Source organism: Mesorhizobium calcicola, assembly GCF_042682105.1.
GTDB classification, from domain to species: Bacteria; Pseudomonadota; Alphaproteobacteria; order Rhizobiales; family Rhizobiaceae; genus Mesorhizobium; species Mesorhizobium calcicola.
The window spans coordinates 282053-388978 of sequence record NZ_JBHUGY010000031.1 but is presented as its reverse complement, the minus strand read 5'-3'; the positions used below and the strand labels follow the sequence as shown (position 1 = coordinate 388978).

Annotated in this window: 88 protein-coding genes and 6 pseudogenes (1 of these 94 running past the window's edge); 44 read left to right on the top strand and 50 right to left on the bottom strand. The window is 61.6% G+C overall.

Going from position 1 to position 106926, the window contains the following annotated elements:
- Positions 1-1527: 1527 nt before the first annotated feature.
- The 4 genes and pseudogenes from ACFSQT_RS21665 to ACFSQT_RS21650 form a co-directional block, all read left to right on the top strand.
- Positions 1528-2178: pseudogene (locus ACFSQT_RS21665) on the top strand (RHO alpha subunit C-terminal catalytic domain-containing protein); the annotation flags it as partial.
- Positions 2179-2327: 149 nt separating this feature from the next.
- Positions 2328-2594, top strand: a pseudogene (locus ACFSQT_RS21660) (FAD-binding oxidoreductase); the annotation flags it as partial.
- A 2-nt stretch (positions 2595-2596) separates the two neighbouring features.
- The gene (locus ACFSQT_RS21655; protein ID WP_379021917.1) at positions 2597-10867 is read left to right on the top strand and encodes an SH3 domain-containing protein; all 8271 of its coding nucleotides are present in this window, start codon (positions 2597-2599) and stop codon (positions 10865-10867) included.
- Positions 10868-11028: 161 nt separating this feature from the next.
- Positions 11029-11976 (top strand): annotated as a pseudogene (locus ACFSQT_RS21650) (IS630 family transposase).
- Positions 11977-11988: 12 nt separating this feature from the next.
- On the opposite strand, the gene ACFSQT_RS21645 reads toward ACFSQT_RS21650, so the two are convergent.
- On the bottom strand, positions 11989-12903 hold the full coding sequence (locus tag ACFSQT_RS21645; RefSeq protein ID WP_379021915.1) for a LysR family transcriptional regulator: 915 nt from the start codon (positions 12901-12903) through the stop codon (positions 11989-11991).
- 3 nt (positions 12904-12906) lie between these two features.
- Positions 12907-13356, bottom strand: a complete 450-nt coding sequence (locus tag ACFSQT_RS21640; protein ID WP_379021913.1) for a L,D-transpeptidase — start codon at positions 13354-13356, stop codon at positions 12907-12909.
- A 137-nt stretch (positions 13357-13493) separates the two neighbouring features.
- Here ACFSQT_RS21640 and ACFSQT_RS21635 point away from each other — a divergent pair, with 137 nt between their 5' ends.
- The 13 genes from ACFSQT_RS21635 (at position 13494) to ACFSQT_RS21575 (ending at position 22967) form a co-directional block, all read left to right on the top strand.
- Positions 13494-13682, top strand: a complete 189-nt coding sequence (locus ACFSQT_RS21635) for a hypothetical protein (RefSeq protein WP_379021911.1) — start codon at positions 13494-13496, stop codon at positions 13680-13682.
- Positions 13683-13864: 182 nt separating this feature from the next.
- Positions 13865-14512, top strand: a complete 648-nt coding sequence (locus tag ACFSQT_RS21630; protein ID WP_379021909.1) for a type III secretion protein — start codon at positions 13865-13867, stop codon at positions 14510-14512.
- 18 nt (positions 14513-14530) lie between these two features.
- Complete coding sequence (locus tag ACFSQT_RS21625; protein WP_379021907.1) at positions 14531-15163, top strand: hypothetical protein; 633 nt, start codon at positions 14531-14533, stop codon at positions 15161-15163.
- Between the two features lie 17 nt (positions 15164-15180).
- The gene (sctJ, locus tag ACFSQT_RS21620; protein ID WP_379021905.1) at positions 15181-16014 is read left to right on the top strand and encodes a type III secretion system inner membrane ring lipoprotein SctJ; all 834 of its coding nucleotides are present in this window, start codon (positions 15181-15183) and stop codon (positions 16012-16014) included.
- Entirely contained in the window at positions 16011-16631 is a 621-nt protein-coding gene (locus ACFSQT_RS21615; RefSeq protein WP_379021903.1) for a SctK family type III secretion system sorting platform protein, read from the top strand. The genes sctJ and ACFSQT_RS21615 overlap by 4 nt, the downstream gene beginning before the upstream one ends.
- Before the next feature lie 5 nt (positions 16632-16636).
- The gene (gene sctL / locus ACFSQT_RS21610; RefSeq protein WP_379021901.1) at positions 16637-17254 is read left to right on the top strand and encodes a type III secretion system stator protein SctL; all 618 of its coding nucleotides are present in this window, start codon (positions 16637-16639) and stop codon (positions 17252-17254) included.
- The gene (locus ACFSQT_RS21605) at positions 17251-18609 is read left to right on the top strand and encodes a FliI/YscN family ATPase (protein WP_379021899.1); all 1359 of its coding nucleotides are present in this window, start codon (positions 17251-17253) and stop codon (positions 18607-18609) included. Before sctL ends, ACFSQT_RS21605 begins: the two co-directional genes overlap by 4 nt.
- Positions 18596-19084 carry a hypothetical protein gene (locus ACFSQT_RS21600; RefSeq protein WP_379021897.1) on the top strand — a complete coding sequence of 163 codons (489 nt, stop codon included), beginning with the start codon at positions 18596-18598 and terminating at the stop codon, positions 19082-19084. The genes ACFSQT_RS21605 and ACFSQT_RS21600 overlap by 14 nt, the downstream gene beginning before the upstream one ends.
- 31 nt (positions 19085-19115) lie before the next feature.
- A complete protein-coding gene (sctQ, locus tag ACFSQT_RS21595) occupies positions 19116-20210 on the top strand; it encodes a type III secretion system cytoplasmic ring protein SctQ (RefSeq protein WP_379021895.1) in 1095 nt (364 codons plus the stop codon).
- On the top strand, positions 20203-20856 hold the full coding sequence (gene sctR, locus ACFSQT_RS21590) for a type III secretion system export apparatus subunit SctR (RefSeq protein WP_379021893.1): 654 nt from the start codon (positions 20203-20205) through the stop codon (positions 20854-20856). Before sctQ ends, sctR begins: the two co-directional genes overlap by 8 nt.
- 18 nt (positions 20857-20874) lie before the next feature.
- Entirely contained in the window at positions 20875-21144 is a 270-nt protein-coding gene (locus tag ACFSQT_RS21585) for an EscS/YscS/HrcS family type III secretion system export apparatus protein (RefSeq protein WP_023758730.1), read from the top strand.
- Positions 21145-21153: 9 nt separating this feature from the next.
- Entirely contained in the window at positions 21154-21969 is an 816-nt protein-coding gene (sctT, locus tag ACFSQT_RS21580) for a type III secretion system export apparatus subunit SctT (RefSeq protein ID WP_379021891.1), read from the top strand.
- Between the two features lie 170 nt (positions 21970-22139).
- Positions 22140-22967, top strand: coding sequence for a D-glutamate cyclase family protein (locus ACFSQT_RS21575; protein WP_379021889.1), 828 nt, complete (start codon positions 22140-22142; stop codon positions 22965-22967).
- A 419-nt stretch (positions 22968-23386) separates the two neighbouring features.
- Here the strand turns inward: ACFSQT_RS21575 and ACFSQT_RS21570 are convergent, their stop codons facing one another.
- The 4 genes from ACFSQT_RS21570 to ACFSQT_RS21555 all read right to left on the bottom strand — a co-directional run bounded on the left by ACFSQT_RS21570 (position 23387) and on the right by ACFSQT_RS21555 (position 28037).
- Positions 23387-24499, bottom strand: a complete 1113-nt coding sequence (locus ACFSQT_RS21570; RefSeq protein WP_379021887.1) for an alcohol dehydrogenase family protein — start codon at positions 24497-24499, stop codon at positions 23387-23389.
- 9 nt (positions 24500-24508) lie between these two features.
- Positions 24509-25888 carry an aspartate aminotransferase family protein gene (locus tag ACFSQT_RS21565; RefSeq protein ID WP_379021885.1) on the bottom strand — a complete coding sequence of 460 codons (1380 nt, stop codon included), beginning with the start codon at positions 25886-25888 and terminating at the stop codon, positions 24509-24511.
- Between the two features lie 33 nt (positions 25889-25921).
- Positions 25922-27415 carry an NAD-dependent succinate-semialdehyde dehydrogenase gene (locus ACFSQT_RS21560; protein ID WP_379021883.1) on the bottom strand — a complete coding sequence of 498 codons (1494 nt, stop codon included), beginning with the start codon at positions 27413-27415 and terminating at the stop codon, positions 25922-25924.
- A 130-nt stretch (positions 27416-27545) separates the two neighbouring features.
- Positions 27546-28037: an Lrp/AsnC family transcriptional regulator gene (locus tag ACFSQT_RS21555; protein WP_379021881.1), complete on the bottom strand. Its 492-nt coding sequence runs from the start codon at positions 28035-28037 to the stop codon at positions 27546-27548.
- Positions 28038-28120: 83 nt separating this feature from the next.
- Here ACFSQT_RS21555 and ehuR point away from each other — a divergent pair, with 83 nt between their 5' ends.
- From ehuR to ACFSQT_RS21470, 17 genes are all read left to right on the top strand, one after another.
- A complete protein-coding gene (gene ehuR / locus ACFSQT_RS21550; protein ID WP_379021879.1) occupies positions 28121-29506 on the top strand; it encodes a MocR-like ectoine utilization transcription factor EhuR in 1386 nt (461 codons plus the stop codon).
- Positions 29507-29771: 265 nt separating this feature from the next.
- Positions 29772-30563, top strand: a complete 792-nt coding sequence (gene ehuA / locus ACFSQT_RS21545; RefSeq protein WP_379021877.1) for an ectoine/hydroxyectoine ABC transporter ATP-binding protein EhuA — start codon at positions 29772-29774, stop codon at positions 30561-30563.
- 95 nt (positions 30564-30658) lie between these two features.
- Positions 30659-31510: an ectoine/hydroxyectoine ABC transporter substrate-binding protein EhuB gene (gene ehuB / locus ACFSQT_RS21540; RefSeq protein ID WP_379021875.1), complete on the top strand. Its 852-nt coding sequence runs from the start codon at positions 30659-30661 to the stop codon at positions 31508-31510.
- A gap of 113 nt (positions 31511-31623) precedes the next feature.
- Positions 31624-32283, top strand: a complete 660-nt coding sequence (gene ehuC / locus ACFSQT_RS21535; protein ID WP_379021873.1) for an ectoine/hydroxyectoine ABC transporter permease subunit EhuC — start codon at positions 31624-31626, stop codon at positions 32281-32283.
- Positions 32284-32299: 16 nt separating this feature from the next.
- On the top strand, positions 32300-32959 hold the full coding sequence (gene ehuD, locus ACFSQT_RS21530) for an ectoine/hydroxyectoine ABC transporter permease subunit EhuD (protein WP_379021871.1): 660 nt from the start codon (positions 32300-32302) through the stop codon (positions 32957-32959).
- Positions 32960-32962: 3 nt separating this feature from the next.
- Entirely contained in the window at positions 32963-33742 is a 780-nt protein-coding gene (gene eutA / locus ACFSQT_RS21525) for an ectoine utilization protein EutA (RefSeq protein ID WP_379021869.1), read from the top strand.
- 5 nt (positions 33743-33747) lie between these two features.
- Positions 33748-34740 carry a hydroxyectoine utilization dehydratase EutB gene (gene eutB, locus ACFSQT_RS21520; protein WP_379021867.1) on the top strand — a complete coding sequence of 331 codons (993 nt, stop codon included), beginning with the start codon at positions 33748-33750 and terminating at the stop codon, positions 34738-34740.
- Positions 34737-35729, top strand: a complete 993-nt coding sequence (locus ACFSQT_RS21515; protein WP_379021865.1) for a cyclodeaminase — start codon at positions 34737-34739, stop codon at positions 35727-35729. Before eutB ends, ACFSQT_RS21515 begins: the two co-directional genes overlap by 4 nt.
- Before the next feature lie 124 nt (positions 35730-35853).
- Positions 35854-37032: an ectoine hydrolase DoeA gene (doeA, locus tag ACFSQT_RS21510; RefSeq protein ID WP_379021863.1), complete on the top strand. Its 1179-nt coding sequence runs from the start codon at positions 35854-35856 to the stop codon at positions 37030-37032.
- A 5-nt stretch (positions 37033-37037) separates the two neighbouring features.
- Entirely contained in the window at positions 37038-38039 is a 1002-nt protein-coding gene (gene doeB, locus ACFSQT_RS21505; RefSeq protein ID WP_379021861.1) for a N(2)-acetyl-L-2,4-diaminobutanoate deacetylase DoeB, read from the top strand.
- Positions 38039-38326 (top strand): hypothetical protein, encoded by a 288-nt coding sequence (locus ACFSQT_RS21500; RefSeq protein ID WP_379021859.1) that lies wholly within the window; start codon positions 38039-38041, stop codon positions 38324-38326. The genes doeB and ACFSQT_RS21500 overlap by 1 nt, the downstream gene beginning before the upstream one ends.
- 113 nt (positions 38327-38439) lie before the next feature.
- Positions 38440-38730 carry a hypothetical protein gene (locus tag ACFSQT_RS21495; protein ID WP_379021857.1) on the top strand — a complete coding sequence of 97 codons (291 nt, stop codon included), beginning with the start codon at positions 38440-38442 and terminating at the stop codon, positions 38728-38730.
- 194 nt (positions 38731-38924) lie between these two features.
- Positions 38925-39868 (top strand): IS630 family transposase gene (locus ACFSQT_RS21490; protein ID WP_379018015.1). Its coding sequence is split into 2 segments (ribosomal slippage): positions 38925-39261 and positions 39261-39868, totalling 945 coding nucleotides; the frame shifts between segments, so codons are not numbered across the junction.
- A gap of 209 nt (positions 39869-40077) precedes the next feature.
- A complete protein-coding gene (locus ACFSQT_RS21485) occupies positions 40078-40266 on the top strand; it encodes a DUF2934 domain-containing protein (RefSeq protein ID WP_379021855.1) in 189 nt (62 codons plus the stop codon).
- An 85-nt stretch (positions 40267-40351) separates the two neighbouring features.
- Positions 40352-41647 (top strand): mechanosensitive ion channel family protein, encoded by a 1296-nt coding sequence (locus ACFSQT_RS21480; protein WP_379021853.1) that lies wholly within the window; start codon positions 40352-40354, stop codon positions 41645-41647.
- 535 nt (positions 41648-42182) lie between these two features.
- A complete protein-coding gene (locus ACFSQT_RS21475) occupies positions 42183-42446 on the top strand; it encodes a hypothetical protein (RefSeq protein ID WP_379021851.1) in 264 nt (87 codons plus the stop codon).
- A 203-nt stretch (positions 42447-42649) separates the two neighbouring features.
- Positions 42650-42991 (top strand): EthD family reductase, encoded by a 342-nt coding sequence (locus ACFSQT_RS21470; RefSeq protein WP_379021849.1) that lies wholly within the window; start codon positions 42650-42652, stop codon positions 42989-42991.
- Here the strand turns inward: ACFSQT_RS21470 and ACFSQT_RS21465 are convergent.
- The 5 genes and pseudogenes from ACFSQT_RS21465 to ACFSQT_RS21445 form a co-directional block, all read right to left on the bottom strand.
- A complete protein-coding gene (locus ACFSQT_RS21465) occupies positions 42895-43230 on the bottom strand; it encodes a 4a-hydroxytetrahydrobiopterin dehydratase (protein WP_136619151.1) in 336 nt (111 codons plus the stop codon). The two genes, ACFSQT_RS21470 and ACFSQT_RS21465, sit on opposite strands and share 97 nt — an antisense overlap.
- Positions 43231-43275: 45 nt before the next feature.
- Positions 43276-43431, bottom strand: coding sequence for a hypothetical protein (locus ACFSQT_RS21460; RefSeq protein ID WP_379021847.1), 156 nt, complete (start codon positions 43429-43431; stop codon positions 43276-43278).
- Between the two features lie 38 nt (positions 43432-43469).
- Entirely contained in the window at positions 43470-44198 is a 729-nt protein-coding gene (locus ACFSQT_RS21455) for an SAM hydrolase/SAM-dependent halogenase family protein (protein ID WP_379021845.1), read from the bottom strand.
- Positions 44195-45130, bottom strand: a complete 936-nt coding sequence (locus ACFSQT_RS21450) for an oxygenase MpaB family protein (protein WP_379021843.1) — start codon at positions 45128-45130, stop codon at positions 44195-44197. The genes ACFSQT_RS21455 and ACFSQT_RS21450 overlap by 4 nt, the downstream gene beginning before the upstream one ends.
- A 222-nt stretch (positions 45131-45352) precedes the next feature.
- Positions 45353-45810: pseudogene (locus ACFSQT_RS21445) on the bottom strand (YbhB/YbcL family Raf kinase inhibitor-like protein).
- Positions 45811-46178: 368 nt separating this feature from the next.
- Between ACFSQT_RS21445 and nuoH the strand changes: the two are divergent.
- From nuoH to ACFSQT_RS21430, 3 genes are read left to right on the top strand one after another with little or no spacing between them, the layout of a single operon-like run.
- Complete coding sequence (gene nuoH / locus ACFSQT_RS21440; protein ID WP_379021841.1) at positions 46179-47165, top strand: NADH-quinone oxidoreductase subunit NuoH; 987 nt, start codon at positions 46179-46181, stop codon at positions 47163-47165.
- A 19-nt stretch (positions 47166-47184) separates the two neighbouring features.
- Positions 47185-47751, top strand: a complete 567-nt coding sequence (locus ACFSQT_RS21435) for an NADH-quinone oxidoreductase subunit I (protein WP_192183181.1) — start codon at positions 47185-47187, stop codon at positions 47749-47751.
- Positions 47752-47796: 45 nt separating this feature from the next.
- Positions 47797-48237, top strand: coding sequence for a CBS domain-containing protein (locus tag ACFSQT_RS21430; RefSeq protein WP_379021838.1), 441 nt, complete (start codon positions 47797-47799; stop codon positions 48235-48237).
- A gap of 53 nt (positions 48238-48290) precedes the next feature.
- On the opposite strand, the gene nuoG is transcribed toward ACFSQT_RS21430, so the two are convergent.
- The 15 genes from nuoG to ACFSQT_RS21355 all read right to left on the bottom strand — a co-directional run bounded on the left by nuoG (position 48291) and on the right by ACFSQT_RS21355 (position 64118).
- Positions 48291-50879 (bottom strand): NADH-quinone oxidoreductase subunit NuoG, encoded by a 2589-nt coding sequence (nuoG, locus tag ACFSQT_RS21425; protein WP_379021836.1) that lies wholly within the window; start codon positions 50877-50879, stop codon positions 48291-48293.
- Positions 50880-50912: 33 nt separating this feature from the next.
- Positions 50913-52178 carry an NADH-quinone oxidoreductase subunit NuoF gene (gene nuoF, locus ACFSQT_RS21420; RefSeq protein WP_379021835.1) on the bottom strand — a complete coding sequence of 422 codons (1266 nt, stop codon included), beginning with the start codon at positions 52176-52178 and terminating at the stop codon, positions 50913-50915.
- Between the two features lie 4 nt (positions 52179-52182).
- Positions 52183-52695 carry an NADH-quinone oxidoreductase subunit NuoE gene (gene nuoE / locus ACFSQT_RS21415; protein WP_379021833.1) on the bottom strand — a complete coding sequence of 171 codons (513 nt, stop codon included), beginning with the start codon at positions 52693-52695 and terminating at the stop codon, positions 52183-52185.
- Between the two features lie 16 nt (positions 52696-52711).
- Positions 52712-53926, bottom strand: coding sequence for an NADH dehydrogenase (quinone) subunit D (gene nuoD / locus ACFSQT_RS21410; protein WP_379021831.1), 1215 nt, complete (start codon positions 53924-53926; stop codon positions 52712-52714).
- Between the two features lie 28 nt (positions 53927-53954).
- The gene (locus ACFSQT_RS21405; protein WP_379021829.1) at positions 53955-54491 is read right to left on the bottom strand and encodes an NADH-quinone oxidoreductase subunit C; all 537 of its coding nucleotides are present in this window, start codon (positions 54489-54491) and stop codon (positions 53955-53957) included.
- Positions 54488-54991, bottom strand: coding sequence for a NuoB/complex I 20 kDa subunit family protein (locus ACFSQT_RS21400; protein ID WP_111547966.1), 504 nt, complete (start codon positions 54989-54991; stop codon positions 54488-54490). Before ACFSQT_RS21400 ends, ACFSQT_RS21405 begins: the two co-directional genes overlap by 4 nt.
- Positions 54979-55344 carry an NADH-quinone oxidoreductase subunit A gene (locus tag ACFSQT_RS21395; protein ID WP_379021827.1) on the bottom strand — a complete coding sequence of 122 codons (366 nt, stop codon included), beginning with the start codon at positions 55342-55344 and terminating at the stop codon, positions 54979-54981. The genes ACFSQT_RS21400 and ACFSQT_RS21395 overlap by 13 nt, the downstream gene beginning before the upstream one ends.
- A 154-nt stretch (positions 55345-55498) precedes the next feature.
- Positions 55499-56938, bottom strand: a complete 1440-nt coding sequence (locus ACFSQT_RS21390) for an NADH-quinone oxidoreductase subunit N (RefSeq protein WP_379021825.1) — start codon at positions 56936-56938, stop codon at positions 55499-55501.
- On the bottom strand, positions 56935-58410 hold the full coding sequence (locus tag ACFSQT_RS21385; RefSeq protein WP_379021823.1) for an NADH-quinone oxidoreductase subunit M: 1476 nt from the start codon (positions 58408-58410) through the stop codon (positions 56935-56937). The genes ACFSQT_RS21390 and ACFSQT_RS21385 overlap by 4 nt, the downstream gene beginning before the upstream one ends.
- A gap of 8 nt (positions 58411-58418) precedes the next feature.
- A complete protein-coding gene (locus ACFSQT_RS21380) occupies positions 58419-60179 on the bottom strand; it encodes a Na(+)/H(+) antiporter subunit D (RefSeq protein ID WP_379021821.1) in 1761 nt (586 codons plus the stop codon).
- The gene (locus ACFSQT_RS21375; protein ID WP_379021819.1) at positions 60172-60426 is read right to left on the bottom strand and encodes a hypothetical protein; all 255 of its coding nucleotides are present in this window, start codon (positions 60424-60426) and stop codon (positions 60172-60174) included. Before ACFSQT_RS21375 ends, ACFSQT_RS21380 begins: the two co-directional genes overlap by 8 nt.
- Positions 60423-61877 carry a monovalent cation/H+ antiporter subunit D family protein gene (locus ACFSQT_RS21370; RefSeq protein WP_379021817.1) on the bottom strand — a complete coding sequence of 485 codons (1455 nt, stop codon included), beginning with the start codon at positions 61875-61877 and terminating at the stop codon, positions 60423-60425. The genes ACFSQT_RS21375 and ACFSQT_RS21370 overlap by 4 nt, the downstream gene beginning before the upstream one ends.
- A 3-nt stretch (positions 61878-61880) precedes the next feature.
- Positions 61881-62183: an NADH-quinone oxidoreductase subunit NuoK gene (nuoK, locus tag ACFSQT_RS21365; RefSeq protein WP_379021815.1), complete on the bottom strand. Its 303-nt coding sequence runs from the start codon at positions 62181-62183 to the stop codon at positions 61881-61883.
- Positions 62183-62683, bottom strand: a complete 501-nt coding sequence (locus ACFSQT_RS21360) for an NADH-quinone oxidoreductase subunit J family protein (RefSeq protein WP_379021813.1) — start codon at positions 62681-62683, stop codon at positions 62183-62185. The genes nuoK and ACFSQT_RS21360 overlap by 1 nt, the downstream gene beginning before the upstream one ends.
- A gap of 491 nt (positions 62684-63174) precedes the next feature.
- A protein-coding gene (locus ACFSQT_RS21355) for an IS630 family transposase (RefSeq protein ID WP_379018015.1) occupies positions 63175-64118 on the bottom strand; the annotation gives its coding sequence in 2 pieces (ribosomal slippage) (positions 63175-63782 and positions 63782-64118; 945 coding nt in all).
- Positions 64119-64220: 102 nt separating this feature from the next.
- Between ACFSQT_RS21355 and ACFSQT_RS21350 the strand changes: the two genes are divergently transcribed.
- Positions 64221-64676, top strand: coding sequence for a BBE domain-containing protein (locus ACFSQT_RS21350; protein WP_379021811.1), 456 nt, complete (start codon positions 64221-64223; stop codon positions 64674-64676).
- 167 nt (positions 64677-64843) lie between these two features.
- On the opposite strand, the gene ACFSQT_RS21345 is transcribed toward ACFSQT_RS21350, so the two are convergent.
- Positions 64844-67072, bottom strand: coding sequence for a mechanosensitive ion channel family protein (locus ACFSQT_RS21345; protein WP_379021809.1), 2229 nt, complete (start codon positions 67070-67072; stop codon positions 64844-64846).
- 650 nt (positions 67073-67722) lie between these two features.
- Here ACFSQT_RS21345 and ACFSQT_RS21340 point away from each other — a divergent pair.
- Positions 67723-70644 carry a glycosyltransferase gene (locus ACFSQT_RS21340; protein WP_379021807.1) on the top strand — a complete coding sequence of 974 codons (2922 nt, stop codon included), beginning with the start codon at positions 67723-67725 and terminating at the stop codon, positions 70642-70644.
- Positions 70645-70872: 228 nt separating this feature from the next.
- Here ACFSQT_RS21340 and ACFSQT_RS21335 read toward each other — a convergent pair whose 3' ends face one another.
- Both ACFSQT_RS21335 and ACFSQT_RS21330 read right to left on the bottom strand, forming a co-directional pair.
- Positions 70873-71553, bottom strand: coding sequence for a peroxiredoxin-like family protein (locus tag ACFSQT_RS21335; RefSeq protein WP_379021805.1), 681 nt, complete (start codon positions 71551-71553; stop codon positions 70873-70875).
- Between the two features lie 17 nt (positions 71554-71570).
- Positions 71571-74870: an adenylate/guanylate cyclase domain-containing protein gene (locus ACFSQT_RS21330; RefSeq protein ID WP_379021803.1), complete on the bottom strand. Its 3300-nt coding sequence runs from the start codon at positions 74868-74870 to the stop codon at positions 71571-71573.
- Positions 74871-75103: 233 nt separating this feature from the next.
- On the opposite strand from ACFSQT_RS21330, the gene ACFSQT_RS21325 reads away from it, so the two are divergent.
- Positions 75104-76876 (top strand): adenylate/guanylate cyclase domain-containing protein, encoded by a 1773-nt coding sequence (locus ACFSQT_RS21325; RefSeq protein WP_379021801.1) that lies wholly within the window; start codon positions 75104-75106, stop codon positions 76874-76876.
- A gap of 14 nt (positions 76877-76890) precedes the next feature.
- Here ACFSQT_RS21325 and ACFSQT_RS21320 read toward each other — a convergent pair whose 3' ends face one another.
- The 3 genes from ACFSQT_RS21320 to ACFSQT_RS21310 all read right to left on the bottom strand — a co-directional run bounded on the left by ACFSQT_RS21320 (position 76891) and on the right by ACFSQT_RS21310 (position 79774).
- Complete coding sequence (locus ACFSQT_RS21320; protein ID WP_379021799.1) at positions 76891-78276, bottom strand: hypothetical protein; 1386 nt, start codon at positions 78274-78276, stop codon at positions 76891-76893.
- A 74-nt stretch (positions 78277-78350) separates the two neighbouring features.
- The gene (locus ACFSQT_RS21315) at positions 78351-78875 is read right to left on the bottom strand and encodes a GNAT family N-acetyltransferase (protein WP_379021797.1); all 525 of its coding nucleotides are present in this window, start codon (positions 78873-78875) and stop codon (positions 78351-78353) included.
- 74 nt (positions 78876-78949) lie between these two features.
- On the bottom strand, positions 78950-79774 hold the full coding sequence (locus tag ACFSQT_RS21310; RefSeq protein ID WP_379021795.1) for a hypothetical protein: 825 nt from the start codon (positions 79772-79774) through the stop codon (positions 78950-78952).
- 205 nt (positions 79775-79979) lie between these two features.
- On the opposite strand from ACFSQT_RS21310, the gene ACFSQT_RS21305 reads away from it, so the two are divergent.
- Positions 79980-81395: an adenylate/guanylate cyclase domain-containing protein gene (locus tag ACFSQT_RS21305; RefSeq protein ID WP_379021793.1), complete on the top strand. Its 1416-nt coding sequence runs from the start codon at positions 79980-79982 to the stop codon at positions 81393-81395.
- Between the two features lie 37 nt (positions 81396-81432).
- Here ACFSQT_RS21305 and ACFSQT_RS21300 read toward each other — a convergent pair whose 3' ends face one another.
- The 8 genes from ACFSQT_RS21300 to ACFSQT_RS21265 all read right to left on the bottom strand — a co-directional run bounded on the left by ACFSQT_RS21300 (position 81433) and on the right by ACFSQT_RS21265 (position 92458).
- Positions 81433-81912, bottom strand: coding sequence for a class I SAM-dependent methyltransferase (locus tag ACFSQT_RS21300; protein ID WP_379021791.1), 480 nt, complete (start codon positions 81910-81912; stop codon positions 81433-81435).
- 211 nt (positions 81913-82123) lie between these two features.
- Entirely contained in the window at positions 82124-83305 is a 1182-nt protein-coding gene (locus ACFSQT_RS21295) for an ABC transporter permease (RefSeq protein ID WP_379021789.1), read from the bottom strand.
- Positions 83302-84300 carry an ABC transporter permease gene (locus ACFSQT_RS21290; RefSeq protein ID WP_010911544.1) on the bottom strand — a complete coding sequence of 333 codons (999 nt, stop codon included), beginning with the start codon at positions 84298-84300 and terminating at the stop codon, positions 83302-83304. Before ACFSQT_RS21290 ends, ACFSQT_RS21295 begins: the two co-directional genes overlap by 4 nt.
- A 2-nt stretch (positions 84301-84302) precedes the next feature.
- On the bottom strand, positions 84303-86201 hold the full coding sequence (locus tag ACFSQT_RS21285; protein WP_379021787.1) for an ABC transporter substrate-binding protein: 1899 nt from the start codon (positions 86199-86201) through the stop codon (positions 84303-84305).
- Positions 86198-88093: an ABC transporter ATP-binding protein gene (locus ACFSQT_RS21280; protein WP_379021785.1), complete on the bottom strand. Its 1896-nt coding sequence runs from the start codon at positions 88091-88093 to the stop codon at positions 86198-86200. Before ACFSQT_RS21280 ends, ACFSQT_RS21285 begins: the two co-directional genes overlap by 4 nt.
- Positions 88094-88256: 163 nt before the next feature.
- Positions 88257-89597 (bottom strand): adenylate/guanylate cyclase domain-containing protein, encoded by a 1341-nt coding sequence (locus ACFSQT_RS21275; RefSeq protein ID WP_379021783.1) that lies wholly within the window; start codon positions 89595-89597, stop codon positions 88257-88259.
- A gap of 248 nt (positions 89598-89845) precedes the next feature.
- Positions 89846-91189 (bottom strand): nucleotide sugar dehydrogenase, encoded by a 1344-nt coding sequence (locus ACFSQT_RS21270; RefSeq protein ID WP_379021781.1) that lies wholly within the window; start codon positions 91187-91189, stop codon positions 89846-89848.
- Between the two features lie 90 nt (positions 91190-91279).
- Positions 91280-92458: a DUF3095 domain-containing protein gene (locus ACFSQT_RS21265; protein WP_379021779.1), complete on the bottom strand. Its 1179-nt coding sequence runs from the start codon at positions 92456-92458 to the stop codon at positions 91280-91282.
- 74 nt (positions 92459-92532) lie between these two features.
- On the opposite strand from ACFSQT_RS21265, the gene ACFSQT_RS21260 reads away from it, so the two are divergent.
- Both ACFSQT_RS21260 and ACFSQT_RS21255 read left to right on the top strand, forming a co-directional pair.
- Complete coding sequence (locus tag ACFSQT_RS21260; RefSeq protein WP_379021777.1) at positions 92533-93621, top strand: glycosyltransferase family 4 protein; 1089 nt, start codon at positions 92533-92535, stop codon at positions 93619-93621.
- Positions 93618-94370 (top strand): polysaccharide deacetylase family protein, encoded by a 753-nt coding sequence (locus ACFSQT_RS21255; protein WP_379021775.1) that lies wholly within the window; start codon positions 93618-93620, stop codon positions 94368-94370. Before ACFSQT_RS21260 ends, ACFSQT_RS21255 begins: the two co-directional genes overlap by 4 nt.
- A 1-nt stretch (position 94371) precedes the next feature.
- Here the strand turns inward: ACFSQT_RS21255 and ACFSQT_RS21250 are convergent, their stop codons facing one another.
- The 4 genes from ACFSQT_RS21250 to ACFSQT_RS21235 all read right to left on the bottom strand — a co-directional run bounded on the left by ACFSQT_RS21250 (position 94372) and on the right by ACFSQT_RS21235 (position 99096).
- Entirely contained in the window at positions 94372-95226 is an 855-nt protein-coding gene (locus ACFSQT_RS21250) for an MBL fold metallo-hydrolase (protein ID WP_379021773.1), read from the bottom strand.
- Positions 95227-95358: 132 nt separating this feature from the next.
- Positions 95359-95808: a cyclic nucleotide-binding domain-containing protein gene (locus ACFSQT_RS21245; RefSeq protein ID WP_379021771.1), complete on the bottom strand. Its 450-nt coding sequence runs from the start codon at positions 95806-95808 to the stop codon at positions 95359-95361.
- 190 nt (positions 95809-95998) lie between these two features.
- Positions 95999-98713 carry an ABC transporter transmembrane domain-containing protein gene (locus ACFSQT_RS21240; RefSeq protein ID WP_379021769.1) on the bottom strand — a complete coding sequence of 905 codons (2715 nt, stop codon included), beginning with the start codon at positions 98711-98713 and terminating at the stop codon, positions 95999-96001.
- A 17-nt stretch (positions 98714-98730) separates the two neighbouring features.
- Entirely contained in the window at positions 98731-99096 is a 366-nt protein-coding gene (locus tag ACFSQT_RS21235) for a hypothetical protein (protein WP_379021767.1), read from the bottom strand.
- 80 nt (positions 99097-99176) lie between these two features.
- Here ACFSQT_RS21235 and ACFSQT_RS21230 point away from each other — a divergent pair, with 80 nt between their 5' ends.
- Entirely contained in the window at positions 99177-99851 is a 675-nt protein-coding gene (locus tag ACFSQT_RS21230; RefSeq protein ID WP_379021765.1) for a class I SAM-dependent methyltransferase, read from the top strand.
- Positions 99852-99941: 90 nt separating this feature from the next.
- Here ACFSQT_RS21230 and ACFSQT_RS21225 read toward each other — a convergent pair whose 3' ends face one another.
- The 6 genes and pseudogenes from ACFSQT_RS21225 to groL all read right to left on the bottom strand — a co-directional run.
- Complete coding sequence (locus ACFSQT_RS21225) at positions 99942-101138, bottom strand: glycosyltransferase family protein (protein ID WP_379021763.1); 1197 nt, start codon at positions 101136-101138, stop codon at positions 99942-99944.
- Positions 101135-102379, bottom strand: a complete 1245-nt coding sequence (locus ACFSQT_RS21220; RefSeq protein ID WP_379021761.1) for a glycosyltransferase — start codon at positions 102377-102379, stop codon at positions 101135-101137. Before ACFSQT_RS21220 ends, ACFSQT_RS21225 begins: the two co-directional genes overlap by 4 nt.
- A gap of 1 nt (position 102380) precedes the next feature.
- Entirely contained in the window at positions 102381-103595 is a 1215-nt protein-coding gene (locus tag ACFSQT_RS21215) for a glycosyltransferase family protein (RefSeq protein ID WP_379021759.1), read from the bottom strand.
- Positions 103596-104992: 1397 nt separating this feature from the next.
- Positions 104993-105139 (bottom strand): annotated as a pseudogene (locus tag ACFSQT_RS21210) (DUF3775 domain-containing protein); the annotation flags it as partial.
- A 181-nt stretch (positions 105140-105320) separates the two neighbouring features.
- Positions 105321-105536: a hypothetical protein gene (locus ACFSQT_RS21205; RefSeq protein ID WP_379021757.1), complete on the bottom strand. Its 216-nt coding sequence runs from the start codon at positions 105534-105536 to the stop codon at positions 105321-105323.
- Between the two features lie 182 nt (positions 105537-105718).
- Positions 105719-106926, bottom strand: a pseudogene (gene groL, locus ACFSQT_RS21200) (chaperonin GroEL); it runs 412 nt beyond the window's last position.

The following is a 106926-nucleotide window of genomic DNA, read 5'->3' as shown; positions in this document are numbered from 1 at the left end:
AAATCGGCAGCCGCTGTCCTTGGTCGTCAAATAGTAAGAATAGCATGCTCGGCTGACGGGATGTGCGCTTCCACATGGATACATCCGCGCAGCCTCACAGGATCGTATAAACTCCACAGACTTCTAGCTTTTGAAAAGTGTGCCATCGTCGGCACGTGTACCATATCATGATCGTGAACAGCACATATCCCGAATCATTGGCTCACTCGCGTCGTTATAAGTCTCCTCGCGTTCGTATAACGGGACACGACCTATTGGTCTTACCCTTCTTGCCTACCTCTCTTTTCCCATTCCGTAACCATCAAACGTCGCGAGCTTCGATCTGAGGCTGGTGCCTTACGATCATCATAAATATTCTCCACCAACTGAACAATAGCTTTCAGGACGGATGATTACCAGTGCGCCATCGTTGAGTACAGATAAGCGGTGTCCCGTCAGCATCATCGAGCCACCTATACGGCACTTCATAGACGACCAGTTTCCCCACGTTGACGTGTTCGTCGTTGTAGAGACAGACGCGATCGTCCTTCAGGTCAGCAAGAGTTATGTCGCCCAGATTATCGTAACGATGTCTGTACCAAGATCGAGACTAACGTCGGGAAATCGCCCTTCAAACCCGGAGCCATAATATTTTTACGTATCACCGTTCTATCCTCAACATTCAATTGGGGGAGACATATTCAAAGGTACTCTGCTGACTCTGAACGCTCTGTAATGAGCAAGAGCCATCGAGCCGCTCGCTATACCTCGCCAAAGCCAACATCCGCTTAAATTCGTCAACCACGGAAAGGCAGTTCTTTTTGGTAAGCGTCGGACGCATAGAAAGTAGAGCTTGCTAGTGCGATCCGCCATTGATGTCAGCGAAATTCAATTTCGTGGTGTAGAGAAAGGCCCGCAGCGCCCAGCCCACCACAGAATTCAGGTCGTGCGTCCTGCAGCCTCCACCGCGCGGATACGCGTTTCAGAATCTCAAACATTTGTTCTGCCCGCCAAATGAACCGAAGCGGGCTTTGAAGGCAGACTGCGCGAATTGCTAGAATAGCGCTGCGACATTTGATTTTTGGACGGCTGCCAATGCCGTATCGGCAACAGGCGTCGTTGTATGAAGCTACCTTAATACCAAGTCGCCTTCGACGTGATTACTCGTCACCAATAGCTTGTGAACCCGTACCAAAAGGTCACCGCGAATATACGTCCTGCGCTCCACGGAAAATATTACAACTGAGGCCGACTACCCTTCTTGAACTGTGGCATATTAAACACACCAGATAAATCTGCATCCAGCGTGGCGTCTGAGCCGTAGACACCATGAAGTAAGCATCGTAGTCGCGTCACGGCGTTGTGTGCGCACTAGCTTCCTCTGCCTGGCCTTCTTCATCTGGCAAGGAATGAAGCAGAAAGAATGTCTGTCGCGTCGCCGTTGCAGCGCGCCCGCATAATAAAGAGCGAATTCCGTTTGTTTCTTCTGTCTTCCGTCACTAGTCGCCCAGCCAATTCCGAATACACTAGGGGAAAACACACCTGCTGGAGTGCTACCATTGCGCCGGCAATCATCCGGAGCTCTGCAAGACCTTCCCGGAAGCACCCACGGTGACCGGCGTGCAAGGCGCCGACAGCGACCCGGAAATGCTGGCGCACTGGGCGAAATGCGAAGCAACCGGCCTGCCGAGCAAATTCCGCATCGATCCGGCCGGACAGTACCGCGCCACCCGCGCGCCGCTCCTGCGCGATGCCGTCAGCTACACGATGACGGGAAAGCGCGCGGTCAAGAAGAACCTCTCCGACAGCGTCTCCGCCGACCGGATCGGCACCCTGATGCACTATCACTATCCGACGACATGGAACCACATCCTCATCGACCACGCGGTGACGTTCCGCGTGCTGCCGATCAGCGCAACCGAGACCGCGGTGACGACCAAATGGCTGGTCCGCAAGGATGCGGTCGAGGGCGTCGACTACGATCTCGCCGAGCTCACCCATGTCTGGACCGAGACCAACGACCAGGACCGCCGTATCGTCGAGGAAAACGCCTTCGGCATCCTGTCGCCGGCCTACGAGCCGGGCCCCTATTCGGAGCTGCATGAGGGCGGCGTCATCCAGTTCGTCGAGTGGTACGCATCCTTCATCGGCCCACGCCTTGCCGAAGGCGGCCGGCCGGCGCTGCGCAGCGTTGCCTAGAGCAATTCCAGGAAAAGTGTGCAGCGGTTTTCCGTCCGCAATTGCGTCAAAGCAAAGAGTGCATGTCGCTCAGAAGTGGCCTCGGTTTTTGAGAACACCGACATGCACAGAACAAAAGGCACAGGGGTGAGGACAAGAGGATGAATGCGATGACGGATCTCGGCCTCTATCGCCATCTCGACCAGATGACGCCCTGGAACGACAGGCTGCAGGTGCTGGAAGTGATCGGCGTCAGCGACGAAGCGCCTGATGTGAAGACCTTCACCTTCCGCTCCGACAACCAGACCTGGTTCCGCTACAAGCCGGGCCAGTTCGTGACGCTGGAACTGCCGACCGCCGACGGGCCGCTGATGCGCACCTATACGCTATCGTCTTCGCCATCGCGGAAAATCACCATCGAAACGGTACGCGCACGACCGTGGAGGTCGCCTTCAACGGCTACACGCTGACCACCAAGCCCGATGGCAGCATGACGCTGCACAACAATACCACCGGCACCGACCTGAAGATCGAGGCAGGAAGCACGCAGGCCGCTTTGGCCAGGACGCTGCTGGCGGTGAACCCCAACAGCAGCAATTCCGAGGAGGCCCGGGAAGGCCAGGTCGTGAAGACCTTCGTCGAAGGGCTGTTGGCCGGTGAGACCCTGCCCAGCCTCATCAACGCCGCCGAGAAAGCCGGACAGGACAAACAGGCCCTGATCGATAAATACGGTCTGGGCACGGCTGCCAAGCCCAAGCTGGATGGGCAAAACAGGGTTGTCGATCCGTTCGGCGATCCGCCGCGGGGTAACGCGCCTTCCGGCGGCAAGTGGACGCCGATGAAGATCGACGGCGTCTGGACCTGGGTCGATCCCCAGGTCGCCCAGGCTATCATTACCGAGAACATCGCCCTGTCGCGCATCACCGAGACGCGAGCTCTGGCTGTCCAGCAGCAGGAGCAGCTCAACGTCGATATGCTCGACCCCGCCTGCAAGGATGCCGTCGATGGCGCGCAGACGATCATAAACAAGGCGCTGGCACCTCTCGGTCTGCAATGGGCCGCGCAGAAACCGAAGGGCACGCTTGCCGATGCGGGGGAGCGGCTGACCAAGGCCAACACCTTGCTGCAGAACGCACGGGATGCCCGTGGGGAGTACGAAAACGCCGGCAGGGTTCTTGGCGATGCGATCGCCCAGCAGCGCGAACTCAAGCCACTAATTGATCCCAACGCGCAGGCCTTTACGTCGACGGACAAGCCTGCCCCCGATCGGCAGACAGAATATGCGCAGGGGCTTGCCGACCATGCAGCCGTCGATAAGCTGTTTTCCGAGGTCGGCTTGCATCTGGGCAAGGGCGATAAGTTGACGATCGATTTCCTGGTAGGACAGGCCGAACTCGACGGTGTTCCGACCGACTCGAAGGAATACAAGGACCTCAAGGCACTGCAGACGACGGCAGGCAATCAGCTCGAATTGGCGCAAGCCTATCAGAACTACTTCGGCGCCCATGCCGATGCCACGCAAGTGGGCGCGCAGCAGGCGGATCTCGAGCACCGGCTGCTCGTCGAGTACCTCGGTCAGAAGAAATTCGATCCAAACGAGAAATACAACAGATATAGCGGCGACTACCTGGGGCACTACAAGACGTCGACGATCGAAATACGCGATGGCCAGGTCTGGGTCGTCAGCCATTTTGACAAAGGAACGACAGAGCAGCAGCTCACCTACAATCCGAGCGACAAGAATATCAAGGGCGAATATCGCGACCGCCAACTCAACAAGGAATGGCAGCAGTTCCTGGGCGGCACCAGTTCCGCCATGAAGGTGTGCACGGCAAATGCCCCGGTGGCGGCAAGGGCCAGCGAGGCCCAGGCGGCGAAGGATTTGAATGATGTCCTGGATCGGCAGCTCGGCAACAGCATTACCGACCTGAAGACGACGCTGACGACGCTGCAGACCAACTTCAACAATGCGCTGACGCAACACGGGCCGGGAACGGTCGATGCGCCCAAAGGGACGCTGCCAGATGGCGTGCAGCCGGTCGAAATCAATGTCGGCGGTCAGACGATCAAGGTGGCGCCCGAGGTTGCCCAGAAATACAACCAGATAGGGATCGACGCGCTGACCCAGGGCGGCAAGGCAATCTGGATCGACCTGGATACACAGGACGATGATCACAGTGGCCGCTGGGTCGATCCCGAGCTGGCGGTCTCGAAGCTCAAGCTGGAGGCGACAAGGGCTCAGATAACGCAGGCCGAGGATTTGCGCAGGGTGGTGCAAGGTTTCAGCGACTACCATGAGCTTCGGCTCAGCGATCCCTCGCTCCTGGCCGACCGCAACAGCACGGTGGACAAGACCTATCTGGACGAACATCAGCAGCAGACGCTCGACGGCATCTATGAGCCGAAGTTCCAGCAACTGCTCGACAGTGGCTACGACAACGAGTTCCGGGAACAGCGTGGGACGGCCCTCGATGACACGGTCGCCAGGACGCTCGGCCTGGATCGTTCGACCGATGAGGGCCGCGGGGCGATCGACAATGTGACGGAGGAGATCCGCGATATCGGCGGCGACAACCCGTATGTGCGCAGCGTGCCGATCTTCTATGTCGACGACGAGGTCGGGACGCAGCAGGTCACGCTCTTTGCCGTGCGCGACGGTGACGGCAACACTCGCTATGTCGACGTGACCGGCAAGAAGTTCGACAACCTCGGTGATTTCCAGGACAACAACAGCCAGTTTGGCGAGAACGGCAAGCTCGTCGTTCCCAAAGGCCTGGAGATGAAGGCGGGAGACGACGGCAAGATCGCGCTTGAGGTCGTCAAGTCGCGCAACGTCTCCGTCTGGGACAAGGTTGTCGATCCGCTGGTGGGCATCGGGACCGGCATCGCCACCATCCTGTCGTTCACGCCGGCTGCGCCGATCGCGGCGCCGCTCGCCTATACCGGTGCCGCCTATCTCGGAACCAGAGCGGTCATAAACCAGGTCAACCATCTGGAACATGGCGGCGAGTGGGACGATAGAGAGTCACTGATGAACATCGCCAGCGCGGCGACCACGGTTCTGCCCATGGCGTCCAGCGGCCTTCGCACCATTGGCCTGGCGGGAAAGGAAATGACCGCCCTTCAGGCCTTCCGCGGCAGCATAGGCGCAACACGATCCGGGTCTTCGCTGGCGCTCGAGACCCGCAGCTACATGCAGTCGACGGCTGGCCTGAACAAGGCGGCGTGGGGAATGGATGTCGGCTCGGTGATTGTCGGCGCACCTTTGCTGGCGACCTCTGCCTACGATCTCGCCGTCAACGGAGACCAGATGAATGGTCTCCAGCTTGCCAACGCGCTTACGGGGCTTGGCACCGGCATCACTGGCACCGGCCTCGGCATCCACGGTCTGCGCACGTTGCGGCCGGGCACGGGCACGCAGGCGAGTTCCAACGGTCCCGGCGCCAACCCGCCGGGCAGCGGCGGACCGCACCAGCAGCCGCCAGGCGGCAATGGACCGCGGCAATTGCCGCCGGCGCTGGAGCCCGGTTCCTCGGGGCGTCCAATGAATGTCTATGAGATCGGTGCCGACGGCGTTTACAGGCCGACCGGGGAGAAGATATTCCACGACCCCAGCCATCCGGTGATACCGGGAGAAGTGATCAAGGCCGATGACGCTGGCAGCGATGGTTCGACGATGCAGCCGGGCCACGATCCGCATGGGACGACCCCGCCAGGGACACCGCATCCCGCCGATGGCGATCCCATTGTCGTGCCGAGTGAGCCGACAGGACAAGACGGAACGGTGCGCCTCGTCTGGGACCCGGAGACACGCGGCTTTACCGGCATGCCCGAACGCGACACGAGTGGTTACGTCTACACCAGCGGCAAGGATCCGAAGACGCCCTCGGCCTATCTCGACGGCTTGACCACCGAGCGGCTTGTGACCCGCTACGAGCAGGAGAAGGGCTATTATTCCAGCCGCGAAATAGCCGAGCGCTATGGCCCGGACGGCGTCCAGATCCCGCGCACGCCGCTTGGCGACCTGCTGCCGGACTTCCGCGTCGGCGTCACCTTCCGGACCCGGTTGAACACCGGCGATGCGTTCGGGATCGGCTCGCCAACGATTGCGGCCGTCGGCTTCGGTGTCGGAACCAAGACCGATTTCGGCATGATCGGATGGTCGATCGTCGACAGTGTCAGCCAACGCAGCCTGTCGCCGTTCAAGGACGCGCTCGGCACCCAGGGCGTCGTATCCTACCGGGCACGCGAATACAGAAACATCACAAGCCTCCAGGCCGGCGTCTGGCCGGTGTCCAATCAGACGGCCTTCCCGGTCCGCAGCAGCGATCTGTCGGCGGAGGCGAGCAAGGCGATATTCAGCGATGCGTCCGGCTATGACGCCAAGCCGCTGGATGCAGCCATCGTCGGGATGACGCCGGATGGCGAAGGCACCGTGATCGAGATGACCTACACGCCTTTGCTCAAAGGTGAGGGGGTCACGCTCGCACCTGGCCAGCATGACTTCTTTGGCGTGCCGGCGGAAAACAGTTCCGGCCACGTCGAGCTGCAAGGCGCGCTTCCGTTCGACCGTGTCATGACCGAGACCAAGGCCGGTATACGCCTGCCGATCGTGGCCAATCATGTCGCGGCGGTGGGCGAGATGCCGCGCGTCGGCTTCGAGAGGCGCCCGGAACTGTCCGTCAAGGACACGCTCCAGCCGGGCGACATCGTGTCGACGCAGACATTCGACCAGATCCAGTCCGCTCTCGGCTCGACAAGTCTGAAGATCCAGTTCGCGGTCAAGGATCCGGCGAAGGCATCCGAACTCATCGCGGCCATCGGCCAGGGCGATGGCGTCCGCTCGATCCGTGACCTCGTCAAGTCCGGTCAGGTCGATCCGTCGAACATGGTTTCTTTTGTCGATGAGTCGACGCTGAGCGGATTGCGACTTTCGGCCGTAGCGGGCAAGGCGCCCACGGCAGACATCGTTCTGCTGACCGGCGAGAAGGCTCGCGTTGTAAACCCCGAGGCGATGTTGGTCGATGTCATCTTCAACGATCGCACCACGCTGCCCGGCATGCTGGGATCCAATCCCGACCGGATGGTAACGTCCGCGGCCTACAAGGTGAAATCGACGGTGCAGTCATGGCTTCCGGCGCGTTTCCAACCCGACGGATCACCGCAGTCCCGCTACATGCCGAGCGCCGGTAACATCTATCAGAACCTCTACGGTTCGCATGGCGCGCCGGCCACCCGCTATACGCTTTCACTCTCGACGCCTCCTCTGCCTGCAGGTGCGGTGGCTTTCAGCGCTGAGGTGAGAATCCAGTATAAGTCCAAGGCGGCCAGCATCGCTCCTTCGATCGCCAAGAACGAAACCGCGACACTGACTTTCGATCGCGCCGACGGGCAAACCGAGGCATTGACGATCCCGGCCTGGCTCGCCCACGCCATGGAAATCTCGCGCGACGGCGCGGCGACAGGCATTCCGAAGGGCGGCAAGGCCTCCCTGGAGCAGTTCCTCGGCGAACTGGAGAAGAACGCAAGACCCGACCAGCGCGCGGCGATCGAGCAGTTCCGGAATGAGTTCGGCCCATCGATCGTCGATGGCGGCTTCATGCGCCAGAACATTGCCGATGGCGTGATGACCTTGCTTTCCTCGCAGGTGGGCAGCCGCCGAAGCGGCCCGATCCAGGTCAGGGACGAGAACGGGCAATCCGTGACGGCCACCCGTTACGGACCGCTGCCGAAGAGCGCGGAGAATGTCTATGTGCCGCCTGCCGACGGACCGCCAGCGCGCGGCGACGAACCGGAGTTGATGCACAAGTCGCATATTCTGTTCCGCGACCCCGAGACGGGAGAAGCATACGTCCTGCCGTGGGTGCGCGGCGCCTCCGAGGACCATGTGCCTGCCAGCCAGGGACGGTCGGAGGGCGAGCCCGTGCCGCCAGAGGCAATGCCAGCCAGGAAGGCGATCGAGGCGGCGCCGCCAACGACCTACTCGCTGCAGCAGGTCCGCAACATGCGGCAGCCCGAGAAATGGAAGGCCGGCGAGATTTATACGCGCGAACTCAATGGCTCGCTTGGAGAGGCGCATTTCCCGGTCGACGCCAACCCCGGTGGCTCCAACCCTGTCTCAGGAGTAGGGGGGCGATATGTGGATTCGCCCGTCTTCAAGAGCGACGATGTGATCGAGGCGATCGAGGTCAAGACCTACCATCGCTGGACGACGATCAACGGTGTCGCGCAGATGCGCGAAGTGCCGCTCACGCCGAAATTGCAGGAGCAGATCAACAAGGACGTGGCACTGCGGAACGAAAACCCTCGCTATCAACCGCGCTGGGTTTTCCTCGATGCTCCGCCTTCGGCGGACTTGCAGCGGGCGCTCGACGATGCGGGAATCGTCGGCAATATCTTCGGACACAACAAACCTGCCGCGGCAAAACCGCAACTCCAATCCGCGACGGCCGGAACCGGTCCGGGCAGAACCCTGCGGCTCGAGGACGAGAGCGGCAAGGCGATCATCGCGGCGATACTGGGCACCGAGCCGAGGGGGCCGGAACAGGTTTATGTGCCGCCTTCCGACGGGCCTCGCGCGCCGGCCGATGCTCCTGAACTGGCGGACAAGACGCACATACTGGTGTACGACCCCGACACCGGCGAGGCCGTCGTGCTGCCGTGGATACGCGGTGCTTCCGAGCGGGTGCCGACCGGGCCGGAAGTCAGGGCGCTTTCCACCGATCAGATTTCGGGGCTGAGCGGCGCGCAGTTGCACGCCATCAAGCCGGAGCATATCGCCACGCTGACGCCCGAGCAGGTTTCTGCACTGAGCTCCGAGCAGATCGGGCAGCTGACGCTTGATCAACTTAAGGCGCTGCGACCGAAGCAGTTGCGGGCGCTGAGCGCCGAACAGCTCCAGGCAATCGGGCCAGGCGAATTGCAGGCCGTTGCCCCTGGCCGCATCAGCGGCTTGCGACCGGATCAGGTTGCCGCCTTGTCACCCGAGCAGATCGCTGCCTTGACCATCGAGCAGGTGCACAAGCTGACGCCTGACCAGGTCGCCAAGCTCAGCGATGAGCAACGCAATGCCTTCACGCCGGAACAGTTCGCCGCCATGAGACCTGCCCAATTCGGCCATCTCGATGCGACGCAGTTCGCGGCGTTGAAACCCGACCTTGTCGCGGCACATGATCCCGCGACAACGGCAAAGCTGTCGCCGGACCACATCTCGGCGCTGACCCCCGGGCAGCTCGGTGCCCTGACCATTCACCAGGTCGAGGCACTGACCAAGCAGCAGATAGCGGCGCTGACGCCGAAGCAGCTTGGCGCGTTGAGCCCTGGCCAGTTGCGCAAGTTCACACCCACGCAGTTTGCCTGGATGTCGACGGAGCAGACGAACGACCTTTCGGTGCTGCAACTGACGACCTATCGGGCGACCCATAAAAAGGCGATGACGCCGGATCAGGCCACCAGCGTCGATTTGGCCCTCAGCCATGCCAGGATGCGGGAAAACGCTCAGGCACTCGCAACCTTTGGCGGCATGTCGACCACCTCCTACATGTTGTGGAGTTCGTTGCCGCCAACCTGGACCGCCACCGCTGGAGGGGTGGCATTTGGCGTGCGAGGCCTCGTTTTCGGCGCGCAGGCGGTCTTCCCCAATGCAACCGCAGGTAACAAGCCGTTCGGGCGATTCCTCAACGCGCTCGGCGGAGCCACATTCATTGCCGCAGCGCCAGGTGCCGCGACCGGGATGATCCAGGGTAAGGATCTTGTCGTCAACAGCACTTTCACGCTCGGCAACATCGTCTATGGCACGAAGTCGATGCTGCAGTCGTTCACCGGCAGACCGGTGATCCGAAACGTGGCCGAATATCTGGCTGGACCCGGCTATGTGCTTGGCTGCGCGGTCTATACGGTGCACTCCTGGCCGGCGCCGATCGCCACTGTCGCCGGCACCATGTTCACGTTCGGCTGCGCGGAATTCTGGGCGTCGGCAATAAGGACGGACCGGATGAATCGCCGTTCGGTGCCGCGAACCGATGCCGATATCGCGGCGGCGGCAAAGTCCGACAAAAGATGGACTGCATTGGATCGGTGGACTCTGGGCATCACCTTCGGCGTTGGAATGCTTCTCTTCTCGCTGGACACCCTGCTGGGGCAGCCTTGGGAGGGCGCGAAGACGACCCCTCCACCCGATCCGAAAAAAGCGGATGGCGATACCTCGTCCCAGCAACCCGATGATCCTTCGGATGTTCCAGGTAGGCCGCGGAACCCGGGGGAGGATTTCCCACAACTCGTCGTGCTGGCGGATGACGGCCTGAATTTGCGGACCCAGCCTGACGGGGACTCGGCCGTGGCGACGGTTCTGCAGCCGGGCACGTTCGTCGAACAGACCGCGAGGCCTTCGACCGATCCGTCGGGAGAAGCCTGGATACCCGTCGAAGGTTTCGGACCGGACGGCAAAATCCATAGCGGCTGGGTTTCCGGCGACTATGTCGAGGTTCATCCCGAGGGCAGCAGCAATCCCGAGGGCCGCACGAATCCAATGCTGGAGAAGGACGGCTATCAGTGGGTCGAGGTCAAGGACGGCGACTCTATTCGCCTGATCGCCAGGACCCATTCAGCGGATGTGGCGCAGACGGTGGTGCTCAACATGGATCACATCCTGAGTCCGGATATGATCTTCTCGGGCGACCGCATCTATCTGCCTGCCATATCGGTCGGCTGAGGAACGGCCGGCCAACCACAGAGTCCGCCAGCGCGTCGTGTCGAAACGGATTCATGCGACGCGCTTGACATGCGCTAGAGCGGTTTGCGTTTTGTCTGAATCAGGATTCCCAAGATTGAGCAAATCAGATTCGATGTTCTGACCGTTGGAGGTCGGGACAGATGGCCAAGCCTTATTCGATGGATTTGCGGGAACGGGCACTGGCTCGCCTTGAAGAAGGCGAGACGAGCCGAGAGGTGGCTGCGGCGCTGAAGGTGGCAGTTTCGAGCGTGATCAAGTGGGCGGCGCGCAAGCGTCGGCTGGGCAGTGCGGCACCCGGCAAGATGGGCGGTCATCGACCCTATCTGATTGACGGGGAGCATCGTGCTTTCGTCCTGAGCGAGGTCGAGCGGGATGCCAACATAACGCTTCATGAATTGACGGCCGCACTGGCTGACCGGGGTCTCATCATCCACCCCGCCAGCGTCGGTCGCTTCTTGCATCGCGAGGGCAAGAGCTTCAAAAAAAACCGTTCTGCCGGCTGAGCAGCTCAAGCCGAAGCTGATGCGTCGGCGGGCGCAATGGATGCGCTATCAGACCCGCATTGACCCAACGCGCCTGGTCTTCCTGGATGAAACGTGGGTCAAGACCAACATGGCGCCGTTGCGTGGCTGGGGTGTGCGCGGCAAGCGGCTGATGGCTCACGCGCCATATGGTCATTGGAAGACGATGACCTTCATCGCCGCGCTGCGGCATGATCGGGTAGAGGCGCCTTGGGTCATTGACGGACCCATCAATGCGCAGGCCTTCCGTGTCTATGTCGAAACCGAACTCATCAAGACACTGAAGCCGGGCGACATTGTCATTCTCGACAATCTCGGGTCTCACAAGGGCCAAGCCGTCCGCGACATCGTCAGGGCCGCCGCAGCGCGGCTCTTCTTCCTGCCGCCCTACAGTCCAGATCTCAATCCAATCGAGAAGCTCTTCGCCAAGCTCAAGCACTGCATGCGACGTGCCGCCAAACGAAGCATCCAGGCCGTACAGACAACGCTATCGCCCGCACCCTCGACGACGTCACCCCAAATGAATGCAACAACTACATCGAAAGCGCAGGCTATAAGTCAACCTAAATGCGAACCGCTCTAGGCTTTGCCTGTTCTCGCGGCATAGGCGTGTGCGACACAGGCGGCCAGCTTGGCAGCCCGCTCCGCAATCGGATTGGAGGGTTCGGAAGCGTAGGAGGCGGTAAACTGCAGGTCGGCCGGGTGCCATTCGCAGTCGACAATGCGCAGTTTGCCGCTTGCGGTATATTCCTGGACGACTTCCTCGGGCAGAGAGGCGATGCCGATACCGTTAAGTGTCATCTTGATGGAAGCGGCAAGGGAATTGGCCGGAAAGATACGCGGCGTCTCTTCCAACTCGCCAGTGAGCTTGCGGTAAAGCTCGCTGTAGGGTCTCGTGCTGCGCGCATAGCTGATGATTGGAAACTGCATCAGGTCTTTCAGCGTCAGCTTGCGTCGATTGGGCAATTTCAATTGCGGTGAGCAGACCCAGACCAGTGGAAAGCTTGGCAGCTCGATGTTCTCGATGCTGTATTCCAGAATGGGGCCCATGAGGACTGCAAGATCGAGTCGGTGGGACATGAGTTCATTGCGAAGGGTCGTCGTCGCATCGACGACAATATCCGTATCGATAAGCGGATAGCTCGCCTGCAATTCCCTGAGAAAATCCGGAAGCCATGTGTGCACGATGGATTCGGCAATCCCGAGCCGAAGCACCCCTGCCGTCTCTGAAAGAGAGCTGGCCGCCAGTTGCAGCCGTTCCGCTACGCGCAGGACCCTTTGAGCGGGTGGCAGCAGCCGTTGTCCCTCGGCGGTCAGCCTGACGGTGCTGCTCTGCCGCTCGAACAGCTTGGCACCCAGCGCTTCTTCCAGGCCGGCAATTCGCGTGGAGACCGCGGGTTGCGTCGTGTTGAGGCGCTCCGCCGCCTTTCGAAAGCTTCCGAAAGTCGCCACAAGGAGAAAGGTTTCGAGCTGCTTGATGTTGAAAGGGATCACGTTTCAATGCCGGACAATAATCTGGGCGCCGATCTTTACTCGGTCATATAGGTCGATAACGTCTTCATTGGTCATGCGGATGCAGCCGGAGGAGTTAGCCTTTCCGACGGTCCACGGCTGATTGGTACCATGGACGCGATAGAGCGTGTTTCCAATATACAACGCGCGGGCGCCCAACGGGTTGTTCGGCCCTCCGGCGACATGCGCGGGCAGGAGGCGGCCTTTGGATGCTTCCCTGGATCGCATTTCGGCCGGCGGCCGCCAGTCCGGCCAGTCTCTCTTGCTCGAAATCGTGTCTCGACCTGACCACTCCAGCCCTTCCTTGCCAACGCCCACCGCATATCGCAGCGCCTTGCCGTCCCCCAGTATGTAGTACAGGCGCCGCTCTGTGGTGTTGATCACGATCGATCCCTTCGGTTGAGCCTCGCTGAAAGGCACGATCTCTCTTGGCATTGCCGACCACCCGAGGCGAATTTTCTTCGCCCGAAGTCCGGTCGGGACCTGAAGGGGAGACCAACACATTTCTTGCCGGATCGTAAGCCCAACTTCTGGGGTCATAACCGCTGTTCGATCGGGCCTGCGATGGCGCCATGGCAGCAATCAACGTGGCGGCGAGTGATAGCGATGCACCCAATCTCCGGATGAGTGGCGGGCTGATCGGAATCCTGATTCCGAAAACGCGTGCGAGAGCATCCCAGTTCGCGGGCGAGATCTTGTTTGCCGCCACCGAGACCGATCCCTTTCCGCCGAGCATTGAACCGGCGATCACGAACCGGTGATTGATTCCAGCGCGCACCATATCGCTTTGCGGGTCCTTCGCAACATTTGGCACAGGAAGTTAATGCGTAGTCCAATTGGACTTCCAATTTTCCAGTATGCACGATAGAGTGAAATCGGCGGGCAAACCATGAAGCGAGCGACGCGGGTCATCACTCGTGGGTTGCTTGCAATAGGACCAATGTTGACGGTACGCAGTATCCGCCATGCTGATCGGTTGTCGGGAGCCAGGGCTGTCTTTGTCGCCTGGGGGCTTGCCGTGGTCCTGACGCTCGGCCTTGTCTCGCAGCACGCACAAGCCGCCGAACCGCGATGGCCCCCAGGTCCCTACAAATACATCACGGTCGACCAGTCGGTGACAGACGCGCTGGTCGAGCTTGGCCGCAACATGCGGGTGCCCATGCGTGTCAGCAAGCTTGTAAAGGGGCGCCTCAGCGCCGGCATGCCGGTGGGAACGGCCCGCGAGTTTCTGGAAGAGATTTGCAATCGATACGGGTTGGTTTGGTATTTCGACGGCATTGTCATGAACGTGGCAACCGAAGCCGAAATCCAGACGGAAATGATCCCGCTTGATGCAAACACGGCTGCCGGCGCCGAAGATCGGCTTTCGCGGCTGGGCGTCATCGATCCGAGGTTTCCGGTAAAGGTTTCCAAGCAAGACGATGTCGTCTCGGTATCGGGGCCGCCCTCCTACATCGAACTGGTCAGGAAAACGCTCGGGGTTCCCGCGGCAACGGGCACGAAGCCGGAGCCGGGCAATGTTGTTTCGGTCCGCGTTTTCCGCGGAAGGCAGGTGGAGGCGTATGATGTCCCCTCCGCCAAGAAGAACTAGGGAACGGGAGGCAGGTTCATGCAGATCGCACCGATTGGAGCCCTGGAGGCTACGCTTGCAAACTTGACCACCAGCATAAGCTCGCAACAGCAGATCACCGCTGGCGCCGCGGCGCAGCCTGGCAACCGGGTGGTCGGTGCCAAGCAGGAAAAGCACGACGCCGTGAAGGTCAACACGCCTGAGCGCGGTGATGTCGCCACACGGGCAGGCCAGCAGGTGGCACAAGCGTCGTCCGGTGCCAATCCGGCAATGGCTGGGCAATCCTCCAAGCCGGAAAGGACGGAGCCGATCACCGAACGCCAACTCTTCGACTATCTGGCCGAGACCGAGAAGGCAGGCGGGGGAGCGTCCACGGATCCGTCGGCACTGTTCGGTTCTGCCGTTCGGTCGTTGGATGGAACCATGCAACAGGTCCAGAAAGCGCTTGGCCAGGCGAACGCCCCCGTGAACGCTGATGCAGCCACGGTGCCGGAGGCCACCGGCAAGACGGCCCTGCCAGGCAAGGAAGGCGAAAATTCCCCGACAAGGAATGCCGAGCAACTCCTCGAACGATCCATTACGGTGATGTGGGCAGCCGCCAATCTCGAGGTGGTGACGAGCAGCGTGACGGCCGTCACGTCATCGACCAGCACGCTGATCAAACAACAGTAAATGCCACGGAGTGTTTCGTGCCAACGCTAACCCTGCCGTGGCGGTCAACGCTACTGAATCGATGCGGCGCCCGGTGGCGCATTGGGCTCGTTGTCATGGGTATGCTGGTGCTGCAGGCGTGCTCGGTGGAGCTGTATTCCAACCTCAGCCAGCGGCAGGCCAACGAGATCGTGGCTACGCTGGTGCGCCACGGGATTCCGGCGCAACGCGAGGCCGGCAAGGACGGCAAGATGACAGTTTCCGTGGAGAAGGGCCGCTTCGCCGAAGCCATGGCCATTCTCGACGAAAGCGGCTTGCCCAAACAGGAATTCCAGACGCTCGGCGAGGTGTTCAAGAGAGATGGGCTTGTATCCTCGCCCGTGGAGGAGCGGGCGACGATGATCTTCGGCCTGAGCCAGGAGCTTTCGCAGACCATCTCGGAGATCGATGGCGTGCTTTCCGCGCGTGTTCATCTCGTCTTGCCCGAAAACGATCCGCTGAGACAGCAGCTGGTGCCGTCGTCCGCCTCCGTCTTCATCCGGCATCGCGCATCCGTGCCGATGAATGAGCTCATTCCACAGGTCAAGATGCTGGTGGCCAAGGGTGTCGCCGGACTGACTTATGACAATGTTTCCGTCACCCTCATTCCGGTGACCGCGACGGCCCCCGAGCAGGGAACCGGCGAGGCGGGCTTCACCACATTCCTTGGCCTCTGGATGCATCCGGACAGCGTCGCCGCCGCGATGGGGCTGTTTTACGGCATGGCGGCGGCCATACTCGCACTGGCTGCCCGGCTGGCCTACGTGCAGTGGTACCGGCAGCCCGGTGTCTATGCGCTCGATGCCTCGGCAATGCCGGTGAAGAAGACATGACCCAGACCGGCTCGAAGCAAACCGCCAGCCCGCAATGGCAGGCATTTGTGTCCAACCCTGCATCCTACGTCGATGCGGCCCGGCTCGCGGAATGCCTTGACGGCACGATCGGCGAGGCTGCTTGCCAGTGCATGCTGCAATCGCAACGCCTCCATGAGCGATTGTCGGAGCTTCTGGTCGAGCGTCATGGGCTCTCCTCGGCGGTCGGAGAGCCGGCCGACGAGGTCGATCGAGCGATCGCCTTGTCCTCCGGCGAGCAGTTGGAGGAACTTGCGCTTCGCGCCGGCGCGATCTACTGGGCCGATAGTCTGGCCGCTGTCATTGTTGGACGCGAAGCGGCCGCGTGGCAGGCGGCGCTTGGTGCGGATCTCTGCGCTTTCGCGGTCGCCAACCGCGATCTGGCCCGTCCGCTGCAGCGGTTGGAGTCCCCGGAAGACATTTACGGTCGTGTCTATGCCGACGGCCTGAGTTGCCTTGGCGCCTGGTGCCAGGCGATGCCTGGCGATACGAGCATGCGGGTGCGCCTCAAGCTGGTGCCGCACGAGCTTGTCGACCAGACGGTGGCCGAACAATTCGCCGAGCGCGGCCCCGCCATTGTCCGGCGAGCGATGAGCTAGACGCGATGGTCGAACCGGGCAAAGCGACCGATGCCGTGCCGAGGCGCCCCTACGCCCGGATCCTGCGCGCCGCCGAGGTGCGCGCGCTGCAAGACGGGCATGCCTTTCTCGACGAAGCAAGGCGCGATGCGCAGCAGTTGCGTGACGCCGCTCGGCGAGCCTATGCGGCTGAATATGCCCAGGGCTATGAAGACGGCAAAGCGCAAGGTGATGCGGATGCCACGCGGTTGATAGGCGAGACCGCGGTCAAGGTGGATCGCTATTTTGGCGGGCTGGAAGCCGAAGTCATCAGTCTGGCCCTCGATGTCGTCAGGCGAATGCTTGGAGAATTCGACGTCGGCACGCTTGTCGCCAAGGTCGCAAGGCAGGCCGTGACTGAAATTCGCCGCGCCAAATATCTGAAAGTCCGAGTTCATCCCGCTTCCGTTGACAGGGTTCGCGATGAACTGGACGCGGTCTTGCGCGACAGTGATCTGGGTATGACGGTCGAGATCGACGCGGATGACGCGCTGGCGGCAGGCGCCTGCATCGTTTCGACTGACTTTGCCGTTGTCGATGCGAGCATCGATGCGCAACTCCAAGCCATAGCCGCCGCGCTTGCGTCAAAGGCGGAGGTTCCATGACGGAGCCCGCCGCCGATATCGAAAGCCGTCTGGCGTCCATCGTTCCGAATCTGCGTTCCGCCCTCCGCGATGACGCCAGCCGGCCGAGGAAGGGGCGTGTACGGCGGGTCACCGGCACGGTCATCCATGCGACCGTCGAGGAGGCCCGGATCGGTGAGATATGCGAACTGGTCGACCCCAGGACCGGCAAGACGACCAAGGCGGAAGTCGTCGGCCTCGTGGACGAAATGGCGATCCTTGTTCCGCTTGGCGATCTGATCGGTCTTTCAAGCCTGACGGAGGTCGTTGCGACCGGAAAGGACCAGCGGGTGCCCGTCGGTCCCGGGCTTCTTGGTCGGGTGATCAGCGCGTTCGGCGAGCCATTGGATGGCAAGCCGCTTTCGCCGGGTGGCATTACCGGCAGCTATCCGGTCAATGCCTATCCGCCATCTCCGCTGGAACGCAGCTTGATTTCCGACCCGATCCAGCTCGGAATCCGCGCCCTCGACGGGCTTCTCACCTGCGCGCGCGGGCAGCGCGTCGGCATCTTCGGCGAACCCGGCGTCGGCAAATCGATCCTGCTTTCCGATATCGTCAGCGGCACCGATGCCGATGTGGCCGTGGTCGCCCTTGTCGGAGAGCGCGGACGTGAAGTGCGCGAATTCCTCGAGCAACAGCTCGGGCCGGAAGGGCGGCAGCGCGCAATCGTCGTCGTCGCGACCTCCGACCGGCCTGCCATCGAGCGCGTCAAGGCCGCCTATGTGGCGACCAGCATTGCCGAATATTTTCGCGACCAGGGCAAGCACGTGCTGCTTGCAATGGACAACATAACGCGGTTTGCCCGTGCGCAGCGCGAAATTGGCCTGGCCTCGGGCGAGCCACCGACGCGTCGCGGCTTTCCGTCTTCGCTGTTCGCGGTCTTGCCGCGTCTGCTCGAGCGCTCGGGTCCCGGTCGCGTCGGGTCCATCACGAGCCTCTACAGCGTTCTTCTGGAAGGCGACGGCACGCTGGATCCGGTTGCCGAGGAAATTCAGGCGCTCCTCGATGGCCACGTCTTCCTGTCGAACGAACTTGCGCAGCGGAACCATTTCCCGGCCATTGACGTCTTGCGCAGCCGAAGCCGCCTCATGGACGCGGTTGTGCAGCCGGCCCATCGGTCCGACGCCAGCCACCTGCGTGCGCTGCTTGCCCGCTACGCCGACATCGAACTTCTCCTGCGGGTCGGTGAATACGAAAAGGGCAGCGATGCCTTGGCGGACGAGGCCGTGGCGAAGATCGATGCCATCAACGCCTTTTTGCGTCAGGGGTCCGCCACACACGAGAGCATCGAGAAGACGCGCCAACGCATGCGGGAAATCGTCAATGAAAGATCGTGACATGATCGCCCGATTGCGCGACCTGAGACGCCGCCGCGAAGAACGCGCGAAGGAAGGCGTGATCAGAAGGCACGCCGCTGCGCACCGGGCGACGAGGGAGGTTCAGGAGGCGGCCGCCGCTGTCACCGAACACCTCCAGCGTACGGTGGACGCCGAAGATGCGGCGTTCGGTTCGCTTGTTGGACAGCCGGTAAAGGCTGCCAGCCTCCATCGCCTTCAAGGACGGTTCGAAATCGCCGCCAGAAAAACCGGGCAGTTGCGGGAAAACGAGAAGATGGCCGGCGTCGCCGAGGAACGGCGGAAAGTAGAGTTGTCGGCAGCCCGCGATGATCATCGTGCGAGCACGAAAGCGGTGACGAAGCTGGACGGACTGCTGGAGCATCTGACCAAACGCAGCGCGCGCCGTCGCCTCGCTCTTTCCGAGCTTTTCGAGGAAGAGGAACGCGGCCCGCCGCGCTTGCCCGCAGAAGGATAGCCCCATCCGTGATCGTGGATATGGAAGTGTAATGCCTCAAGCCCTGGCATCGGCAAAAACGAAAGCGCGCGGAAAACCGGCCAGACTGCCGGGCGTCGGCGAACGGTTGACACTGGAATCTGTCGCGGCCGTGGACGTCGGCGCATTGAATTTCTTCTACCGCCGCCGCACTCCCGCGCAGATCACCATCGCGGGGAAGGCAATGACGATCGCTGCCGTCTGGCCGGCGCCGAACCCCGCGGACCAGCGGCTGTGCACGATTGCGTTCACGCTCGCAGACAAGGTCGCCAAATTGCGCCTGCCGCTTTCTGTCGTCGAAAGGGCCCTCGCCAAGGCGGACGAACTGGTCGACATGAAACGATTGGCGCCCACTCACGCCGCACTGCTGTTGGAATCCGCATTCGAAGAAGATCTCGAAAGGATCGAGGACAAGCTGGGTGAGAGGATCGCACTGACCTCGATTGAACGAACAGATACCGTCTCCGAGCAAACCCCGTTGGCCTTTGTGCTGACTGGCAACGACGAAACGATAGACTGCGTGTTGAACACGAATGACACCGGCCTGGCGGTTCGGATCGGCCGCCTTCTCGACGAGATCGGCAAGGCGAGGCCGCCGATCCCGGCCGAATTCCCGCTGCCGGTCTGCCTTCGGCGTGGAGCGCTGACGATCAGTCTTGGCGAGCTTCAAAGCCTGCAGCCTGGCGATGTGGTGCTTTTCAGGGATGCGGAGGAAGAACGCACCGCGGCACTCATCATTGCCGAGCACCTGTACGCGCCGGTGGCCTTGACTGCCGGAGGGCCGCAATTGCTTGCCGCGCCGACTGCAATCGCCGGATCGAATTGGGAGTGGACCATGAATCAGAACACGCCGCCGCCAGCCGGCCAGACATTGGAAGAGTCGACTCTGGACGAGCTGCCGGTCTCGCTTGCCTTCGAGATCGGCCGCACGGCGATGCCTCTCGGGGAGGTAAGGCAGCTTGCGCCCGGCGCCATCGTTACGCTTACCGACGTGACGAACGAGACTGTCGACATCATCGCCAACGGCAAGCGTGTCGGTCGTGGCGAGATCGTGCGGATTGGGGAAAACCTGGGCGTGCGGATCGTCCGTATGTTCGACAATGCTTGAGAATTCGCCCAACCTGCTTGGGATTCTGATCGCTGTCGGCTTCGTCGGGTTGCTGCCGCTGGCCGTCGTCACGATGACGGGCTTCTTGAAAATTTCGGTCGTGCTGTTTCTCGTCCGCAACGCGCTTGGCGTCCAGCAGATGCCGCCCAATCTGGTGCTCTACGGCATAGCGCTCGTGCTTACCGTCTATGCCACCACGCCGTTGCTGAGCGAGATGTCGGGCCGGCTTCAGGAAGGGCAAGTTCAGTTCCAGACCACGGACGACCTTGCCAGGGCGGCACAACTGGTCAGGGAACCATTGCAGCGACATCTCATGAAATTCACCCAGCCGGAAGAGCGGCAGTTCTTTCTCGATGGCACCAGTCGCCTGTGGCCGGAACAGGCGCGGCAGAATCTCAAGGACGACGATCTCTCGATCCTTGTTCCGGCCTTTGTCGCATCCGAGCTTACCCGTGCCTTCGAGATCGGCTTCCTGCTTTATCTTCCTTTCCTCATCATCGATATCGTTGTTGCGAATGTCCTGATGACGCTCGGCATGATCATGGTCTCGCCGGTTCTCATTTCGATCCCGCTGAAACTGTTCCTTTTCGTCGCCATCAATGGCTGGTCGCGGCTGATGCATGGCCTCATCCTGAGTTACGTCTGACGCCACTGGAGGGTTTGCATGAGCAATGACTTCATCCTGGCGAAGGTCCAGAGCGCGCTTCTGACAGTGCTGCTCGCGTCCAGTCCCGCGATCATCGCGGCGCTCGCTGTCGGCATCCTTGTCGGCCTTGCCCAGGCGCTGACGCAGATTCAGGACCAGTCGCTGCCGCAGACGATCAAGCTCGTCGTGATCCTGCTCGTCATCATCGTCTTCGGTCCGCTGCTCGGTCAGCAGATCGCGGAGCAGGCCTCGACGGCGCTGGACGAATTCCCCGTCGTCACGCGCTGAGGCACGCGGATGTCGGTCGAGCCCCTCTTCGCGTCTGTCAAGGAGCTTCAGTTCTATCTTCTGGCAGGCGCTTTCGCGCTCGCACGCCTGACCGGTTTCATGCTCCTGATGCCGCTCTTTTCGCGTGTGCCGCTATCCGGGCTTCTGCGCAACGGCGTGGCCCTGGCATTGGCGGTTCCGGTCTTTCCGATGATCGTGACCAAACTGACGAACACCGAAATCACGACGACGATGATCGTCCTGTACATGCTCAAGGAGGTCGTTGTCGGGGTGACGCTCGGGCTGGCAATGGGCATACCGTTCTGGGCGGCGGAGGCTGCGGGCGATATCCTGGATCTGCAGCGCGGTTCCTCGATGGGAACCCTGATCGACCCGATGATGACCCATGAGACGAGTGCCACCGGCACCTTGCTCGCCGTCATCATGGTCACGATCTATCTGGCGGCCGGTGGCCTGCAGCTTTCCCTGACCAGCCTCTACGACAGCTACGGGCTTTGGCCGATCGACCAACTTCTGCCTGTGTTCAGCAAGGATGCTGCCGGGATATTTCTCGATCTGCTGAATCGCATCCTGGTGATGGCACTGACCCTCGTTTTTCCGGTCGTCGTCAGCATGCTGCTGTCCGACATTGTGCTGGCTTTCCTGGCGCGCGCCTCGCCGCACCTGAATGTTTTTGCGCTCTCGCTGGTCGTCAAGACGCTGGTGTTCAGCCTCGTCCTTGTCCTCTACGTGGCTTTCCTGCTCTTCTACATGAACCGAGACCTGGGTTTTCTGCACGAAGCAGGCCGACAGATAGAAGCGATCGGCTGCCGCGGTTGTCAATGACAATAACAGCTTTATGAGCAAAGGCTAATAATAGTGGAAGTCTCTGTTGGCTGACCAATAAATACAATTTATCGACGAGGAAAGATTCTGATAATTTGACAAGCGACCGACCCGTCGATGATCTTACGCGCTCTCGACGTGTCTCTGAACATGCATATGCCTCGGAAGCCATGGCTCGCCAGACCACTTCATTGATCTATGAGGATTTGCGACTGGTCGATTCAGACAGGCTGCGCAGACTGGTTAGAATGGGTGCCTATGAAGGGCATACGGGAGGGCTTGCGCGCGGCAAGCTCCAGGCCAATGTCGTGATTGTGCCGCGCAGCTTCGCCAGCGATTTCCATCAGTTTTGCGTCCGCAACCCGAAACCCTGTCCTTTGGTAGGCGTGAGCCGCGCCGGCAGTCCATTGCTCCCGACTCTGGGTGACATCGATATCCGCACCGATGCGCCCCAGTACAACATCTATTGCTTCGGCGAGATGATCCATCGGAAAACCGACATCATCGACCTGTGGCGAGATGACTTTGCCGTTTTCGCGCTGGGCAGCTCGCTTACCGTCGAAGCCGCCCTTGCCGAGAAGGGCATCAAACTCCGCAGCATCGGATGCGGCAAAGCCTTGCCCAAATTCCGGACCAGGATCGAGACGCACGGCGTCGGACCCTTTGGTGGTGAAATGGTCGTCTCCATGCGCCCGATAAGGCGTTGCGACGTCGACAAGGTTCGCGTCCTCACCGCACGCTTCCCGCATGCCCACGGCTCTCCTATCCACGTCGGAGAGCCCACCATCATCGGGATAAAAGACTTGATGGCTCCCGACTGGGGTGACGCGGTCGAGATCATGGAAGGGGAGGTTCCTGTATTTTGGGCCAGTAGCCTGACCGCCCAAGATGCTCTCGCTCGTGCCGAACTCGCAATCTCGATCACCGTCTCGCCGGGGCACATGCTGATCACGGACTTGGATGCACGAGCAGATGCAGGCGCTTTCAAGGTCTATTAGCAAGCGCAAGGCGGTCATCTTCGACCCTTCAAGAGTTCGAGACTGTGCGGACCCACTGTCGGCCTCCGCCAGGAGCAAAAAATCGTCCGATTGGTCCCGATAGTTGGCGAAACCTCGGAAGATTTTTCGTGCCAGTTCTCCCTTTAGAGCGGTCTGAATCAGGATTCCCAAGATTGAGCAAATCAGATTCGATGTTCTGACCGTTGGAGGTCGGGACAGATGGCCAAGCCTTATTCGATGGATTTGCGGGAACGGGCACTGGCTCGCCTTGAAGAAGGCGAGACGAGCCGAGAGGTGTAAGGTGGCAGTTTCGAGCGGGATTTCGGGCTGTGTGGAAATTTTTTTTAGGGATTTCAATTGGTTATATGCTATTCGAACAATCGAGTGGGAGTTGAGGGAAATCGGCGGCAATGGCGTTGCTAGGACGGGGATTTTCGCCGTCGTTCAATCGCGTCTGGCACCACCACCAGCTTGCCGACGAAATCCTTGGCGACGAAATCGGCCTGGGCGCGATGGAAGTCCGACAGTCTGTAGACGCCGCCGACCAGCGGCCGGATCTTTTTCTCCTCGATGTAGCGCACGATGCGACAGAAATCGGCGCGCGTGCCCTGGCTCGAGCCATGAAGCTGCAGCTGCTTCAGATACATTGTGCGTAGATCGAGTTGCACCACCGGGCCGGCGATCGCGCCGGCCGTCGTGTAGCGGCCTTCGGGCCGCAAGATACGCAGCAGGTCGTTGAAGATCGCACCACCGACGAGGTCCGCAACCACGTCAATCGGCTGTCCGCCAGTCGCGTCGTTGACGGCGGCCGGCAGGTCGGTCACGCCGCGCGTGATGACTTTCTCGGCACCGATGTCGAGAACCGCCTGCTCCTTGCCCTTGCCAACGACGGCGTAAGGAACGGCGCCGCGCGCCCTTGCCAGTTGCACGATGCCCGAGCCGACGCCGCCGGACGCGCCGGTAACCAGCACCCGTTCGCCGGCCTTCAAACCCGCGCGTTCCAGCATCTGCTCGCCGGTGAGATAGGCACAGCAGAAAGTGGCGAGCTCGATGTCGGTCATTTCGGTGTCGACGACATGCGCGTTCTCGGCCGGCACCGCCTGGTACTCGGCATAGCCGCCATCGCGGCCATGGCCCATATAGTCGATGTCGGCGAGTGAATCGTCGTCGCGGTTGTAGATGGAGAAATCGACCATCACCCGCTCGCCGAGCCGATCGGGCGAAACCCCGTTGCCGACGGCGGCGATGGTACCCACCGTATCCGTGCCCTGGATGCGCGGGAAGGTCAGCGTGTTGCCTTGCCGCCGCCAGGTCGACACCGCCGCCGCGTCCTCCTCCGTGCCATAGGCGCCCTGGCGCACCCAGACATCGGTGTTGTTCATGCCGCAGGCGCTGACCTTGACCAGCACCTCGCCCGCAGCCGGCGAGGGCACTTTAACGTCGGTGCGGTAGACAAGTTTTTCCGGTCCGCCGTGCCCGGTGAGCAGCACGGCGGCCATGGTGGCGGGGAGGGTTTTGGTCATCGCGTTCATGGGTCGATTTCAGAGACTGGCAAACACGCTCTTCACCGCATCGGCGGTCTTCGCCACCACGATGTCGGCTTCCTCGCGGGTCAGGCAGAGCGGCGGCGCGAAGCCAAGGATATCGCCCTGCGGCATGGCGCGGCCGATGACGCCGTTTGCCGCGAGTGCCGTCGCCACTTGCGGCCCGATCTTCTGCGAGGCGTCGAAGAACACCCGGTCGTCCTTGTCGGCGACGAATTCGACCGCCGCCAGCAGGCCGTCGCCGCGCACATCGCCGACATTCCTGTGGCCGCCGACCGCCTTGGCCAGTTCGGCGCGGAAATGGGCGCCGGTCTCGCGGGCATTTGTCACCAAGTCCATCTCATCGATCAGTTCGAGATTGGCGACGCCCGCGGCAACGCAGATCGGATGCGCCGAATAGGTCCAGCCATGGCCGAGCGAGCCGAGCTTGTCGGAGCCCTGCACCAGCACCTGCCACATCTTGTCGGCGACGATGACGCCCGACAGCGGCGCATAGGCCGAGGTCAAGCCCTTGGCGATGGTGATCAGATCCGGCTTGATGCCGTAATGGTCGGAGCCGAACATGGTGCCCAGCCGGCCAAAACCCGTCACCACTTCGTCGGCGACCAAGAGCACGTCGTACTTTTTCAGCACCGCCTGGATCTTCTCCCAGTAGCCGGCCGGCGGCGGCACGATGCCGCCGGTACCCAGGATCGGCTCGCCGATGAAGGCGGCGACCGTTTCGGGACCTTCGGCAAGGATCATCTCCTCGAGCTTGTCGGCGCAATGCTGCGAGAACTGCTCCTCACTCTGTGAGCGGTCGGCGCGGCGGAAATAATAGGGCGCCTCGGTGTGCAGGATCGGCGCGCGCGGCAGGTCGAAAGCGTTGTGGAACAGGTCGAGCCCGGTCAGCGATCCCGTCATCACGCCCGAGCCGTGATAGCCACGCCAGCGCGAGATGATCTTCTTCTTCTGCGGCCGTCCGAGCACATTGTTGTAGTACCAGATCAGCTTGATGTTGGTTTCGTTGGCGTCCGAGCCGGAGAGGCCGAAATAGACTCTGCTCATGCCCTTCGGAGCGCGGTCGATGATCATCTTGGCAAGCGTGATCGAGGCCTCGGTGCCGTGGCCGACATAGGCGTGGTAATAGGCGAGGTTCTTCGCCTGGGCGGCGATGGCGTCAGCGATCTTCTGGCGGCCATAGCCGACATTGACGCAATAGAGGCCGGCAAAGGCATCGATGCTCTTCTTGCCGGTGTTGTCCCAAACGGTGACGCCCTCGCCGCCGGCCATGATGCGTGTCGGGCTCTCGCCGCGCGCGTGCGTGCCCATATGGGTCGAGGGATGGAAGAAATGGTCGCGATCCCAGGCGGCGAGTTCGTTGGACTGGTCGAGCATTTTATTGACTCCTTGAGAGATGGCCGGACGAACCTATGCGACGTCCAGGCAGAGATATTTTAGATCGGTGAAGGCTTCGAGCCCGTGGTGCGAGCCTTCGCGGCCGATGCCGGACTGCTTGACGCCGCCGAACGGGATCGGCGCGCCGGTGATCTTGACGCGGTTGATGGCGACCATGCCGTAGTCGAGCGCACGGCCCATGCGTTGCTGGCGGGCGCCGTTCTCGGTCACGACATAGGCGACGAGGCCATATTCGGTGGCGTTGGCGCGGGCGATCACCTCGTCCTCGCTGTCGAACAGCGTCACTGCGGCGACTGGACCAAAGGTCTCCTCGCGCATGATCAGCGCCTCGTCAGCAACGTCGGCCAGCAGCGTCGGCTGGTAGAACAGCGGCCCGGCCGAATGTCGCTTGCCGCCGGTAAGACAATGCGCGCCGTGAGCCACGGCATCGGCGACCTGCTCCTCGACCTTCTTGACGGCGCGCTCATGCATCAGCGGCCCAATGTCGATTTCCTGAGCAAGGCCATTGCCGGTCCGCAGCGCCTCGATGCGCCTGGCAAAAGCGGCGCAGAAGCGATCGTAGATCGGACGCTGGACATAGATGCGGTTGGCGGCAAGGCAGTCCTGGCCTGACGTGGCGAATTTGGCATCGATGGCGATGCTCACCGCTTTGTCCAGATCGGCGTCGGCGAAGACGATCAGCGGCGCATGGCCGCCGAGCTCCATCACCAGCCGCTTCATCGTTGCCGCACTTTGCGCGGCGATCAGCCTGCCGATTTCGGTCGATCCGGTGAAGCTCAAGGCGCGGACGCGCGGGTCTTCGCACATTCGGCCGACGATGGTCGCGGCCTTGCCGGTGACGATGTTGAAGACGCCGGCAGGCAGGCCGGCACGCTCGCCGAGTTCGGCTAGCGCCAGAGCCGACAGCGGCGTTTCCGAGGAGGGATGCGCGACGATGGTGCAGCCGGCGGCAAGCGCAGCCGCCGCCTTGCGGGTCAGCATCGCCGACGGAAAATTCCACGGCGTGACCACACCGACCACACCGAGCGGCTCGCGCCGCACCATCATTTCGGCACCCGGCAGATGGCTGGCGACGCTCTCGGCGTTCAGACGCTTGGCTTCTTCGGCATACCATTCGACGAAGGAGGCGGCGTAGTCGATCTCGCCCAGCGATTCCTGCAGCGGCTTGCCCTGCTCCAGCGTCATCAGCAGCGCGAGGTCGTCCTTTGCGGCGATGATCAGCTCGAACCATTTTCGCAGAGTTTTGGACCGCTCCTGCGGCAACAGCGTCCGCCAGGCCGGAAAGGCGAGGGCGGCGGCGTCGATCGCCTTTGTCGTCTGGCGTGCATCAAGCGCAGCGACGAAGGCGACGGTGGTGCCGGTGGCCGGATCGGTGACCTCGAAACTCTCGGCGGCCTCGCTCGCCGTCCAGTGGCCGTCGACATAGGCAAGCTCGCGCAGCAGCCGGCGGTCGGCGAGGCGATCGAGCGCGTCATGGCGATGTGAGCGGGCGAAATGCGCGGACATGATCGAGACCTCCCGGTTCGGACTGATACGGGAAGATTATCCGCCCCATGCGGACAGAGAGGCTGTTTGGACGCCTGCCCGTAGAGAGAGTCTCTCTATTCTGTCGCGTCGGCAGACGATCTCTCTGGCCCTACGGCGACGCCGGCAACAGGTCGGCTATGGGCAGCGCAATCTCGTCCTTCACCGTCTTGATGACGATGTAGGTGAAGTAGCGGTCGATGCCGATTTCGCGATCGAGCAAGCCGTCGACCAGCCGCTGATAAGCGTCGATGTCACGTGCCATCACCTTCAGGACATAGTCGACACCACCGCCCACCGACCAGCAGGCGACAATCTCGGGAATGTCGCGGATGACACGCTCGAAACGGTCGAAATCGGCCTGGCGATGACTGGCCAGCGTCACCTCCATCAGCACGGTGGCGACGGGTGCGACGACACGCATCGCGATCCGGGCGTGATAGCCCGAAACGATGCCGGCCTTTTCCAGCCTGCGCAGCCGCATCCAGCACGGCGTCGGCGACAGCCCGACCTGTTCGGCCAGCGCGAGCTTTGTGATGCGTCCGTCACGCTGGATGGCATCGAGGATTTTCAGGTCGATCGGGTCGAGTTTCGGTGCAGTCATCAGCGTCCACTTTTTCGTCCACGACACCATGACGGAGCATTATTTCGATTGTCAATTGCACTGATTTCGATCTCTAATAAGTCATGACATTGTGGCAACCCGATCCCGCGCTTATCCGGCGGCCGGCCTATCAGTCGCTGGCCGACCAGTTCGCGCGCGCCATCCATGACGGACGCCTGGCCAATGGTGCGCGGCTGCCGACCCATCGCCGGCTGGCCGACGACCTCAAACTATCGGTGCAGACGGTCAGCCGCGCCTATGAGGAGCTGATCCGCCGCGGCCTGATTTCAGGCGAGATCGGTCGCGGCAGCTTCGTCCAGACGCAGCGCCGCGAGCCCGAGCCGCCATACCTGCCGGAGCGTCTTGGCGAGATCATCGACCTCTCCATCCTGAAACCGGTCTGCGAGCCGATGCATCTCGAGCGGCTGAAGCAGGCGCTGGGCTGGTTGGCCGAAAATCTGCCGTCGAGTTCGGCGCTGTCGTTCCGGCCCAACATGGTGTTCCCGCGCCATCGCGCCGTGGCGGTCGATTGGCTGAAACTGTGCGGGCTCGACGCCTCCGCGCAGAACATCAGCCTGACCAACGGCGCTACCGCCGGCATGACGGTGGCGCTGATGAGCGTGGCGCCGCCCGGCTCGACGGTCGCCACCGAAGCCATCGGCCACCACACGCTGGTGCCGCTCGCCCGCTATCTCGGCTTCAATCTCGAGGGCCTGCCGATCGACGGCAACGGCCTGATACCCGAGGCGCTTGACGAGGCCTGCCGGCTGTCCGACATCCGCGCCGTCTTCGTGCAGCCCTCGGTCATCAATCCGACGGCGACGCTGATGGATGCGGCGCGGCGCGCCGAGATCGCCGCGGTGGCGCGCAAGCACGACATCGCCATCATCGAAAACGATGTGCTCGGTCCCCTGGTCGAGGATCGGCCGCCGCCGGTTGCTGCCTATGCGCCGGAGCGCACCCTTTACGTCACCTCCTTCACCAAGATCACCGTGCCCGGCCTGCGCATCGGTTATCTCGCCGCGCCCGACCGCTATGTCGCCGCCGTCGCCAACCGGCATCTGGTTTCGAACTGGATGGCGACGCCGCTGGTGGCCGAGATCGCCACCAAATGGGTCACCGACGGCACCGCGATGGAACTTGTCCGCTGGCAACGCGCGGCATTGCGGCGGCGGCAGGACATCGCGGCGCAAGTGCTGGCCGGGGTCGACTATCGCGCCCGGCGCGACGGGCTGCATGTCTGGCTGCAACTGCCCGCCGACCGCACCGAGGAAAGTTTTGTCGCCCAGGCCCGCCTGCAAGGCGTGGCGATCGCGCCCGGTACCTCCTTCCGCATCTCGGACGCACCATGGCATCCGGCGGTGCGCATCTCGCTGGGTTCGACCACCGAGGGGGAACTGCGCGCCGGCCTCGGCGTTGTCACCAAGCTGCTGCTTGGCGATCCAGAGCATCTGCTGCTCGCCATCTAGCGGATGCGTCGTCATTCGGGTGATGCCAGCCCGCGAAAGGCGGCCTCCTGCGCTTTCGGTACTCACGTACGAAAAGTACGCTCCGTTCCGGTTCCCGGAGGCTGCCATTCTCGGCTCGGCCTGACCCGAAATCCCGACACGCCCGAGGTATTCATTGCCCAATAATTGTGCGGAGTGGGAAATATTGTCATGATATTATTTTCCCAATTGACATGATTTGGCGCGTTCCGCATCGTTAAGGCCTCTCCAGCACGGGGGATTTCATTTGTCCGCATCCGCGCCTATCATCAAGATCGACGGCATCTCGAAGAGCTTCGGCAGCTTCAAGGTGCTGGACGGCCTGTCGATGCAGGTCATGCCGCGCGAGAAGCTGGCGCTGATCGGCCCGTCCGGCTCGGGCAAGACGACGATCCTGCGCATCCTGATGACGCTCGAGCGCATCGACGGCGGCCACATCCAGGTCGACGGCGAACAACTCTACCACATGGAGCGCAATGGCCAGCTGGTGCCCGCCGACGAGCGGCACCTGGCCAGGATGCGGCAGAAGATCGGCATGGTCTTCCAGCTGTTCAACCTGTTTCCGCACAGATGCGTCATCGACAACGTCACGCTGGCGCCGATGCTGACCAAGGGCGCGCCGCGCGCCGCCGCCGAAAAGCGGGCGATGGAACTGCTCGACATGGTCGGCATGGCCGACAAGGCCAAGGCAATGCCGGCACAGCTGTCCGGCGGCCAGAAGCAGCGCGTGGCGATCGCTCGCGCCCTCGCTTTGCAGCCGAAAATCATGCTGTTCGACGAGGTAACGTCGGCGCTCGACCCGGAACTGGTCGAGGAGGTGCTCAACGTCTTGTGGCGGCTCTGCGCCGAGACCGACATGACCATGCTGCTGGTCACCCACGAGATGGGTTTTGCCCATGATTTCGCTGACCGGGTGCTGTTCTTCGATCGCGGCAGGATCGTTGAGGAAGGCAAACCCGACGAGATTTTCCGCAATCCCAAACAGGAGCGCACGCAAGGCTTCCTGAAGAAGATCATCGCGGCCGGACATCGCGTCTGACCGTCATTCAAAAGGCGGCGAAGCCGTCCTCAAAGGGCGACGAAGTCGTCCCGTACCGCGCAAACCAAGAAAACGAAAACAAGGAGTTGGGAACAATGAAGAAACTTGGCATTCTGGCTGGCGTCGCCGGCCTAGCACTGACGGCGGTGCTGGCCGCCTCGAGCGTCGGTTCGGCCGACGACAGCAAGCTCGAGCAGCTCAAGGCGCAAGGCTTCGCCCGCGTCGCCATTGCCAACGAGCCGCCCTATACGGCGGTCGCCGCCGACGGCAAGGTTTCGGGTGCGGCGCCCGACGTGGCGCGCGAGATATTCAAGCGCCTCGGCGTCGGCGACATCGTCGCCTCGATCTCAGAATATGGCGCCATGATCCCCGGCCTGCAGGCCGGCCGCTTCGACGTCGTCACCGCTGGCCTGTTCATGAAGCCGGAGCGTTGCGCCGCCGTCGCCTATTCGGAACCGGTCTTGTGCGATGCCGAGGCGATGCTGGTGAAGAAGGGCAATCCGAAAGGCTTCAAGAGCTACGAGGATGTCGCCAAGGATGCGACCGCCACGATCGGCGCACCAGGCGGTGGCACCGAGGAGAAACTGGCGCTCAATGCCGGCGTGCCGCGCGAACGCGTCATCGTCGTGCCGGATGGCCAGAGCGGCGTGAAGATGCTGCAGGATGGCCGCATCGACGCCTATTCGCTGCCGGTTCTGTCGATCAACGACCTGGTCAAGAAGGCCGCCGATCCGAACCTTGAAGTCATCGCTCCCGTGCAGGGCGCGCCGGTCTATTGCGACGGCGCCGCCTTCAAGAAAGGTGACGAGGCGATGCGCGACGCCTTCGATGTCGAGCTGGCCAAGCTGAAGAAGTCCGGCGAGTTCGCCAAGATCATCGAGCCCTATGGCTTCTCGGCGGCGGCGGCGATGTCGACGACGCGCGACAAGCTCTGCGCGGCGAAGTAGGCGCTGCCCCTCACCCTTACCTTCTCCCCGTCCCTTGCGGGGAGAAGGTGCCGGCAGGCGGATGAGGGGCGGGTCCGACGTCCGCTATTGATTGACAAGGAAACTTCACCTCAATGACCCAGTGGTCCGGCTATTTCGGCCTGATATTGCAGGGAGCGCTTGTCACCATCGAGCTGACGCTGATGGGGTCGGTGCTTGCCCTGTTCATGGCCTTTCTCGCCGGCATGGGTCGGCTGTCGCGCTTCTTCGTGCTGCGGGCGCTGGCCACCGCCTATATCGAATTCTTCCGCGGCACCTCGATCTTCGTGCAGCTGTTCTTTGCCTATTTCGTGCTGCCCTTGGCGGGCATATCGCTGACGCCGTTGCAGGCCGGCGTTCTGGCACTTGGCCTCAATGTCGGCGCCTACGCCGCCGAGGTGGTGCGCGGCGCCATCCAGTCGATCGGCCGCGAGCAATACGAGGCCTGCATCGCGCTCAATCTCGGCCGCTGGCAAGGCATGCGCCACGTGATCCTGCCGCAGGCATTTCTGGTGATGCTGCCGACCTTCGGCAACAACGCCATAGAATTGCTCAAGGCCACCGCCGTCGTCTCGCTGATCTCGCTGGCGGACCTGACCTTCCAGGCACAAGTGGTGCGCTCGCAGACCGGCAACACCATGGTGCCGTTCACCACCATCCTGATCATCTATTTCATCCTGGCGCTGCTCATCTCATGGGGCGTGCGCTCGCTGGAACGCCGCTTGGCGCGCGGCCTCGACGGAGTGCGCGTCTGATGGCTGGAGCCTGCTGATGGAATGGGACTGGGATTTTGTCTGGCAGATCATGCCGACGCTGATCCAGGGGGTGAAGATCACCATCCTGGCAACGCTGCTCGGTTCGGTGCTGGCGGCGATCGTCGGGTTGGGCATCGCGCTGGCGCGCCGCTCGCCCAACCGGGCCTTGTCGCGGACGGTTGGTTTTCTCGCCGAGTTCATCCGTGGCACGCCGCTGCTGGTGCAGCTCTATTTCATCTTCTACGTGCTGCCCGACATCGGTATCCTGTTGCCGCCGCTGGTCGCGGGTGTCATTGGACTTGGGCTGCACTACGGCACCTACACGGCGGAAGTCTATCGCGCCGGCATCGACAATGTGCCGCGTGGCCAGTGGGAGGCCGCCAAGGCGTGCAATTTGAACGCTAGGCAGACCTGGACCCACATCATCATTCCGCAAGCCATTCCGCCGATGATCCCGGCGCTGGCCAACTATTTCATCGCTATGTTCAAGGAAACGCCGCTGCTGTCGGCGATCACAGTGCTGGAGTTGATGAACCAGGCGAAAAGCGTCGCCAACACCTACTATCGCTACATCGAGCCGATCACGCTGGTGGGTGCTTTCTTCCTTGCCATCAGTCTTTGTTCGGTCGTGCTGCTGCGCTGGCTGGAACGCCGCTACGGCAAGATCGAGAGGTAGTTCGTGAAACCCTTGCCCGAGATCAAAGTCTATCCAAAGCGACCGGCGCTGGATGACCGTCCGCTGGAGAAGCGCGTCGGCTTGATCATCCTCGCAACCGACCACACGACCGAACCGGATTTCCGCCGCATGGTGGCGAGCGAGCGCATCGGCGTTTATGTCGCGCGCATTCCCTATGCCAATCCGACGACGCCGGAAAATCTGCGCAAGATGCAGCCGGCGCTGACGGCGGGCGCGGCCCTGATCCTGCCCGACGAGAAGCTCGACGCCGTCTGTTATTCCTGCACTTCGGCCTCGGTGGTGATCGGCGATGCCGAGATCGAGGCGGCGATCCAGGCCGCCAAACCCGGCGTTTCAGTCGTCACGCCGCCAATGGCGGGCGTGCGCGGGCTGCGTGCGCTGGTCGCAAGCAGGATCAGCATTCTCACCCCCTATACGGTCGAGACCAGCAAGCCGATGGCCGCCTATTTCGCGGCACAAGGGTTTGACATCGCCAGCTTCTCTTGCCTCGGCTTCGAGGACGACCGCGAGATGGCGCGCATCGCACCGGAAACCCTTGTCGACCTGGCGCGCGAGGCTACGCATGCGAGTGCCGACGCGCTGTTCGTGTCTTGCACGGCGTTGCGCGGTGCGCTCGCGGTCACCGGCATGGAACAGGCCATCGGCCGTCCCGTTGTTACCAGCAATCAGGCGACCGCCTGGAACTGCTTGCGCCTTTGCGGCGACGAGACAGCCCATCCTGAATTCGGTCGTCTGATGACGCTGCCATTGCCGCGCGATTGATGATCATGAGACAGGTTACGCTTGAGCATATTCGCGCCGCGCGTGAGCGCATTGCTGGCAAGGTCGAGCGTACGCCGACCGTGCTTTCTCCGAGTCTTTCCGAACGGCTGGGCGCACAGCTTCACCTCAAGCTCGAACACCGGCAGACCACCGGCAGCTTCAAATTGCGCGGCGCCTCGAATGCTGTCGCTTCGCTGAGTGCCGAGGAGAAGGCACGCGGCGTGGTCGCGGCCTCGACCGGCAACCATGGCCGGGCGCTGGCGCATGCTGCGAAGCTCGAAGGCATGCGCGCGGTGATCTGCATGTCGCGTCTGGTGCCGGGCAACAAGGTCGATGAGATCCGCCGCCTCGGCGCGGAGGTGCGCATCGTGGGCAACAGCCAGGACGATGCGCAGCGGGACGTCGAACGGCTGGTGGCTGAGGAGGGGCTGGTCATGCTGCCGCCCTTCGACCATCCCGATATCATCGCCGGGCAAGGCACGCTTGGGCTGGAAATGATCGAGCAGGTCCCGGATGCCGCGCTGGTTCTGGTACCGCTGTCCGGCGGCGGGCTGGCATCGGGCGTGGCGGCAGCAGTCAAGGGCGTCAGCCCGCGCACAAAAGTTATCGGCGTCTCTATGGTGCGCGGTGCGGCGATGAAAGCAAGCCTCGATGCCGGCCGCCCGGTGCCTGTGGAGGAACTGCCGACGCTGGCGGATTCGCTCGGCGGCGGCATCGGCCTCGACAACCGGCTGACCTTCGCCATGTGCCGCGACCTGCTCGACGATGTCGTCCTGCTTGGCGAGGATGAGATCGCCGCCGGCATCCGCCATGCCTACGAACGGGAGCGCGAGATCGTCGAGGGCGCCGGCGCGGTCGGCATCGCGGCGCTGCTCGCCGGCAAGGTCAACGCGAACGGGCCGGTGGTTGTTCTTCTCTCCGGCCGCAACATCGATATGGGTCTGCACCGCAAGCTCGTCTGCGGTGAGGCGCCATCGCCGAAGGAGAGTGCCGCATGAACCGGATGACGATCCTCACCGAAGCCGAGTTGCGGGCGATCGTGACACTCGATCTCGATGCCGTCGCCTGCGTCGAAAACGCTTTCCGCGCACTCGCCACCCTGCCGGTGGCGATGCCGCCGATCCTGCGGCTGGACATTCCCGAGCATCGCGGCGAGGTCGACGTGAAATCCGCCTATGTGCCAGGCATCGACGGTTTCGCCATCAAGATCAGCTCCGGCTTCTTCGACAACCCGAAACTCGGCCTGCCCAGCGGCAACGGCATGATGGTGCTGCTGTCGGCCAAAACAGGCCTGGTCGAGGCGCTATTGCTCGACAACGGCTATCTCACCGATGTCCGCACGGCGGCGGCCGGCGCGGTCGCGGCGAAACATTTGTCACGGCCAGAGTCCACGGTGGCTGCAATCTTCGGCGCCGGCGTGCAGGCCGGACTGCAGCTCGAAGCGCTCATGCTGGTGCGGCCGATCGCCGAGGCGCGCATCTGGGCGCGCGATGCCGCCAAGGCAGGGACGACCGCGGCTGCCCTGCACGAAAAGCTCGGCATCGTGGTGCGTGCCGAAGCTGATGCGGCAGAGGCGGTTGCCGGCGCCGACATCATCGTCACCACAACGCCGTCGACCGAACCGCTGATCAAGGCCGGCTTCGTGTCCGCCGGGCAGCACATCACCGCCATGGGATCGGACGCCGAGCATAAGAACGAGATCGCGCCGGCCATCCTGCGCATGGCCGATCTCTATGTTGCCGACAGTGCCAGCCAGACGCGGCGCTTGGGTGAACTGCATCACGCCATCGCGGCGGGGGTGATGGCCTCGGATGCGGAGGTGACGGAACTTGGTCAGATCATCGCCGGCACAAAACACGGCCGGCGCTCGGCCAGCGACATCACCATCGCCGATCTCACCGGCACGGGTGTGCAGGACACGGCGATTGCCACGCTCGCCCGCGACCGGGCGCGGACGGCCGATGCCGGAACCATTTTCGAAAGCTGATGCTGGCCGCAAGAGCATGATCCGGAACCGGTTTTCCGAAGAGATCATGCTCAAAGAAATACCTGGAGCCAGGTTCAACTAAGTTGAAGCGGGTTCCAAGGCTCAACAACGAGGAAGCAAAAGAATGATGCCGAACCTGAAATTCTCGCGCGGCGAATATGCGGAACGCCTCGCCAAGACCCGGCAAGCCATGGTGGTGAAGGGCGTCGATCTTTTGATCGTCAGCGATCCCTCCAACATGGCCTGGCTGACCGGCTATGACGGCTGGTCGTTCTACGTGCACCAGGCGGTCATCGTGCCGCCATCGGGCGAACCGGTCTGGTACGGCCGCGGCCAGGATGCCAACGGCGCCAAGCGCACCGCCTATCTCGCACATGACAACATCGTCGGCTATGCCGACCACTACGTGCAGTCGACCGAGCGGCACCCGATGGATTATCTCGCCAGCGTGCTTGCCGATCGCGGCTGGGGCAAGCTCAGCATCGGCGTCGAGATGGACAATTACTGGTTCTCGGCTGCCGCCTTCGCGTCATTGCAGAAGCATTTGCCCAATGCCCGCTTTGTCGATGCCACCGCTCTGGTCAACTGGCAGCGTGCGGTGAAGAGCCCGACCGAGATCGACTATATGCGCAAGGCCGCCCGCATCGTCGAAGCCATGCACCAGCGTATCGTCGACAAGATCGAAGTCGGCATGCGCAAATGCGACCTCGTCGCCGAGATCTACGATGCGGGCACGCGCGGCGTCGACGGTATCGGCGGCGATTATCCGGCGATCGTGCCGCTGCTGCCGTCGGGCGCGGATGCCTCGGCGCCGCATCTGACCTGGGACGACAGGCCTATGAAGCGCGGCGAGGGCACGTTCTTCGAGATCGCTGGTTGTTACAATCGCTACCACTGCCCGCTGTCGCGCACTGTCTTCCTCGGCAAGCCGACGCAGGAATTCCTCGACGCCGAGAAGGCGACGCTGGAAGGCATGGAGGCGGGCCTGGCGGCGGCGAAGCCCGGCAACACCTGCGAGGATATCGCCAACGGCTTCTTCGGCGTGCTGAAGAAATACGGTATCGTCAAGGACAACCGCACCGGCTACCCGATCGGTCTGTCCTATCCGCCGGACTGGGGTGAACGCACGATGAGCCTGCGTCCCGGCGACCGCACCGAGCTCAAGCCCGGCATGACCTTCCATTTCATGACCGGCCTGTGGCTCGAGACGATGGGGCTGGAGATCACCGAATCCATCCTGATCACCGAGACCAGTGTGGAATGCCTGGCCAATGTACCGCGCAAGCTGGTGGTGAAGGATTGATGCCGATGTCTGCTCTGCGCCCGTCGCCGATCGCGCCGACCGTCGATTTCGATCGCGACGGCGTCCAGCATGGTTTCCTGCGCTTGCCCTACAGCCGCGACGACTCGGCGTGGGGCTCGGTGATGATCCCGATCTGTGTCATCCGCAACGGCAAGGGGCCGGCAGCACTGCTGACCGGCGGCAACCATGGCGACGAGTATGAGGGGCCGCTGGCGCTTTACGAACTCGCCCGCACACTCGACCCGAAAGATGTCAGCGGGACGGTGATCATCGTGCCGGCGATGAATTATCCGGCCTTCCGCGCCGGCACGCGCACATCGCCGATCGACAAGGGCAACATGAACCGCAGCTTTCCCGGCCGGCCGGACGGCACGGTGACCGAGAAGATCGCCGACTATTTCCAGCGCGAATTGCTGCCCCGCGCGGACATCGCGCTCGACTTCCATTCGGGTGGCCGGACGCTGGACTTCGTGCCGTTCTGCGCGGCGCATATCCGGCCGGACAAGGCGTTGGAGGCACAAGGTTTCGCGGCGGTCGAAGCGTTTTCCGCGCCCTGGTCGATGAAAATGCTGGAGATCGATGCTGTCGGCATGTTCGACACCGCCGCCGAGGAGATGGGGAAACTGTTCATCACCACCGAACTCGGCGGCGGCGGCACCTCGCGCGCGCAAACCGTGCGGATCGCGCGGCGCGGGGTGCTCAACGTGCTGCGTCATGCCGGTCTTGTTGCCGGCGCGGTCGAGAAGAGCAGAACCCAGTGGCTGGATATGCCGTCGGGCGATTGTTTCTCCTTCGCCGACGACGACGGCATGATCGAAACCATGATCGATCTTGGCGAGCCCGTCGAGAAGGGCGCGGTGCTGGCCCGCGTCCATTCCGTCGGCCGCACCGGCATCGCCCCTCAGGAAATCCGGGCAAAAATGTCAGGCATGCTGGCGGCCCGGCATTTTCCAGGCCTCGTCAAGGCTGGTGATTGCGCCGCTGTGGTAGCTGTGCTGGTCGATTGATGCCAGACAAACTTGCTGCCAACACGATCTGGCAGCCGGCCGGTCGCCGATCTGACGGTACTTTTCGCATTGCCGCCAAGGGGATCAATGCCAATCGGCGAAAGAAAAATCGACCGATCTTATCGATAGTCCGCGAAAGCAAGGAATTCGCAAACAGCGAAAATTCATCAATGAAATCAAAGCCCAAATTTTTTGACAGTACGTTCGTCGGTATAGTGTTGAGTGAAAATAGATTGTCTTTCGAAATCAATCGGTTACCATGGATCGAAACAATCGAGCGGGAATAGGGAAAACGGCGGCAATGGTAGCTGCGACGGGCCTGAAGCCCAGTTCCTATTGGCAATCAAGCGAACTTGAGGAATAATATCCTAGGCGTCGCGACCCTTCAAAGGAGTTCGCCATGCCCGAAAAGACCCTCGCCAACAGATTGGTCACCACGAAACCCGTCTACGTCAATTGCGGGCATCCGATGTGCGGCAAATCAACGAAGCTCGATATCGCAGCGCTCATCGACGGGCTCGGCCCGGATCACGGTTCGATGCACCAGGATCTCGTTGGGGTCTTTGGCTGCGCCAAATGCGAGGTCACTGGCCGGGACCGGCGCGCGCCGTTCTTCACATTGATTCCGGACTGTGAAGGCCTGCAGCGGGAGCGAAATCGCGGCTGGAAGCCGACTTTCGAGAAGCGCTAGGATTGAAGATGGCCGGCGCCCGGTTGGGTGGAGGCGGACCTCGCACCTATCGATAGCACCAGCACTACCGAAGAAGGCGAGCCCTTCCACGTTCCCGAGCGGGCTACTAGAGCACGTCCCGCGATCAATGAATCGATTGTGATGTGACGTCGGGCTTCGCGGGTGATTCAACATCCACTTTGATGAGGTGGATGATGGGAAGAGCACTGAGCGACGATCTTCGATCGCGGGTCTTGAAGGCTTCGGACGCGGGCATGTCTGCCCGGCAGGCGGCGGCGCGGTTCGGCGTCGGCATATCGAGTGCAATCCGGTGGATCGCACGGGCGAAGATCGGCGAGCGGACGCCGCGGCCGCAAGGCCGTCGACGCGCGTCCAGCCTCGATGCGCATAAAGCCTTCATCGTGGGGTTGATCGATGAGCGCAAGGACATCACGCTGAACGAGATGGTAGAGCGGCTGGCGGTCGAGCGATCGGCTCGGATCAGTCGCAGCGCCTTAAGCGCCTGGCTTGGCCGGCACGGCTGGACGTTCAAAAAAAGTCCGCACATGCACTGGAGCAGGATCGTCCCGACATCCTGAAGCGCCGTCGTGCGTGGTTCGACGGCCAACTCGATCTCGATCCGGCAAAGCTGGTGTTCATCGATGAAACTGGACTATCGACCAAGATGGCCCGGCTGCGGGGCCGTGCGCCATGCGGTGAGCGTTGCCGGGCGGGCGTGCCGCACGGCCATTGGAAAACCACCACCTTCACCGGCGCACTGCGGCTGACGGGCATGACCGCCCCGTTCGTCTATGACGGCGCCATGAACGGCAACGTATTCCTGGCCTATGTCGAGCAGGTGCTGGTCCCGACCCTGTCGGAGGGCGACATCGTCGTGATGGACAACCTTCCCGCCCACAAGGCCGCCGGCGTTCGCGATGCAATCGAGACGACCGGCGCGAGGCTCATGTTCCTGCCGCCCTACAGCCCCGACTTCAATCCGATCGAAAACGCCTTCTCAAAACTCAAGGCTCTTATGCGGGCCAAAGCCGAGAGGACAATCACAGCCCTGTGGACCGCCGTCGGATCGCTCGTCGACCTCTTCACCCCAGCCGAATGCCAGAACTACTTCAAGGCCGCAGGTTATGACCCAGATTAAACCGGACGTGCTCTAGTTAGTTTTCTTGCTCGTCCGGCCGCCTCCTCAGTGCCGACTCGTGGCCTGCAGAAAACTCTCCGCTTTGGTCGCATCAAGGGTGAGGGGGCGCGCCACGCGGTGCCGACAAAATCAGCTGCGGCCAAGGCCGGCATGGATCGTTTTGACAGCACCAACGTTCCTTCTGGTAAATCGAAATCAGGAGGAAAACGATGGCCGACCAGAGTCGAGAAGATCGCATCCGCCAGCGTGCCTATGAGCTTTGGGAAAGGGAAGGCAAGCCGGACGGCGCCGACTTGCGCTTTTGGGAAAAGGCGATGGACGAGATCGACGAAGAGGGTCGACAAAAGGATTCGTCGGACAAGCGGCAACCTGCCGGCATGGGTTCGGCCGGCGCATAGCTGTCGCAGAATGCGTAGCTCTGAAATGGACCTCGAGACGAGGCGAGTTGAAGTTCGTTAGCCGGTCCATAATGGTCGTGTGGTAATGGATGTTCGCGATGCCATCGGTCGAGCGCTGGCTTGGGCTAGCGGATGGTTCGACTATGCCGCTACGCCGTGGTTTCTCTATCAGGCCGCCATCATCGTCACACTGTTCCTCGCGGCCAAGCTCGCGGCGCGGCGCATCGAGCCGCTCGTGGAGGACCGGGCACGTCAGATCAAGGGCCATCCCGGACTGCTGAGGGTCGTGATTGCCCTGTTACGGCGCACTGACTGGATCCTCTTCACGCTCTTCCTGCTTGCCGCGCTCAACCTCATGCGCGCCTTCACCTGGCCAAGCCGCACCCATCTTCTCCATATAGTGCTTTCGCTGTCCCTCGCCTGGCTCGTCGCTTCGGTGCTGTCGCGCATCATCCGCAACCGCCTCGTCGCCCGCCTTCTCGGCTGGCTGATCTGGATCTATGCAGCACTTGTCATCCTGGGTATCAGTGACGAGGCCGCGTCCTTCCTGGACAGCCTGGCAATCCCTTTGGGCGCGATTCGCCTTTCGGTTCTTGTGCTACTGAAGGCGGCGCTGCTGCTGATCGCCACGGTCTGGCTTGCGGTGGTCATCGGCAACTATATCGATGAGCGCGTCCGCATCTCCGAGGAACTGACACCCTCGATCCGCGTCCTTGTTGGCAAGATGGCAAAGATCGGTCTCGTGCTGGTGGCTGGCGCCTTCGCTATTTCCGCCGTCGGCGTCGACCTCACGGCGCTGACGGTGTTTTCCGGCGCGATCGGCGTCGGTCTCGCTTTCGGGCTGCAAAAGGTCGTTTCAAATTTTGTCTCCGGCGTGATCATCCTGCTCGACAAGTCGATCAAGCCGGGTGACACCATATCGCTCGAAGGCACCTTCGGCTGGATCCGCGAATTGCGGGGGCGCTTCGTCTCGGTGGTGACGCGCGACGGCCGCGAATTTCTGATCCCCAACGAAGACTTCATCACCCAAAGGGTCATCAACTGGTCGTTCAGCGACAACCTCGTGCGGCTCGATGTGAATTTCGGCGTCTCCTATGACGCCGACCCGCACAAGGTCGGCGAGCTGGCGATAGAAGCCGCGATCAGTGTCGGCCGGGTCGAAGCCGATCGGCGCCCGGTCTGCTGGCTCACTGGCTTCGGCGACTCCTCGCTGAATTTCGTCTTGCGCTTCTGGATCCGCGATCCCCAGCAAGGCCTGACCAACGTGCGCGGCAAGGTACTGCTGGCGCTGTGGGACACATTCAAGGCAAACGACATAGGCATCCCCTATCCGCACCGCGAGATTATCATGAAGGATGCCGGTGGATCGAGCGGGCGCTAGGCTCGGTCGGACAAGAACATCTCGACCCACAGGAAACGCTATGTCGATCCAGGATGCCTTGCAGAATTTTTTTGGAACCCTTACGCCGCCGCGACAATCGGTGCGATAATCTTCGTCCTGGAAATTCTGCAGCGCGATGCATGGCGAAGGCACGGGACACGTCTTTGAGCATTGGTTCGCGTACCAAGCCGTGCGGGCAACCTAATTGATTTTCTTGCTCGTCCGGCGGCCTCCTCAGCGGCCGACTTGTGGCCTGCCAGAAACCTCTCCTCTTTGGTCGCTTTCGGCCAAGGGTGATATATTAGCCACGGTTAATATTATTCGGAAATCCGGTCTTGCGCCATTGGCATAGGTGTCCCGTAATGGGTCAATAAGTCTGGCACCGCAATTGCACTCTCTGCAATACCGGGGTCGACGGCCCCGGCAGTCGGGGGGCAAACTTTGGGGGGCCCCGCCGCTTCGCAAATGGAGCGGTGGGCTCTTTAGCCGCTATACAACAGCTCCCCAAAATCGCCAAAACTTTGGGTGCTGCATTATGTATTTTCCCCAATTTCTGGTCGGCATGTTCGGGACGTCGTTTATCATGGCGATCTGGGCTGGCATACAAACCGGCTCCATCCGGACGGCGCTGGCTTGGGCTGTCCTCACGCTGTTTGTATTGCAGGTTGGATATTTCCTGCTGACATTGGGGCTTTTCTATAAGCGCTCGACGAAAAGCACCGACGTAAAACCGGAGCCCGTCAATCCTGTTCAGCCGCTTCGTCGAGATGGTGGTGTTTCATCCCCCGGCGCCCAATAGGAGCCGGTGATGGTCTGGTGGTGTCGGGCCTAACGATTCTGCCTTGAACGATATGATTTACCCATTTCTTCGAAATATTCGCCCATACAATCTGCAATTCGACCTTCTCGGATTGAGGGGCGCCACCATTTGCCAGCGCCTTCGCTGAGGGTTACTCTTGGCGCAAATAGCCGGCGGTGGGTGTCGTTTCAAAAGGGGGACGTATGGCCAGACTTGTCGCACTCTACAAGACGCCGAAAGACCTGACCGCATTCGACCGTTACTATTTTTCGACCCACATTCCGCTGGCCAAAACGATTCCCGGCTTGAGGAAATACGAAATCAGTGATGGCGGCGTCCATTCCCCGGGCGGGCCCTCAGGCTATCATCTTGTGGCTATCCTCCACTTCGGCTCCGTGAATGCGAACTTTTGGACCCTGTTCCGGCCGTTGCATGCTGGGTGCCCTCTCTACGAACCGGCGATGAGGTTGATCTTCGCGGCCATGATGAAGTCGTTCTCGTGCAATCCCTTTATCTTGTGTGTCTGCAGCGAGACTGCCGCATAACCCCAGCCGAAACAGATGTCGGGATGATGCCGTTCTTCTTCCGCCAATCGGGCAACTTTGTCGACGAAGCTGAGCGATTGACGGAAGTCCGCGAATTTGAATTTGCGGCGCAGCAGGCGCCCCTCCTCCAGTTCCCAGCCAGGGGTCTGGGACAGATAGCCCTCGGCTGCCTCCTGCGTTAGCGGCGCGACGCCACCGCGGCAGGGCGTACAGGTTTTCTGAGCAATGCCATCGGTCATGACAACCTCCCTTCGTGCTCGTTCCGGGGGAAGCGATCGCGTTTTTCACCTCGCCCGGTATTTGCTCGCATAGTGCTTGGCAAGAACCTTGCGAATCTGCTCGGCAAGGCGCTTGTTGCCGGTCTTCGGCCGCGCCTTTTCATCGCCTTTTCGCAGCTTCGGCAGATCGGCGCCCAGGCCCCGTTTCGTTGATTTGCGCATCGCAATGGATCAACGCCGAGACGGGCAACCGGTTTCGTTCAAAGGACGATTTCCACAGGACTGCCGATCGCGAGAACGAGCTCGCCGTCCGCGCGCCCTTGATTGACAGCGATCTCGGCAAGCCCGTTCGAGTTCTCGTACCAAAAGGCCGTGCCCGGCGGACGATCGCTGAAGGTCGTCGCGCCCTCCAGCAGGCGATCTGCTGCGGCGAGCCTTGCGCCTGCCGACAGCCTGGCCGCCCTCAGGCCGGTCATGGCATTGCCGAAATGGTCGATATAGACGATCTCGGCGAGGTCCTCCGGCCAGTCTCTACGACGATCTGCTTCATCCAGACGCAGCCTGCCGGGCGGCGGCTCGCCGCGTGCCAGCATGGCGGCGACCGGGGCAAACAAGTCACGCCCGTGGAAGCTGGCAGACAGGCGCTCTGGCTTCCAGTCGATATCCCAGCTGGACGTCTCAGCCGCGCGGCGCTGGATCAGCTCGAACAGGCCATTGCCGGGACCGACATACCAGCGACCGTCGGCCTCGACGATGACGGACGGCCGCGCCCCTCCGACGCCTGGATCGACGACGCAGAGAAAGACGGTTCCCGCAGGAAACCACTCCGCGTAGGCCGCCAGCAGGTAGGCCGACGCCTTGGGATTGCCGACCGGCGCGTCGGAGAAGAGGTCGATCGCGGGGATGCCCGGCGCCATCTGGTGCAACACGGCCTTCATCTGGCCCGTGTAGGGGCCGTGCAAGCCGAAATCCGTGAACAAGACAATCATGGCCGGGCGCCGGCTGCGCTGCGATTGACATACAGATAGTCGGCCGGAAGGCGCATCCGCCGGCAGGCCTGAACGGCCGGGTTGGTTTCCATGACGAGGCGATCCGCCAAAGCCCCTGCCTGCCGGATCGCCTCGGCTTCCCAGCTGTGCAAGCCATGCCCGGTGAGGCCCAATAGCGCCTGCACCGAGCAAGGCACCAGATCAACGGAAGCCGATACCAGTAGGTGCTGTGCTGGCTTGAGCGGCAGCGGCAGGATAGGCGCCGAACGCATGATCGCGAGAAATTCAAGCACGATGGCCGAGCGCTCCAGCCGTCCGGCTGTCGCATGGAACAGCGCTTCAAGCGCGGCTTCCGATCCCGGTGCGCCCGTGGCGCCGAAAAGGCGCGCGGCGGGAACGCCCTCGGCATAACAGCGGTCGCGCTCCGATGCGGAGAGCTGCCGCACATAGGTGTGATACGCTTGGACAAAGCCGTACGCAGCCGTGCCGTGAACCCAATTCAGAAGGTCTGGGTCATTGGCGCAATATACCTCGCCTGATGATGTCACGCCTGCGACCCGGTCGTGTATCCGCCGAACGCGGGCGATCATGGCCTCGGCCGTGGTGCGGGAACCGTAGATCGTCACCATGGCAGCGAGCCCCGTGCTGTGCAGTCGCCGAATTGGATTCAGACGGAAAGACGTATGCTCCCATACGCCGGTGCGCACCCGCGGTTCTGCAAGCTCCATGATCACGGCGGTGACGCCGCCGATGAACAGTGAAAGCGGGTTCTTGAACACGCGCCACGACACGGAGTCCGGCGATACCAGTGCGGCCTCGCCAATCGGTCGCGAGAAATCGATGTGAGGCCGGTCGCCAGGTTGCAGCACCGCCCGCGCTACCGCCTCCAGGAGGCTTTGCAACGGCCAAGGCAGGACGATCGGCGTTGTCATGGCAACGAGCGCCATTCACAAGAAACGCGTGCTTCCGAACAGCGAAGTTGGGCCGCTGGACGCACTTGGCGAAACTACGGGCACTTTCTACGGTGCTCGATCACTTACTGTAGCTCAATTGGCAGACTGTGCCCACCGCCAGCCCGGCCCATCACGATCAGTCATGCCGCTCATGACCCGCAGGCCTTCCTCAATTGCCAGAGTTTACGCGAGCGAAGACCATCATCGCTCATATACTCCGACGAGAACCGCCTCGGCGAGGAGATGCTTGCGCGCTTCTCGTTCGACCGCTTGACACGATGGGTCGTTGCCGAGCGGCAGGAGATCGATCGACAGCGCCAGCAACCGGAAGTGATAGCGGTGTCGGCCGTGGCGATGCGGTGGGCAGGGACCACCGTAACCTGGTCGCCGGAAATCGTTGGTTGCCTGCTTGAAGCCTTGCTGCCGGCGTGCTGGGCGGCGCCTTCGGCCAGCCCTACACAATCGGCCGCAATGTCATAGGCCGCCCAGTGATGCCAGATCCCCGCCGGAGCGTCTGGATCATCGCACAGAAGGACAAAGCTGCCGGTTCCGGCCGGAGCGCCAGTCCAGCCGAGGGGAGGGGAACGATCCTCACCGTCGCAAGTGAAGCGCCGCGGGATCGTCGTATCGTTCGCAAAGCTGCTTGAACTGAGCTGCATGGGTCGCCCCTTACGCTGTTGCCGCGCCGCGCAAACACTCAGTCCCAAAACGCCAGGGCCAGGCAAAACTGGTAGGAGGCGGGGGCGTCGCCTTGAGGCTGCGTTCTGACACGAGCTTCACGGTTGATAGGGCGCGAGGATAAGCGCTCTATCGAAAATGTACGAGACAATATTGAATGGCAGTTCGCTGCTCCCTGCCGTCCCGTCCAAGCGTCGCGCCGCACGCATCATAGCCAGCGATGGCAAGACTGTGATAACATTGCACAGGTTGCGCCCCCGTCGGCAATTGCGACGCCCGCGCAGGCTGACCACTGCGCAGTGCTAATCCGGTCGCGGGTCTCGTCCCGTTGAACGAGTAGCCTCGGATCATGGAACTCGTCGTTGCTCTTGGGCTGATCGTCTTCAAGGTCGCGTTGCTGATTGCGATCCTCCTGCTGCTGCCCTTGCCGCTGACCTGGCTGGAACGCAAGATCGCGGGGCACATGCAGCAGAGGATGGGGCCGATGCGTGTGGGATGGCATGGGCTGCTGCAGCCGGTGGCGGACGGGGTCAAGCTCTTGACCAAAGAGGACCACATCCCGGCCGAGGCCGACCGCTTCCTGTTCAAACTGGCGCCAATCCTGGCGCTTGCCCCGCCCTTCGTGGTGTTCGTCGCGATCCCCTTCGGCGAATCCGTATCCGTCCTCGGCACTGAGATCACTCTCTACGTCTCCAACATGAACGTCGCGCTGCTTTTCGTCTTCGCGGTGATCGGGATCGAGGTCTATGGCGTCATCTTCGGCGGCTGGGCAGCGAACAGCAAATACGCTGTTCTGGGCAGTCTCAGGACCTGCGCGCAGATGATCAGCTACGAGATCCCGATGGGGTTCGCGGTCATCGGCGTGGTCATGCTGGCGCAATCCATGAGCCTGCTCGACATCGTGCGGGCGCAAGCCAATGTCTGGAACATCGTCTACCAACCGGTCGGGTTCTTCGTGTTCTTCGTCGCCGGGCTGGCCGAATCGCAGCGCATTCCCTTCGACCTGGCGGAAGCGGAAGGCGATCTGGGGGCCGGGTTCCATACCGAATATAGCGGTATCCGCTTTGCGTTCTTCATGGTCAGTGAATACGCCGTCATGCTTTTGACGTCGGTCCTGGCGGTGATCCTGTTCTTCGGCGGCTGGAACGGCGTGCTGGTCCCGTTGCCACCGCTCGTCTGGTTCGTGCTCAAGGTCGCGTTCTTCGTCTATGTGTTTATCTGGTTCCGCTTCACTTTCCCGCGCTATCGCTACGACCAACTGATGGCGATCGGATGGAAGGTCTTGCTTCCTCTGTCGATGGCGAACATAATCATAACCGGTGTTGCTTTCCTCTAGGGGCTGCAACGAGGCGACGATGTCGCGCGCACTGGACAGAACTGGAATATGGATCGGCTGGGCGTTCTTCGCCGATCTGGCGAACGCCTTGGCGCTGACCTTCGGCTATATGTTCTCCAGACCCGTGACCATGCAGTATCCCGACAAGGAAAAATGGTTGCCCTATTCGCGTTACCGCGGGCATCACTTCCTGACGCGCGACGAAGAGGGCGAGATCAAATGCGTAGCCTGCGAGCTGTGCGCGCGGATCTGTCCCTGCGACTGCATCGAAGTCATCCCCTACGAGGACGAGAAGGGCAACCGACACCCGGCAAAATTCGAGATCGACATGGCCCGGTGCCTATTTTGCGGGCTGTGCGAAGACGCCTGTCCGGCGGACGCGATCGCGCTTGGCCAACAGTACGAGTTCTCGAGTTTTTCCTCGCGTGACCTGGTGATCGGGCGCGACGATCTGCTCGGCAAACCGGGCAAGGCGATGACCGGCGGCGGCGTGGTCGCTGCACGTCTGAACACCGAGCAGGACGTGCTGGTCGAGACGAGCGAGCCGCAGGGGTACAACTGGTGGCGGAATATCCGACGAACGTGAGGGCGCGCCAGCTGGCAAGCCGGAGCGCGCAGACAGGAGGCTCAAATGCTGGTCTGCCAAATCTTGAAGACCAAGGCTCCCGAGGTCATCTCGGTCACTCCAAGTCAGACGATGGTGGAAGTGCTAGGGCTGTTTCGGGAGAACAACATCGGCTTCGTGGTCGTCGGCCGTTTTCCCGGGCAATGCCTGGGCACGCTTTCGGAGCGGGACTGCTGCAATGCGGTGGCTGAATACGGAACCGAGGCGCCCTTGATGCGGGTCGCCGACATCATGAACCGCAGTGTGGCGACCTGTTCAACACAGGATTTGCTGCCTTCGGTGATGGCGACCATGACCAAACGGCGTACGCGCCATGTGCTGGTCATGGATGGCAGTACTACTGTCGGCGTGGTGAGCATCGGCGACGTGGTCAAGCACCGGCTCGACGAATTGATGAGCAACGAGCAAGTGCTGTACGATTACATTGCCGGGACCGGCTACCACTGACGACACCGGCTCAAGGCGCATCAGGGCAGGCGGAACGGGGAACCCGTGATGCCTCAGATCGGATTGTCAGGCCGCGCCTCGGCCCCGGCGACAGTGGCGATCTCGAAAGCGGCGTGCGCCATTTCAACTTCCACCGGACATGGGTATTCGCCCCGCCGCATCAGGCTGTTGAGACGCAGGGATCTGTAGTTCTCGGGAACGAACACGAGGCCCCTGGGAAAACGCTTGTTGACCTTGAGCTTCGCCGTCAGTTCGCCCTGGGCGGACCGCACGACCACCTGATTGCCATCCGCGAGGCCAAGCTGCGTTGCATCCGGCGCGCTCATCTCGACATACGGGTCATCTGCGACCGTATTCAGGATTTCCGAGCGCTCGGAAAGATATCCGTTGTGGAACAGGCAGTTGCCGGTAACCAGCATGAGACGGTCGGCTGCAATGGGGGCAGGCGGGAGGGCGAAGAACCCGCCAACCGGTGGTGCAAGGGCCGCCTTGGTGAAAGCTCCGTCGGCGCCAAGCCCGTCCTGCGTCAATCCTTCGTAGGCTGGAACCAGCCGGGCGATCTCGCCAAAGATCTCGCCTTGGATCGACGGCCGCAACGCCTGGCCGCGAAGCGCCGCTACGAAGTCGAATATCGCCAGATTGTCCCGCGCCTCGAGGGCGGGTTCGCGGAACTTGCAGACCTTCTGGGTGCGGCCTTCGTTGTTGGTGAACGTGCCGGATTCCTCGCCATAACTCGCCGCGGGCAGCACGACATCCGCCAGGCCGGCCGTATCCGTGAGGAACGCGTCCTGCACGATCAAGAGATCGGCGGCACGAAGCGCCCGCTGCACGAATCCCCGGTCCGGATAAGACATCAGGGGGTCGCTCCCGACGATATAGAGCGCACCCATTCGCTTCCTGTCACAGAGCTCCAGCATGGCGTCGAAATCCACGCCCGGTTCAGATGGGATTTCGGCGCCCCAGGCTCGTTCGAGAGTTGCGCGCGCCGCTTCATTGGCGAGCGCCCACAGCCCCGGCAGCGCCGTCGGCAGAACGCCCATGTCCCAGGCACCCATTTGGTTGGCACGGTCGAAGAGGAACTGCATCGCCAGGCCCTTGCCGAGTGCGCGCAGAACCTGCAAAAGGTTGTTGAGCTGGTGCAACGTCGCGCGCGCTTGGGGCGATCTCAAGAGGTCGGCGCTCACAAGCACGGTGACGCTGCGGCCTTCCAGCAGCGCCGCGGCCAGACGGTCCGGACCGTCATTGTCGGTGGCTGTTGCCGGCCGGCCGGTTTTCGCGCCCATGTCCGCAAAAATATCGCCGGGCAATGCTTGACCAGCCGACCCCAGTCCGCTCACCACCGCGGCAAGGCCCTGAGCCTCACCGCCCGGCGGCACGCGAACGACCGCCCGCGCATCGGCGTCCAGGCGGGATGGTCGCGCCGAGAGCATGAGTAAGCTGGTCTGTCGCCGCCGTGCACAGTCTCGCAGCAGATATTCGGTGACTGGGTTTTCGTCCGTTACGTTGCCACCGACGACAAGCACACAGTCGTTGCCGATCACCTCCTCCAGCGGCGCGCGGGTGTAGAAGGCGGCCACCAACGGGCCGAGCGCATCGAAGGGCGTGGACCAGCGCGAGGAGCAGTCGATATTGTTGGTCCGGAATGCCGTCCGCATCAGCTTCTGGAACTGATAAAGCACCTCGTTGGGCAAGCGCGATGAGGCCAGCCCGCCCGCGGCCTTGCTGGCGACGGCCGACAGCCGCCGGCGGAGGTAGTCTCCCGCTTCGTCCCATGAAACCGGAACTGGGACCCCGTCACGACGGATCATCGGCCGCTTGATCCGGTCCTGACTGCCGACGAAGTCGAGGCCGAAGCGCCCGCGCACGCAGAGCGTTTCGCGGTTTATGCCGTGCTCCACCTTCGAGCGGACCCGCATGAATTCGCCCTTGCGCGCGCCGACGGTCAGTTGGCAGCCGGTGCCGCAATGCGGGCAGACCGTGTCGGTCTCGACCAGATCCCAGGGCCGCGCCTTGTAGCGATAGGGGAAGCTCATCAGCGCGCCGACCGGGCAGACCTCGACGCAATTGCCGCATTGATCGCAACTCGCGAGACTGCCCTCGAAGCCAGTGACGGCGGTATCCATGCCTTTTTCAACGGTGCCCAAGGCGACCGCGCCGACGACTTCTTCGCACATCCGGACGCAGCGCTGGCACTGGATGCAACGGTTGACGTTCATGATGATGACCGGGCTGAGCCGGATGTCCTCGGAGTGGAACACGCGCTTGATGTCGCGGAACCGGCTTGTGCGGGGCCCGTATGCCATCACCATGTCTTGCAGCTCGCACTCGCCACCCTTGTCGCAGATCGGGCAGTCGAGAGGGTGGTTGGCGAGCAGCATGTCGAGCATGGAAGAGCGCGTTTCGTCGATCAACTGCGTGTTCGTCCGCACCACCATGCCGTCGGTGACCGCGGTGGCGCAAGAAGGCTGTAGCCGCCGCTGTCCCTCAATCTCCACCAGGCACATGCGGCAGGAGGCCAGCGCCGGCAGCCGCTTCAGATAGCAGAAGGTCGGGATGTCGATGCCCAAACGCTCAGCGGCCTGCAGCACCGTAGAGCCCGCCTCCACTTCCAGCATTCGTTCATCGATTGTTACGCTAACCATGGCTTTCCTCGCGGTCCTCTCGCTGCGTCCTCCTCAGTGAAACGGGCACCTCCGCTCCTCGATATGCGCGACGAATTCATCCTCGAAATGCGCCAGTGCAGCCCGCAGGCCCATCGCCGCGCCGTCGCCCAGCGCGCAGAACGTGTTGCCGAAAATGCCCTTGCAGAGCGCGCCCAACTGTTCCAGGTCGCCCGGCGCGCCCTGGCCCGCCTCGACCCGGCGCAGCACCTTGACGACCCAGTTCAACCCTTCGCGGCAGGGGGTGCACTTGCCGCAGGACTCGTGATGGAAGAACTCGATGATCCGGGTGGCGACTTTGACAATGCAGGTCGAGTCGTCGATCACGATCACCCCGGCCGAGCCGAGCATCGAGCCGGCGGCGGCCAGCGAGTCGAAGTCCATCCCGACGTCCAGCCCGCGTTCCGGGATCAACGGCGCCGAGACCCCGCCTGGGATCACCGCCTTGAGCTTGCGCCCGGGCAGCGGCCCGCCGGCATGGTCGCAGACCAGTTCGCGCAGCGGTATCCCCATCGGCAGCTCGTAAAGGCCCGGTTTCCGCACCTGTCCGCTGAGGCAATAGAGCTTCGGGCCGGGGCTCTTCTCCGGGCCGATGCCGCGGAACCAGTCGGCCCCTCGCACCACGATATGCGGGACGCAGGCCAGCGTCTCGACGTTGTTGATTACGGTCGGGCTGGCGTAAAGCCCTTCGACCGCCGGGAACGGCGGTTTCAGACGCGGCTGCGCCCGCTTGCCTTCGAGCGAGTCGAGCATCGCGGTCTCCTCGCCGCAGATATAGGCGCCGGCACCGCAATGGATGTGCACGACGAAGCTGAAATCCGAGCCCAGAATCCGTGATCCCAGATAACCCTTCGCATGGGCCTCGGCGATCGCCTGCTCCAGCCGCGCGATCGCCAGCGTGTACTCCCCGCGGATGTAGACATAGGCGGTTTCCGCCCCTATCGCGTAGGCGCTGATCGCCATGCCCTCGATCAGTTGGTGTGGGTCACGCTCCATGACGATCCGGTCCTTGAAGGTGCCCGGCTCGCCCTCATCGGCGTTGCAGCACAGGTATCTCGGCTTGCCGGCACGCTTGGGCACGAAGCTCCATTTCATGCCCGTGGGGAATCCGGCTCCGCCGCGCCCGCGCAGGTTGGATTTCTTGACGAGGTCGATGATCTCGTCGGGTGTGTGCTCCCGCAGCGCCTTGGCCAGCGCCCGGTAGCCGCCGCCGGCCTCATAGGTCGCGAGCAGATGGCCATCCGGCACGTCCAAGTTCTTGAGAAGGACGGGTTCGAACATGGCGCTATTCTCCCGGCGGTCCTGGGGCGACGAGATCGGCGCCAGTCGCCTGCCGCACCGTCGCGCGCAGCCTGTCCAGGAGTGCGTCGATCCGAGCGATGTCGAGGTCGCCGTGATAGTCGTCGCCGACCTGCATCACCGGGGCCATCTCGCAAGCGCCGAGGCATTCGACGGTCGAAAGCGTGAACAGCCCGTCCGGCGTCGTGCCGCCCTTCTTGATGCCGAGCACCTCTTCCAGGTGTCTCAGCAGATCCTCGGATCGGCACAGCATGCAGGAAACGTTGTCGCAGAGCTGCAGGTGGAAAATGCCGACCGGCTCGGTATGGAAAAGGGTGTAGAAGGTCGCCAGTTCGTAGACCCAGATGCGCTCGACGCCGAGGATCTCGGCGACCTCTTCCAGCACCGTTCCGGGCAGATGGCCATGTTCCCTCTGCGCGATCAGAAGCGCGGGCATGATCGCCGAGCGCTGGTCGGGATACCGCGACGCCGCCTCTTCGATCTTTTCGCGCATGGTCATCGCGTCCAATTCCCTGCTACTTGTCCACCTCCGCCATCACAGGGTCGAGGCTGCCGAGCACGGCGATCATGTCCGCCAGGTAGCGCGCGTTGGTGACCCCGAACAGTGCCTGAAGGTTGACGAACGAAGGTGCCCGGACCTTCATGCGGAACGGCTTTGGCGACCCGTCGCTGATGATGTAGAAGCCGAGCTCGCCTTTTGGCGCCTCGATCGCCGAGTAGACCTCGCCCTTAGGCACCTTGAAGCCATAGGCCGACAGGTCGAAATGCTGGATCAGCGCCTCCATCGAGCAGTGCACCCGATCCTTGTTCACCGGGAAGGCGATTGTCGGCATGTCGATCTGGAACGGCCCGTCGGGCATCTGTTCGAGGCATTGCTCGATGATCCGGACGCTCTCGCGCATTTCCTCGACGCGGCATCGCCAGCGTGCGTAGCAATCACCTTCATCGCGGGTAACAACGTTGAACGCGAGCCGGTCGTAGATCTCATAGGGCTCGTCGCGGCGGATGTCCCAGTCGACGCCGGAGGCGCGCAGGTTCGGGCCACTCAGGCCCAGATCGATGCCGTCCGCGGCGGAGATCACGCCGATCCCCCGCGTGCGCTTCAGGAACACGCGGTTGTTATCGACCAGCCGTTCATAGTCGCGGATCCGGTTCGGGAAGATGTCGCAGAACTCCCTGATCTTGGGGAAGAACCCGTCGGGCAGATCCTCGCGCACACCGCCGACCCGGCAGAAGGAGGTGTGCATCCGCGCCCCGCTGATCATCTCCAACAGGTCCATGATCATTTCGCGCTCGCGCATGGCGTAAAGGAGCGCGGTCATGGCGCCCAGGTCCAGCGGGAGTGCGCCGGTGATCAGGAGATGACCGGAGATCCGTGCCAGTTCGGCCATCAGCACGCGGATATATTGCGCGCGGATCGGCGCTTCGATGCCCAGGAGCTTCTCCACCGCCAGTGCGAAGGCCAGGTTGTTCGAGGGCGGGCAGAGGTAGTCGAGCCGGTCGGTTAGCGGGAATATCTGGGTGTAGGTGAAGCTCTCCGCCAGTTTCTCTGTGCCGCGGTGCAGGTAGCCGATATGCGGGTCCACGCGTGCCACATATTCGCCATCCAACTCGAGGACGAGCCGCAGCACCCCATGTGTGCTGGGATGCTGCGGGCCGAGGTTGAGAAGCACCTCCTTGGTGTGGGGCGCATCGGCTTCCGGCCAGTTCAGTTCCGTGACTTCGGTCATCTCAAGTCCTCGGTATGGAATGTCCTCCCTATGGAATGTCCTTGGTAGCAAGGTCTGGCTGCGTCGGCGGCGTGCCTTCGGCGCCAAACGGGTTCAGCTTGTCCTTGTAGCCCCGCAGCGGAAAGTCCTTGCGCTGCGGGAAGCCCTCGAACCCTTCCCACATATAGATCCGGCGCAGGTCGGGGTGGCCCTCGAACCTGATCCCGTACATGTCCCAGGCCTCGCGCTCATGCCAGTTGGCGGTGCGCCAGACCCCCGTCACCGACGGGATCCGCGGCGGATCGCCGAGGCGGCACTTGATCCGCACGCGCCATTTGTTCGGCAGCGAAAAAAGATGGTACACCGCCTCGTAGCGCGGTGCCTCGGGGTAGTGATCGACCCCGCAAATGTCGGACAGGAAATCGAACCGCAGCGCCGGGTGTTCCTTCAGGAACCGGCAAAGCTGGACGATCATGTCAGGCGGAGCGGCGAAAGCGTGAACCCCATGCGAGAAGCCAAGCTCCTCGATTGCCCCCCCGAAACGTTCCGCAATCAGGGTGCGGATGAGGGACGTCTCCACGCTCATGGCACCGCGACCCGGTCCAGAGGCGTCCCAGCCAACGCCCTGGATTTCTTGATCTTCTCCTGAAGCAGAAGGAAACCGTGCATCAGCGCCTCGGGCCGCGGCGGGCAGCCGGGCACATGCACGTCCACCGGCACGAAGGTCTCCGCCCCCTGCACCACCGCATAGGTGTTGTAGACCCCGCCCGAGATGGCGCAGGTGCCCATGGCGATGACCCAACGCGGCTCCGGCATCTGGTCATAGAGGCGGCGCACCACGGGAGCGAATTTCCGCGTTATGGTGCCGGCGATGATCATTACGTCGGACTGGCGCGGCGAAGGCCGGAACACCACGCCGAAGCGGTCGAGATCGTAGCGGGCACAGCCCGCCGAGATCATCTCGATGGCACAGCAGGCAATGCCGAAGGTTTCGGGCCACAGCGCCGACCTTCGGCTCCAACTGATCAGGCTGTCGGCCGTGGTGAACAGCACGCTGTCGCGGATCGCGTTGTTTACGCCTCCCATTCCAGCGCCCCCTTCAGCCAGGCGTAGGCGAAGCCCACGAGAAGCAGCGATATGAATATGAACATCTCGACATAGCCGACCAGCCCGATCTCTTTCAGGACAACGGCCCAGGGAAAGAGGAACATCGTCTCGACATCGAAGACGACAAATAGGATCGCGATGATGAAGAACTGCACCCTGAAGCGGCCTCCGGCGGCTTCGCCTGCCGGGTCCATGCCGCATTCATAGGGCATGTTCTTCGCGGGATAGGGATTGGATGGGCGCAGTAGCGAGGAGACAAAAAGCGTAACCATCGCCACCAGAACAATTCCGGCGACCATGAAAAGAACCGGCAGGAACTCCATTCCGGTCACGTCGCGTAGCCCCGGTCACCCACCGAGGGCTTTGCCCTGGCCACTACCGACCCCTCTGAGACCGGTGATGCGGGCGCCCTGGGAAGCAACTTGGGCATTCCTTTCTTGCACGGCCAGAGTATTCCGTCGGCCAGATCATTGCAAATCCAATCTTTCAGCCGCCAATTGCGGCATGTTGAGCAAGCCTCAGAAACCACGCCGGAAATAGGCCAATGCCGATGGTGGCGGCAGCGGTGAAGGCGAGTGTGGCGCCGACCGCGGGCGTCAGTGCCGGGTCGAACACGCCCTCCGGCTCGCGCATGTAGATCACCATCACGATGCGGATGTAGAAGTAGGCGGCAACGGCGCTCAGCAGCACCGCGATCACCGCCAGCATGACGAAACCCCGCTCGACCAGCGCGACCAGCACGTAGAACTTGGCGAAGAACCCAGCTGTCGGCGGAATGCCGGCCAACGAGAACAGATAAAGCAGCATCAGAAGCGCCAGCCCGCGATGCGACTTGGCAAAACCGGCGTAGTCCTCGATGACCTCGCCCGAGAAATCGCCGTTCCGCATCATGATGACGATGCCGAAGATGCCGAGATTCATGAACGCATAGATCAGCAAATAGAGCATCACGCTGGCGACCCCGTCCGCACCGCCGGCCGCCACGCCGAACATGGCGAACCCGGCATGGGCGATGCTGGAATAGGCCAACAGGCGCTTGAAATTGTCCTGCACCAGCGCCACGAAACTGCCGAGCGCCATCGTCACTGCTGCAATAACCGCGACGATGATCCAGACGTTCGAGGCTGCGACCAGTGGGTTGAGGAACACCCGCAGGATCACAGCGAACCCCGCTGCCTTGGGTCCCACCGACATGAAGGCGGTGATCGTCGTCGGCGCGCCTTCATAGACGTCCGGCACCCACATATGGAATGGCACCGCGCCGACCTTGAATACCAGCCCCGCGACGATAAAAACCACAGCCAGGAGCAATCCGGGATCGAGCGGATCACCGGTCACCGCCTTGGCCATCCCGTCCAACTGCGTCGTGCCGGTGAGCCCGTAGATCAGCGAAACGCCGTAAAGGAAAATCCCGGTCGAGACCCCGCCAAGGATCACGTATTTCAGCGCCGCTTCGTTCGACCGCCGCTGCTGCCGCAGGAAGCCGGTCAGCACATAAGTGCAGAGCACCATCAGTTCGAGGCCTACGTAGATCGACAGGAGGTCGGTCGCCGAGGCCATGATCATCATACCCGAAAGCGCCAAGAGCAGCAGTACATAGTATTCACTGCTCCCGATCCCTTCGATCTCGGCATATTTTCGCGAAAGAAGGAATGTCAGAACCGTGACCAGGTAGAACACGACCTTGAAGAAGACCGCAAAGCGGTCAACGACGAACATGCCCGAGTAGGCCGGCCGCACCTCGCCCGCCAGCATGAGTGTCCCCAAGGCGGCAATCAGCACGACCGCGATTGAAGCCCAGACAAGGAATTGTTGCTGCCCCTTCCGTACCAACTGCCCCAGGATCAGCAGGATGCAGGCCCCGGTAACCACGACGATCTCGGGCAGGCTCGCCAGAGTCGACTGGAAAAGCGCGGCGGCGGTCATTGGGCGCCCCCCTTACCGTGCACCTGCGCTAGTAGATGCTCCACCGAGGCGTCGATGATCTCGAGAAAGGGCTTCGGATAGAGCCCGATCCAAATAACGAAGAAGGCGAGCGGCAGGATTGCCGCCATTTCGCGGGCGTTCACGTCGCGGATCTTGAACCGCATGCCGATGCTGGCCGGCCCAAGCGCGACTTTCCTGTACATGCCAAGCAGATAGGCCGCTCCCAGCAAGGCGCCCAGAACGGCGGCAGCGCCGACAGCCAGGTTGGCTGCGAACGCGCCTGACAGCACCAACAATTCGCCCACGAACGAATTCGTTCCCGGCAGCGCCATCGACGACAGGGCGAATAGGGCAAGAAACACCGTATAGACCGGCGCCACCTTCATCAGCCCGCCATAATCCGCGATGCTGCGGGTATGGGTCCGCTCGTAGATAAGGCCCACGGACAGGAACAACGCGCCCGTCGTTACGCCATGATTGAACATCTGCAGGATGCCGCCCTCGAGCCCACGAAGGTTCAGCGTGAAAATCCCCAGCGTCACCAAGCCCATGTGGCTGATGCTGGAATAGGCCACTAGCTTCTTCAGATCGTCCTGCGCCAAGGCGAGCAACCCGCCATAGACGATAGCGACCGCCGAAAGGACCAGCATCAGCGTCGAATAATGCACCGTCGCCTCAGGCAGCATTGGCAGCGAGAACCGCAGGAACCCGTAGGCGCCCATCTTCAGGAGCACGGCGGCGAGGATGATGCTGCCGGCCGTCGGTGCCTGCACATGGGCGTCCGGCAGCCAAGTATGGACCGGGACCATCGGAACCTTGACCGCGAAGGCTATCAGGAAGGCGAAGAACAGCCATGACTGGACCTGGAGCGGCAAATCCTGCGCCATCAGGGTGCGGATGTCGAAGGTCTCGCCACCATGGAAATAGAGCACGATGACACCGATCAGGAACATGAGGCTGCCTGCCAGTGTGTAGAGGAAGAACTTGAAAGCTGCGTAGACCCGGCCGTCGCCACCCCAGACGCCAATGATCAGATACATCGGAATCAGCATCGCCTCCCAGAAGACGTAGAACAGGAACAGGTCCAGTGCGCAGAACACGCCCAGCATCAGCGCCTGCATGGCCAGCAGGCTGACCATGAACTCTTTCACCTTGCGGTCGATCGCAACCCAGGAGGCAAGCACGCTGATCCAGCCCAACAGCGCGGTCAGGAACACGAAGGGTGCGCTGATCCCGTCGATGCCAAGTGTGTAGGTGATCCCTAGCGCGGGCACCCACGGGCGCGTCTCGGTGAACTGCATCTCGTGGGTAGAAGTGTCAAAGCCGCCGAGCATGGCGATGCAAAGCACGAAGTCGAGGACAGTGACACCCAGTGCCATCCACCGCACCACATCGTCGTTGCGGACAAACATCAGCGCCGCTGCCCCGACGGCTGGCGTGAACACGATGAGGCTAAGCAAAGGGATCGTCATCGCGCCCCCTACCGCCACGCCACAGCGAATACGGCGATAGCCGCGATCACACCAGCAATCATCGCCAGCGCGTAATGGGTCACGACGCCGCTCTGGAGCCGCCGCAGCGCGCCCCCGCTGCGCAGGATCGCGCGAGCGACGGCGTTCACGAGGGCGTCCACGCCGCGCAGGTCGATCCGCAGTCCTGCCCGTGCCATGCCGTGCAGAAAAGGCAGCGCCGCGGTCTCGGACACGTCACTCACCGCCTTCTCGTAGCGCGCCAGCGGGTTTTCGGCGAGCCACATGAAGCGCCGCGCGCCCATGCGGTAGAACCAGTCGGTATCGATGCTGATCGTATTCTCGGGGTCGAGCGCCCTGAGGAAGATGACGAAGCCCAAGGCGGTGAACATCAGCACGCCGAGGCTCTCGGTGATATGGATGCCGGTGTAGGGATCGAAGTCGACCGGATGGGGCAGAAGCGCGTAGAGCGTCTGGGGGAACACCCCGATCGCAATGCAGAGCACCGCTGCCATACCCATCGCAATCAGCATGTTGCGCGGCGGCTCTCGCGCTTCCAGCCCCTGGTCCGTGCCGAAAAACATGTAGTACGGGAGCTTGAGCCCGGTGTGCAGGAACGTCCCTGACGACGCCATTGTCAGCGCCAGCACCACCAGCGCGCGATGATCCTGTCCGGCGGCGGCCACCACCATCGACTTGGTGACGAAGCCTGAGAAGAACGGGAATGCCGAGATCGCCAAGGCACCAACCATGTAGAGCGCAAGGGTTACCGGCATGGTTTTGTAGAGCCCTCCGAGTTCGGTGAGCTTGCGCCGCCCGGTGACGTGGATCACCGCCCCCGCGCCCATGAAGAGGAGCGCCTTGTAAAGGATATGCGCGAAGGCATGGCTGACGGCGCCGTTCACCGCCATCTCGGTCCCGATGCCTATGCCCGCCACCATGTAGCCCACCTGACTGACGATGTGATAAGCCAAGAGCCGCCGGCAATCGTTCTCCAGCACCGCGTAGATAACGCCGTAAAGCGCCATCACAGTGCCGAGCCAGACAAGAAGATCGGTCCCCGGAAACGCCCGCGCCAGCACATAGACGGCGGTCTTCGTGGTGAAGGCGCTCATGAATACGGCCCCGGTGACTGTCGCTTCCGGGTAGGCGTCGGTCAGCCAGGCGTTGAGTGGCGGCACCGCGGCGTTGAGTAGGAAGCCGGCAAGGATCAGGCAGGTGGCGAAGCCAAGCCCGTCCTCGATCGGGCCGAAGAGCACCGAACCGGTGGCGAACCCGTGGAGAATGATGCCGCCGAGCAGGGCAACGCTGCCTGTGATATGGACCATGAGGTAGCGGAACCCTGCGCGGAGCGCCTGCTCGCTGCGCTGGGCAAAGACCAGGTAGGCAGAGGCAAACGTCATACCCTCCCAGAACAGGAAGAGGGTCAGGTAGTCGCCGGCGAACACTACCCCGAGCGCGCTGCCGACGTAGACGAACGCCGCCACATGCTGGCCTGCGTGCGTCAGATGCAACGCATAGACCGTGCCGATCAATGCCATGATGCTGAAAACAGTGGCGAAGAGGACACTCAGCTTGTCGACCTTCGCGATCATGATTTGCTGCCCGATGAACCGCGCCGCGCCGTAGCCGCCAGGATGCATCGTCAGCACGGCCAGGATCGCCAGCGTTGGGATCAGCAGCACATAGGCCTTGCGGACAGACCCTTTCAGGATGGGGATCGGCAGTGCGCCGAGAATGAACAGCAGACCGGGGTGGACGAAGTCAGTCATAATAGTCCTCGCGCCGCATCAGCCCGCACTTATGGCCGAGAAACTTGGACACGAAGATCAGAAGCACGCAGGAGCCGAAGCCGTAGAGGGCAGACCAGCCGGGCAGCCGCTCCCACAGGTATTCGGCGTGTTCGCGGAAGACCAGAAAGTCGGCGATGACGATCAGGACGAGCACCAGGTAAAATAGCCGGCGACGCTTTTTCGCATGTCTCTCATCGCCAAAGAAATCGACGACGCGCTTGATCATCTGACGACTCTTTCCGCCAGGGCGAGGAAATAGTCCGGGAAGATGCCCATCGCCACCGACAGGATGGCGGTCGCGACCAGCGGGACCGTCAACATCGGAATTTCACGAACGGTCGCCGGGCTCTCCTGCGCCTCCGTCCCGAAGAAGGCGACATAGCTGATCGGGAGGAAATAGGCGGCGTTCAAGACCGAACTTGCCAGGAGCACGATAAGGAACGGGGTCTCTCCGGCCTCCACCGAGCCGAGCGCCAGATACCACTTGCTGATGAAGCCCGCAGTCGGCGGCACCCCGATCATGCTGAGCGAGCCGACGAAGAACGCCCCCATCGTCCAGGGCAGCCTGCGGCCGATGCCGGCCATGTCGCTGATGTTCCGCTTGCCAGATGCGCAGTAGATCGACCCGGCGCAAAAAAAGAGCGTGATCTTCGAGAATGCATGGGCCGCGATGTGGATGATCCCGCCGACCATCCCGACGGGCGACAGCAGAACCGCGCCCAGCACGATGTAGGAGAGTTGGCTGACCGTCGAATAGGCGAGCCGTGCCTTTAGGTCGTCCCGCGTCAGGGCGTAGATGGACGCCATCACGATCGTGAACGAGACGACATAGGCCGTGGCGATGCCGAGCCCCAGCCCGCCCACCAGCCCTGCGCCGAAGATGTGGAACACGACGCGCAGCACGCAGAACACACCCATCTTGACGACGGCCACCGCATGCAAGAGGGCGCTAACCGGTGTCGGCGCCACCATCGCGGCAGGCAGCCAGGCGTGCATCGGCATCACCGCGGCCTTGGCGAAGCCGAAGAGATAGCAGAAATAGACGACGGTCAGCAGCGGTGCCGAGGCGTCGACCCCCGCCAGCAGCCCCCCCGGTACAAAGTCGAGTGACCCCGCAATGCTGTAAGTTAACGCCAGCGCGGCCAGAAGCACGCTTTTCGACGCGCCCATCAAATAGACGAGGTATTTGCGGCTGCCCGTCCATCCCTGCTCGTCCTCGTGGTGGTAGACAAGCGGATAGGTAACGAGGCTCAGCACCTCGTAGAAGATCACCAACGTAAACAGATTGGCGGCAAAGGCGCCCCCGGCGGCGGCAGCCAGGCTGGCGGCGAAGCAGGCGAAGAATCGGGTCTGCGCATGCTCATTCAAGTGCCGCATGTAGCCAATGGAATAGATCGACGCCACGATCCACAGCAGCGACGAGACGGTGGCAAACACCATGCCGAGCGCATCGACACGGAAAGCGAAGTCGATCCCCGGCAGAATCTCGAACAGGCGCAAATCGACTGTCCCGCCCGCCAGCACCGTGGGCGCCATCGAGGCGACAATTGCGAACATGGTCAACGCGGCCAACGGCGAGACGGCATCGCGGAGCTTCACGCGCTTGTTTAGAAGGAGAACTGCAAGGGCCGCCAGAAGTGCGACGGCAACGGCAAGCAGCGGCCGGATCGATATCACCGGCTATCCTTTCATCATGCTCACTTCATCGACCTTGAGGGTGGACTTGTTCCTCGCAAGGGCGACTAAGATGCCGAGGGCAACGGCAACCTCCGCCGCAGTGATCGCGATGACGAAAATTGCGAAAATCTGCCCGCGGTAGTCGTCGTAGTAATGTCCGAAAGCGATGAAATTGACGTTGACTGAGTTGAGCAGCAGTTCCAGCGACATCAACACGACCAGGATATTGCGTCTGAGCAGTACGCCCGCCGCTCCGATCACGAACAGGACCACTCCGAGCACGATATACCACCAGAGCGGCACCATCACTGCGGCTCCTTACGCGCCAGCACGATGGCACCTACCAGGGCCGCCAGCAGGATGATGGAGGCGACTTCAAACGGCAGGAGATAGTCAGCGAAAAGCGTCGTGCTGAGTTGCCTGACCTCACCGTCCGTGCGCATTGCAACGGGCTCCGCGACAGAAAATCGGTCGCTCCTGAGCACCAGCACAAGCATCTCGACCCCAAGCAGGGCGAGCAGCACCAGAACAGGCAGGTTGCTGCCCGGCAAGAACCGCTGCAACACCGCTTCGCGCACATCGATCATCATGATCACGAATAGGAACAGGACCATGATCGCGCCGACATAGACGAAAATTTGGATGACAGCGAGCAACGGCGCCTCGAGCAAGACGAAGATCGCCGATATCTGTAGGAAACACGCCATCAGCGCCAATGCGCTGTGAACCGGATTGCGCGCCAGGACCAAGGTCAGAGCCGCGACTACGGACGCCGCAGCGAACAGAAGAAAGAACCCCTGATCCATCGACGCCGCTCCTCCGACGCGAACTGTCACGCGACGCGACAGGGCCGGACTTGAGATAGCTGTCCACTTCCGTTCACAAATTGTGCCCGAGTATCGGATTTTTCACAAGCTTATCGTGGTTTAGTGCTGCGCTAAACTCACTACTCATATTTGAGAGAGAAGCGCGCCAGCTCAATTTCCGGGTTACCTCGGAAGAGTTGGGTGTCGATCAGGGTGCTGTTGCCTCGACAAACACTAGGCTTGGAAGAGGCGCTGACATCAAACGGTTTGCCAGGGTGGGGCGCTCATCGCGCGGCAGTGGCGCACCTTCGTCGTTCAATCCGATGGCCGTGAGCATCGCGCAAGCCTTCGCTTGCATTCGCACAAGTCCATTGCGGCGAGGCCGTACGGAACATACGGGAAGATTTGAAATGGGGAATTGATTAGATCGGTTGGTCTGATGCATAGGCCGAGGCACCCCAACGGACATGCTCAGCTAGAGCACGTCCGGTTTAATCTGGGTCATAACCTGCGGCCTTGAAGTAGTTCTGGCATTCGGCTGGGGTGAAGAGGTCGACGAGCGATCCGACGGCGGTCCACAGGGCTGTGATTGTCCTCTCGGCTTTGGCCCGCATAAGAGCCTTGAGTTTTGAGAAGGCGTTTTCGATCGGATTGAAGTCGGGGCTGTAGGGCGGCAGGAACATGAGCCTCGCGCCGGTTGTCTCGATTGCATCGCGAACGCCGGCGGCCTTGTGGGCGGGAAGGTTGTCCATCACGACGATGTCGCCCTCCGACAGGGTCGGGACCAGCACCTGCTCGACATAGGCCAGGAATACGTTGCCGTTCATGGCGCCGTCATAGACGAACGGGGCGGTCATGCCCGTCAGCCGCAGTGCGCCGGTGAAGGTGGTGGTTTTCCAATGGCCGTGCGGCACGCCCGCCCGGCAACGCTCACCGCATGGCGCACGGCCCCGCAGCCGGGCCATCTTGGTCGATAGTCCAGTTTCATCGATGAACACCAGCTTTGCCGGATCGAGATCGAGTTGGCCGTCGAACCACGCACGACGGCGCTTCAGGATGTCGGGACGATCCTGCTCCAGTGCATGTGCGGACTTTTTTTGAACGTCCAGCCGTGCCGGCCAAGCCAGGCGCTTAAGGCGCTGCGACTGATCCGAGCCGATCGCTCGACCGCCAGCCGCTCTACCATCTCGTTCAGCGTGATGTCCTTGCGCTCATCGATCAACCCCACGATGAAGGCTTTATGCGCATCGAGGCTGGACGCGCGTCGACGGCCTTGCGGCCGCGGCGTCCGCTCGCCGATCTTCGCCCGTGCGATCCACCGGATTGCACTCGATATGCCGACGCCGAACCGCGCCGCCGCCTGCCGGGCAGACATGCCCGCGTCCGAAGCCTTCAAGACCCGCGATCGAAGATCGTCGCTCAGTGCTCTTCCCATCATCCACCTCATCAAAGTGGATGTTGAATCACCCGCGAAGCCCGACGTCACATCACAATCGATTCATTGATCGCGGGACGTGCTCTAGGTGAGGGATGGATCATGACCGCGGAAGGTCCAAAGCGAATTGAGAACTCGTCCATGGCTGCGCCGGACGCTGGCGGAGTGATTAGGCTTTCCGTTCGCGACTCTCAGGCGTTCGTTCGGGCGTTCTCGAAGCCGACTACGATGAGCGTTCGGGAACCGGCAGGCGTCGCACGCAATCACCCTAGACTAGACGCTGTGTGGCGACCCGGCGAGGACTTCGGCGACCGGGATACTGCCTGGACGAGGGGGGTCTTCTCTGCTCTCGCCCGCTTCCGCGAAGGCGTCTACGTCAACTTCCTCGGCGGCGACGAGGATCCCGACCGGGTCCGTGAGGCGTACGGCGATTCCGTCTACGACCGACTGGTGGACGTGAAGACCACGTACGACCCCTACAACGTCTTCCACCATAACCAGAACATCCGCCCCGGTACCACGCGCGTTAGCGGGACCTTCAGGGCGCGTCCTCATTGATGCCCAGTTGTCGGGACGGCGCAGCAGAATCCGTTGGGAGGGCTCGTCGGGGCGCGATTTCGGGAGATGGCAATGTCGCCGGGACGCGCGCGGGGGCGCTCAGCAAATGAGCGTCCACGCGCGATGCGCGGAAAGCCGTGCTGTGACAGGCGGGTGTCTCAGCTTTCCTACTCCGTTGTGCTGGCTTTTTTTCTGCGCCGATTGGTGTGCGACTGCGCGACGGCCATTTTTAACTCGGGTGTGATCTCCTCCAGTGGTGCACCCTCCGCCCCATGTGGGTTCTGCAGCCCCTGGACATGGACGGTCGGGAATGGGAGTTCGATGCCCTGCTCCTTGAAGACTTGGCGCAGGCGTACATAGAATTTGCGTTTCATGCCGAAGGCGCCTCCCGGTCTGGTTGTCGCCTTGACCCTCAATACGATGCCGTACTCGCCGAACTCCTGTACGCCCTGCATCTTGATCGGTTCGAGCACCCAATGTTTGAACTCGGGATCTTCCGCCAGTTCGAGGCCGATCCGCTTGATCAGCTTGCGAGCGAAGTCGATATCGGTGTCATAGCCAACGGTGATGTTGAATTTGTCGATAACCCAATCACGGCTCTGGTTCTGGACGGCACCGAGTTCACCGAAAGGTATTGTGAATAGCGGGCCACGATGGTGGCGCAGCTTCACGGAGCGCAGCGAAAAGCTTTCCACGGTACCCTTGTAATTGCCCGAGGAAATATATTCGCCGACACGAAACGCATCATCGAGCAGAAAAAACACGCCTGAAATGACGTCCTTGACGACGGTTTGTGCGCCAAAGCCCACTGCGACGCCGACGACGCCAGCGCCGGCGATCAGTGGGCCGATCTGGATACCCATAGAGGCGAGCATCATCAGCACCGCCATCACGACGATCAATGCGAGCAGCATGTTCTGGAGGATCGGCAAGAGCGTGTGCAGCCGCGCCTGCTGCGGATCGAGGATCGGGACGTCCTCGTCGCTGATCACAGGGTGCGGTACTTCGATGCCCAGCTTTCGTTCGATCAAAGCCTTGATGATCGACCAGCCGAAATCGGCTGCGAGGGCAATGACCACGACATTGATCAAGCCGCGCAATATGAACGTCGTCGTCGTATCGCTGTCCCGCATGGATTGCATGTTCAGACCCCCGGCACGCGCGAGAAAGTAAGCCGCCGCCAGGATCAAAATCATCCGGATTCCGCGATCGATGACAGCGATCGTCACCGCCGGGATCGTGGGCCGACCGAGATCTTCCGAACCCGGCCGCAGGACGAAATTAACCCCGCGCTGCGTCAGCACGATTGCAAAAGGCAGGAAGAATGCGGCGAAGGTAAACCAGAAGTATATATAAAGGCCGGCGACGCGCTGCAGGAACAGGACGACGAAATAAGCAGTCAACAACCATGTCGCTTCCGTGTGACCGCTGTGGCGCGCACTGTCTCGCTGCGTTCTTGGCCGCCGCCAGATGGCAAGCAGCAAGAGCGACAGCAGTACGAAATCGGCGCCCAGTGACAGGACCACCATTCCGTCCTGATCGATGCCGAGGCCCGGCAAGAGGATAAACGCGGCGCCGAAAAAGGCGAAGACGCCGACGATCCGGGGTAACCAATAGGACCAATGGTCAGCCACTTCGTTGGTGATCGGCAAACCACGAACCTCGACGGCATTCTCAACCTTCATGAAGGAAGGGACGAGCATGGCCATGACGTACATGCGCACACCCCAAGTAACGACCGCCGCCATCAGAAATGTCAGTACAATCTCGCGGATAAGCATTGGCCAGTCGAACAACATGAACGCGCCGGCGCTGCCCAGTGCGAACGAGACGATCAGCATGTTGGAATAAAGCAGGCGGCCACCAATCTTCTTGGCTCGCCCGATTGGCGTATCCTTCGGTTGCGCGATAATCCAAAGACGAAATGGACGGGTCAGCTTGTACGTCGCCCAGGTCAGCGCGAGGCCGGCAGCGATGAACATCGCAATCAGCATAAATACGCTGGTAGACCCCTTGCTGGACATGTCCTGCATGGTCTCTGCCCGAACGCGCGCGAACTGGCCTGGCAGCAAGGGCAAAGTTTGAACGATTCTTTCGATATGACGCTTGATCCGATCGAGCGTCGAGGATGCCATCGTATTCATCTGGGCTGGTGCGACCACGGCGTCGGACGATGCCTCGGCCGGCGAAGCTCCTGCCTCGGCAGGCGCTCCCGTTGACCCTGCGTCCTGATTTCGTTGTTCGGCCACCCAGGCCTTCACTGACGGATCGTCGAGAAGCTCGAATAGCTGTTTGACCCTTTCAGGCGGGACGGTCGCCGGCGCCTGTGCCTGTGCCTGACCAGCCAACAAGAGGGCGATCCCAAAGACGAGCGGCCTGGCAATCAGGACAAACATTGCGGTCAGATCCCCGAGACGTCGTGCCGGGCGCGCCAGATTCCTGGCTCCCAGTCGTCGAATCATGAGTGGCATCGTGCTGTACCCTTCCGGTCAAAATCGGCAAGCAACGACATCTATGTCCGCCGTTTGCTCCTACCTTGGACAAGCCGATGTTGTGGTGCAAGACTTCATCGTTCCGAGCTAGACCGTTGAGCCGGGTACTTGGCGGTGTTTGTTAGCCGCCGGGGCAGGGCATTCCGACCTCGGCCTCCGGCCGTTCCATGAACTGGGCATCCGTGATGCCGGGCGTAGAACGCCCGGCACCAGGATCCCAGACCCATACTACCAGGGCATGAGCGCTTGCCATTCAGCCTGTCTTCAAGTCTTTTTTGGCCGTCTCTAATTCGCCCCGATCTTGACAGAGCGGTGCTGCCGTCCGATGCCGTCATCCGTTTTGATATTCGCCGACTCTTGCCGAAGAAAACGAAAGCTCGATGGCCCAGGACAATGCTACCGTAGGCGGTTTGGTACCGATGTTCGATGCCGAGCAAACTATAGGCGCAACGCTTGCCGGCATTCGCCGGCAGGACCGTCTCCTTTGGCAGGAAATCGCCGGCTCGGCTTCGGGACTCTTGTCCTGCCTTCGAACCAGGCGCGGGTAAGACGGCGTGGCGCATAATCCCTTGGTTTCAATCGTGGTTCCTGCGCACAACGCGGAGGTAACGCTGGCGCGCGCACTCGATTGCCTTCTCGATCAGGAAATAGTGGATTGGGAGGCGATCGTCGTCGACGACGCCTCCACGGACCGTACCCCGGCGATCATCGCCGGTTATGTGGAGCACGATGCCCGATTTCGGACGTTGAGGTCCTGCGCGTATAGCGCCGCCGGCGCGCGCAATAGCGGGATTTCGACAGCGCGCGGTCACTGGCTCATGTTTCTGGATGCCGACGATTGGGTGGATGCCAGCTTCCTTGCGAAAATGCTGGCTGCACTGAAAACCGCTCCCGATGCCGTGGCCGCCTATTGCGGTTCTCGGCGCGTGATGCCCAATGGCGAACTCACCCCGTCGAGCATTTCGCCCGAGGTTGCGATCCAGCCCTTCGAAACATTCGCCCGCCAGTGTGCCATTCGCACTCACGCGCTGCTGGTCGACCGGAAGACAATTGTCGAGTTGGGCGGTTTTGATGTGTCACTGCGCACCTGCGAGGACTGGGATCTGTGGCAACGCCTCGCACGTCTAGGCAAACGTTGGGTCATGGTCGACGAGGCGCTCGCTTTCTATCGGATCAGCCCCAACTCGCTCTCCCGCAATTCGACGCAGATGGTGGCAGATGCGGAAATCGTGATCGCCCGCGGCTTTTCTCCCGATCCCAGGGTCAAACACCCAGCATCGGCTCACGCCAATGGAGCGATCGAGGCGAACGGCCGCGCCGCTTCCGAAGCACTCGCGTGGTTCGCGTTGTGGAACGCCGCGTCGGATTGCGGCCGCGGCTCGCGCTCGATCAACCCGCAGTCCCTGCGCGCGCTCCCGGCAGGACGCAAGTGGGCGCGTGAGATCGCCAAGGTGCTCTTCGATGGCCTTATGGTAGGAAGCCTATCGGTGCCAGCGCAATTGGCTGCCAGGTGGGACAGGTTCGGCGGCTCCCTCACCGAGTTGATCATCGAACTCGGCAAAGTCTGGGATGATCCCGTAGCGGGTCGCCGCACCCAGTATCACCTTGAGCAGATGCTTCTCGACTCCGACGACCTTGCCGCGCCGCGCAGACTGGCGCGGACACTCGGAATTCGCGTCGACGCTCGAAATCCGACCTCGATCGAACTTCCGGAAGGAGTCGATCAAATTTATGCCTATCTGATGATGGATGGCCAGATCGAGGCTGTCGTGCAGTTCGGCGTACTCGGGAGAGTCACAAGGCGTCATTGGATTGAATTGGCCCTGAATTTTGTGCCCCCTGAGCGGCTTGCACCGCAAAAGGGCGCAGGGTCAAACATGTTTGCAGCCGAGGCGTCGTTGTCCAGAGCGGGACGCCGGTCTGATCGGGACAGCCACTTCGGCAAACTCGCGCGATTGGCTGCGGAAGCGCAGGAGCTGGTTCGGTCGAGCGCCGAAACCACAGAACCTCTTGCAGCGCCGCGCCGTGCACGGGCCGCGGATGGGCAGGACAATGATCGCACGTCTTTCTGGAATCGCCATTTCGCGGCCGAGGATCCCTGGAACTACGGTTCGCCCTATGAGCAGGAAAAATATGAGCGGCAGCTCGAAATTCTGCCCGCCGGTCCCATCGGACGGGCGCTTGAGCTGGCCTGCGCGGAGGGCCACTTCGCGCGGCAGCTGGCGCCGCGAGTGGGCCATTTGACCGCAACTGACATCTCCGCCGTAGCCATCGGGCGGGCGCGCGCACGATGCAGCGATCAGCCGAATGTTGAGTTCGGCGTACTGGATTTCTCTGCGGACACGCTGCCGGGTGAGATGGATCTGATCGTCTGTTCGGAAGTGCTCTACTACCTGGATGATCTCGCCGAATTGCGGCGCGTCGCCAAAAAATTTGTTGAGGCGTTGGCGCCTGGCGGCAGTTTCATCAGCGCACACGCATTCGTGCTGGGTGACAATGTCGAAAGGACGGGCTTCGACTGGAACACATTCGGTGCAAAAGTGATCTCAGAGACGCTGGCAGCGACCGAAGGCCTCGTCCTCGAGCAATCGATCCAGACCGAGCTCTATAGCATAGACCGCTTCCGCCGCCTGTCACCAGACGACGTGGCGAGGGAACCGATGATTGATCATGTGCCAATCCGCGCGCCCGTCGGAATAGGGGTCGCGCGAAATATCGTCTGGGGCGGGGCGCGGGCCTTGCGCCGCGACGTGGCACGTAGCGAGCGGCGGCAGCGTATCCCTATCCTCATGTATCACAGCGTCGCCGATGATGGTCCGGCCGCGCTCGCCCGTTTTCGGTGCACGCCCGCCGCATTCGGCAGCCAGATGGCATGGCTGCGCGCCAACGGCTTTCACGCGATTGGGTCCGAGCAGCTGGAATGGTTCATCGCCAACCGTCACCCTTTCGTTGGCCGCCCAGTGCTCATCACGTTCGATGACGGCTTCCAGAACTTTGCCGATCATGCCTGGCCGACCTTGCGCAGGAACGACCTGACCGCGGAAGTGTTCCTGGTGACGGACTTGGTGGGTAAAAGTGCACAGTGGGACGCCCACAGCGGTCCGCCGACGCAGCTTATGGACGCCGGGACGGTGCGACGCCTCGCCGGCGAAGGTGCGTTCTTCGGAAGCCATCTGGCGACGCATCGCGCGATCGATGGTCTGTCGAGCTCTGACTTGGCCGCCGAACTCTTGCGCTCTCGTATGTTCATCGAACGGTGGACCGGTCGGCCAACCACGGCGTTCGCGGCACCCTTCTCTGTCACCGACCGACGGCTTGGCCGGCTGGCCAAGGAGTGCGGCTATCGGATCGGTTTCGGCGGCAGACATGGGCCGGCAGACCTCGATTGCGATCCCATCGACCTTCCGCGCATCGAGATTCGGGGGGATCGCTCGCTCGATCACTTTGTTGCCAGTGTCGAGGCCGTGCTCGAATGAACTGTGACCTTGTCAGTGTCATTGTTCCCGCTCACAATGCGCAAGATGCAATCGACGAGACGCTCCGCAGCTTGCGCTCGCAGTCCTGCAAGGGACATCGCTAGTCCAGAGGCGACAGAGCGCATTGCCAAAACCGTACATTCTGACTCGTCGAGGCCAATATCTAGATTTGTAACAAATTGGTTCCGCTTTTTGTTCAGTGTCCCGCCCGTTACCTCGTTCGCAAGTCTATTGGGCGACTTGGGACACGGCTGACATCAGCTCCTGCGGGCTTGGCGCCCCAAACATGTACCGGCCACCCTCTGGAACCTCCGTGAAGCTCCAGCGGACGATCCCCTGCCGGTCCAGCAGGAACTGACCGACCAGTTGTCCGTGTCCGGTTGCCATCATCTGCTCGTCGGCTTCGGTCAGTTCGTAGTGGTCCCTCCTGTCGAGGATTTCGCCGGCCGCCAAAGGATCCATAGGACCGGGCAACTCACCTGGCATGTCGATCCGCATATCCTTTACCGCCGCCATCGAGACCTTGTACGGCCAGTTCGTCTCGTTTTGGGTGAATTCGAGATTGGGCAGTCCAAAAGCACGATGTGAAGCGCGGTCAGGGTCGGAGGCCGCAAGCAGATTCGGCATCGGGTGGTAGCGGAAATAGAGACGCGCCCGTTCGATCGGCGTGTTGACCACCGTCAAGCTCTCCACGCCCCTTTCGCGCAGCTCCGGATCGAGCCGCGCCTGGGCGGCGATATGGCGCCGGCAAAACGCACAATGCAGACCTCGAAACAGGCCGACCAGCACCGGTTTTTGTCCACGAAAGTCGTCGAGCGCGATCTTGCCTTCCTGGGTAATGGCGTCGAGTACCAAGTTCGGCGCGCGGTCGCCCGGTTGAAGCGGTACCAAGTCACTAGGCGCGGACATTTCAACCTCCCACCCGGCTAGTCGAGAAAAGGCAGCACCACAAGCGCTTCCGGGTCGAGCCCGTGCTGGGCGCATATACCCTGCGCCAAGGAAAAGTAGCGTTCGGCCTCGGCCAGATTGTCGAGGTCGAGATTAAGCGTTGCAAGACCATCATAGCACGGAAACAGGAGTTGGGGTTCGCCCGTTTCGCGGGCTACATCCAGTGCTTCCTGGAACAAGCCGACCGCCAGTTCCGGACGGCCGTTGCACTGGTGGATCTGCCCAAGCACGATCAACGGCACAGGCAGGTGCTCGCGCTGGTCGAGCGCCCTGTCGATCTCGATGGCCTTCTCGGCAGCAGGGACGCCCTCGGTTGGGCAGCGATCCGTGAAAGTACAACAAGCGACCGCCAGATTGGCGAGGAGGCGCGCCTGGAAACCCAGATCACCAATATGGCGCGCCACTTCAAGACCGCGCCGGCAGACCTCCATCGCCTTTGCCGGATCGATGGTCGTGTAAAGCACGCCGAGATTGGTGTAGCCGCGGCAGGCCGCGCCGAGCAGACCGGCGGCTTCGGCCAATTCAATGCTACGCTCAACCTGACCCACGGCTTCACGGTTTCGCCCAAGGCGAGCCAGCGCGACAGCCTTGGTATTGAGTGCCTCGGCGGTCACAAGGGTGGCATCGCACCCTGCCTCGGAGGCACGCTCCGTCGTCAGAGCGCCGACGCAATCCAGCGCCGCGTCCGCCCATTTTGCCGCGAGAGCATGATCTCCGCTACGGAACGCCTGTCGGCCACGTTCTTGCCAGAGATGCGCCTGCTCGATCGGGGCATCCGCTCCATCGAGGAGCGCTGCCGCTTCAGCATAGCGGGATTCTGCGTTGTCGCGCTTGCCGACGTCCCACAGCAGGCGACCGATCTTGCGCAAAACGCGCGCCGAAGCGACACGATCGGCTGACTCGCGATATGCCTGCAACACCGTCTCGTAATGGTGGTGCGCGATCTCGCGGCGGCCTGCCGGGCCGCTCAAATCGGCAATGCGCTCTGCAATTGCCAGTTTGAGCGGTGTTTGCCCGGTCGCGCCCAACGCAGTCAGTGCCCGCTCGTAGAAACGAAGGGCGTCGTCGTTGGCGTAGATCATGCGAGCGCGATCGCCCGCCGCCTGCAGGTAGTGCGCGCCCTTCTCCCGCTCGGCGCTCTGTGCGAAATGATGACCGAGCACGGTCAAATCCTCGAGCCGTTCCGGCCTGTCGCCGCACAGTTGCTCCAAGGCAGCACCGACGCGGCCGTGGATGTCGGTCCGGCGTTGCAGGAGCAGATTCTGGTAGATCACGTCCTGCAGCAATGTTTGTGTAAAGCGGTAGCCTTGCGAGGAGACCGAGCCTGATCCGGCAACTTCCTCGATGATTTCCGCATCGCAAAGCAGTTCGCAGCCGGCTTCCAGCCGGCCGGGGTCGGCTGTCACGGCTTTCAGAAGGGTGGCATCGAAGCGCGGGCCGATCACCGCGGCTTCCTGGGCCAACCGGCGCACCTCTTGGGGCAGCCGGTCGACGCGGGCAAGCAACATTGCCTGGATCGTGGCGGGAATGCCGGTTGCGACCTCGCCTGCCACAGTCCGCCATCGCTGGCCCTCGCGCACCAGTACACCGCGATCGATAAGGCCGCGAACGATCTCCTCCAAAAAAAGGGGGTTGCCGCCCGCGCGCTCGAGGATCTGGTCAAGAAGCGTTCCTGCGGAGTTTACCCAGCTGTCGCCGAAAAGCGCCGCCAACAGGCTGCGTCCGTCATCACGGCTAAGCGGTGAAAGCCTGAGCGCTGTGTGACTGACCCGACTTGAGTCGAGCTGGCCGTGGTCCGGCTCCGGACGATGCGTGACCAGCAACATCAACCGCGTGCGCTCCAACCTGTCCATCACGAAACGCAGTGCCTCGAGCGACACGGCGTCGGCCCAATGCAGGTCTTCGACTACGATCAACAGCGGCGACAACGCAAGCCGCCGTTCGATGATTGTGCGGACTGCGTAGAGAATTTGCCGCCGCAGCTGCTCGGGCTCGACATGCTGCAAGGTGGCATCGGGGTCGCCAAGGCCAAGCACATGGTAGAGCAAGGGCATCAGCCGCTTCGCCTCCTCGCCCTGCAGGCCGAGATCGGTCAGCAAGCCTGCGAGCTTCCCCCGCATTTCGTCCCCATTGTCGTTCTGCATCATCCCGGCAGCACTGCGCACCACCGCGCCCAAGGCGCCAAATGATCGTTCGCCCAGCGGTGAGCACGTGGCCTGCCGCACGGCGACGTTGCGAAAACGATCCTCGTCGCCGACGCGGGCGACGAACTCCTTCACCAGCCGCGATTTCCCGATACCGGCTTCTCCAACGAGGCGGACAAGTTGGGCCGAGCCGCTGCACGCCTGGTCAAGGCTCGCCAGCATTCTATGCAGCTCCGCATCACGACCTATCATCGGCGCGCTGAGGCCGAGCGCCTCGAGCCCACGTGCCGCACGCGGCGCCGCAAGCGGTGCATCCAGCCGATGGACGAGCACACTGCCGGCCTTGCCGCGAAGCACGACATCACCCAGCGGTTCGTAGGAGAAGGCATGCCGGGTCAGCCTGTGAGTGAGCTCGCCTACCAGCACCTCACCCGGTGCGGCCAGCGATTGCAGGCGTTGCGCCGTATTCACGGTGTCACCGGTAACCGAATAGGATTTGGCGGTGCCGATGCCCAATCCGCCGGTGACGACCGGACCGGTGTTTATGCCGATGTGGAGCAACAGCGGCGAGCCGGAGTTGGGGGCGCTTTCGCCGAGCCGCGCCGTCCGGGCGATCATGTCGAGAGCGGCGCGAAGCGCACGTTCCGGATCGTCCTCATGCGCGACGGGCGCCCCGAACAAAGCGAGCAGTGCATCGCCGATGAATTTGTCGACGAAACCACCAAAGTTTCGCACGGCCGCCGTCAATTCCTTGAACAGTTCGTTCTGCAGCGCTTGCATGACCTCGGGGTCGAGCTGCTCGCTGAGTGTCGTGAAGCCGCAAAGGTCGGCGAACAGGACCGTTACCGTCCGGCGATCGGCGTCGGAGACGGGATGCGGCCCATCTTCGCTCTCAACGTTCGCAAGCAGCGACGGCGTTCGAGAAGGGGGCACGATGGTCCGGCTTGGTGTCGGAGCAGGCCGTTCGACGGCTTTTGCGGCCGCACCGACGCTTGCCCCGCATTTCGGACAGAACTCGAAATCAGGTGCGCAGGGGTAGCCGCAACTGGCGCATGGCACGGGCTGGCGCTTGCCGCACCTCGGACAGAAAGCGTATCCGCTCTCAACCTCGAAACCGCAGCCCGAGCAGTCCATCGACAAGACCTCACTAGCTGCCGTGACGGCGTGATCTCGCTACGCACGTCACGGCCAGGGTATTCACAAGGATGAACCGTTAGCCGTCGACCGGCAAGCGGCAGCGCAAATCGGCATCGAGCGATCCGTGTGGCTCCGTGGCAGGGCGCTGCCGATTCGGGCGGCTGCGTCCTTGCGAAAGTTCCCTCTTACCCTCGGTCTTCCTGCTATTGTGGGGACGAGGAGACGGACCGATGAGCGAGAATCGCAAGCTGGCCGCAATCCTGGCCGCGGATGTCGTCGGATACAGCCGGCTCGCGAGCGCGGACGAAGATCGTACTTTGGCGAGGTTGCGGGCCCTGCGCAGCGACCTGATCGATCCGATCATCGCCGTGCACAACGGGCGGGTGATCAAGCGCACCGGGGATGGGGCGCTGGTTGAGTTCCGCAGCGTGGTGGATGCCGTGCGTTGCGCCGTTGAGGTTCAGAACGGCATGGTGGAGCGCAATGCCGGCGTACCGCAGGACCGCCGCATCGAGTTCAGGATCGGTATTCATCTGGGGGATGTCGTTGAAGAAAGCGACGGCGACCTGATGGGCGACGGCGTCAACATCGCTTCGCGTTTGGAGGGCGTCGCGGCGCCCGGCGCCATCTGCCTGTCCGAGGATGCCTATCGCCAGGTCAAGGCGAGGCTCGACCTCTCGGTCAGCGATCTCGGCAGCACGCAGCTCAAGAACATCGCCGAGCCGATCCGGATCTATGCGCTGCAAGTCGGCAGCGCCGGGACCAGAGCGGCCGCGACCCCGGAAACCGCGACGGGCCGGCCGGCGACGGCAGCGCCGCCGAAGCTGTCAATCGCCGTGCTGCCGTTCACCAACATGAGCGGTGACGCCGAACAGGACTACTTCGCCGACGGCATCTCCGAAGACATCATCACGGCGCTGTCCAAACTGTCGCAGCTCTTCGTCATCGCTCGCAATTCGTCGTTCACCTTCAAGGGCCAGAACGTCCATGTGCAGGAGGTGGGCACGAAGCTCGGCGTGCGGCATGTACTTGAGGGCAGCGTACGCAAGTCGGGGAACAGGGTGCGCATCACCGCGCAGCTCATCGATGCAACCTCGGGCGGCCATCTTTGGGCGGAGCGGTTCGACCGCGAGCTGACCGACATATTCGCCGTCCAGGACGATGTGACGCAGCAGATCGTCGGTGCGCTGGCGCTCAATCTGACCGAGGGTGACCGTCAGCGGCTGGCGCCCGAGCATCCGCGCAACGCGGAGGCGTATGACTGTTTCCTGCGGGGCCGGGAGCTGTGGCACCGGCTGACGAAGGAGACCAACGTCGCAGCCCGCGACGTCTTGCAACGTGCCATCGACCTGGACCCGAACTTTGCCTCTGCCCACGCTTTCCTCGCACTCACGCACGGACTCGATTACCTCAACAGGTGGAGTGCCTCGCCGCCGGAATCGATGGCGCAAGCGGAAGAGGTCGCAACGCGAGCGGTAACGCTGGATGGCAGCGATCCCTGGGCGCACTGGGCGCTGGCTATAGCCAAGCTGTACACACGACAGCACGATGGGGCCATCGACGAGGCCGAGCGCGCGATCGTCCTCAATCCGAACTTCGCGGAAGGGCACGTCATCCTCGGCGAGGCGCTGTGCTATTCGGGCAGACCCGAGGAGGCCCTCGAGAGTTTCGCCCGGGCGAAGACCTTGAATCCATACTTTCCAGATGTGCTTCTGCATTTCCAGGCTTTGGCGGCGTTCCAAATGGGAAGGTACGAAGAAGCCGTTGACCTCTTGCTGCAACGGCTGGCTCGCAACGCTGTCACCGACGTCTCGCGCGCGCTTCTGGCCGCCTGCTACGGCCATCTCAGCCGTTTCGCCGAGGCCCGCGCGGCATGGCAGGAGGTGCTTCGCCTCAATCCCGACTATTCGCTGGAATACCGTCGCAAGGTCTTGCCCTACAAGAACCCTGCCGATTTCGAACTCGTGGTGGACGGGCTCCGCAAGGCCGGTGTCGTGCAATGACAGATAAGGCCATGTCAGGTCGCCTTGATCCCTGACTGGCCGATCTTGCGCCATCGGGCGTTTTCGCGAACCAGTTTCAGGTCGTCGGTCGTCTCGGCAAATGTCCGCAATCGGTATTGCCGGAGCAGGTCCGGGAAGAGCGCTCCTTCCGGCAGGCCTGCAAGCTGCTCGCGGACCGAGATCTTTTCATCGATGACGCGCATGCCCCAGGCATTTTCCCGAACCTGCAGCTCCGCAGCCAGATCGCGCTCTTCCGGCGCGTTTTCGTCCAGCGCCGCCAGCAGGATCGAGTGGAAAAGCGCTACATAGCCAATCTGTCTCAGGCCGCCCACAACCCGCACCCGCGGCAATATGGCAAGGACGAGGAACGTCAGGAACAAGTTCGGCAGCAGCACGCCGTCCAGCAGCGCCTGCTTGAGATGCGGCCGCTCGAACGGGATGGAAAGACCATGCGGCCTGTCAGGCTCGATCAGGTGCCCGTTATCGAGGACGAGCTTGCGCACGCGCTCCTCGCGGATGCCCCAGAAATAGGCCGTGGTATTGGGCAGGAATCGGCCAAATGGGCTCGATGCGGCGTCTTGCAAGGCATGTTCGAGACGCTGGCGTCTTGCGGGCTCGATAAGCAGCCTGGAAAGAAGGCTGCCGTCATATTCCAGATGCCGCGCCACGGCAGCCGCGGCGAGCCGATCATCGATGAAAACCGGCAGGGCCATGCCGGAACGATCCCAATCGGCGACCAGATCCTCGTTGAGGGCTGTCAGCGCATCGGCGGCGGTTCCAAACACCTTGTCCTGACTGGCAAGCAGTGTGCCCAGCCAGCGGCTGGCATCCGTTTCATCGCCCACCGCTTCGAGCGCGCGCCTGTTGAGGGAGACGGGACCGGCCACGCAGGCGCTCTTGCGGCACAGTTTGTGGCGGCCCATGCCAAACAGGTTGACCTTGTCGTCGCCGACATCGAGCCATCCCGGCCCCTCCCGGCCAATTGTCTCCATGGTCATCGTCGTTCCCATGAAGCCGAAGAAGGCCGACAGCCCGTTTTCGACCGCGCCCAGCCAGGCAAGCAGGAGGGCATCGAAGGTGATGCGGTCCATCAGAAGCAGGCAGTGCAGGCCGGACTGAATCACCGGTCTGTGCTCGAACTCTTCGAGGGCCTTGCCGATCTCTTCAGGCTGCATCATCGCGCCAAGGCGCTGGTGCAGGACTTCGCGCAGGATCGAACGGGCAGCGATCGCCGGGCCCGATGCAGGCCTTGCCACCGGCCGCCACAGATGGCGGGCGTAGTCGGAAACCGGTGCATTCCAGTTCTGCTCGATGTCACACACGACTTCCGGGCAGAGCAGCGACAGTACAGCCAGAATTTCCGCCGGAGGCGTAGGGGTTGGGTCAAAGACGGCGGTCATTGGTCCCGTCTAGCCGCTTGCGGTGCAAACGCCAAGGGAGACCAGACTTGCTGGATGCGGCCAAACAGCGGATCTCAGAACCGCAGCCGGGCCATGCTCAGGAGGTCGTGGTACTGCCCGTTGGTAAAACCGGCCTTCACATGCCGACCTTCCACCTCGAAGCCATGGCTTGTGTAGAGACGGATGGCCGGTTCGTTGTCGGCATAGACGGTCAATTCGACCCGCTTCAGGGCGCGCCAGTTGTCGGCCACGTCAAGCAGCGCGCCAAGTATCGCAGAGCCGATGCCCTTGCCGACAAAGGCATCGTCAAGGCCGATATTGATCTCGCCGATATGCGAACGGCGCGGCGAACCCTGCACGACCAGGCTGCCATGGCCGACGACCTTGCCGTCCAACTCCGCAACGATCCAGGTGGTTTCCTGGCCGGACTTGGCAATGCGCCGCTCCACCTGCTCCACCATCTCGAAGGGCATCCTGAGCGTGCCCCAGCGGAAGCCTGGCATATTGAAGATGGCGCAAAGCGCCTCCGCATCGCTTGGCCGGACGGCGCGGAGCTGCGGCTGGATTTTGTCGGAGGATGGCGAGGTCGTGCTGGTCATGGCGTTCCTGGCGAAGGCAATCGGCCTGGCACGATGCACCGGACGTCACCTGAAAATCCAGCCGTCTCAGCAACCTATGATGCCGATTGCGAGCTAAAATACCGGGAGGCGGCGTAGAGTTTGAAGGCGCCGCTGATGCCGATCCAGCCGAAAAGGGCGAGCCAGCACAATGTCCCGGTCGCCGTCCAGTCGATCCGGTGCACCGCAGCGTCGGTGATGACGAGGCCAAGGATGGCAAGCAGGCCAACCAGAAACTGCGCCAAGCCGAGCACCAGCAGTTCCTCGCGCGGCGCGCTTCTCCAGACGAGATATATGCCGCCCGCACCGGCGAGGAAGATGGCGCTGTAGACCTGAGCGTGGAAGGCATCGACCGGCCATGGCCAGATGCTGCTGAATGTCAGGGGAAACAGCAACAGGCCGACGCCATAGAGCCCGAGGATCGCCAATTCCACCGGCATGTAGCCGCGCCATGCGGGGTTTAAGGTCACGCCTTTTGCAGAAGGACGGGCCCTGGCCCGCCACAGGAACAGCCCGGATACCGCGACCGAAGCAAGATAGACCAAAAACCACAGCCAGGGCGCTTTGCGCCCGAAGTTGAAATAGCCGAGATTGATGAACGAAGCCACCGACACGATGATGGTGAAGATGAAGGCCATGACGAGCACGAGCCTGCCGGGCGACCAGCGGTTCCAGAACAGCAGCGCCGCCATCACGACCATTTCGGCGGTGTAGAAGCCGCCGAGGAAGCGGGCATTGAACGGCGTGACGGCCCAAGGCCAGCCCGGCTTGACCAGCACAGGCGCGAAGAACAGGCCGGCGCCTACGATCAGGACGATGATGACCGCCACAGAAAAAAGGCGCAGGGCCGCGGGAAATGGCGGGTTGCTGGATGTCGGCATGGGAGAGAGCCCCAAGGCTGAATGCCCCATGCACCATCATAGTGCCGCTTGCGGCCGGTGAAAATCCGCCGAATGGAAATTGAACTGTCACCAGGCTTATCTATTCGAATGGCTGTACGGTCCGTTTCGAAGTAAGATGGAGCACTCGGACCAAAGACCGGACCGGTCAACACGCCTCGGGGGCGCATTTTCCGGAGCCTGCACGATGAACGAAGCTCAGGATCTGTTCTCGCTTCTGCGGCAATCGACCGATGTCGATCCACAGGCAATCGACGCGATCAAGCGAACCATCGCGGAGGGCCAGGACCGCGAACTTTGCCGCATCAATGCGCCAGCCTTCGCCAGCAAGCATGGCCTCGACGAGGAACGCACCATAAGCGCCTTTCTCCATGCGGCGCGGGTGGGCATCTTCGACATTTCCTGGAATGTTCTGTGCCCCGGCTGCGGCGGCGTGCTTGACACCAACGCCACGCTGAAAACCCTGCAGAAGGACGAATACACCTGCGCGCTGTGCGCCGAGGGCTATTCGCCGACCCTCGACGAGATGGTCGAGGTGACATTCACCGTCAGTCCCCGCATGCGCAGGATTGCCGCGCACAATCCACACGAACTGCCGTTGGCGGAATATTTCCGCCAGATCTACTGGGCGTCCGGCGTCGATCTGCCGGATGAGGATTTCGCGAAAAGGATGGAAGCGTTCTCGCTGGAGGATATCGAGCTTGCGCCCGGTGAAAAGGCGGTTCTGCCCATACAGCTTCCGTCCGAATTCATCATCGTCTTCGAGCCGGTCACCCATTCAGCACAGTTCATCGACGTGAAGGGCGAACCAACAAAGGAGCGCCGAAGCCTCTCTTTGGTCTTCGACCGCGACCATGTCCAGAACCAGACGCTGGAGATGCAACCCGGCCCGTTGCGCATTTCGCTGGAAAACAGGACCGACACCCGCGTGCTGCCGGCGGTCTTCATCGCCGGCCAGGCATTGCATGATATCCTGGGCAAACGCCGGCCCTTCCTCACCGCCAAGCGCCTGCTCACCAACCAGACGTTCCGCGATCTCTATCGCACGGATACGCTCGACATCAACCAGCGCCTGAAGATCACCAGCCTGACCTTCCTGTTTACCGACCTGCGCGGATCGACCGCGCTTTACGAGCGGGTGGGCGACCTTTCGGCCTTCGACCTCGTACGCGCGCATTTCCAGGTTCTGCACGAGATCGTCGCGGCGGAGGCAGGCGCGGTGGTGAAGACGATCGGTGATGCGGTGATGGCGACCTTCGCGACGCCTGATCGTGCGATTGCTGCGGCCCTCAGGATGCGCGATGCCATGCGTGCGCTCAACGACAAGAGCGGGCGCGAGGATCTGCTGCTCAAGATCGGAGTCCATGCCGGCCCCTGCATCGCCGTGTCGATGAACGAGCGACAGGACTATTTCGGCCAGACGGTCAACATTGCTTCGCGGGTCCAGAACCTTGCAAACGCACAGGCGATCTTCGCCACTCGTGCGGTGGTCGAGGACAATCTCACCGCGGATCTGTTGCACAGGAACGCGCTGACGCCCGTGCCCCACGAGGTCTCGCTGCGCGGCATTGAGCGCGAGATAGCAGTATATACGATCCCCTGAAGACTTGGCCCTTGGAGTTTTGGGTCGTCTCGGCCCCTCACACGCGCCTACAGATAAAATAACGATCGGCGGGCACCGAAGGCGGCGTCGGGAGGCGTTGCAACTGCGGGTGATCGAGCGGCGTGCCGCTGACCGCGATGCCGCCGACGCGAAGCAGGCGCGCGGTCAGATCGGGAAGCCAGGTAGAGGTCACTGCATCGCGATCTTCATAGCCGGTGCCGATGTCGGCATGAACAAGAGCGGCGTCGATGCCAATGAACCTGCTCGCCGTCTCGCGTATTTCGCCGAGCACGAGGTTTTCAGCTTCGGGAATTGAGCTGGAGTGTGCGGCAAGTGCGCGGTCGAACGCCACGATCCGGCGTCCGGGCAGGCGCTCGCGCAGATGGTGGAACGTCCGGCCATTGCCGAGGCCGAGCTCGAGCACGGGGCCCTCAATGTTCGCCACCTCCGCGCAGACTAGATCGAGAATATCGCGCTGTGCGGTCATCCTGCGGATGAAGCTCTCGAGGCGACTCATATGCGTTTGTGTGTCCTGAACCAGCCCAAGAGATCGGCAATGCCCGCGACCAGAACGGATCGCGGGTGGAACCCGAGGGCGACGTGTTAAACCCCGATCAAGTCTCGCCGCATATAGAGGCGAACGATGAACACCGCAATAACCGAACAGGCTGCCGACAAGGATCATACCGGGTGGAGTCGGCGGCCCGGCGCGCGGTGGAATAGCGATGTCACTTGTAGGGGTCTGCGGCGTCCCGCAAGCCGTCGCCGAGGAAGTTGAACGCCATGATGACGAGAATGACGGGGAGCATCGGCAGAAGCAGCCATGGATAGAAAGCGATGACGCTGACGCTGCGTGCCTCGGTGAGCAGGATGCCCCAGCTGGTTGTCGGCGCCCTCAGGCCGAGCCCGAGGAAGCTCAGCGCCGTCTCGCCCAGGATCATGCCGGGTATGGCGATCGTCGCCGTCGCGATCAGATGCGACATGAAGCCGGGAATGAGGTGCCGCCCGATGATGCGGCTGCTGCTGGCGCCCATCAGTTGCGCGGCCAGAACGTAATCCTCCTCGCGCAAGGCTAGAAGCTTTGAACGCACGGCCCGCGCCAGTCCGGTCCAGTGGAGCAGCCCGAGGATGACGGTGATGCCGAAATAGATCAGGATCGGACTCCAGGTTATCGGCATGATCGCCGCCAGAGCCAGCCATAGCGGAATGCTAGGGATCGATTGCAGAACCTCGATTATCCGTTGAACGATCAGGTCGAAGATACCGCCGTGATAGCCGGCCAGTCCGCCGATGACAATGCCGAGCAGGAAGCTGAAACTGATGCCGACGAGGCCGATTGTCAGTGAAATGCGTGCGCCAAAGATGATGCGCGAGAGCACATCGCGCCCCAGCCTGTCAGTGCCGGCCAGAAAGAGCTGGCCGTTTTCGGCAGGGCAGACAAGATGCCTGTTACCTTCGATAAGCCCCCAGAACCGGTAACTGTCGCCCTTGCAGAAGAAACGGATCCGCTGAACATCATCCTGATTCTCGATGTAGTTCCGCTTGAGCGTGTCCATATCCAGCGTCATCTGGCGGCCATAGACGAACGGCCCGACGAACTGGCCGTTGTGGAACAGGCGCACCCGTTGCGGCGGCGAATAGATGTAGTCCATGTTGCGCGTGTGCAGATTGTAGGGCGCCAGAAACTCGCAGATCAGTATCCCGAAATAAAGCGCTGCCAGGAATATGCCGGATACAACGGCAAGCCGGTGCCTTCGGAATTTCCACCACATCAGCCGCAACTGCGACGCCTGAAAGACCTTCGATTGCTCCGGCGTCATCGCCTCGACCGACTGCAGGTCAAAGGGCGCGATGGAAACGTAGTGTTGCAGTGGAGCACCCGGAGCGGGCAGCGGCGAAGGCGTGTTCATTTGGTGCTGCCGCCTTGCAAACGAATTCGTGGATCAAGCAGCGCCAGCGCCAGGTCGGAAATCAGGACACCGATGACCGTCAGGAAGGCGAGGAACATTAGGAACGACCCTGCCAGATACATGTCCTGGCTTTGCAGCGCCCTGATCAGCATCGGCCCGGTCGTTTCCAAAGACAGCACGATCGCCGTGATTTCGGCGCCGGAGATGATGGCCGGCAGGATAGAGCCGATGTCGGAAATGAAGAAATTGAGCGCCATGCGCAGCGGATATTTGACCAGCGTCTTGAAGGGATGAAGGCCTTTGGCGCGCGCGGTCACGACATATTGCTTGTGTAGCTCATCGAGCAGATTGGCGCGCAGCCGCCGGATCATGCTTGCCGTGCCCCCGGCGCCGATGATCAAGACCGGGATCCAGAGATGGGCGAGGATCGACTTCGCCTTGGCCCAGCTCATCGGCTCGCCGAGATATTGCGGGTCCATGAGATGGCCGATGGACGTGCCGAACCAGATATTGGCGAAATACATCAGGATCAGCGCCAGCATGAAGTTCGGAATGGCAAGGCCGAGAAGGCCGAAGAAAGTCAGGCCGTAGTCGCCCCAGCTGTATTGATGCGTGGCGGAGTACATGCCGATCGGAAAGGCGATGAGCCAGGTGAAGATGATCGTGACGAAGGAAACCAGCACGGTCAGCCACATTCGGTCCCCGACGACGTCGCGAACCGGCAGCTGATATTCGAAGGAATAGCCAAAATCGCCGTGCAGCATCCCGCCGACCCAGTAGAAGTAGCGAATGATCGGTGGCTTGTCGAAACCATATTCCTTGCGCATCATCTCGATGCGATCCGAATCCACCGCTTCGCCCTGAGCCCGAAGCTCGGCAACATAGCTGTCGAAATAGTCGCCCGGGGGAAGTTCGATGATCGTGAACACCAGCGCCGATATGATCAGCAGCGTTGGAACCATCACGGCGATGCGCCAGACAATATATCGAAACACGCTCAGGTCTCTCCAAGCCAGAATGTATCCGGCATGTAGACACCGAAATACGCGGTCGGGTCGTAGCCGTAGAGCGCCTTGTCAGGCAGATTGCGCAGCCGCGAGGACGCCAGAACCGGCTGATGCGTTCCGTTCACCGTGCCGATCGAAAACACCTGATCGGTGTAGATCGACAGCATTGAATTCCAGATTTCGGCGCGCTCCGTGGCTTCGGTCGATGCGTTCCAGCGCTTGAGCAAAGCCATCAACTCGACCACAGGCGGAAGGTCGGGCGCCTCACCGAGCGTGCCATGAGACAAGTAGTGAGCACCCCAGAGCGGCCATTGCAGCTGGTCGTCGATGGTGGGGGCCAACTGGTACGGGTTCATGTCGGCGGTCGGCACGCCATTGTCGATGCCCGACCACATCGACATCATGATCTGGCCACCAAGCGCGCGGCTGCGGAAGATGTCGCGCTGCGAAGTCCGGATGAACAGGGCAATGCCGATCTTGCGCCAGTGATCGGTGATGAGTTCGAGCGCGTCGGTTTCCAACGTGCTTTCGCCGGCCGTTTCCACGATGACCTGCGCCGGGCGTCCGTCGGGAAGTATCCGCAGGCCGTCATTGTCGCGCGTCTGAAGCCCGACCTCGTCGAGCAGGGCGTTGGCCTGGTCGGGATCATGGGCGACCCAGGCTTTCGCGAACTCCGGCCGGTAGAGCGGGCTCTCCGGCAGGACCGTATCGGCACTTTCCTGCGCCAATCCGTAGAACACAGCCAAATTGATCTCGCGCCTGTCCACAGCGAGCGAAAGTGCGCGGCGCACGCGCACGTCACGAAAAAGGCCGCGCCACACCTGGTCGGCACAATTCAGATTGGGCAGCAGCGCCAGCCGCGAACCCTGTGTGCGTTTCCAGAGATGCAACTTAACCGGGTAGCGCTTCTCCGCATCCTTCAGGAAGGAGTAATCGGAGAAGTCAATTCCCATGCCTTGCAGGTCGCTCTCGCCCGCACCGGTCTTGGCGGAAATGATCGCCGACGAACTGACATTCATGACAACCCGGTCAATATAGGGCAGTTGCCGGCCATTCTCGTCTATTCGATGAAAGAACGGGTTCCGCTCGAAAATGAACTGCTCAGCCGGCGGCTTGGTCCGGTTCTGCCAGGGATCGAGCGTCGGCAGATCCGGGTTCTCCGGGCGATACTGCCGCGACATGCGGATGTGCAGAAGCGTCCATTTGTGGACCCGGTTCTCCGTCATCAGGCCGGAGAGCCGGAATGGATCCTGGTATTTCTTGTGGAACTGCTTGAGATAGGCGGCCGGCAGAACAAGCGATAGCGGCGATGCAGCAGCGAGCTTGGGCAGGAAGTCGGGATTGGGCGCATCCCAACTATAGCGGACCGTCGACGGATCGACGATGTCGAAGCGTGGCGGCTTGCCGTCCGCCAGCAGGGCCGGGGCGAGCCCGCCTTGCGAAAGCTCATCGTTCAGCCAGACATCTTCCCAGCAATAGCGAAAATCCTCCGGCGTCAGCAGGCTACCGTCAGACCATTTATGTCCTTCCCGTATCTTGAAAGTGAAGACGCGATCATCCGCTACGTCGAAACTTTCGAGAATGTCGGGTTGCATGTTAAGCTTTTCGTCATAGCCGACCAGGCGAGCATACCCATAGATCGTCATCATCCGGATATCTTTCTGGCTGCCGATAATCGTGCGCAGCGTGCCGCCATACTGGCCGGGCTGCCGGCCCATCGCAGCGAGATTCAACGCGCGCGGGCTCTTGGGCAGGCGTTCGGCGAGTGCCGGCAGCGCCCTGGCCTTCAACTGCGGCTGAAGAAATTCCGGCTCCAGATCGCCGGCGCGCGACGTGCCCGGCAGAAATGCCGAAGCCATGAGCCCAAGGACGGTGCGCCGGCTGATCAATGGCGTAGCTCGCTGACATCGGCCGAACGTCGGGCCAGCACGAGGTGGCCGCCGCCAAGATCGAGCGGCGACAGCATATCCTCGTCGCCCTCGTCGCGGAATTGCGGTCCCCATGCGCTGGCGTCGGAAGCGCCGCTGAGCTTCAGCGTCTTGAAATCCATCGGCCTGTCGAGATCGGGGAAAGGTACTGCGGCGACCAGTGAGCGCGTGTAGGGGTGGATCGGTTTCCTAAGCAGAATTTCGCGCGGCGCAAGCTCGACGATACGCCCGCCGCACATCACCGCGATGCGGTCTGCCATGTAGTCCACCACCGCCAGGTTGTGGGATATGAACAGGTAGGTCAGTCCCAGTTCCTTCTGCAGGTCCTTCAGAAGGTTCAGGATCTGCGCCTGGACAGAGACATCGAGCGCCGAAACCGGCTCGTCGCAGATCAGGAGTTCAGGCCCCAGCGCCAATGCGCGCGCGATGCCGATACGCTGACGCTGCCCGCCGGAGAAACTGTGCGGATAACGCTTGATGAAGCGCGGATCGAGCCCGATTGCCTGCATCAGGCTCTTGACCGTGGCGAGTCGGGACGCGGCATTGCCACGTTGATGGATTTCCAGCGGCTCGCTCAAGATGTTCTCCACCGTCATGCGAGGTGAAAGCGACGAAACCGGATCCTGGAAGACCATCTGGATTTTCGCGCGCAGCGTGCGCAAGGCATCTCCCTCGGCCTCCAAGACGTCGATCGGTCGATCGCGGCCGTTGAAGATCACAGAGCCGCCGCTAGGGGTGACAGCCCGCATCAGGATCTTGCTGACGGTGGTTTTGCCGGAGCCGCTTTCGCCGACTAGGCCCAGGCACTCACCCCGCCTGATATCGAAGCTCACACCGTCCACGGCGCGAACAGAGGTTTGATGACCTCCGCCGAACCATCCGGACTTGCGGATGGTGAAGGTCTTTTCCAAATCCCTGACCGAAAGCAGGATGTCGTCCGGCCCCTTCGATGCCGGCGCCGTCTGCTTGCCGAGCAGGTTCGCGACATTCACCGGCACCTCGCGGAGCGCCTTTAGCCTTTCGCCAGGCTTCAGGTCGAAATGCGGAACGGCTGCCATCAGGCCCTTCAGGTAAGGGTGGCCTGGCCGGCGGAATATCGCCTCGACAGGTCCCGCTTCCATGATCTCGCCGTGGTAGATGACCACCACCTCGTCGGCGACATTGGCGACAACGCCGAGGTCGTGCGTGATCAGCAGCATCGCCATGTTCAGCTTGGTCTGCAGCCCGCGCAGCAATTGCAGGATTTGTGCCTGGATGGTGACGTCCAACGCCGTCGTCGGCTCGTCGGCGATCAACAGCGCGGGCCGGCAGATAAGCGCCATGGCGATCATGGCGCGTTGACGCAATCCTCCCGAAAGTTCAAAGGGATACATGTCATAGGCGCGCTTGGGATTGGGAAAGCCGACAAGGCTGAGCATTTCCTCGGTCCGCGCCTTGCGCTCCGCCCGGGCCATGGGCGTATGAATCTGCAGGGATTCGCTCACCTGGTTGCCGATCGTGTGCAACGGCGACAGCGATGTCATCGGCTCCTGAAAGATCTTGCCGATGCGGCTGCCTCTCAACGCCCGGATTTCGGGTCCGTCACGCGGCATCTGCAGGATATCCTGCGTCGTGCCGGGCTTTTCAGGATCGGAAAACAGGATACGGCCGCGAACATGGGCTGTCCTCGGCAAAATGCCCATCACTGCCTGGCTGAGAACCGATTTTCCCGAACCGGACTCGCCCACAAGCGCGGTAACCTTGCCGGGCAGGACGCGAAGATTTGCCCGCCTGACGGCATGCAACGGTCCCCCGATAATGGCAAATGAGATGCCAACATCTTCGATCCGCAGCAGATCAACACTCGAATTCATTCTCACACCAGCCCCACTCTGGCGGCCTGCCAGGCGGCAGGCCCAGAAAGCAAGACTAACGCATTGCCAGCCCAGAGCAACTTGGATTCGAAACGGCCGCCAGTTCCCTGGCGGAACCGGTGACCGGACTGCATACCAAGGCGTTCGGATCAGATCGTGGCGGTTACTGGAGCTTCCTCGGGTCGCCCACCGACAGCCGCGCGGCATCGCGATGAAGCAGCATGACCTGCTCGGCGTCCGACATTCGGTCGTAAATCGGCTCCGTCGCACCGTCTTCATCGAGTGCGAGAGCACCCGACAGATCGGGTGAAAGCACCGTCAGCTTCTGCTTGATGCCCGCCAGTTCCTCGTTGCCGAGCGTCAGCCAGCTGTTGGCGGCGCAATAGCTGGCGAAGTCTTTGCTGGCGAGAACGCTGTGCGGATATTTCTTGGTCAGGGTCTGCAGGCGCTGGACCTCGTTTACAGCCGAGCCGAAGACAGAGAATGTGAGCCGGTCGGTAAGCCCGACATTGCCGAACATCACATTGCCGACATGCAGGCCGATACCAAAGCCTATATCGCCCAACCCCTGCTCCTTTCTGCGCAGATTGAGATCCATTATGCGCTCGGTGGCCTTGTGCGCTGCCGCAAGAGCAGCCTGGCAGGCGATCTCGGACTGCGAGCGGTGCCTTTCGCAAGGGTAGACGGCAATGAAGCCATCACCTATGAAACTCATGATCTGCCCGCCTTTGCGATTGAAAGGTGCAGCAACGGCGTCGAAAAACTGGTTCAGCGTATCGATATAGATCTCGCGGCCGGAGGTTTCGGCAAGCCTTGACGACCCGCGCATATCGGCCATGACCAGTGCGGCCCGGATTGTATCGCCCTCGCCGCGCTTGATCTGGCCGTCCAGCACGCGCCTGCCGGCGTCGCCGCCGAGATAAGTGGTCATCATGTTGTCGGCGAGCTTGGTGAGCACCGCCATCTTGGCTGCGATAGCGAGATGGCTCTGGATGCGCAGCAACGCCGAAATCATGCTGTCGCTGAAGCCTGCAGCACTGTCGGTGGACCAAGATCCCATCATGCCCTGACTGGTGTTGCCGCTGAAGGGTTGGACGAAAGCCAAGTAATCGGTGACGCCCATAAGCCTGAGTTCATCGAAAACAGGAAACTCCGACGGCACCGACGGGTCGAACCGGCGCCGCAGATGGTCGAGCTTGTTGCTGAGCAGATGGTAGTATGGACTGGTCAGGAACCTGTCAGACGGTACGCCGGCCTTCTTGCGGAAGCCTTCCACTTCCATGCCCTGGCCGCGAAACCAGGTGAAGCCAAGCGCGTCATAAAGCGGATGAAGCATCGAAAAGCTCAAATGCACCCGCTTCAGCGGCACGCCGGCAGCAGCCAACCGTTCACAAAAGCCTTTTACCAATGTTTCCAGGTCGTTGCCCGCCAGTGCCGATTGGGCCAGCCAATCGGCAACCCTGTCCACGAGAATCGTGGAAATTTCTGCTTGTGCTGTGCTCATGCTATCTCCAGACCCGTCGAAGACGAGCCACTCCTTTGATCCGCCACAACACAGTCCGCCAACGACCCAAAGATAAGACCCTCGAAGTCAATGAAGCCGGCTTCGGCGGCAAAAGCCGGCGAAGAATTTCCCGAATGACTGGCCGTGCAGGCAAGGAGCGGGCGTAATTGCATCTATGTGGCGAGGCTGCCGGCGGAGTGCAACCACGATCCTGACATCGGGAAAGAAATTCGCCGACCCGGACGCCGTCAAGCCTTCACCACCGTCTCTCGGGCCAGCCCGAGGCGGCCAAAAACATTGCGTGTGTCGACGATCAGAAGAGCGTGATCGGCGATCGCCTGATAGTCGATCGCGTCGTGGTCGGTTGCAACGACGACAGCATCGAAATCCTTCAAGGCCGCCTCGGTCAATTCGACCGAGCTACGCCCCTTGATCGCCATATGCTCCCGTGTGGTGGGGATCTCGGTAACATGCGGATCGTGGAATTCCGCCTTGCCGCCCCATTCCTCGATGAGTTCAATGAGCCGCAATGAGGGGCTTTCGCGGATGTCGGGCACATTCTTCTTATAGGCGAGCCCGATGATGAGAATGCGCGAGCGGCTGAGCGCCTTGCCGCAGCGCCGGTCCAGCGCCTTCGCCAGTTCATCGACCACATGACGCGGCATGGCCGTGTTGATCTCTGCCGCCAGCTCGATGAAGCGGGTCGGCAGTTCGTATTCGCGCGCCTTCCACGTCAGGTAGAAGGGATCGATCGGAACGCAGTGCCCGCCAAGTCCGGGGCCAGGATAGAAAGGCATGTAGCCGAAGGGCTTGCTCTTTGCCGCCTCGATCACCTCCCAGATGTCGATGCCCATCGCACCGAGCACGACCTTCAACTCGTTGACGAGGGCTATGTTGACCGAGCGGAAGATGTTTTCCGTCAGCTTGACCGCCTCGGCGGTCGCGGTGGTGGAAACAGGAACGACGGTCTTGACCACGCCCTGGTAGAAAGCCTGCACGAGCGTCGCCGCTTCAATGCCGTCGCCCGCCACGACCTTGGGGATCGTCGCGACTTCAAAGCTGCGGTTGCCGGGATCTTCGCGTTCGGGCGAGAAGCCGAGGAAGAAGTCTATCTTCGACTGCAAGCCGGTTTCTTCCAGTATGGGCTTGATCACGTCGTCAGTGGTGCCGGGATAGGTGGTCGATTCCAGCACGATCAGCTGGCCGAGACGCAGACGCGTCGCGATGGTGCCTGCCGTGTTCCTGATAAAGGAGAGGTCCGGCTCACGGTGTTTCGTCAGCGGTGTCGGAACGCAAATGATGATGACATCGCAGGCGGCCAGTTCGGCAAAATCCGCAGTGGCGCGGAACCGTCCGCTCGCCACCTGGCCGGCAAGGGCTGTCGACGTCACAGCCTCGATGTAGGATTGGCCGTTATTCAGGCTCTCGACCTTCCGGGCTTCGATGTCGAAACCGGAAACCGGGAAGCCGGCGCGTGCGATCGCAACCGCCAGCGGCAACCCGACATAGCCCAGTCCGATCACGCCGACTTGCGCGGCGCGCGTCGAAATCCGGTTCAGAAGACGGTCATATGTCGATCGTGAGGCGTCCAAAAATCCGCTTTCCCGTCAATTCGGACAGGGTGTCCGCTCCGCTCCCATGGCCGAGGCATATTGCGGAAAATCGACTTCCGCAAGCCGTCATCAGACCGGCGCCTTCCCCTTCAGGCTTGCAGCAGCCATCGCATAGCCGCCGGCGGCACCATCGATGAAATGAAGGTGATCGCGCTGCAGCGGCGAGGCGACGAGGCATGTCATCAAGGCCGATTTCTGGCGGTGCAGGCCATAGTTGCAGATGCCCGCCTCTTCCGCCTGTTTCAGCCGGTTCTCGATCCTTTGCAACACATCCGCATCGACGTCGATGGTCATCTTCAAGCCGTCGTCGAACTTGCGGAAATCCGAATTGCTGGCCACGTCGCGTTTGTAGATCTTCGGATCGAAACGGCCGATCGTCCAGCCATATCTATCGGCGACAGCCGTAAGCGTCATCAGGAACACTATCCACAGCTTCGACAGCCACCGCCTTCCTACCGGCGCCATGGCCCGCGCCTCGATATCGAGGCCGGCGGGCAGCAAACTGTAGCCCGGCCCGTTCACCGGCACCGGGTGGCCATCGCGTTCCTGCCTGCCGGCAAGGGCGATGATGTCGGAAGCCAGAAACTGAAAACCGCGCAAGTCGCGCGACGCCCCCGGTATGGCTATGATCGAGACGATTTCGCCATGCCGGGCTTCGATCGGATTCCAGCGGCAGGAGAGGCCGGTCAGATCCGGCCGCGCGCCGGCCGGCGCAGGATCGATGCGGTAGCGTCCCGCTTTCATCTCGGCTTCCGCCCAACTGCCGCCGCCGCCGGCGAACATGGCATAGAAGACCGCTTCGGAGGCCTGGAACCTAGCCACGCGAACGTCGAGGCCTTGCGCTCTTATATCCTTTATCGGCACGATTGCGGCACGCAAGGTCAGGTCCAGTTCGTCCGCCACCCATCTCTGGACAGCCGCCAGCGCGTTGCGGGTGATCTCCAGCGCCGAGCCGGGAAACGCCACGAGCGCACCGTCGCCGCCGAAGACAAAGGGAAGATCCTGCCGACCCAGCGCATTGAGCAGCGCCGAAATGACGCTAGCGCCGGCCATATTGACGGTTTTATAGCGCCCAGCCTCGATCGCCTTGGTCGAGCCGACGATGTCGGCGGTGGCCAGCGCCCAGCCATCGGGGAGCGGCCGATAGTTGTCGATATCGGCAACGCTTTCGAACTTTGCGAAGACCGGCAAAGAAGCGACAAACGGGTCGGACGCGGCAGCTGTTTCCATGAGCATCAGATAGCACATTCCACTGCTTGAAGGTGAAGTCGATCATGCTTCGAAATTGACTTGCGCAGGCTTTCCGATGATAGGGTCCGGCGATGAGAATTGCCTTCCACGCGCCGCTGAAGTCACCCAATCATCCCGTTGCCTCCGGCGACCGCCAAATGGCACGGATGCTGGTCAAGGCGCTTGAGCATGGAGGGCATAGCGTCGAACTGGCATCCGAATTACGCTTCTATCTACGCCAACCTGAGCCGAAAAGTTTCGATGCGCTCAAGATCGAGGCCCGAGAGGAAGCCGCGCGGCTGGCAAGGCTTTGGGATCGTGACGGCAAGCCCGATCTATGGTTCTCCTATCATCCCTATTACAAGGCGCCTGACCTGATCGGGCCCGAGCTGGCGTCGGCCTTTGCTGTCCCCTATGTGACAGCGGAAGCCTCCTATTCGAGGCGGCGCAACGCCGGCTTGTGGGGCGATACGCAAGCGTTGGTGGCGCGAGCCGTCGAACAGGCGGCGCTGAACATCTGCTTCACGCAAAGGGATCGTCAGGGACTGGCAGATGCGATACCCGACGCCGCTCTCGGCATGCTTTCGCCCTTCATCGACACATCGGTTTTCCGGGAAACGCCGGCACGGGGTTGTCCGACGCGCCTTGTTACCGTCGCCATGATGCGCCCGGGCGACAAAGTCGAAAGCTATCGCATGCTGGCGCAAGCGCTCGGTTCGATCGTCCACTTGCCCTGGACCATGTCGGTCGTCGGGGACGGGCCTGCCCGTGACGAGGTCAAAGCGCAATTCGCCGGCTTGGCCGCCGACCGTATCGAATGGCTTGGCGCGATTGAGCCAGCCGCCGTGCCGGATGTCCTCTATAGTGGGGGAATTTACATCTGGCCGGGTTGCGGCGAGGCCTATGGCCTTGCCTATCTTGAAGCACAGGCCGCCGGCCTTCCGGTGGTGGCTCAGGACATCGCCGGCGTGCCGGAGGTCGTGCGGGATGGCCAGACCGGGTTTCTCACCCCGCCGGGCGATGTGGCGGCGTTCGCTTCTGCCGTTGAGAGGCTTCTGGCCCGTAACGACGAAAGAGCCATTATGGCCGCAGAAGCCAGACGTTTCATCCTCGAAGAACGTTCGCTCGTTGTTGCAGCGGCGCGTCTGGCCGAACTTCTTGCGAAGATCCCCGTTTCATGACATCCGATCATATCTGGCAGCCCTTGGTAGAAGAACTGGCGCGCCGGCAACGGGCGGATCGTAAGGCAGAGTTCTGGCTGCGCGACGATGACGCGGTGGATCCGACGCCTGCGCTTGATCGTCTGCTCGACCTCACCGATGAATTCGCGGTTCCGGTCACTCTGGCCGTCATTCCGGCCCTGACTGATGAGAAGCTTGTCGTCCGGCTTGACGAGGCGCCGCATGCCACGGTCGCCATCCATGGCTGGGCGCACCGAAATCATGCGCCCGAGGACCAGAAAAAGCAGGAGCTCGGCGCCCATCGGCCACGCGAGGCGGTGCTGGATGATCTGGCTCGCGGGCTGTCGCACGTAACCGGCCTGCACGGCGCACGGGCCGTTCCGATGCTGGTGCCACCCTGGAATAGGATCGACGCCGGCTTGGTATCCGACCTTGGATCGATAGGATTTGCAGCATTGTCGGTCTATGGGCCGCCGAAGCCGGCTTCACTGGCGGTCATCAACAGCAATGTCGACATCATGGATTGGCATGGCACGCGCGGTTGCCGCGATCATGGCCTATTGGTTCAGGCTATCATCGCGCAATTGCAGCATGCCGAACCGGTCGGCCTGCTCACCCACCATCTCGTACATGATGAATCGGCCTGGCTTTTCCTTGAACGGCTGTTCACGGTCACCGCACGGACTGAAGCCTGCGCGTGGCTTCCGATCAGGACATTGATCGGGCGCAGCGCTGGTAGAGGAAAATAGCTCAGCGCTTTTTGTGCAATGAGACTGGAAATTTGAGCGTCTGGCCATCGCGCGCGGCAAAAGCGCCGGCAAACCTGTCTTTGGCCAGTTTCTCGATCTCGTCCAGTTCCTCGTCGGTGCGTGTCGGATCGTGGTGAAACAGCGCAAGCCCCCGCGCACCGGCCGCCTCGCAGAGCTTGACGCCCTGTTGCCATGTCGAGTGCCCGTGACCGCTGCGGCGTTCCATTTCCTCCTCGGTGTAGGTGCAATCGTAAATGACGAGGTCGGCATCTTCGATCAGGCCGAGAACCGCCTGATCGAGTTTGTCCGGCTCGTGCTCAGTGTCTGTGATCACCGCCACGACGCGGCCGCCCCATTCGACCCGGTAGCCGATGCAGCCGCCCGGATGGACAAGACTGCCGGTTCGGACCACCACCCCTTCGCGCGGCCGAAGCACGTCTCCGGATACGAAATCGCGGCAGTCGAGGCTTGCCTTGCAGATCTCCAGTTTCACCGGAAACCACGGCGGCTGCATGAACTCATCGACCATCTGCCGGGTCGTCATGCGTCCTGCAAGATGTCCGGACCAAAGCGTAACCTTGACGCTCCGGTCATAGATAGGTGCAAAAAACGGCAGCCCGATGATGTGATCGTAATGGCAATGGGTGAAAAGCAGGTCGAAATCGGTCACGCCCGACGCCCGAAGCGCCCCGCCGGCAGGCCGTAGGCCAGAGCCCGCGTCGAACAGAAGCGTATGCTTACCGCATCGCATCTCAATGCAGATTGTGTTGCCGCCATAGCGAGAGAATTCTGGCCCCGATACCGAAATGCTGCCGCGCACACCCCAAAACCTGACCAGGAAAACGTCGTCGTCCATGCTACCTCTTTGCAGTCCCGTCGCCCATCGTAGCCAAACAACTGCTGCTAGGCGAGACAGGTTTTCTCCGGTGACGTTTTCAGCAAGAGGCCGGTGTGTTCACGACGGTGAGGATTGAGCGCACGTCATTCGCTATTTGGCGCTTCGTGCGTCGATCAGATCCGCGGTCGTGTGGCTTAGGCGATCGGCAAGAACCCGCAATATCTCGATGGTCATTTCCGGGAACTCCTTCATAAGCCTCAGGAAATGATCCTTGGGGATTCTCAAGGCTTCCAGCGGACTTGCCGCTCTGACGGTGGCCGTGCGGGAGCTGTTGCACAATATGGCGATCTCGCCAACAATCGAATTTGGCACCATTTCGGCAACTTTTATCGGTCCGCTGTCGGAATCGACGAGAATATCCGCCCTGCCTGAAAGGATGACATAGGCGGCGTCTCCCTCGTCGCCCTGCCGGAAAAGGATCTGGCCGGCGCTGTAGCTCACGCGATCGGATGTGAACGCAAGCAGCTTGAGCTTTGTCGGCTCTATGCCAGAGAACAAGGGAACGCGTTGCAGCATTCCAACCTCATCCTTGAGCAGCATTGTCGCAAACCTTCCCAAAATTCACGTCTGCGAGACTAGAACAACCGACACCCAGATGGAATCAATTCTGTTCCGGATGGCGAGACGAACCACGCGACAGGTGGCGAGCCCGATAAGCCGGAAACCTGAATCCCTTGACCTTGCAGCAAATTTCCACCGGCAGAATGATCCCATCTTAATGTCCGTTGCTCTATGATAGCAGTTCCTTGAAGATACCGTTTCCTGCCAAAAGTGTCTCGTGTGTTCCGTCTTCCACCAATTGACCCGAGTCGAAGACGATAACGCGATCGAACATCATCGCCATTGCCGGATTCGTCACGACCCACACAATTGCCGGCGAACGGCCGTCACGTCTGGCTTCCTCGAGCACGTTTCGCAGCACCTTATCCTGCATGCGCTGGTCGAGCGCCGACAGCGGCCGGTTGAGAATGAGAAAATCGGGACGCTTGAGCAAGGCCCGGGCAATATCGAGCTTCTGTCGCTGTCCACCGGTCAGCCGCCTGCCGCCGGAGCCGACATTGAAGTCCAGGCCGACATCCAGAAGTTCGGCATAAAGCCCCAGTTCGTCAAGAATGTCATAGACGATGGAGCGTATACGGTCCGGCGCGTCGGGATGATTGTTGCCCACACGCCCGAACAGGACATTGTCCATGACGGTAGCCGCGGCAATGTATTTGGCAGGATCATACCGTTCGACCGCATTTTGCAGCTCGGGCGGCAGGTTTTCATAGAACCGGTTGCGTGCAGCGACAATCTTGCTCATCAGCTCGTCGCTCAGCAGGCCGAAGCGGTGCCGGGGCTCGATATAGGCAAAGCTCAAGGTGACGATCATGGCGCGGTCGTTCTCCGAAACCGCCTCGTGGGGACGGTTCTTGAGCCGTTGCAGCAAGGTTTCGTAGGCGGGTATCTCCTCGGCGCTCATGAAGGCGAGCTGCTGGAAGAACTGGTGATCGGGCGGCAGGTCGGCAAACAGCTCGATCGCCTGTTCGGCGATCTCCATGCCCATTTCGTAGAGCGTGCGGTCGAGGCCGGCCTGCCTCAGCACAGAAGCAAAATAGGGATTGGACGCCAGAGCCTTGTCGGCCAGTTCGGAGCCGGCGGCAGTGCCGAAGAGCAGGTTTTGGCCGATCGTTGCTTCCTTGTTGTAGGCGCCCGGTTCGAAAGGAACGACCAGTCCGCTCAGCCCTTCGTGTTCCAGCCGGGTTCGCAGCGCCGCACGCAGTTCGACGATCCGCCTGGCGAGCTCCGTGTGACGCGTGAGGTCGGCCGAAGAGCGCAAGCCAAGATCCAGAATGTCGCGCGACAGAACAACCGCGTCGAGCACCCGGCGCACGGCTTCAAAGAGGTCGTGCGGGCCGGTAGCGCCTGCGGAAGCGTAGTCGATCCAGTCGCTGTGGGTATCAAGATCCGGATTGCCCGACCGGCGCGCCTCCTCGATGTTCCAGCGGCGCTGGTCAGCCGCAGCATCGTCATAAGGCACCGATGTCAGCGGCGCATGCTTCAACCCGTAGAGCAGGTTATCGCGGAGGCTTGCCTGGAACAGGAAAACATCCGACGAGGCATAGGACATGCGCCGGCCGGTCACTGCTTCGGGGAGTTCAAGCAGGTCGTCGGCGCCCGAAGTGACCCTTCCGCTGTCCGGCCAGTTCAGCCGCGCGAAGGCTTCTGCAAGCGCCTCCGCTCCACCTGTTGCGGTACCGACCAGCGCCACCGTCTCACCCGGCTTGACCTGGAGGGAGATGCGGTCGAGGAGCATTGCGCCGCCATCGTCTGCCAAGGACAGACTGATCGCCGACAGGGGTTTGGTCATCGGATCGGGGTCGACGATCGTCAATGCCCCGATTCTTGGTGCGACGAGACCCTCGACGGTGAACTGTTCAACGACCTGCTGATATTTGACCTGGACATCCTGTCGATCCTGATCCCAGTCGATCAGTTCCTTCATCGGTCCGGGCAGGTCCTTGTAGGCGCTGATCACGGCCACGAGCTGGCCGACGTTCAGCCGCCCCTGGATGACTAGGTACCCGCCGATCATGTAGAACAGAAAGGGCGTGATCTGCGCGAGAAAATTGTTCAGGAACTTCACCATGAATTTCCACTGGTAAAGATCGAAGCGGATCTTAAAGATGAGCCCGAGCCGGGCGGCTATGTCGGCGCGCTCATAGTTTGATGTATCGTGGACGTGGACCGCGCCGATGCCGTCGACGATTTCGCCAACCCGGCCCGAAAGCGCGCGCGCCGTCAACTGCCGTTGACGCCCGAGCACGATCAGCCGCCGCCGCATTCGCGGGATGAGCACGATCTGGATCGTCACGATCACGACCGCTATCATTCCGAGCCAGACGTTCTGGACCATGATGAACAGCATGGCCGTCAGCGCCTGGCCGCCGAGCAGTACCGGCTGCAGGAAGGCATCGCCGATGAAGCCGCCCAGCGGCTCCACCTCGTCCTTCACCATGGTCGCCACTTCGGCGGATTTCACCCGCTTGAAGTAAACCGGCGGAAACCGCAGCACACGATCGACCAGATCGAAGCGGATACGCCGCAGCATGCGTTCGCCGAGGCGGCCCTTGTAGGTGTTGATGTAGAGTTTGAACAGGCCGTTGATGACGACTAGCAAGAGGAACACAAGGCTCAGGGCAAACAGCGTCGCCGTGCGGTCGAGCTGAAAACCGGAGAAGAACTGGACCTCTCCAATGAACGGCAGGTTATAGTGTAGCCTCATGAATGGCTGGGTCGCGCCCGGTTGCTCGAAGCCCCTACCTTGGATCGGGCCGTTGACGATCAGCTTCGGCAGGTCGAAGGACATGAAATACGGGATCATCGAAAGCACGACGATCATCAATATCCAGAGCTGCTGCCTCTTGGTGTGCGTCCAGATATAGCGGGCTAGGCTGGGTTCCATATGCGACTGCGGATCCTTCAGTTGGAAGGATGCAGGATGTAGACGCACCTGCTGGCGAATGACGTATCGGCGATTTCTTCGACGCCAACGACAAGCTCGAAGCTGCGGTGCACGGTGATCATCTTGCGCTCGACGATGCAAGGAACCTGCGAGGGGGCGCGATCAAGTTCCGGCGCATGGTCGATGATAGCGACATGGGCATTGTTGATCAGCGAAGAAAGCAGCTGGCCAAACGGTTCGCGGCTTCGGTAGGGTTTTGGCGAATAGCCGAGCGGCACGAGACCGCAGCCGCGCGGCTGGTGCTGGCGGATGGACGCCGATGGTCCGGACGGATGCAACCGGCTCTCTCCAGCACCCGGCAATGGCGAAGCGGCTTGCAGCATAATCACATCCGTGAATCAAACAGCGTTGCGGGAGGCAAGATTGCGTTGTGTCGCCCGAAATCCCAACATAAAAGACGAATATGATGGATGTCACGCAACCACGCAATGCCGGCATGGACTGGCACGAGCAAGCCTTGGACCTCACGCGGGGAATTGCTGCCTATCTCAACCACCCTCTCGTGGCAGGGCTGGCGCGCGTCGTCACCAAGCATCCGAAGGCCGATATCGCCAACGCCTTTAACCACAAGCAGGTCGCCTGCAAGATGTGGGCGCTCGATAGGCTGTTCGAAAGCTGCGGCGGCCGGTTCGAGAGCGTATGGGTTCTGGGTGGATGGTACGGCGTATTGCCGGCAATGCTTCTCAACGACGCCCGCTTCGACATCGCGGCGGTCGATAGCATCGACATCGATCCCGAAGTCGCGCCGGTCGCCCGGACCCTCAACCGGGAAGCCGGCGACCGGTTCCGAGCGCTGACGGCAGATATGTACGCACTCGACTACGCGGATGGGCGGTCCGACCTGATAGTCAATACGAGCTGCGAACACATAGCCGATTTGCGCGCCTGGCTTGCTCTGCTTCCGCGTGGCACGAACGTACTGCTGCAATCCAACGATTATTTCAGTGAGCCGACGCACATCAACTGCGTGGCTTCACTTGCAGCCTTCGAAGCAATGGCGGCGCTACGGGAGGTGCGGTTCGCCGGCGAACTGCCGACAAAGAATTATACGCGCTTCATGCTGATTGGAACTGTTTAATGCATTTCGCCCAAAAGTGCGTAGCGGTTTTGGGACAACGACATGGATAAAAACAAGGACTTGAAGCGCGTCGCACGAATCTCACCGGCGTTAGGATCCATCGCTTGTTTGATCATGTACCTTTCCGAAGCCAGGCCCCATTTTTAGGGACCATGTTCGATACCGCTGGCGCAGGATTTGCGCCGAGTGACGCGCGCCTTCCAGATCGAGACGATGCGCGGATGGCGTCGGTGTCATAAGCGCCTGTTCGATCGCTCGCGCCAAACCTTCAGGCGTTAGATCATTTTCCGTCAGCACCGTCGCAAGACCGAGTTCTTCGAGCATCAGGGCGCGAACCGTCTGTTCGGTTTCCCCGCCGGCTGCAAAAGGAACAAGCAGGGAGCGACAACCCGCGCGCAGGACGTCGCAGACCGTGTTGTAACCCGCCTGCGAGACTGACAGGCGGGCGCCGGTTAGCAGGCCGGCGAAATCCTCGCGGAACCGGAAGATGGACAGGCCCGGCGTGGCATCGCGTACGATCGCGTCAAACTCGTCTTTCGGCAGGTTTGGGCCGGTGATCAAACACCATTTCCAACCGTTGTTGGCATTCCGCGCGGCTGCGATGGTGGAGCTGACAAGGCTCTTTCCGGCAGCCCCGCCGCCAACCGACACCAGAACGTCGAAGCGCTCGGAGGCCGCGGGCGATGGCGGCGCGGCAACGAGCCCTGTGTAGGTGACCTCGGCCCTGATCGCCCCTGCCAATGGAAATGTCTTGTCGATGGTTGCGAAAGCCGGATCGCCGTGGACCATAACAAGGTCGAAATGCCTGTTGATGAGATCGACCGTTTCCTCGTTTCGCCCCGGCTTGACGCGCTCCTGAAGGATATCACGGACGGACGTCGCCAGCAGCGGTCTGGGCGACGTCGCGTCGATGGTCTCGATCAGCGGCAAGAGTTCGAAACGCATCTGCCGGCGTCCAAATGGAAACGCCTCGACAATGACGATATCAGGCCTGCAATCCCGGAATGCCTGCAGCAGCATCTCTGAACGCCGTTTCTTGAAATCATCGTCGATGGGTTTGCCATGCAGGTCGACAAGTCCGGAAAATCCTTCATTACCGGAGGTGACGGGCGGCAGGGTTACAGATTTTACACCCGGTCCCGGAAACCCCGCGACCGGCGCTCCGCCGGTCACGACGGTTACATCAAACCCATCATCGACCAGAGCCGCCGCAATGCGGCTGGCGCGCGCGAGATGGCCGATTCCGAGCAGGTGCTGGACATAGAGGAAGGCGCGCAGCCGCTTCAATCGGCGGCCCGCCACTCGCGCTCGAACAGTTCCTTGAGCTGTCCAATGCTTGCCATATGATCGAAATTGCCGCGCACGCGCCGCTCCGCGGCGTCGCCGAGGCGGGCGCGCAGCGCGGGATCACGGATCAGGCGCTCCAGCGCCTGTGCCAGGGCAATTGGATTTTCCGTCGGAACCAGCAGCCCGGTTTCATCCGGCGATAAAAGCTCCGGCACGCCGGAAATATCGGTCGACACGCAGGCAAGCCGCTGGCTAGCCGCCTCCACAAGAACATTCGGCAAACCGTCCCGGTCGCCATTTGCGGTGATCCTGCAGGCCAGGGCGAAGATGTCGGCGCAGCGGTAGTGCTCAAGCACCTCCTCCTGCGCAAGCGCACCTTTCCAAGAGACGCGACCATCCAGTCCGAGCTTTTGCGCTAGCGCCTTGAGCCGTTCCAGTTCCTCGCCGCCGCCGATATGCTCGAAACGCCACGCCAAATCGCCAGGCAAGAGGGCAAGGGCCTCCAGCAAGGTATCGTAACCTTTCTTTTCAACGGCGCGCCCGACACTCAGAACGATAACCGGTTCGCCCAGCTCCGAGCCGTCACGCTGTTTTCGCGCCTCGCCGAAGCTGCCGAAGCGATCAAGGTCGAGCCCATGATAGCTCAGATGTACAGGCGAGTTGCCGTTAGCGAGTTTTTTCAGACGGTCGAAGCCGGTTTTCGTGCAAGTGACCGTCCAGCGCGCCGAGGAAAGCTTGCCGGCCAGATCCCAGTCCGCCGAAGTCCAGATGTCCTTGGCATGGGCCGAGCAGCTCCAGGGCAGGCTACGAAGCTGGCTGGCATAGCGCGTCACCGATGCCGGCGTGTGCGCGAAATGTGCATGCAGCCAGCCCGCGTCTTCCGGCCATTCGGCCGCCAGCACCAGCGCTTGCCCGAAGCGGCGCACGCGATTGCGCGTAAAGTCGCGGGGGATATCGGTAGCCAGCGATCCGAGCGCGCGCCAGAAGCCCGGCCGCAGCAGACAAGCAAACAGCGAACGAACCACGCGCAGCGGCTCTTCATGCAGGTATTCCGGCAGATAATGGACGGACGCTTTGATCTCGTCATGCACGGGGTGGCGTTTTGCGTCGGTCGGCCGCCTGAGCGCGACGAGTATCAGGTCGAACCCCGCACGCTCCAGACCGAGCAGTTCCTGCGCGATGAAGGTTTCCGACAGCCGTGGATAGCCCTTCAGAACCACGACGATCTTGCGATGTTGCAATTCAGTTCATTCCTTCGATGACCGAAAGGTGATGGCCGGCCCGCCGTTCGAGCAGTTCCGCGACGATCTCGGAAATATGAGGCAGCCCCTCCAGCGTCAGATGCGCATTGCTCTGTGATGGGCGGGGCCGGTCCGGCAGCACCACCAGTGCATCGGCAAACCGCTGGGAATCCTTGGCTTCTTCCGGCAAAAGCATCTCGATGAGGCCGAGTTCGGCTGCGCGCCGTGCGCGGATCAGTTGTTCCTCGCGGGGCTCGACGCGCGGCACGATCAGCGCCGGCTTGTCGAAAGATAGTATCTCGCAATAGGTGTTGTAACCGCCCATCGCCACCACCGCCTTGGCACCGGCAATCAGGTCTTCCATGCGGTTGTCGAACTCGATGATCTTGATGTAGGGGATCTTGGCCCCCTTCTTGAGCAGCTTGTTGCGCTTGCGCGCCGGCATGTAAGGCCCAAGCACGATCAGCGCCCTATGCTGCAATTGCGGATCCTGCTGATAGGCATCTATGACGTCGTGGATCAGTTCGGCGCCGTCACCCCCGCCACCGGTGGTAACGAGGATATAGTCGCCCTCGGGCCGGTGGCCGGGCAACTCGTTCCGCGGCAGGCTCCGTTGCAGGAAACCGACGAAGGTCATCTTTGCCCTGACAGCCGGAGGCACATCCAAGCCGGTCAACGGATCGTAGAAATCCGGCGGACCATAGGCCCAGACCCTGTCGTAGAACAGGCCTATCTTGCGCATCACATCCCTGCGTGCCCACTCTGCTTCGAGCAGATGCGGCGCATCCATCACCTCGCGCAGGCCAAGCACGAGCGTGGTGCCCCGCGTCTTGAGGTAGGACAGCGTGTCCTCAATCTCACCGCGCAGGCCGAGCGGTTCCTTGTCGACGATGAAGATATCCGGCCGGAAGGTCTCGGCTGTGTGGCGGATGATCGACTGGCGCATCCTTAGCGTCTCATGCAGATCGATATCCTTTTCCAGCGAGGTGTATTCGCCGTTGCGCAACTTGATGACGCTGGGGATCTTCACGAAGTCGACACGGGCGCGGTAGTCGAAGGCGCCAGCGATAGTCGCACCCGAAATGATAAGCACCTGAAGTCCGCGGAAATCCTCGACCAGCGAATGCGCGATCGTCCGGCAGCGCTGCAAGTGGCCGAGCCCGAACGTATCGTGGCTGTACATGAGAATTCGAGCGTTTTGTACGTGCTGGGTCATTGTTGAATGTCTTTTAGAATTCTCGTTTTGAGGACCGTGGGCGACCCCTCAGGCTTCGAAACCATTCTGGGTCTACCGACCCGTTTTGAAACATGAGGGCGCAATTTTCAATTCGTATTACCCAAGAGGTCCAAGATGACGCTATAGGACCTTCGACAATGTCGTCCGAAAGCTCATTAATCACTTCAAAGGTCAGGCTATTCGAGCCGCCGCGTGACAGCGCCTCGTGGCTGAAAGTGGCGCCGGCTGTCACCAATTCGAAGGTATTCTGTGGAATGCCTGTCAGATAGGTTTTCTGATCGCCTGAGCCCGAAACTGGATGGATTGGCGAATATCGCCTCGGCAGGAGCGGGTCGACACTCCCCATTATTGTTTTGGGATAGATCGAAGGGGAAGGCAGTGTCCAAAAGATAGGCGGAAGCCATCCCTGTTGATTCCAATAAGCTCCGGTCTCACCAAACGGAGTGGTCAAGGCGAATTCCGTTATCCTGCCAACATACCTAATCGCTTGATCGGCATACGAAAGGACAAGGTCGCCGGGCGTCGCACGGCGCATATTGTTGTAGAACTCACTTCGCGCGCCGTTGCTCTCGGTCTTGGGGGACCAAAGGTGCTGCCCATCAATCTCTTGACGGGCGGTCTGATTATGATTCACCCGCCAGAACTGAGCCATCTATCGCCCAAGCTAGCCGGAAATTCGGCAGGAATCGAGTGGGTGCCAGCGCCTCACAACACACCGCCTGCAGCAGTATGTGCGCGACACCGGTTGCTTGTCGATCGCTATGGCTTCTGGCCAATGCCTTAGCTGGGGCGGTGACGGTACCTTTCGAGACGGCTTGGGAGCCGCGTCGAACGCCGCATGGTACAAAAAAATCGGCCGATTGGCCCCGACAGTTGGTGAAACCTCAAAACTTTCTTGCGACGATTTTCTATTTGGCCGGTTCGGGGAAGGACGAGAAGATGCGCAGGCATGCCGTCTCGATGCTGAACATGTCCCAATAGAGGCGGCTGAGGCTTGGTGGCAGCTTCAGCCATGGTCTTCTCCTTTGGTGAGTTTGACCGGCAGGTACCGCCGCCTCCACCTTTCCACCTTTAGGTCTCTCCCAACAGGCGTTAGAGCTGGAGGTCAGCGGACCCGCTTGCCAAGCGTCATCACCGAATTGGTGCATCGCTTCGCGAATCCGCGGTTTTGCCGCGGCTCATCGCGCCCACGTCGCCAAATCAGACTCAGCCTGGCAAGGACAGCATCAAGCCCTTTGCGAGCGGAGGGGACATTGATTGAGATCATTGGCGACACAAAAATGTCCGCTAGAGCTCGAATGGAGATGCGTGACCATCAAGAGATCGCACTGCGACATCGAAACGTCATCCGTCAGCAAGTGTGGGCGCTCCGATGACTAGAAGTGCTCGCGCTCAAATTCGACACAGGAGTAGCCGAGTGTCGAAAGACCATCGGCGAGATGGTCCGCAAGCTTCGGCGTCCCACAGGGATAGTCGGCAGTATGCTCGTTGTGCGCGTCAGCTGCCTGCTGGCGGACATTTTGCCACTCGAGAACACATTGGCGGCGGCTTGAGTCCCGCCCGGATCATGGACCAGGCTTCCCTGATCTTGACGGACAGGCTGCCACGGCCAGAGACCGCGTGCGACGACCTTGATCGGCATCGGTCAACGGATGTCCAGGGCGTCGGCTGGATCACCGACATGTGGAAGCTGCCGCGGCTAGTCTAGAGGAGAGAGAAGTTTGAACCGAGAAAGACGAGAACCTGGCTGGTGATGAGAGGAATTCTCAATATGGGCCCGTCCTCGCCGCTGTCCTGAATTGGCGATCCCGCGACGTAAGGGTGCACCTTCAGCATAGTTTTCCAAATCGTTGGAAAATCTGCTCCCTTGTTCTTTTCAGCATTGCACGCGTTGAGAAGCCTAGCGACGATGTCCGTCATTGAACCCGCATTAGTCAAGTGCCTGATTTCAAATCATATGAACGAACATGGCAGTGAGGGTTTTGATTTCGATCAAAAATGCCCGGGCTCCTCAGCAGCACGACGGGACCAGGCTCGATCGGCAAGCGGGAGTTCCTTCATCTTCGCACCTCTTTGTAATTCGATACCTGCGTGCAACACGCCTACATCGTCATTTCCGGCTCGAGCGACCGTTCCTTCTGTGGCTCCGGAAGCTCTGTCATGGTTGCCTCGGTGAGCAGCAGCACGCTGGCGACCGAAACTGCGTTCTCCAGCGCGATACGAACGACCTTTGTCGGGTCGATGATGCCAGCTTCGACCAGATCGACGTATTCTTTCTTTCCCGCGTCGAAGCCGAAATTGCCGGTGCCTTCGAGCATCTTGGCAATGACAACGCCTCCGTCGACCGCGGAATTCTCGGCGATTTGCCGGACTGGTGCTTCAAGCGCGCGCTTGAGGATCTGCGCGCCGGTCCGCTCGTCGCCTTCGCAATGCTGTTCCTCGTCAGACACGGCCGCGATGCAGCGCAAGAGGGCAAGCCCGCCGCCTGGCACTATGCCTTCGGCGACCGCGGCCTTGGTGGCGCTGATGGCGTCGTCGAGCGCTTCCTTTTTCGACTTCATTCCGGCCTCGGTCGGAGCGCCGACCTTGATGACGGCGACCCCACCCGCAAGCTTGGCCAGCCGCTCCTGCAGCTTTTCGCGATCGTAGTCGCTCGTCGTATTGTCGATCTCGCGCCGGATCTGTTCTACACGACCTTTGATCGCCTTGGCGTCTCCGCAGCCGCCGATGATCGTCGTGTTGTCCCTGTCGACGACTATCCGCTTCGCGCGCCCAACTGCTCCATCGTGGCATTTTCCAGCTTGAGCCCAAGGTCCTCGGAAATGACCTGTCCGCCGGTCAGGATGGCGATGTCCTGCAGCATGGCTTTGCGGCGATCGCCGAAGCCCGGTGCCTTGACGGCACAATTCTTGAAGGTGCCCCGGATCTGATTGACGATGAGCGTCGCAAGGGCCTCGCCTTCGACTTCCTCAGCGACAACCAGCAACGGCGAGCCCGACTTTGCTACCGCTTCAAGCAGCATGATGAGGTCGTTCAGCGACGCGATCTTCTTTTCCACGATCAGCACGAGCGCGTCTTCCAAGACTGCTTCCATCTTCTCGGGATCGGTCACGAAATAGGGAGAGAGGAATCCGCGATCGAACTGCATGCCTTCGACGACATCCAGAACAGGTTCCGTGGTCTTCGACTCTTCGACCGTGATGACGCCTTCGCCTCCGACCTTCTCCATCGCCTCGCCGACCAGCTGGCCTATGAGAGGATCGTTGTGCGCGAAGATCGTTGCCACCTGTTCTTTCTCGCGACGGGTCGA

What these genes read in the sequence shown, in the direction of transcription:
- ACFSQT_RS21640 (WP_379021913.1), bottom strand. Translation starts at nt 13,356, where the DNA reads ATGCCAAGAGAGATCGTGCCTTTCAGCGAGGCTCAACCGAAGGGATCG.
- ACFSQT_RS21635 (WP_379021911.1), top strand. Translation starts at nt 13,494, where the DNA reads ATGGCAGCAATCAACGTGGCGGCGAGTGATAGCGATGCACCCAATCTC.
- ACFSQT_RS21625 (WP_379021907.1), top strand. Translation starts at nt 14,531, where the DNA reads ATGCAGATCGCACCGATTGGAGCCCTGGAGGCTACGCTTGCAAACTTG.
- ACFSQT_RS21615 (WP_379021903.1), top strand. Translation starts at nt 16,011, where the DNA reads ATGACCCAGACCGGCTCGAAGCAAACCGCCAGCCCGCAATGGCAGGCA.
- sctL (WP_379021901.1), top strand. Translation starts at nt 16,637, where the DNA reads ATGGTCGAACCGGGCAAAGCGACCGATGCCGTGCCGAGGCGCCCCTAC.
- ACFSQT_RS21605 (WP_379021899.1), top strand. Translation starts at nt 17,251, where the DNA reads ATGACGGAGCCCGCCGCCGATATCGAAAGCCGTCTGGCGTCCATCGTT.
- ACFSQT_RS21600 (WP_379021897.1), top strand. Translation starts at nt 18,596, where the DNA reads ATGAAAGATCGTGACATGATCGCCCGATTGCGCGACCTGAGACGCCGC.
- sctQ (WP_379021895.1), top strand. Translation starts at nt 19,116, where the DNA reads ATGCCTCAAGCCCTGGCATCGGCAAAAACGAAAGCGCGCGGAAAACCG.
- sctR (WP_379021893.1), top strand. Translation starts at nt 20,203, where the DNA reads ATGCTTGAGAATTCGCCCAACCTGCTTGGGATTCTGATCGCTGTCGGC.
- ACFSQT_RS21585 (WP_023758730.1), top strand. Translation starts at nt 20,875, where the DNA reads ATGAGCAATGACTTCATCCTGGCGAAGGTCCAGAGCGCGCTTCTGACA.
- sctT (WP_379021891.1), top strand. Translation starts at nt 21,154, where the DNA reads ATGTCGGTCGAGCCCCTCTTCGCGTCTGTCAAGGAGCTTCAGTTCTAT.
- ACFSQT_RS21575 (WP_379021889.1), top strand. Translation starts at nt 22,140, where the DNA reads ATGGCTCGCCAGACCACTTCATTGATCTATGAGGATTTGCGACTGGTC.
- ACFSQT_RS21570 (WP_379021887.1), bottom strand. Translation starts at nt 24,499, where the DNA reads ATGAACGCGATGACCAAAACCCTCCCCGCCACCATGGCCGCCGTGCTG.
- ACFSQT_RS21565 (WP_379021885.1), bottom strand. Translation starts at nt 25,888, where the DNA reads ATGCTCGACCAGTCCAACGAACTCGCCGCCTGGGATCGCGACCATTTC.
- ACFSQT_RS21560 (WP_379021883.1), bottom strand. Translation starts at nt 27,415, where the DNA reads ATGTCCGCGCATTTCGCCCGCTCACATCGCCATGACGCGCTCGATCGC.
- ACFSQT_RS21555 (WP_379021881.1), bottom strand. Translation starts at nt 28,037, where the DNA reads ATGACTGCACCGAAACTCGACCCGATCGACCTGAAAATCCTCGATGCC.
- ehuR (WP_379021879.1), top strand. Translation starts at nt 28,121, where the DNA reads ATGACATTGTGGCAACCCGATCCCGCGCTTATCCGGCGGCCGGCCTAT.
- ehuB (WP_379021875.1), top strand. Translation starts at nt 30,659, where the DNA reads ATGAAGAAACTTGGCATTCTGGCTGGCGTCGCCGGCCTAGCACTGACG.
- ehuC (WP_379021873.1), top strand. Translation starts at nt 31,624, where the DNA reads ATGACCCAGTGGTCCGGCTATTTCGGCCTGATATTGCAGGGAGCGCTT.
- ehuD (WP_379021871.1), top strand. Translation starts at nt 32,300, where the DNA reads ATGGAATGGGACTGGGATTTTGTCTGGCAGATCATGCCGACGCTGATC.
- eutB (WP_379021867.1), top strand. Translation starts at nt 33,748, where the DNA reads ATGAGACAGGTTACGCTTGAGCATATTCGCGCCGCGCGTGAGCGCATT.
- ACFSQT_RS21515 (WP_379021865.1), top strand. Translation starts at nt 34,737, where the DNA reads ATGAACCGGATGACGATCCTCACCGAAGCCGAGTTGCGGGCGATCGTG.
- doeA (WP_379021863.1), top strand. Translation starts at nt 35,854, where the DNA reads ATGATGCCGAACCTGAAATTCTCGCGCGGCGAATATGCGGAACGCCTC.
- doeB (WP_379021861.1), top strand. Translation starts at nt 37,038, where the DNA reads ATGTCTGCTCTGCGCCCGTCGCCGATCGCGCCGACCGTCGATTTCGAT.
- ACFSQT_RS21500 (WP_379021859.1), top strand. Translation starts at nt 38,039, where the DNA reads ATGCCAGACAAACTTGCTGCCAACACGATCTGGCAGCCGGCCGGTCGC.
- ACFSQT_RS21495 (WP_379021857.1), top strand. Translation starts at nt 38,440, where the DNA reads ATGCCCGAAAAGACCCTCGCCAACAGATTGGTCACCACGAAACCCGTC.
- ACFSQT_RS21485 (WP_379021855.1), top strand. Translation starts at nt 40,078, where the DNA reads ATGGCCGACCAGAGTCGAGAAGATCGCATCCGCCAGCGTGCCTATGAG.
- ACFSQT_RS21480 (WP_379021853.1), top strand. Translation starts at nt 40,352, where the DNA reads ATGGATGTTCGCGATGCCATCGGTCGAGCGCTGGCTTGGGCTAGCGGA.
- ACFSQT_RS21475 (WP_379021851.1), top strand. Translation starts at nt 42,183, where the DNA reads ATGTATTTTCCCCAATTTCTGGTCGGCATGTTCGGGACGTCGTTTATC.
- ACFSQT_RS21470 (WP_379021849.1), top strand. Translation starts at nt 42,650, where the DNA reads ATGGCCAGACTTGTCGCACTCTACAAGACGCCGAAAGACCTGACCGCA.
- ACFSQT_RS21465 (WP_136619151.1), bottom strand. Translation starts at nt 43,230, where the DNA reads ATGACCGATGGCATTGCTCAGAAAACCTGTACGCCCTGCCGCGGTGGC.
- ACFSQT_RS21460 (WP_379021847.1), bottom strand. Translation starts at nt 43,431, where the DNA reads ATGCGCAAATCAACGAAACGGGGCCTGGGCGCCGATCTGCCGAAGCTG.
- ACFSQT_RS21455 (WP_379021845.1), bottom strand. Translation starts at nt 44,198, where the DNA reads ATGATTGTCTTGTTCACGGATTTCGGCTTGCACGGCCCCTACACGGGC.
- ACFSQT_RS21450 (WP_379021843.1), bottom strand. Translation starts at nt 45,130, where the DNA reads ATGACAACGCCGATCGTCCTGCCTTGGCCGTTGCAAAGCCTCCTGGAG.
- nuoH (WP_379021841.1), top strand. Translation starts at nt 46,179, where the DNA reads ATGGAACTCGTCGTTGCTCTTGGGCTGATCGTCTTCAAGGTCGCGTTG.
- ACFSQT_RS21435 (WP_192183181.1), top strand. Translation starts at nt 47,185, where the DNA reads ATGTCGCGCGCACTGGACAGAACTGGAATATGGATCGGCTGGGCGTTC.
- ACFSQT_RS21430 (WP_379021838.1), top strand. Translation starts at nt 47,797, where the DNA reads ATGCTGGTCTGCCAAATCTTGAAGACCAAGGCTCCCGAGGTCATCTCG.
- nuoG (WP_379021836.1), bottom strand. Translation starts at nt 50,879, where the DNA reads ATGGTTAGCGTAACAATCGATGAACGAATGCTGGAAGTGGAGGCGGGC.
- nuoF (WP_379021835.1), bottom strand. Translation starts at nt 52,178, where the DNA reads ATGTTCGAACCCGTCCTTCTCAAGAACTTGGACGTGCCGGATGGCCAT.
- nuoE (WP_379021833.1), bottom strand. Translation starts at nt 52,695, where the DNA reads ATGACCATGCGCGAAAAGATCGAAGAGGCGGCGTCGCGGTATCCCGAC.
- nuoD (WP_379021831.1), bottom strand. Translation starts at nt 53,926, where the DNA reads ATGACCGAAGTCACGGAACTGAACTGGCCGGAAGCCGATGCGCCCCAC.
- ACFSQT_RS21405 (WP_379021829.1), bottom strand. Translation starts at nt 54,491, where the DNA reads ATGAGCGTGGAGACGTCCCTCATCCGCACCCTGATTGCGGAACGTTTC.
- ACFSQT_RS21400 (WP_111547966.1), bottom strand. Translation starts at nt 54,991, where the DNA reads ATGGGAGGCGTAAACAACGCGATCCGCGACAGCGTGCTGTTCACCACG.
- ACFSQT_RS21390 (WP_379021825.1), bottom strand. Translation starts at nt 56,938, where the DNA reads ATGACCGCCGCCGCGCTTTTCCAGTCGACTCTGGCGAGCCTGCCCGAG.
- ACFSQT_RS21385 (WP_379021823.1), bottom strand. Translation starts at nt 58,410, where the DNA reads ATGACGATCCCTTTGCTTAGCCTCATCGTGTTCACGCCAGCCGTCGGG.
- ACFSQT_RS21380 (WP_379021821.1), bottom strand. Translation starts at nt 60,179, where the DNA reads ATGACTGACTTCGTCCACCCCGGTCTGCTGTTCATTCTCGGCGCACTG.
- ACFSQT_RS21375 (WP_379021819.1), bottom strand. Translation starts at nt 60,426, where the DNA reads ATGATCAAGCGCGTCGTCGATTTCTTTGGCGATGAGAGACATGCGAAA.
- nuoK (WP_379021815.1), bottom strand. Translation starts at nt 62,183, where the DNA reads ATGGTGCCGCTCTGGTGGTATATCGTGCTCGGAGTGGTCCTGTTCGTG.
- ACFSQT_RS21360 (WP_379021813.1), bottom strand. Translation starts at nt 62,683, where the DNA reads ATGGATCAGGGGTTCTTTCTTCTGTTCGCTGCGGCGTCCGTAGTCGCG.
- ACFSQT_RS21350 (WP_379021811.1), top strand. Translation starts at nt 64,221, where the DNA reads ATGACCGCGGAAGGTCCAAAGCGAATTGAGAACTCGTCCATGGCTGCG.
- ACFSQT_RS21345 (WP_379021809.1), bottom strand. Translation starts at nt 67,072, where the DNA reads ATGTTTGTCCTGATTGCCAGGCCGCTCGTCTTTGGGATCGCCCTCTTG.
- ACFSQT_RS21335 (WP_379021805.1), bottom strand. Translation starts at nt 71,553, where the DNA reads ATGTCCGCGCCTAGTGACTTGGTACCGCTTCAACCGGGCGACCGCGCG.
- ACFSQT_RS21330 (WP_379021803.1), bottom strand. Translation starts at nt 74,870, where the DNA reads ATGGACTGCTCGGGCTGCGGTTTCGAGGTTGAGAGCGGATACGCTTTC.
- ACFSQT_RS21325 (WP_379021801.1), top strand. Translation starts at nt 75,104, where the DNA reads ATGAGCGAGAATCGCAAGCTGGCCGCAATCCTGGCCGCGGATGTCGTC.
- ACFSQT_RS21320 (WP_379021799.1), bottom strand. Translation starts at nt 78,276, where the DNA reads ATGACCGCCGTCTTTGACCCAACCCCTACGCCTCCGGCGGAAATTCTG.
- ACFSQT_RS21315 (WP_379021797.1), bottom strand. Translation starts at nt 78,875, where the DNA reads ATGACCAGCACGACCTCGCCATCCTCCGACAAAATCCAGCCGCAGCTC.
- ACFSQT_RS21310 (WP_379021795.1), bottom strand. Translation starts at nt 79,774, where the DNA reads ATGCCGACATCCAGCAACCCGCCATTTCCCGCGGCCCTGCGCCTTTTT.
- ACFSQT_RS21305 (WP_379021793.1), top strand. Translation starts at nt 79,980, where the DNA reads ATGAACGAAGCTCAGGATCTGTTCTCGCTTCTGCGGCAATCGACCGAT.
- ACFSQT_RS21300 (WP_379021791.1), bottom strand. Translation starts at nt 81,912, where the DNA reads ATGAGTCGCCTCGAGAGCTTCATCCGCAGGATGACCGCACAGCGCGAT.
- ACFSQT_RS21295 (WP_379021789.1), bottom strand. Translation starts at nt 83,305, where the DNA reads ATGAACACGCCTTCGCCGCTGCCCGCTCCGGGTGCTCCACTGCAACAC.
- ACFSQT_RS21280 (WP_379021785.1), bottom strand. Translation starts at nt 88,093, where the DNA reads ATGAATTCGAGTGTTGATCTGCTGCGGATCGAAGATGTTGGCATCTCA.
- ACFSQT_RS21275 (WP_379021783.1), bottom strand. Translation starts at nt 89,597, where the DNA reads ATGAGCACAGCACAAGCAGAAATTTCCACGATTCTCGTGGACAGGGTT.
- ACFSQT_RS21265 (WP_379021779.1), bottom strand. Translation starts at nt 92,458, where the DNA reads ATGTGCTATCTGATGCTCATGGAAACAGCTGCCGCGTCCGACCCGTTT.
- ACFSQT_RS21260 (WP_379021777.1), top strand. Translation starts at nt 92,533, where the DNA reads ATGAGAATTGCCTTCCACGCGCCGCTGAAGTCACCCAATCATCCCGTT.
- ACFSQT_RS21255 (WP_379021775.1), top strand. Translation starts at nt 93,618, where the DNA reads ATGACATCCGATCATATCTGGCAGCCCTTGGTAGAAGAACTGGCGCGC.
- ACFSQT_RS21250 (WP_379021773.1), bottom strand. Translation starts at nt 95,226, where the DNA reads ATGGACGACGACGTTTTCCTGGTCAGGTTTTGGGGTGTGCGCGGCAGC.
- ACFSQT_RS21245 (WP_379021771.1), bottom strand. Translation starts at nt 95,808, where the DNA reads ATGCTGCTCAAGGATGAGGTTGGAATGCTGCAACGCGTTCCCTTGTTC.
- ACFSQT_RS21240 (WP_379021769.1), bottom strand. Translation starts at nt 98,713, where the DNA reads ATGGAACCCAGCCTAGCCCGCTATATCTGGACGCACACCAAGAGGCAG.
- ACFSQT_RS21235 (WP_379021767.1), bottom strand. Translation starts at nt 99,096, where the DNA reads ATGCTGCAAGCCGCTTCGCCATTGCCGGGTGCTGGAGAGAGCCGGTTG.
- ACFSQT_RS21230 (WP_379021765.1), top strand. Translation starts at nt 99,177, where the DNA reads ATGATGGATGTCACGCAACCACGCAATGCCGGCATGGACTGGCACGAG.
- ACFSQT_RS21215 (WP_379021759.1), bottom strand. Translation starts at nt 103,595, where the DNA reads ATGACCCAGCACGTACAAAACGCTCGAATTCTCATGTACAGCCACGAT.
- ACFSQT_RS21205 (WP_379021757.1), bottom strand. Translation starts at nt 105,536, where the DNA reads ATGACGGACATCGTCGCTAGGCTTCTCAACGCGTGCAATGCTGAAAAG.